At 67.9% G+C, this 115343-nt stretch carries 106 protein-coding genes (2 of these 106 cut by a window edge); 45 read left to right on the forward strand and 61 right to left on the reverse strand.

Translation table 11 applies throughout. From position 1 onward, the window contains the following. From ING98_01400 to ING98_01420, 5 genes are all read right to left on the reverse strand, one after another. On the reverse strand, positions 1–311 hold the 5' end (the start) of the coding sequence (locus ING98_01400) for a tripartite tricarboxylate transporter substrate binding protein (GenBank protein ID MCA3100503.1). The gene continues 706 nt to the left of window position 1, outside the view; 311 of the gene's 1017 nt are visible here — the first part of the coding sequence; the start codon lies at positions 309–311; its stop codon lies off the left edge, out of view. Between the two features lie 115 nt (positions 312–426). Then, complete coding sequence (locus ING98_01405; GenBank protein ID MCA3100504.1) at positions 427–1098, reverse strand: glutathione S-transferase family protein; 672 nt, start codon at positions 1096–1098, stop codon at positions 427–429. Further along, positions 1092–2009, reverse strand: a complete 918-nt coding sequence (locus ING98_01410; protein MCA3100505.1) for an FAD-dependent oxidoreductase — start codon at positions 2007–2009, stop codon at positions 1092–1094. The genes ING98_01405 and ING98_01410 overlap by 7 nt, the downstream gene beginning before the upstream one ends. Beyond that, on the reverse strand, positions 2006–3238 hold the full coding sequence (locus tag ING98_01415; GenBank protein MCA3100506.1) for an aminotransferase class V-fold PLP-dependent enzyme: 1233 nt from the start codon (positions 3236–3238) through the stop codon (positions 2006–2008). The genes ING98_01410 and ING98_01415 overlap by 4 nt, the downstream gene beginning before the upstream one ends. Positions 3239–3256: 18 nt before the next feature. Continuing rightward, positions 3257–3970, reverse strand: a complete 714-nt coding sequence (locus ING98_01420) for a hypothetical protein (protein MCA3100507.1) — start codon at positions 3968–3970, stop codon at positions 3257–3259. A 62-nt stretch (positions 3971–4032) separates the two neighbouring features. Here ING98_01420 and ING98_01425 point away from each other — a divergent pair, with 62 nt between their 5' ends. Further along, positions 4033–5238: an iron-containing alcohol dehydrogenase gene (locus ING98_01425; GenBank protein MCA3100508.1), complete on the forward strand. Its 1206-nt coding sequence runs from the start codon at positions 4033–4035 to the stop codon at positions 5236–5238. A gap of 5 nt (positions 5239–5243) precedes the next feature. On the opposite strand, the gene ING98_01430 is transcribed toward ING98_01425, so the two are convergent. From ING98_01430 to ING98_01475, 10 genes are all read right to left on the reverse strand, one after another. Then, positions 5244–6530, reverse strand: a complete 1287-nt coding sequence (locus tag ING98_01430) for an amidase (GenBank protein ID MCA3100509.1) — start codon at positions 6528–6530, stop codon at positions 5244–5246. A gap of 46 nt (positions 6531–6576) precedes the next feature. Then, the gene (locus ING98_01435) at positions 6577–7581 is read right to left on the reverse strand and encodes a tripartite tricarboxylate transporter substrate binding protein (protein MCA3100510.1); all 1005 of its coding nucleotides are present in this window, start codon (positions 7579–7581) and stop codon (positions 6577–6579) included. Positions 7582–7654: 73 nt separating this feature from the next. Next, entirely contained in the window at positions 7655–9100 is a 1446-nt protein-coding gene (locus tag ING98_01440) for an MmgE/PrpD family protein (protein MCA3100511.1), read from the reverse strand. Positions 9101–9165: 65 nt separating this feature from the next. After that, a complete protein-coding gene (locus ING98_01445) occupies positions 9166–10506 on the reverse strand; it encodes an MmgE/PrpD family protein (GenBank protein ID MCA3100512.1) in 1341 nt (446 codons plus the stop codon). Between the two features lie 8 nt (positions 10507–10514). Further along, positions 10515–11390, reverse strand: coding sequence for a tripartite tricarboxylate transporter substrate binding protein (locus ING98_01450; GenBank protein MCA3100513.1), 876 nt, complete (start codon positions 11388–11390; stop codon positions 10515–10517). Between the two features lie 104 nt (positions 11391–11494). After that, complete coding sequence (locus ING98_01455; protein MCA3100514.1) at positions 11495–12388, reverse strand: polysaccharide deacetylase family protein; 894 nt, start codon at positions 12386–12388, stop codon at positions 11495–11497. A gap of 191 nt (positions 12389–12579) precedes the next feature. After that, a complete protein-coding gene (locus ING98_01460; GenBank protein ID MCA3100515.1) occupies positions 12580–13965 on the reverse strand; it encodes an MmgE/PrpD family protein in 1386 nt (461 codons plus the stop codon). After that, positions 13962–15359 (reverse strand): MmgE/PrpD family protein, encoded by a 1398-nt coding sequence (locus ING98_01465; protein MCA3100516.1) that lies wholly within the window; start codon positions 15357–15359, stop codon positions 13962–13964. The genes ING98_01460 and ING98_01465 overlap by 4 nt, the downstream gene beginning before the upstream one ends. A 3-nt stretch (positions 15360–15362) precedes the next feature. Next, positions 15363–16862 (reverse strand): FAD-dependent tricarballylate dehydrogenase TcuA, encoded by a 1500-nt coding sequence (tcuA, locus tag ING98_01470; protein MCA3100517.1) that lies wholly within the window; start codon positions 16860–16862, stop codon positions 15363–15365. Between the two features lie 39 nt (positions 16863–16901). Continuing rightward, positions 16902–17852, reverse strand: coding sequence for a LysR family transcriptional regulator (locus ING98_01475; protein MCA3100518.1), 951 nt, complete (start codon positions 17850–17852; stop codon positions 16902–16904). Positions 17853–18025: 173 nt separating this feature from the next. Between ING98_01475 and ING98_01480 the strand changes: the two genes are divergently transcribed. Then, positions 18026–18994: a tripartite tricarboxylate transporter substrate binding protein gene (locus ING98_01480; protein ID MCA3100519.1), complete on the forward strand. Its 969-nt coding sequence runs from the start codon at positions 18026–18028 to the stop codon at positions 18992–18994. A 26-nt stretch (positions 18995–19020) separates the two neighbouring features. Here ING98_01480 and ING98_01485 read toward each other — a convergent pair whose 3' ends face one another. After that, positions 19021–20382 carry an MmgE/PrpD family protein gene (locus tag ING98_01485; GenBank protein ID MCA3100520.1) on the reverse strand — a complete coding sequence of 454 codons (1362 nt, stop codon included), beginning with the start codon at positions 20380–20382 and terminating at the stop codon, positions 19021–19023. Positions 20383–20411: 29 nt separating this feature from the next. Further along, positions 20412–21416: a tripartite tricarboxylate transporter substrate binding protein gene (locus tag ING98_01490; protein ID MCA3100521.1), complete on the reverse strand. Its 1005-nt coding sequence runs from the start codon at positions 21414–21416 to the stop codon at positions 20412–20414. Positions 21417–21701: 285 nt separating this feature from the next. Here ING98_01490 and ING98_01495 point away from each other — a divergent pair, with 285 nt between their 5' ends. From ING98_01495 to ING98_01530, 8 genes are read left to right on the forward strand one after another with little or no spacing between them, the layout of a single operon-like run. After that, complete coding sequence (locus ING98_01495) at positions 21702–22700, forward strand: tripartite tricarboxylate transporter substrate binding protein (protein ID MCA3100522.1); 999 nt, start codon at positions 21702–21704, stop codon at positions 22698–22700. A gap of 6 nt (positions 22701–22706) precedes the next feature. Continuing rightward, positions 22707–23720 carry a hypothetical protein gene (locus ING98_01500; protein ID MCA3100523.1) on the forward strand — a complete coding sequence of 338 codons (1014 nt, stop codon included), beginning with the start codon at positions 22707–22709 and terminating at the stop codon, positions 23718–23720. A 22-nt stretch (positions 23721–23742) separates the two neighbouring features. Continuing rightward, on the forward strand, positions 23743–24012 hold the full coding sequence (locus ING98_01505; protein ID MCA3100524.1) for a hypothetical protein: 270 nt from the start codon (positions 23743–23745) through the stop codon (positions 24010–24012). Between the two features lie 42 nt (positions 24013–24054). Beyond that, complete coding sequence (locus ING98_01510) at positions 24055–24258, forward strand: hypothetical protein (GenBank protein MCA3100525.1); 204 nt, start codon at positions 24055–24057, stop codon at positions 24256–24258. Between the two features lie 30 nt (positions 24259–24288). Further along, a complete protein-coding gene (locus tag ING98_01515; protein ID MCA3100526.1) occupies positions 24289–24615 on the forward strand; it encodes a hypothetical protein in 327 nt (108 codons plus the stop codon). Between the two features lie 18 nt (positions 24616–24633). Then, complete coding sequence (locus ING98_01520; GenBank protein MCA3100527.1) at positions 24634–26061, forward strand: hypothetical protein; 1428 nt, start codon at positions 24634–24636, stop codon at positions 26059–26061. Continuing rightward, complete coding sequence (locus tag ING98_01525; GenBank protein ID MCA3100528.1) at positions 26039–26974, forward strand: FAD-dependent oxidoreductase; 936 nt, start codon at positions 26039–26041, stop codon at positions 26972–26974. Before ING98_01520 ends, ING98_01525 begins: the two co-directional genes overlap by 23 nt. Beyond that, positions 26971–27975, forward strand: coding sequence for a tripartite tricarboxylate transporter substrate binding protein (locus ING98_01530; GenBank protein MCA3100529.1), 1005 nt, complete (start codon positions 26971–26973; stop codon positions 27973–27975). Before ING98_01525 ends, ING98_01530 begins: the two co-directional genes overlap by 4 nt. Before the next feature lie 55 nt (positions 27976–28030). Here ING98_01530 and ING98_01535 read toward each other — a convergent pair whose 3' ends face one another. The 4 genes from ING98_01535 to ING98_01550 all read right to left on the reverse strand — a co-directional run bounded on the left by ING98_01535 (position 28031) and on the right by ING98_01550 (position 32866). Further along, entirely contained in the window at positions 28031–29125 is a 1095-nt protein-coding gene (locus ING98_01535; protein ID MCA3100530.1) for a tripartite tricarboxylate transporter substrate binding protein, read from the reverse strand. Between the two features lies 1 nt (position 29126). After that, positions 29127–30530, reverse strand: a complete 1404-nt coding sequence (locus tag ING98_01540) for a TAXI family TRAP transporter solute-binding subunit (protein MCA3100531.1) — start codon at positions 30528–30530, stop codon at positions 29127–29129. 31 nt (positions 30531–30561) lie between these two features. Further along, the gene (locus tag ING98_01545) at positions 30562–31824 is read right to left on the reverse strand and encodes an MFS transporter (protein ID MCA3100532.1); all 1263 of its coding nucleotides are present in this window, start codon (positions 31822–31824) and stop codon (positions 30562–30564) included. Positions 31825–31885: 61 nt separating this feature from the next. Beyond that, a complete protein-coding gene (locus tag ING98_01550; protein MCA3100533.1) occupies positions 31886–32866 on the reverse strand; it encodes a tripartite tricarboxylate transporter substrate binding protein in 981 nt (326 codons plus the stop codon). Between the two features lie 197 nt (positions 32867–33063). On the opposite strand from ING98_01550, the gene ING98_01555 reads away from it, so the two are divergent. After that, positions 33064–33783, forward strand: coding sequence for a cytochrome b/b6 domain-containing protein (locus ING98_01555; GenBank protein MCA3100534.1), 720 nt, complete (start codon positions 33064–33066; stop codon positions 33781–33783). 10 nt (positions 33784–33793) lie between these two features. On the opposite strand, the gene ING98_01560 is transcribed toward ING98_01555, so the two are convergent. Then, positions 33794–34270 carry a cytochrome c gene (locus ING98_01560; GenBank protein MCA3100535.1) on the reverse strand — a complete coding sequence of 159 codons (477 nt, stop codon included), beginning with the start codon at positions 34268–34270 and terminating at the stop codon, positions 33794–33796. A gap of 290 nt (positions 34271–34560) precedes the next feature. On the opposite strand from ING98_01560, the gene ING98_01565 reads away from it, so the two are divergent. Next, on the forward strand, positions 34561–35271 hold the full coding sequence (locus tag ING98_01565) for a Crp/Fnr family transcriptional regulator (GenBank protein MCA3100536.1): 711 nt from the start codon (positions 34561–34563) through the stop codon (positions 35269–35271). A gap of 170 nt (positions 35272–35441) precedes the next feature. Here the strand turns inward: ING98_01565 and ING98_01570 are convergent, their stop codons facing one another. Next, on the reverse strand, positions 35442–36188 hold the full coding sequence (locus tag ING98_01570; GenBank protein ID MCA3100537.1) for a nucleotidyltransferase family protein: 747 nt from the start codon (positions 36186–36188) through the stop codon (positions 35442–35444). A 113-nt stretch (positions 36189–36301) separates the two neighbouring features. On the opposite strand from ING98_01570, the gene ING98_01575 reads away from it, so the two are divergent. The 8 genes from ING98_01575 (at position 36302) to ING98_01610 (ending at position 45343) form a co-directional block, all read left to right on the forward strand. Then, on the forward strand, positions 36302–37882 hold the full coding sequence (locus ING98_01575) for a methyl-accepting chemotaxis protein (GenBank protein MCA3100538.1): 1581 nt from the start codon (positions 36302–36304) through the stop codon (positions 37880–37882). Between the two features lie 30 nt (positions 37883–37912). Further along, positions 37913–38854: a chemotaxis protein CheV gene (locus ING98_01580; protein MCA3100539.1), complete on the forward strand. Its 942-nt coding sequence runs from the start codon at positions 37913–37915 to the stop codon at positions 38852–38854. Between the two features lie 59 nt (positions 38855–38913). Then, positions 38914–39858: a chemotaxis protein CheV gene (locus ING98_01585; protein MCA3100540.1), complete on the forward strand. Its 945-nt coding sequence runs from the start codon at positions 38914–38916 to the stop codon at positions 39856–39858. A 76-nt stretch (positions 39859–39934) separates the two neighbouring features. Then, on the forward strand, positions 39935–40330 hold the full coding sequence (gene cheY / locus ING98_01590; protein MCA3100541.1) for a chemotaxis response regulator CheY: 396 nt from the start codon (positions 39935–39937) through the stop codon (positions 40328–40330). Between the two features lie 4 nt (positions 40331–40334). After that, the gene (gene cheZ, locus ING98_01595; GenBank protein ID MCA3100542.1) at positions 40335–41072 is read left to right on the forward strand and encodes a protein phosphatase CheZ; all 738 of its coding nucleotides are present in this window, start codon (positions 40335–40337) and stop codon (positions 41070–41072) included. Positions 41073–41154: 82 nt separating this feature from the next. Next, positions 41155–42999, forward strand: a complete 1845-nt coding sequence (locus ING98_01600) for a chemotaxis protein CheA (GenBank protein ID MCA3100543.1) — start codon at positions 41155–41157, stop codon at positions 42997–42999. A gap of 95 nt (positions 43000–43094) precedes the next feature. Beyond that, entirely contained in the window at positions 43095–44408 is a 1314-nt protein-coding gene (locus ING98_01605; GenBank protein ID MCA3100544.1) for an MFS transporter, read from the forward strand. A gap of 17 nt (positions 44409–44425) precedes the next feature. Next, positions 44426–45343, forward strand: coding sequence for an alpha/beta fold hydrolase (locus tag ING98_01610; protein ID MCA3100545.1), 918 nt, complete (start codon positions 44426–44428; stop codon positions 45341–45343). A gap of 145 nt (positions 45344–45488) precedes the next feature. Here ING98_01610 and ING98_01615 read toward each other — a convergent pair whose 3' ends face one another. From ING98_01615 to sdhC, 12 genes are all read right to left on the reverse strand, one after another. Beyond that, positions 45489–46511: a tripartite tricarboxylate transporter substrate binding protein gene (locus ING98_01615; GenBank protein MCA3100546.1), complete on the reverse strand. Its 1023-nt coding sequence runs from the start codon at positions 46509–46511 to the stop codon at positions 45489–45491. A gap of 173 nt (positions 46512–46684) precedes the next feature. Then, positions 46685–47563 (reverse strand): glyoxylate/hydroxypyruvate reductase A, encoded by an 879-nt coding sequence (locus tag ING98_01620; protein ID MCA3100547.1) that lies wholly within the window; start codon positions 47561–47563, stop codon positions 46685–46687. A gap of 149 nt (positions 47564–47712) precedes the next feature. After that, positions 47713–48801 (reverse strand): AFG1 family ATPase, encoded by a 1089-nt coding sequence (locus tag ING98_01625; GenBank protein ID MCA3100548.1) that lies wholly within the window; start codon positions 48799–48801, stop codon positions 47713–47715. Between the two features lie 107 nt (positions 48802–48908). Then, a complete protein-coding gene (gene lpdA, locus ING98_01630; GenBank protein MCA3100549.1) occupies positions 48909–50333 on the reverse strand; it encodes a dihydrolipoyl dehydrogenase in 1425 nt (474 codons plus the stop codon). A gap of 2 nt (positions 50334–50335) precedes the next feature. Continuing rightward, positions 50336–51583: a 2-oxoglutarate dehydrogenase complex dihydrolipoyllysine-residue succinyltransferase gene (odhB, locus tag ING98_01635; GenBank protein MCA3100550.1), complete on the reverse strand. Its 1248-nt coding sequence runs from the start codon at positions 51581–51583 to the stop codon at positions 50336–50338. A gap of 72 nt (positions 51584–51655) precedes the next feature. Beyond that, positions 51656–54493 carry a 2-oxoglutarate dehydrogenase E1 component gene (locus ING98_01640; protein MCA3100551.1) on the reverse strand — a complete coding sequence of 946 codons (2838 nt, stop codon included), beginning with the start codon at positions 54491–54493 and terminating at the stop codon, positions 51656–51658. A gap of 45 nt (positions 54494–54538) precedes the next feature. Further along, entirely contained in the window at positions 54539–55840 is a 1302-nt protein-coding gene (gltA, locus tag ING98_01645) for a citrate (Si)-synthase (GenBank protein MCA3100552.1), read from the reverse strand. Positions 55841–55919: 79 nt separating this feature from the next. Beyond that, positions 55920–56174, reverse strand: coding sequence for a succinate dehydrogenase assembly factor 2 (locus ING98_01650; GenBank protein ID MCA3100553.1), 255 nt, complete (start codon positions 56172–56174; stop codon positions 55920–55922). A gap of 2 nt (positions 56175–56176) precedes the next feature. Further along, a complete protein-coding gene (locus tag ING98_01655) occupies positions 56177–56872 on the reverse strand; it encodes a succinate dehydrogenase iron-sulfur subunit (protein MCA3100554.1) in 696 nt (231 codons plus the stop codon). Between the two features lie 34 nt (positions 56873–56906). Further along, the gene (gene sdhA, locus ING98_01660; protein ID MCA3100555.1) at positions 56907–58670 is read right to left on the reverse strand and encodes a succinate dehydrogenase flavoprotein subunit; all 1764 of its coding nucleotides are present in this window, start codon (positions 58668–58670) and stop codon (positions 56907–56909) included. Positions 58671–58676: 6 nt separating this feature from the next. Continuing rightward, positions 58677–59021, reverse strand: a complete 345-nt coding sequence (gene sdhD / locus ING98_01665) for a succinate dehydrogenase, hydrophobic membrane anchor protein (GenBank protein MCA3100556.1) — start codon at positions 59019–59021, stop codon at positions 58677–58679. Next, positions 59015–59395 carry a succinate dehydrogenase, cytochrome b556 subunit gene (sdhC, locus tag ING98_01670; protein ID MCA3100557.1) on the reverse strand — a complete coding sequence of 127 codons (381 nt, stop codon included), beginning with the start codon at positions 59393–59395 and terminating at the stop codon, positions 59015–59017. The genes sdhD and sdhC overlap by 7 nt, the downstream gene beginning before the upstream one ends. Positions 59396–59799: 404 nt before the next feature. Here sdhC and ING98_01675 point away from each other — a divergent pair, with 404 nt between their 5' ends. From ING98_01675 to ING98_01685, 3 genes are all read left to right on the forward strand, one after another. Continuing rightward, positions 59800–60789 carry a malate dehydrogenase gene (locus ING98_01675; protein ID MCA3100558.1) on the forward strand — a complete coding sequence of 330 codons (990 nt, stop codon included), beginning with the start codon at positions 59800–59802 and terminating at the stop codon, positions 60787–60789. An 89-nt stretch (positions 60790–60878) separates the two neighbouring features. Beyond that, complete coding sequence (gene prpC / locus ING98_01680; protein MCA3100559.1) at positions 60879–62042, forward strand: 2-methylcitrate synthase; 1164 nt, start codon at positions 60879–60881, stop codon at positions 62040–62042. Between the two features lie 80 nt (positions 62043–62122). Continuing rightward, a complete protein-coding gene (locus ING98_01685; GenBank protein MCA3100560.1) occupies positions 62123–63565 on the forward strand; it encodes a bifunctional 2-methylcitrate dehydratase/aconitate hydratase in 1443 nt (480 codons plus the stop codon). Positions 63566–63847: 282 nt separating this feature from the next. Here ING98_01685 and acnA (ING98_01690) read toward each other — a convergent pair whose 3' ends face one another. From acnA (ING98_01690) to ING98_01700, 3 genes are all read right to left on the reverse strand, one after another. Then, on the reverse strand, positions 63848–66553 hold the full coding sequence (acnA, locus tag ING98_01690) for an aconitate hydratase AcnA (protein ID MCA3100561.1): 2706 nt from the start codon (positions 66551–66553) through the stop codon (positions 63848–63850). Between the two features lie 68 nt (positions 66554–66621). Then, positions 66622–69309 carry an aconitate hydratase AcnA gene (acnA, locus tag ING98_01695; protein ID MCA3100562.1) on the reverse strand — a complete coding sequence of 896 codons (2688 nt, stop codon included), beginning with the start codon at positions 69307–69309 and terminating at the stop codon, positions 66622–66624. A gap of 245 nt (positions 69310–69554) precedes the next feature. Then, entirely contained in the window at positions 69555–69932 is a 378-nt protein-coding gene (locus ING98_01700) for an MAPEG family protein (GenBank protein ID MCA3100563.1), read from the reverse strand. A gap of 79 nt (positions 69933–70011) precedes the next feature. Between ING98_01700 and msrB the strand changes: the two genes are divergently transcribed. The 5 genes from msrB to ING98_01725 are packed head-to-tail and all read left to right on the forward strand — an operon-like array spanning position 70012 to position 72838. Then, positions 70012–70416, forward strand: coding sequence for a peptide-methionine (R)-S-oxide reductase MsrB (gene msrB, locus ING98_01705; protein MCA3100564.1), 405 nt, complete (start codon positions 70012–70014; stop codon positions 70414–70416). Next, positions 70413–71123 carry a hypothetical protein gene (locus ING98_01710; protein ID MCA3100565.1) on the forward strand — a complete coding sequence of 237 codons (711 nt, stop codon included), beginning with the start codon at positions 70413–70415 and terminating at the stop codon, positions 71121–71123. Before msrB ends, ING98_01710 begins: the two co-directional genes overlap by 4 nt. Positions 71124–71135: 12 nt before the next feature. Beyond that, entirely contained in the window at positions 71136–71690 is a 555-nt protein-coding gene (locus ING98_01715) for a septation protein A (GenBank protein MCA3100566.1), read from the forward strand. Then, positions 71687–71968: a BolA family transcriptional regulator gene (locus ING98_01720; protein ID MCA3100567.1), complete on the forward strand. Its 282-nt coding sequence runs from the start codon at positions 71687–71689 to the stop codon at positions 71966–71968. The genes ING98_01715 and ING98_01720 overlap by 4 nt, the downstream gene beginning before the upstream one ends. A 42-nt stretch (positions 71969–72010) precedes the next feature. After that, positions 72011–72838 carry a peptidylprolyl isomerase gene (locus ING98_01725; GenBank protein ID MCA3100568.1) on the forward strand — a complete coding sequence of 276 codons (828 nt, stop codon included), beginning with the start codon at positions 72011–72013 and terminating at the stop codon, positions 72836–72838. A gap of 63 nt (positions 72839–72901) precedes the next feature. Here ING98_01725 and purL read toward each other — a convergent pair whose 3' ends face one another. Next, positions 72902–76867: a phosphoribosylformylglycinamidine synthase gene (gene purL, locus ING98_01730; GenBank protein MCA3100569.1), complete on the reverse strand. Its 3966-nt coding sequence runs from the start codon at positions 76865–76867 to the stop codon at positions 72902–72904. 101 nt (positions 76868–76968) lie between these two features. Here purL and ING98_01735 point away from each other — a divergent pair, with 101 nt between their 5' ends. After that, positions 76969–78477: an NAD(P)H-hydrate dehydratase gene (locus ING98_01735; protein MCA3100570.1), complete on the forward strand. Its 1509-nt coding sequence runs from the start codon at positions 76969–76971 to the stop codon at positions 78475–78477. A gap of 60 nt (positions 78478–78537) precedes the next feature. On the opposite strand, the gene ING98_01740 is transcribed toward ING98_01735, so the two are convergent. From ING98_01740 to ING98_01785, 10 genes are read right to left on the reverse strand one after another with little or no spacing between them, the layout of a single operon-like run. Then, positions 78538–79095: a hypothetical protein gene (locus ING98_01740; GenBank protein ID MCA3100571.1), complete on the reverse strand. Its 558-nt coding sequence runs from the start codon at positions 79093–79095 to the stop codon at positions 78538–78540. 13 nt (positions 79096–79108) lie between these two features. Further along, positions 79109–80119: a tripartite tricarboxylate transporter substrate binding protein gene (locus tag ING98_01745; GenBank protein ID MCA3100572.1), complete on the reverse strand. Its 1011-nt coding sequence runs from the start codon at positions 80117–80119 to the stop codon at positions 79109–79111. Further along, a complete protein-coding gene (locus ING98_01750) occupies positions 80119–80793 on the reverse strand; it encodes a RidA family protein (GenBank protein ID MCA3100573.1) in 675 nt (224 codons plus the stop codon). Before ING98_01750 ends, ING98_01745 begins: the two co-directional genes overlap by 1 nt. Next, complete coding sequence (gene crcB, locus ING98_01755; GenBank protein MCA3100574.1) at positions 80793–81194, reverse strand: fluoride efflux transporter CrcB; 402 nt, start codon at positions 81192–81194, stop codon at positions 80793–80795. Before crcB ends, ING98_01750 begins: the two co-directional genes overlap by 1 nt. Beyond that, on the reverse strand, positions 81191–81655 hold the full coding sequence (gene moaE, locus ING98_01760) for a molybdopterin synthase catalytic subunit MoaE (protein MCA3100575.1): 465 nt from the start codon (positions 81653–81655) through the stop codon (positions 81191–81193). The genes crcB and moaE overlap by 4 nt, the downstream gene beginning before the upstream one ends. A 3-nt stretch (positions 81656–81658) precedes the next feature. Continuing rightward, complete coding sequence (gene moaD, locus ING98_01765; protein MCA3100576.1) at positions 81659–81919, reverse strand: molybdopterin converting factor subunit 1; 261 nt, start codon at positions 81917–81919, stop codon at positions 81659–81661. A gap of 50 nt (positions 81920–81969) precedes the next feature. Next, positions 81970–82473 (reverse strand): molybdopterin-guanine dinucleotide biosynthesis protein B, encoded by a 504-nt coding sequence (mobB, locus tag ING98_01770; GenBank protein MCA3100577.1) that lies wholly within the window; start codon positions 82471–82473, stop codon positions 81970–81972. Next, complete coding sequence (locus tag ING98_01775; protein MCA3100578.1) at positions 82470–83135, reverse strand: ABC transporter ATP-binding protein; 666 nt, start codon at positions 83133–83135, stop codon at positions 82470–82472. Before ING98_01775 ends, mobB begins: the two co-directional genes overlap by 4 nt. Further along, positions 83132–83890 (reverse strand): ABC transporter permease, encoded by a 759-nt coding sequence (locus ING98_01780; GenBank protein ID MCA3100579.1) that lies wholly within the window; start codon positions 83888–83890, stop codon positions 83132–83134. Before ING98_01780 ends, ING98_01775 begins: the two co-directional genes overlap by 4 nt. Positions 83891–83892: 2 nt before the next feature. Next, a complete protein-coding gene (locus ING98_01785) occupies positions 83893–84798 on the reverse strand; it encodes a substrate-binding domain-containing protein (protein ID MCA3100580.1) in 906 nt (301 codons plus the stop codon). Positions 84799–84896: 98 nt separating this feature from the next. Between ING98_01785 and ING98_01790 the strand changes: the two genes are divergently transcribed. From ING98_01790 to ING98_01840, 11 genes are all read left to right on the forward strand, one after another. After that, positions 84897–85286, forward strand: a complete 390-nt coding sequence (locus tag ING98_01790) for a LysR family transcriptional regulator (protein MCA3100581.1) — start codon at positions 84897–84899, stop codon at positions 85284–85286. After that, positions 85283–86374: an ionic transporter y4hA gene (locus ING98_01795; GenBank protein ID MCA3100582.1), complete on the forward strand. Its 1092-nt coding sequence runs from the start codon at positions 85283–85285 to the stop codon at positions 86372–86374. The genes ING98_01790 and ING98_01795 overlap by 4 nt, the downstream gene beginning before the upstream one ends. Before the next feature lie 88 nt (positions 86375–86462). Further along, entirely contained in the window at positions 86463–87464 is a 1002-nt protein-coding gene (gene moaA / locus ING98_01800; GenBank protein ID MCA3100583.1) for a GTP 3',8-cyclase MoaA, read from the forward strand. A gap of 84 nt (positions 87465–87548) precedes the next feature. Continuing rightward, on the forward strand, positions 87549–88847 hold the full coding sequence (locus tag ING98_01805; GenBank protein ID MCA3100584.1) for a molybdopterin molybdotransferase MoeA: 1299 nt from the start codon (positions 87549–87551) through the stop codon (positions 88845–88847). Then, positions 88847–89707, forward strand: coding sequence for a formate dehydrogenase accessory sulfurtransferase FdhD (locus ING98_01810; GenBank protein MCA3100585.1), 861 nt, complete (start codon positions 88847–88849; stop codon positions 89705–89707). The genes ING98_01805 and ING98_01810 overlap by 1 nt, the downstream gene beginning before the upstream one ends. Further along, on the forward strand, positions 89704–90312 hold the full coding sequence (mobA, locus tag ING98_01815) for a molybdenum cofactor guanylyltransferase (protein ID MCA3100586.1): 609 nt from the start codon (positions 89704–89706) through the stop codon (positions 90310–90312). Before ING98_01810 ends, mobA begins: the two co-directional genes overlap by 4 nt. A 300-nt stretch (positions 90313–90612) precedes the next feature. Continuing rightward, complete coding sequence (locus ING98_01820; protein ID MCA3100587.1) at positions 90613–92262, forward strand: ABC transporter substrate-binding protein; 1650 nt, start codon at positions 90613–90615, stop codon at positions 92260–92262. Positions 92263–92332: 70 nt separating this feature from the next. Then, positions 92333–93283, forward strand: a complete 951-nt coding sequence (locus tag ING98_01825; protein ID MCA3100588.1) for an ABC transporter permease — start codon at positions 92333–92335, stop codon at positions 93281–93283. Beyond that, complete coding sequence (locus ING98_01830) at positions 93280–94173, forward strand: ABC transporter permease (protein MCA3100589.1); 894 nt, start codon at positions 93280–93282, stop codon at positions 94171–94173. The genes ING98_01825 and ING98_01830 overlap by 4 nt, the downstream gene beginning before the upstream one ends. Positions 94174–94181: 8 nt before the next feature. Further along, positions 94182–95126 (forward strand): ABC transporter ATP-binding protein, encoded by a 945-nt coding sequence (locus tag ING98_01835; GenBank protein MCA3100590.1) that lies wholly within the window; start codon positions 94182–94184, stop codon positions 95124–95126. Between the two features lie 13 nt (positions 95127–95139). After that, positions 95140–96108, forward strand: coding sequence for an ABC transporter ATP-binding protein (locus tag ING98_01840; protein ID MCA3100591.1), 969 nt, complete (start codon positions 95140–95142; stop codon positions 96106–96108). Between the two features lie 36 nt (positions 96109–96144). Here the strand turns inward: ING98_01840 and glk are convergent, their stop codons facing one another. The 7 genes from glk to ING98_01875 all read right to left on the reverse strand — a co-directional run bounded on the left by glk (position 96145) and on the right by ING98_01875 (position 105925). Then, entirely contained in the window at positions 96145–97143 is a 999-nt protein-coding gene (gene glk, locus ING98_01845) for a glucokinase (GenBank protein MCA3100592.1), read from the reverse strand. 108 nt (positions 97144–97251) lie between these two features. Next, a complete protein-coding gene (locus ING98_01850) occupies positions 97252–99705 on the reverse strand; it encodes an EAL domain-containing protein (protein ID MCA3100593.1) in 2454 nt (817 codons plus the stop codon). An 88-nt stretch (positions 99706–99793) separates the two neighbouring features. Further along, on the reverse strand, positions 99794–100675 hold the full coding sequence (locus ING98_01855) for a zinc-dependent peptidase (protein ID MCA3100594.1): 882 nt from the start codon (positions 100673–100675) through the stop codon (positions 99794–99796). Positions 100676–100678: 3 nt separating this feature from the next. Continuing rightward, positions 100679–101110 (reverse strand): hypothetical protein, encoded by a 432-nt coding sequence (locus ING98_01860; GenBank protein ID MCA3100595.1) that lies wholly within the window; start codon positions 101108–101110, stop codon positions 100679–100681. 2 nt (positions 101111–101112) lie between these two features. Next, the gene (rmuC, locus tag ING98_01865; protein MCA3100596.1) at positions 101113–102570 is read right to left on the reverse strand and encodes a DNA recombination protein RmuC; all 1458 of its coding nucleotides are present in this window, start codon (positions 102568–102570) and stop codon (positions 101113–101115) included. Between the two features lie 80 nt (positions 102571–102650). Continuing rightward, positions 102651–105146: an FtsX-like permease family protein gene (locus ING98_01870; protein MCA3100597.1), complete on the reverse strand. Its 2496-nt coding sequence runs from the start codon at positions 105144–105146 to the stop codon at positions 102651–102653. A 5-nt stretch (positions 105147–105151) separates the two neighbouring features. Continuing rightward, entirely contained in the window at positions 105152–105925 is a 774-nt protein-coding gene (locus ING98_01875) for an ATP-binding cassette domain-containing protein (protein MCA3100598.1), read from the reverse strand. Between ING98_01875 and ING98_01880 the strand changes: the two genes are divergently transcribed. After that, positions 105828–106610 carry an arylesterase gene (locus tag ING98_01880; GenBank protein ID MCA3100599.1) on the forward strand — a complete coding sequence of 261 codons (783 nt, stop codon included), beginning with the start codon at positions 105828–105830 and terminating at the stop codon, positions 106608–106610. The two genes, ING98_01875 and ING98_01880, sit on opposite strands and share 98 nt — an antisense overlap. A 41-nt stretch (positions 106611–106651) precedes the next feature. On the opposite strand, the gene selD is transcribed toward ING98_01880, so the two are convergent. After that, positions 106652–107743 (reverse strand): selenide, water dikinase SelD, encoded by a 1092-nt coding sequence (gene selD, locus ING98_01885; protein ID MCA3100600.1) that lies wholly within the window; start codon positions 107741–107743, stop codon positions 106652–106654. A 61-nt stretch (positions 107744–107804) separates the two neighbouring features. Between selD and mnmH the strand changes: the two genes are divergently transcribed. From mnmH to ING98_01905, 4 genes are all read left to right on the forward strand, one after another. Next, positions 107805–108974 carry a tRNA 2-selenouridine(34) synthase MnmH gene (gene mnmH, locus ING98_01890; GenBank protein ID MCA3100601.1) on the forward strand — a complete coding sequence of 390 codons (1170 nt, stop codon included), beginning with the start codon at positions 107805–107807 and terminating at the stop codon, positions 108972–108974. Between the two features lie 382 nt (positions 108975–109356). Continuing rightward, positions 109357–110358 (forward strand): 4-deoxy-4-formamido-L-arabinose-phosphoundecaprenol deformylase, encoded by a 1002-nt coding sequence (locus ING98_01895; GenBank protein MCA3100602.1) that lies wholly within the window; start codon positions 109357–109359, stop codon positions 110356–110358. An 89-nt stretch (positions 110359–110447) separates the two neighbouring features. Next, the gene (locus ING98_01900; protein MCA3100603.1) at positions 110448–110906 is read left to right on the forward strand and encodes a peroxiredoxin; all 459 of its coding nucleotides are present in this window, start codon (positions 110448–110450) and stop codon (positions 110904–110906) included. Positions 110907–111134: 228 nt separating this feature from the next. Continuing rightward, positions 111135–112571 (forward strand): PhoH family protein, encoded by a 1437-nt coding sequence (locus ING98_01905; protein ID MCA3100604.1) that lies wholly within the window; start codon positions 111135–111137, stop codon positions 112569–112571. A 153-nt stretch (positions 112572–112724) separates the two neighbouring features. Here the strand turns inward: ING98_01905 and dnaB are convergent, their stop codons facing one another. The 4 genes from dnaB to priB form a co-directional block, all read right to left on the reverse strand. Beyond that, positions 112725–114116, reverse strand: coding sequence for a replicative DNA helicase (gene dnaB, locus ING98_01910; protein ID MCA3100605.1), 1392 nt, complete (start codon positions 114114–114116; stop codon positions 112725–112727). Positions 114117–114250: 134 nt separating this feature from the next. Then, positions 114251–114697, reverse strand: coding sequence for a 50S ribosomal protein L9 (locus ING98_01915; protein ID MCA3100606.1), 447 nt, complete (start codon positions 114695–114697; stop codon positions 114251–114253). Between the two features lie 10 nt (positions 114698–114707). After that, positions 114708–114992 carry a 30S ribosomal protein S18 gene (locus tag ING98_01920; GenBank protein ID MCA3100607.1) on the reverse strand — a complete coding sequence of 95 codons (285 nt, stop codon included), beginning with the start codon at positions 114990–114992 and terminating at the stop codon, positions 114708–114710. Positions 114993–114997: 5 nt separating this feature from the next. Next, positions 114998–115343: the 3' portion of a primosomal replication protein N gene (priB, locus tag ING98_01925; GenBank protein ID MCA3100608.1), read on the reverse strand. Its footprint extends 152 nt past the window's final position; only the last 346 of its 498 coding nucleotides appear in the window; its start codon lies off the right edge, out of view; its stop codon occupies positions 114998–115000.

Genomic DNA, 115343 nt, shown 5'->3' on the forward strand with positions numbered 1-115343 from the left:
CCATCGGCAGGCGACTTGCTGGCCACCTCGGTGCCGATCTGCCCGCTGGCACCCGGACGGGTATCGACGACGAACGTCTGGCCGAGTTGCTCGGTCAGCGCATTGGTCGCGATGCGGCCCACCGCGTCGGTGCCACCGCCGGGCGGATACGGGAAGATCACGCGCACCGGCTTGGCCGGCCAGGCCGGTGCCTGCGCGGCCGCGATCGCTGGCAGCCCCGCCGCGACGGTCAGTGCCGCCAGCATGAGAGCCCGCGTGGGTGTGGCGGGCAAGCGCGGCGCGTGCCGCGAGACAGTAACGAATCGGTCCATGATCTCCTCCAGGGCTGGTGCGCCGGCTTCAGCCGGCGGCTACGTGGCGCGCGAAGTGTACCCATTGCCGCGCGCAGCCGGGGAACAGCCGCGCGCCTGGCCCGCTCACGCCCGGTCAGCCCTCGACATGGTTGGCCGGGTCGGCGGTGAAACGCTGGAACGCCGGCCGCTCTACCAGCCCGGCATACCAGCGCTCGATGTTCGGGAAGCGCGGGCGCTCGGCTTCCAGCAGCACCCAGCGATGGACGCGGATGCCGATCGGGATGTCGCCGAAGGTGAAGCGGTCGCCGACCATGAAGCGGCTCTGCCCGAGCTGGGCCTCGATGATCTCCAGCCGCTTGTTGAATGCGGCGCGCGCCTTCGCCAGATTGTCCGCGCTGCGCTGCTCCGGAGGCAGCCGCACCAGTTCCATCACGAGTTCGTGCTGCGGCGGCAGCAGTTCGTTGTTCTCGAAATCCTGCCAGCGGGTCGCCGACGCAAAGGTGCGCACGTCGTTGCCGTACATCGCCTCGGGCGCGTACTGCATCACCAGGTAGCGGCAGATCGCGTTCGACTCCCACAGCACGTAGCCGTCGTCGTCGATCGTCGGGATGCGTCCGTTGGGATTGAGCGCACGATACTGAGGCGTGTCGACCACGCCGAAGGGCGTATTGCCCTTCGCGACATGGCCGCCCGGCCCCATCACGCCGCTGGCCAGGATGAAATCGAAGTCGATTCCGATCTCGGCGAGCGTCCAGAGCACCTTCTGCGTGCGATTGGATGTCAGCCTGCCCCAGAGCTTCAGCATTGCAGCAACTCCTTCACGGACCGTGCAGCCAGCGCCGCATCGGCCACTGCATCGACCAGCCGCCCGCCGTATCCGGCACGCACGGCCCCGACCGCGTAGACGCCCGGCAGCGACGCGGCGAGCCGCGCATCGGTCTCGATCGCGCCATGCGCGTCGATGGCCAGCGCGGTCCATCCACTGTTGGGCACCAGGCCGACGCACGGGTATACCGCGCGCACCGGCAGCCGGGACGTTCCCGAGGGCCCGGCGACGGTCACCGCGTCAATGCCGTCGGTGCCTTCGATCGAGGCCAGCGTCGACTGCCAGTGGATGCGCAGCGCCTCGCCGCGCCCCGCGAAGGCCTGCTCGAATGCAGCGCGCACCGCCGGCCGCGCGCGGAACGCGCTGCCCCGATGGACGACATGTACCGTGCGCGCGTAGTGCGCCAGCACTGCGGCCTCCTGCAGCGCGCTGTCGCCACCACCGACCACCACCACATCGGCGCCCTTGACCAGGGGCCCGTCACAGTCGGCACAGTGCGACAGGCCGCGGTCGACATAGTCCGCCTCGGCCGGGATGCCGAGTGGCCGCCGCGAGGCGCCGGTAGCGACCACCACGCAGCGCGCTTCATGCGTGCCCCCATCGGTGTGCAGCCGCAGGCCGCTGCCCGATGCCTCGAGTCCGGTCGCGCAACCGCCCAGGCTCTCGACGCCGGCGTCGGCTGCCTCGGTGATCCAGTTCGCGGCCAGGTCGCTGCCGGAGCAGGGTTCGCCTCCGCCGTCCGGCCAGTCGATCAGCTCGTTGATGCTCGTCACCAGACCGCCGAACATCATCTGCTCGACGGTACCGGTGCGCAGCCCGGCGCGCGCGCAGTCGCGCGCCGTCGCCAGCCCGGCGATGCCCTCGCCCACCACGATCACGTCGAAGCTCATCGTGCGCCCTTGCCCACCGTGCCGACCCACGCCCTGCAGAGCGACAGCACTCGCTCGATGTCGGATGCGTCGTTGTAGACATGGATGGAGAAGCGCAGCGCGCCGCGCCGCACCGACAGCTTCACGCCATGGGCGCTCAGGTGCTCGTAGAGCGACTGCATGCGGCCGTCGTCGGCCACGTCGTGGCCATCGCCCATCGCACCGATCATCACGATCTGGCTGCGCTGCGCGCCGCGCGGCGCGCCGATCAGCGGCAGGCCGAGCGCCTGCAGGCCTTCCGCCAGCTGCACGGCCAGCGCGGTATTGTGCGCCTCGATGTTCGCGATGCCGACGCGGTGGATCAGGTCCATCGACGCATCGGCCGCGGCAGCGCCGATGAAGTTGTAGTTGCCCAGGTCGAAGCGCCGCGCGCCCGGCATCAGCTTGAAGTCGAAGTCGCCCAGCGCCGCCTCGCCCTTCTCGCCCAGGTCGACGCCGAAGCGCGCGAGAAACATCGGCGCGAGGCGCTCGGCCCAGCGCCGGCGCACGTACAGGAAGCCCATGCCGTAGAGCGCGAGCAGGCCCTTCTGCGTCGATACCGCGAGCGCATCGATGCCGAAGCGCTCGACATCGCTGTCGATCATGCCGGCCGACTGCGCGCCGTCGACCATGAACAGCGCGTCGTGGCGGCGGCAGGCGTCCGACAGGGGCGCGAGGTCGGTACGGAAGCCGGGCGCGAAACTCACCGCGCACAGCGTGACCAGCCGGGTCTTCGCGTCCACCGCCGCGGCCATCTCCTCCACCGGGTACATGCCGCCGCTCATCGGGATCGCGCGCACCTCGACGCCGAACCGTCGCGCCAGGTTGAGCCAGACGTACACGTTGTTCGCGTGCTCCAGGTCGGCGCAGAGCACCACGTTCTCGCCCGGCTTCCAGTCGATCGCGGTGGCGACGATGTTGAGTCCCTCGGAGATGTTCTTGGTGTAGGCGATCTCGTCCGGGTGGGCGTTCACGAGCCGCGCGAAGCTGGCGCGGGTACGCTCGACCAGCGCGAACATCGCAGCCTTGTCGCCGCCGAGCATCCGCATGTCGAGGTGGCGCTCGATCGCCTCGCGCACCGGGGTGCCGATCAAGCAGCGGCCGGCCACGTCGAGGTAGGTCTGCGACAGCGCGCCGGGGTACATCGCGCGGACCTGGGCCGGTGTCAGTGGTGCCTGGCTGACGGCAGCCGGTGCCTTCATGTCATTCATGGTGGTCTCCGTGGGCTTTCAGCCGCCGCGCACGTAGCGGCGGCAGCGGGTGAACTGAAGGTCAGTGGCGGCAGGCTGGTCGAGCCAGGGCTGCACCACCGTGGCCTGCAAAGAACCGTCGAGCAGCAGGCGCTCATGGTCGAGATGATAGGTGACCACGTGCCGGTGCGTGCCGGCGGCTGCGATGAAGGTGCGCACGCAGCGCAATCCCGCGATCCCATCGCGCCCGACACCTTGCGTCGGCGCGACGTCGGTCGCAACCCTGGCCGCAAGCGCGGCGGCGGTGGTGTCGACCCAGGCGGCCAGTTCGGCCTCGCGTTCGGCGCGCGGGTTCGCCGCAACCACCAGCAGCGCCTGCGCGTCCTGGGGAGCCAGTCCACAGCCCGGCCAGGCCTGCGCGGCCTCGGCGCGCAGGCGCTTGATACAGCGCCAGCCGACGCGCCGCGTCCAGGGCGAATTGTTCTCGTAGCCGACCGCCAGGTAGCCCGCACTGCGAAGCACCTCGGGCGCGGACAGGTCATAGGTGGTCATCGACACCTTCGGATCGTCGATGCTGGACCAGCGCCGGATGTCGAGGAACCCGGGGATGCGCAGCCGTTCCGGGATGTGCTCGGTGTCGTACCAGTCGTGGAACTCGTCTTCCGCCACCGGCGAGAAGTCGAAGGACGAGATGAGGAGGCCGAAGGCAGCGCTGCCGGGGACGCTCGATCCGGGATCGCTCACGCGCGGCATGTGGCCTCCGTGCGTGCATGCGCCGCGCTATCCTCGTGCCTCCACCCTGCCCGCTGATCGACATGCCGAAGCACACGGACCCGCTGCAACCTGCATCCACGCTGGCCTTCGTCCATGCCTTCCCGCGCCAGCGCCTGGTCCAGGGCGCCGGTGCGATCGACCGAGTCGCCGCCGAAGCCCTGGCCGAAGGCATGCACCGCCCGTTCGTCGTCTGCAGCGCCCGCGGCCGGCGCAGCCCGCTGTTCGCGCGCGCGATCGCCGGCTTCGAGGGTGGCTCCGATGCCGGCCGGCCGGTCATCTGGGACGACGTACCACTGCATGCGCCGCTGTCGACCACGCTCGAGGCATCGGCCCTCGCACGGCGCGAAGGCTGCGACGGCATCGTCGCCTTCGGCGGCGGCAGCGTGTCCGACATGGCCAAGGGCGTAGCGCTCGCGCTGGCCGAAGGCGACGGCATCGAGCGCTTTGCGCTGCGCCACGAGCACGGCCGCATCGTCGGCACCCCGAGCACGACACCGAAGGTGCCGCTGGTCGCGATACCGACCACGCTGTCCGGTGCCGAGGTCACGCCCGGCTTCAGCCTGACGCGCGAGGATGCCTACAAGGTACTGTTCCGAGACCAGCAGCTGGCCGCACGGGTACTGGTGTTCGACCCGCAGGTGCTCGACGGCATGCCGCACGCACTGCTGGCTGGCACGCTCGCCAATGCGCTCGCCCATGGCTGCGAAGCGCTGTACTCCTCGGCGCGCACGCCGGTGTCGGACCTGTTCGCGCGCGAGGGGCTCGCCCGGCTGGTCGCCGGCGCGGACGCCGCATTCGCCGAGAACGGCGTGCGCGCCGGAACCGGCGCAGACGATCTCCTGCTCGGCAGCTACCTGGTCGCCGCAGCGATCATCAATGCACGTACCGCCCTGCACCACGCCACCTGCCACAAGCTGGCGCCGGTGCTCGGCGCGTCGCACGGCGAGGTGAATGCGCTGGTGCTGCCGCATGCACTGGCCTTCAACCTGCCGGCCTGCCCCGGAGTCGCCGCCGACCTCGCCCGGGCGATCGGTGCCACGGATGCTTCGACCGCCGCGCTGGTCGAGCGGCTCGAACGCTACGCCCGCGCGGCGGGACTGCGCCGCACGCTGCGCGAATTCGGCATCGCCCGCAGCGCGCTGGCCGAGGTCGCGCGGCGTATCCATGCCGAGCCGGGACTGACGTTCAATCCGCGACCGATCGAATCGGCGGCGCAGATCGAGGCGATGCTGCAGCAGGCCTGGTGAGTGCATCAGGCGCGCCATCCGACCAGGCGTTCGATGAAGGCCGCGGTGGCCAGCAGCCGCGCCTCGTCATGCCAGCGGCCGACCAGTTGCACCCCCACTGGCAGGCTGCGCGGGCCACGCATCACCGGCAGCGTCAGGCAGGGTAGCCCGAGCAGGCTCCAGCGGCGGTTGAAGGTTGCACTGCCGGTGGTGGCCAGGCCCTCGGGCGCCTCGCCCGGCGCGCTCGGGGTCAGCAGCACGTCGTGCCCATCGAACCAGCGCGCGACCGATTCGCGGCACGCCTGCGCCAGCGCATGCGCCTGCCGATACTCGGCGGCCGGCTGCGCCAGCCCGTGGTCGAGGCGATCGCGCAGCTTCGCACTGAGCCGGTCGGCATGCCGGGTATGCTCGTGCGCCAGCGCGCGCGCAGCCTCGAAGTGCTCGATCAACGGATGGATGCGCGGCAGTTCGCCGCACGGCGCCGGCAGCTCCGAGGCATCGACCACCACGCCTGCACGGGACAGCGCCTGCACGACTGCCTCTAGCGCGGCCCAGGCCTCGGGCCCGCCCTCGTGTGCCGCCTCCGTGCGCACGACCGTCACCGACGGCGGCGCCACCGGATCGGCCAGCGCGAGGCCCGGCTGCCGGGCCATCGCCGCGGCCATCAGTGCGGCATCGGCGACGCTGCGGCCGAAGGTGCCCAGGGTGTCGAGCGATTCCGATACCTGCTTCACGCCCTGCCGGCTGAGCCAGCCGTAGGTCGGCTTGTAGCCGACGATGCCGCAGAAGGCCGCCGGCCTGAGCACCGACCCTGAAGTCTGCGTGCCGCAGGCCAGCGGCACCATGTGATCGGCCACGGCTGCCGCAGAGCCGCTCGAGGAACCGCCCGGCGTGTGCGCCGGATTCCACGGGTTGCGGGTCGCGCCCGGCGTGGTGGTGGCGAACTCGGCGGTGACCGTCTTGCCGAGCACGATGCCACCCTCGGCCCGGAGCAGCGCGATGCAGGCGGCGTCGGCCTTCGGCCGATGGCCGGCATAGATCGGCGATCCGCAGGCAGTCGGCAGCCCGGCTGTCTCGATCACGTCCTTCACGCCGACCGGAATGCCCGGCAGCAGCCCGCGCCGGTCACCGGCCGCGTCGATCGCGCGTGCGCGGGCCAGCGCACCGTCGGCATCGATGGCCACCCAGGCCTGCACCTGCGCCTCGCGCAGCGCGATGCGCTCGAGGCAGGCCTCGACCAGGCGCGTCGCGCTAAGGCGGCCGGCGCGCATCTGCGCCAGCGCCTCGACCGCGCCCAGTTCATCGGGCTGCATCGCGCCCCCCCTGCAATGGGCCGTTGGATTGCCGGACGGACATCGCTCAGTCGATCTTCACGTCGGCCGACTTGATCACGGCACCCCAGCGTCGGATCTCGCTCGCGATGTAGGTACCGAACTGCTCCGGCGTGCCCTCGACCGGCTCGATGCCGAGTTCGCGGTAGCGGTCGCGGATGTCCTGCAGGCGCAGCACCTTCACCACTTCGGCGTTGAACCGGTTGATGATCTCGCGCGACGTGCCAGCCGGTGCCATGAAGCCGTACCAGGAGGTCGCTTCGTAGCCGGGCACCGTCTCGGCGATCGGCGGCAGTTCCGGCAGCACCGACGAGCGCTTCGCGGTGGTCACCGCCAGCGCGCGCAGCTTGCCTGCCTTCACGTAGGGCGCGAACAGCGGCATGTCGGAGAACATGAACTGCGTCTGCCCCGACAGCAGGTCCGGCATCGCCGCGGACGCGCCCTTGTACGGCACGTGGACCATGCGGGTGCCGCTCATCGACTTCAGCAGTTCGGCGGTCAGGTGCAGCGCGGTGCCGTTGCCCGACGAGCCGAAGTTGAGCTGGCCGGGACGCGCCCGCGCCAGTGCGATCAGCTGTCCGACGTCCTTGGCCGGCAGCGCCGGATGCACCGCCAGCACGTAGGGGCCGGTGGCCACCTGCATGATCGGCGCGAGGTCCTTCAGCGGGTCGTAGGGCATCCTGGGGTACAGGCCGACGTTGACCGCGGTCGAGCTGGTGGAACCGAGCACCACGGTGTAGCCGTCGGGCGCAGCCTTGGCCACGATGTCCATGCCGAGCACCCCGCCGACCCCGGCCCGGTTGTCGACGATGAACTGCTGCCCCATTGCCTCGGACAGCCGCGCGCTGACCAGCCTCGCGATGATGTCGGTGGTGCCGCCTGCGGTGAACGGCACCACGATGCGTACCGTGCGCGCCGGCCAGGCCTGCGCCGATGCGCCGTCGGCCAGCGGCAGCAGGAGCAGCAGTGCCGGAAGCAGCCACGGACGCGGCTGCGGCAAGGTCAGCAACGGAAGGCTCGGTGAGGATCGCATCGACGGACTCCTGTGGTTTCGGCGGGCTGCCGGCACGGACCAAAGCAAGACATGGGCCGATCGCACCATGCGCTCAGCGCGCGAGTGCGGCGGACATCCATGCGGACCACGGCTGCGCCAGCGTCGCCGGCTGCAGCCGCTCCAGCGCCTCGACCGCAGCGACGAAGCCCGGATGCCGGGTGCCGGTGATGCCCTGCGCCTTGGCACGGATCTGCGCGTCGTCGAACGGCCGGTCGGGCCCGCCACGTGCGCTCAGGCATTCGCCGGTGACGCGGGTGCCATCGGACAGCGTCAGCGTGACCCGGGCTGGTCGGTCGAGCGGCCGCGGGCGCACCGGCGCATAGGGTTCCAGCCGGATGCGCTCGCGCAGGCGCACGATCGCCGGGTCGTCCAGGGTGGCGGCGGCGAACGCATCCGCACCGGCGTGGCCATGTACCTGCACGGTCGCAAGCACATGCTCGAAGGAGAAGCGCGCCGCGAGCGTGGTGCCCGGCCGCGGATTGCTCATCTGCGGACGGTGCGTCTCGAGCAGCACCGACTCGACATCGGCGTGCGTGCGTCCCGGCGGCAGGCTGGCCATCGCCGCCTGCGTCGCCTCGACCGCCGAATGCGTCGACTGGCAGCATGCGTGCACCTTGTGGTAACCGGACTCGATCGCCCAGGTCTCGCCGAGGCCGTCGGCCAGTGCAGCCGGATCGGCCGCCTGGCCGAGCAGCGTGGTGAACACGTCGTAGGCGCCATCCGGCAGGCCGCCCAGCCCGCACTCGGCCCAGTCGGCCGCACGCATGCCGTTGGCAGTACCGACCGCCGCCCATACGTTTCGCACGAGTGCACCGTGCAGTGCGTGTTCGTAGCCACCCACGGTCACCAGGGTGGCTGCTGCAGTGACTGCCCGGTGGGTGAGCGCGGCATCGGCGCGCCGCGCCAGCGTGGTGGCGATCGCACCGCCGATCGCTGCGGTCTGCGGATGCGGATGCAGCGTCATCTGCGGGAAGATCCAGCACCGCGCAAAGCGCCCGGTCACCTCGTAGGCCAGCACTGCGCAGGCGAGCACCTCCGCCACGCTGAGCCCACCCGCCTCAGCTTCCGCCCACAGCGCCGGCAGCGTGTACAGCCCGGCATGGCATGGCGCCAGGCGATACCCCTCGTCGAGTTCGCACCAGCTGGCGGCAATCCCGTTGCCCAGCGCGGCGGAGAACCGGTCGGTGCGCGATGGCGGGTCGGACAGCAGCGTGCATTCGGCGGCGCCCCCGCGCCGCACCAGTTGGCGATGCACCCGACCGACTTCCGGCTCGGGCGAGGCCGCCAGCGCGGCGGCGAGATCGTCGCCGATCACCCGGGCGGCGCGAAACGCGATCGCCGCGGGAAACGCCGCGAGCGGATCGCCGCCATCGCGGCCGGGCAGGCGATGGCCCGATGCCCAGTCCGTCAACCGCAGGATGCCGGAGCCGACCGCTGCACGGACCGCGGCCTCGTCGGCCGGGCGCAGGGCAGGATCGTCGGCGATCGGTTCATTCATGGAGGGCTCCTCGGGTGCGCCGGTCTGTGCCGACTGCAGGGTCTTCGATGGGTCGGTCGTCCGGGTCAGTCTGCCACGGCGCACAAGGCGACCAGGTCGCGCACACGGACTTCCTCGATCGACCGGATGGCGGACGACAGCTCGGCCGCGCGCCGGCTGCCCAGCACGCGACCGGCCAGGGACGCGAACTTGGCATCGAGCTTGCGGCCCTGCAGATCGAGGTCGGACAACGGCACGCCGGAATCGTGCTCGGTCGACACCTCGCCGGTGGCCGTGGCCACGGATACACGGGTGAACATGGTCGGACAACCATCGACCAACTCCACCTCGGTGCGCTCGATCAGCCGGCGCATCGTCGGGTCGGCCAGTTGCAGCGCGCCATAGCTGTCCAGCGCGCCGGTGTCGCCCCCGCACAGCGCGAGCGCAGCGGTGAACCGCAGGCTGAACTTCGCCTCGTGGCTGGATTGCGGCCGCGCGATGTTGCAGGTGCTGTCGTTCACCTTCTCGACCCGGATCACGATGCGTTCGATCGCCTGCGGATCGATCGCATGCTCGGCGCGCAGACGCGCAGCGCATTCGATCGTGGAATGCGTGCCATAGCAGGCCGCGTGGTACTTGAACAGGTTGTCGCGGATGAACCAGCGGTCCTCGACCAGCGCGCGCTCGGGGAAGAAGTCGGTGCTCAGCGCAGCCGCGAAGCCCTGCCGGCATTCGAGCACGTCGGGGCGGCTCGACATCCCCTGCCGGGCCAGCAGCGCGGCACGCACGCCGTCCTCCGCGGCGAGACCTGCGTGGTAGGCCTTGCAGTCGGTGCCGAACATCGCCTTGAGCCCTGATGCACGCGTGCCGGCGATGCCCAGCGCATGCCCGCAACGGCCGGCATCCAGCCCGAGCAGGCGTGCGCAGGCCATCGCCGCACCGAATGCACCGACGGTGGCGGTCGAGTGGAAACCGCGCGCATAGTGGTCGGGCTGCACCAGCGACCCGGCACGGCAGGCCAGCTCGTAGCCGGCGACGAACGCGACCAGCAGGTCCTCGCCGGAGGCATCGACCGCTTCGCCCAGCGCCAGCAGTGCCGGCAGGAACACCGCTGACGGATGGCCGTTGATGTTGAGGTTCACGTCGTCGTAGTCGAGCGCATGCGCGAGCGTGCCGTTGCACAGCGCAGCCTGCGCCGCGGAGGCGCGCAGCCCGTTGCTCAGCACGGTCGACTGCTGCCGCCCGCCCTCCTCCTCCACCGACCGTGCGAGCAGGCGTACCAGCGGCTCGTCGCGCGCGACCAGCATCACGCCCAGGGTATCGAGGATGCATTGCAACGCGAGCGTGCGAACGTCGGCCGGCAGCGAGGCCAGCGTCAGCGCATGCGCCCGTTCGACCAGCGCCCGGGTGACCGGCTCGGCTCCCATGCCCGGCTTCATTCGACCTTCGCCCCGGATTCCTTCACCACCCGCGCCCAGCGTGCGATGTCCGCCTTCAGCACCGCGGCGAACTCGGCCGGCCGGCTGGCGACCACGTCGGCACCCAGGCCGGCGAACCTCTCGCGAGCGTCCGGACGTTCCAGGAAACGCGCGATCGCACCCTGCAGCGCATCGACGATCGGCACCGGCGTGCGCGCAGGCGCGAACACGCCGAACCAGCCGACCGCCTCGTAGCCCGGCACGCCGGCCTCGGCGACCGTCGGCACGTCGGGCAGGCTGGCCACCCGCTTTGGCGAGGTGATGGCCAGCGCGCGCAGGCGGCCGCCCTTCACATGCGGGAAGGCGGCGATCAAGTCGCCGAAGGTGACCTGCACCTGCCCCGAGATCAGGTCCGGGAACACAGCGCCCGTGCCCTTGTACGGCACGTGGGTCATCTTCACGCCGGCCATCAGCTGGAACAGTTCGCCGGCCAGGTGGGGCATGCCGCCGGAGCCCGAGGACGCCATGTTGATGCGCGACGGATCGGACTTGAGCAGCGCGATGAACTCGCGCACCGACTTCGCCGGCAGGCCGTTGGTGACCACCATCAGGTACGGCGTGGAAGCGACCAGCGTCACCGGCGCGAAGTCGCGCACCGGGTCGTAGGGAATGTCCTTGTACAGCGCCGGGTTGATCGCATGCGAACCGGTGCCACCGGTAATCAGCGTGTAGCCGTCCGGCAGCGCGCGCGCGGCCATCTGCGTGCCGATGATGCCGCCGCTGCCCGGGCGGTTGTCCACCACCACCGGCTGGCCGAGGCCCTCGGCGATCGCCTGTGCCGCGATGCGCCCGGTGATGTCGGTGCCGCCACCGGGCGTGAAGGCGACGATCATCCGGATCGTACGGCGTGGATAGTCGGGCGCGGCGGCCGCCACCGCCGTCGGCAGGCAGGCGGCCGCAAGGGCCAGTCCCTTGAGAAACCGGGGCCGGCCTGCGGTCACAGCTTCACTCCGGTCTTCAGGTAGGCCTCGACGATCTCGGTGCCGGTAGCCTTCCACACCCCGGCATGGCTGCAGATGTACTCCAGCGCGCGCTGCAGGCCGCCGATGCGGTGCGGCACGCCGATGACGAACGGATGCAGGCAGATCGCCATCACCCGCGCCGAATGCTCCGCCTCGCGGTAGAGCACGTCGAACTGGTGCTTGATCATCAGTTCGAACTCCTCGATCGACCGGTCGCGGTAGTAGAGCTGCGGCGAGTCGTTGATCTCGTAGGAGTACGGCAGGTAGACCAGTTCGCGGTTGCCGACGTTCATCCGGTACGGCTGGTCGTCGTTGACCCAGTCGGACACGTAAAGGCAGCCCTCGTCGGCGAGCAGGTCGAGCGTGTTCCACGTCTCGGCGAGGCCCGAGCCGAGCCATCCGACCGGCTTCTTCCCGGTGGCCTGCCGGATACGTTCGAGCGCATCGCGGATCACCGTGCGCTCGGCCTCGCGGTCGAGGCCGGTCAGGCGCTGGCTGTTGGTCTTGTTGTGCCCCATGAACTCCCAGCCGAGCTTCACCGCGTCTTCGACGATCTGCGGATGCCGGTCGCAGACGTCGCTGTTGATGGTGGCGGTGGCGCGGATGCCCATCTTCTCGAGCACCTCCATGATGCGGAAGATGCCGACGCGGTTGCCGTAGTCGCGCTGGCCCCAGGCGCGCACAGTCGGCGCATCGGCTGCGTTGCCGCTCGCCTTCTCCCAGGGGTGTCCCGGCAGGGGGCGGGTGAGCGGGAAGAACTCGATGTTCGGCACCACCCACAGCGCAAGCCGGGCCCCGTTGGGCCAGTGCCAGGGCGCGCGCCGGTTGATCGGGGAGTACTCGAACGGGCCGTAGTCGCTGGGTTCCATGTCCATCCTCTCGGAGTGCGTTACGCGTGGAAGTCTTGCACAACGGATGCGCGCAGTAAAATGCATTGACGGCCAGCCATTGATGCGCAGACGGCATCGACCGAGCAGGAGGGCGGTGCGGCCTTCGGGGCCATCCCGGTGCCGCTCCCGCCCCATCCGACCAGCCGGTCCTTCCCGCCGTGCAAGCCGGGTCAGCCCCTGGCAGCAAGTTCCAGCCGGCGGCAGTCGTCCAGCGACTCGAGCGCCATCAACTGCTCCAGGAGGCGACCGGCCGAGGGGAAGCCGCCAGCCATGCGCAGGAACTTGCCGGCCATCTCGTCGTCGGACAGCGGCGAGGCCGGGGTACCGCGGAAGTCGTCCGCGTAGCGCTCGAAGCGCTGCCCATCCTTCAGCACCACGCGCACCCGGCTGGCCCAGGCCGACCGCCCGGGCATCTCGTCGGCGAACGGCTCTAGCACGATGCGCAGCGCGGCCGCGCGGATGCGTGGATCATCGACACGCGCCATCGAGAACACGGAAGGGTCGGTAGGGTCGTCGTAGAGCGCGAGCGCCGCGCAGAACGGCACGCTGTACTGCGCGCCGGCCAGGTCGACCGGCGCGGCATTCGCGTGGTGCGACAGCACCTTGGGCCCGGCCTCGATCGCCAGCGCGGCGACGGCATCGCCGTCGAAACCGGCCTCGGCGCGCAGCTCGAGCAGCGACTGCACCGGCGTATGGGCGGTCACATGGCAGCCGTAGCGCTTGAAGCAGATGGTGAGCGTCTCGTGTTCGCTACCCAGCCCGCGCACCAGGCGGGAGGCATCGCCGTCGCGGCAGTAGGCCTCGAGGAAGCCGAAGCGCCCCTCGAGCACGGTGTCGGGCCCTTCGTAGCCCTCGGCCGCCAGGCGCGCGGCGAGCACGCCAGCCTCGGCCGCACGGCCCATGTGCAGGCGCTTGACCATCGCCCCGTTGCCGGCCTTCGCGAACGCCAGCAGCCCACCGCCGAGTGACCCGGCAATGCCCAGGGCGTTGCAGGTCCGGTCGGCATCCAGGCCCAGCAGGTGGCAGGCGACCACCGCCGCGCCGTACGGGCCGGTCAGCCCGGGAGCGTGGAAGCCGAGCGTCTCGCTGGAATGGCGCGACGCGACCCCGATCCGGAACATCACCTCGCAGCCGGCGACGAAGGCCACCAGCAGGCTGCGCCCATCGGCTCCGAGTTCCTCGCCGATGGCGAGGGCAGCCGGCCACAGCGTCGCACCGGGATGCACCCCGGCGCCCGGCTTGCGCAGGCTGTCCAGCTCGAACGCGTGCGCGAGTACGCCATTGGCCAGCGCCGCATGGGCGCTGCTCGCACGCACGTCCGTGCCGATGACCCGGCAAGGCGCCCCGCCCGCACCACCCTGCTGGCGCGCAAACCCGGCCGCGATCCGGCCCCATGGCAGCCCGGCGCCGAACAGGCTGGCGCCGACGGTGTCCACGATGCACTGGCGCGCGCGCGCGACCACGGCAGACGGCAGTGCATCGGCGCCCAGGCCGGCCGCGTAGCCGGCCAGCACGCGCGCCGCAGTCTGCCCGCCTGCCACCGGCTCGAAGCTCAACGGACGAGCAGTTCGCCGAGGGTGGAGGCGTCGGCCAGCGTGTCGAGCCCGAGGATCGCATCGCGCAGGGCCTCGACCTTGCGTGGCGGCAGCGCCTTGGACGCCAGCTTGCCGAACTTCTCGACCACGTCGGCATCCGAGGCGAAGCGGTACTCGCTGCCGCGTGCCGACTCGACCCGGCGTTCGAATCGCGTGCCGTCCTTCAGCCAGAGTTCGACCCTGACCTCGTGCCGGTACTTGGCGCCCTTGGCGGTGATCACGTCGTCATGCTGCACGGCGACCTTCTGCGCGATGCGCATACGCTCCGCGTCTGCCACCTTGTCGTCGGTGAACTGGTCGACGAAGCAGTCGCCCTCCAGCAGCCAGGTCGCCACGCAGTACGGCAGGTTGAGCTGGGCCGAGGTCAGTCCCTGCGGCACGTACTTCCAGCCGACATGGTCCATGGTGACCTGCGAACCGTGGACCAGGATGCGGTCGACATCCTCCGCGCCGAACGGTCGCTCGACCTGCATGTCGCGGATCGCATCCAGTGTCGTGTGGTTGCTGCCGACGCAGGAATAGAACTTCAGCGCGACGCCCATGGTCTGCCAGGTCGAACCGAACCCGGCGGTGAGCTCCGACAGCTTGAAGCGGTCGGTCGAGCGCGAGAAGGTCGTGCAGTAGCCGCCGTACTCGCTTTCGAGCACGTTGACGATGCCGGTCAGCCCCTCGCGCGCGAACAGCGCGCCGTACAGCCCGCTCTGCGACGAACGACCGGCATGCACCCGCTTGACCATCGCCCCGTACTGCGCCGCCATCAGGCCGGCGGCCTGGGTACCGGCGATGCCCAGCGCATGCACGGTGCGATCGGCATCGAGGCCAAGGCCCCGCGCGGCGCCTGCCGCGGCAGAGAACACGCCGAGCGTGGCGCCGGAATGCCAGCCCTGTGCGATGTGCTCTGGCCCCATGCACAGGCCGACGCGCGGCCCGATCTCGTAGCCGGCCACCGCCGCCGCCAGGAACTCTCGCCCGGTCATGCCCGGGCGCATCTGGGCGACGGCGATCAGGGCCGGCAGCACGACGGCCCCGACATGCAGGACGCCGGCACGGTGCACGTCGTCCAGTTCGAAGCCCTGCACCTGCGTGCCGTTGACCAGCGCCGCATGCGGCGCCGACAGGCGCTGGTCGGTGCCCCAGACCGGGCAGGTGCGGGTGGCGTCGACCGCCGAAAGCGTGCGCTGCAGGATGCGGCTCCACTCGAGGTCGGCGCCGTACAGCGCGCAGCCGAGCGAATCGAGCATCAGCAGCTTGATCCGCGCCAGCACCTCGGGCGGCACGTCCTCGTAACGCAACCCGGAGACGAACTCCGCGATGCCCCGGGTATAGCGGTTGTCGCCGCCCGCTTCATGTGACATCGATCAGGCTCCTGCCTTGCCGGTGGCGGCAAGGCCGGCACCACGGCCGGCGATTCGGCCGAACACCGCGCCAGACACCAGGCCGGTGCCACTCGGGTAGTTGAAGTAGAACAGCCCGCCGACCATCTCGCCGCAGGCATACAGCCCGGGGATCGGCTGCAGGTGCGAGTCGACCACCTGCCCGGTTTCGTGGCGGATGCGCACGCCGCCGAAGGTGAAGGTGATGCCGCAGGTGGTGGAGTAGGCCTCGTAGGGCGGCGCGTCGAGCGCCTGCGCCCAGTTCGACTTCGCCGGTTCGATGCCGGTCGTGCCCTTGCCGTCCTTGACCGTGTGGTCGAACTTGACGTCCTTGTTCACCGCCGCGTTGTAGGCATGCACGGTCTTCAGGAACTGTTCGCCGTCGACGCCCTCGAGCTGAGCGGCCAGGCCCTCCAGCGTGTCGGAGGAGACCTTGGTCACGAACTTGATCCGGTACTCGGAACGCAGCAGGTGCTTCACCTTCGAGTCGAACACCTGCCAGGCGAACTGTCCCTGCTGCTTCAGCACCTCGCCGCCGTACTTGGCATAGGTGAACGAATGGAAGTCCCAGCCCTCGTCGACGAAGCGCTTGCCATCGGAGTTGATCAGCAGGCCGAAGATGTAGCTGTGCTTCTGGAACTGGTCGCCGACGTTGACGTCGCCGAACTCGGGCGCGTAGCGGTCCCAGCCGGTCGCATGGCAGCCCGACCAGTTGCCGTAGGGGGCGGCGCCGATGTCCAGCGCCATCTTCAGGCCGTCGCCGACGTTGAAACGCGAGCCGCGCACCTTGGCCAGTTCCCAGCCCGGCCCGAGGTACTTCGTGCGCCACTCGGGGTTCGCCTCGAAGCCGCCGCAGCCGAGCACCACCGACTTCGCGCCGAATTCGACCACCTCGCCGTTGCGCCGAGCACGCACGCCGGACACCTTCACGCCGTCGTAGATCAGCGACAGCGCGCGCGTCTCGTACAGGACCTCGATGCCGGCCTTGGCGACCGCGGCATCGAGATAGCGCACCAGACCAGCGCCACCACCGGACACTTCGATCGGCAGGCGTCCGAAGAACTTGCGCTTGCCGTTCACCATGCCCGACTGACGGCCGAAGTTCGGCACGAAGCGCGCTCCCTTGCCGCGCAGCCAGGCCATCACGTCCAGGCTCTGCGTGACCAGCGTCTCCGACAACTCGGGATCGGTGCGGAACTGTGTCAGCCGGAACAGGTCGTCGAAGTACTCTTCCTTCGTGTTCGTGCCGAAGTCGCTGTTGGCGACTTCCTCGTCGGTGAGGTCGGTGACCCGCTTCAGGTCGTCCACCGTTTCGTAGGCGAAGCGCATCACGCCACCGGCGAACCGGCTGTTGCCGCCGGACTCGTCCTCGGACGCTGCCTCGAGCACGATCACGCTGGCACCCTGGTCCTTGGCCGAGAGCGCAGCGCACAGCGCCGCATTGCCCTTGCCGATCACGACCACGTCGTATTGCGTCGAACCCACGATGCTCTCCTTCACTGGTTGTCTTAGGTCTGTTTCATGTCATTTCGCGGCGCCGGCCGCGGCCCTGCCCTTCGCGGGCGCAGGTTTGCGGCCACGCCGCAGCTTCGCGTGGACGCCGAGCTCGGCAAGCAGCCTGCCGGCCGCCGGCGACAGGGTGATGCCGTGCCGGCGAACGATGCCGAGCGGACGGCTGACCCGCGGCGAGACCAGCGGGCGCGTGACCAGCAGCGGATGGCGTCCGTCGTCGATCGCCAGCCTCGGCAGCAGCGCGATGCCGAGTTGCGCCTCGACGAAGCCGATCGCGGTGGAGAACGTGGCATCGACTTCGTAGAACCAGTCGATGCGCACCGGTGTCTCCGCCAGCGCCAGGTCGAGCAGCAGGCTGCTCGCCGCGCCGGTGCCGACCCGGATCGCACGATGCCCGTCGAGCGCGCTCCACGGCACCTGCTGGAGCTTCGCCAGCGGATGGCGGCGGTGGCACACCAGCACGAACGGGTCGTCGAACAGCGGGTCGAAGTCGAGTTCGGGACGGCGCGCCCCGAGGAAGCCGACGCCGAACTCCGCCTGGCCCTCGATCACCGCCTGCGCGACGGCATCGGCACTGCGATCGAGCACGCGCACGCGCGTGTCGGGATGCTGCTGCTGGAACGCCGCCAGCACCGACGGCAGGAAGCGGTAGGCGGCGGTCTGGATGCAGGCGAGCGTGACATGCCCGGACACACCGCCGGAACTGCCGCGAAGCTCCGAGAAGGCGCCCTCGAAATCGCGCAGCAGCCGCTGGGCGTGCGGCAGGAAACTGCGTCCGACAGCGGTCAGTGCGACCCGCCGCGTCGTGCGGTCGACCAGCCGGACGCCGAGCGACGCTTCGAAGCGCTGGAAACGGCGCGACAGCGTCGGCTGCGACCAGGCGAGCGCACTGGCCGCCTCGCCGAAACTGCCGCGGTTCGCGAGCTCGACGAACGCGCGCATCCCCTCCAGGTCGATATTCATCTGCGCATCAATGCCATGTCTTTGTTGCATTCTACCCCGGAAGACGCAACCCTTCCGCCTGACGGCCGCGTGGGGATAAGCTCGGGCTTCCTCCTCCTGACCCGGTGCCGGAAGGCACGTCCTCGATGAACAGAACCGCATCCCCGCCGCTGCCCTGCCGTTCCGAGTTACCGATGGTCCTGGCTCTCCCGCTGCTCCTGCAGGGCCTCGTGCTGGCGCCGTCGGCCGCTGCGCAGCAGGCCGGGGACGCGGCCTGGCCGGCCCGACCGATTCGTCTGGTCGTGCCGTATGCGCCCGGCGGCGGGCTGGACATCCTGGCCCGGCTGATCGCACCCCGGCTGTCCGAGCGCTGGGGCCAGGGCGTGCTGGTCGACAACCGGCCGGGTGCGAGCGGCCAGCTCGGTGCGCAGCTCGTCGCCGGTGCCGCGCCCGACGGCCATACGCTGGTGATCATCTCGACCGAGCACATCACCGCACCGATGGTCTACCGGCGCCAGCTCTACGATCCGATCGCAAGCTTCGTGCCGATCGTCCAGACCGGTGCACAGTCCTACCTGCTGGTGGTCAATGCCGGCGTGCCGGCCCAGACCGTGAAGGAACTCGTGGCGCTGGCGAAGGCACGCAAGCTGAACTACACCTCGGCCGGCACCGGATCGGTCGGCCACCTGTCCGGCGAACTGTTCAAGTCGCTGGCGGGCATCGAGATGACGCACGTGCCGTACAAGGGCACCGGCCCGGCACTGGGCGACACCGTGTCCGGACAGGTGCAGGTGATGGTGGTCAACCCGCTGCCCGCGATGCCGCACATCAAGTCGGGCCGGCTTCGCCTGCTGGCGGTCACCGACAGCCGCCGCATCGCCTCGCTGCCGGACGTGCCGACCATCGCCGAAGCGGGCATCGCCGGCTTCGGCACCACCGGCTGGAACGGCCTGCTGGCACCGGCCGGCACGCCGCGCACGGTAGTCGCGCGCATCAACGAAGCGGTGGTGTCGATCGTGCGCGCGCCTGAACTGCGCGACCGCATGTCGAGCGAAGGCACTGAACCGATCGGCAGCACGCCGGAGGCGTTCCGTGCGCTGATGGTGTCGGACCAGAAGCGCTGGGCCGCCGTCGTGTCGAAGATGAAGATCGACGCCGACTGACCGGAGGCTCCCGGCGAGCGCGTTCCCTAGCCCGGCTCGAGCATCCGGGTGAACGCAGCCACGTCGGCCACCGCCTCGAAACGCTCGATGGCAGCGGCCACCTCGACGGCGCGCGCCTGCTCCAGCACATGGCCGGCACAGGCGACGAACTTGCCGCGCAGCAGGTCGGGCGGCAGCGGATTGGACGAGGTGCGCCCCAGCGGCTGCTCGACCCTGTCCTGCAGGATGCGGCCGTCGTCCAGGGTCACCTTCACTTCGCCGCCGAAATGGTTCGACGGGTCGAACTGGCTCGCATCGTAGGGCGCGACCTCGACCTTCGCGAGCAGGCCGGGGATGCGTGGATCGAGCCAGCAGTCGTCCTCGAACTGCTGCAGCACGACCTGCCGGTCGAGCAGTGCGCGCACCAGGCAGTACTGCAGGCTGAACTTGCAGTCGAGCGCACTGGCCGGGGCCGGACGGTTGGTGTGCTGCAGCCGGCGCGAATGGATCCACGCCTGGATGCGCACGACCTGTTCCGGCCGCACGTCGTGCCGGCGCACCAGCGCCAGCATCGCATCGAGCGCCGGGTGGGTGCTGCCGCAGCACGGGTACTGCTTGATCGCGATGCCGGGCGCGACGATGTCGAACGGATCTCCCCAGCCGTTGAGCGCCTTCGCCGCATCGTGGTGCCCTGCCCCGTTGAACACCGCCAGGAAACCCTGCGGATGCTCGAACGCTCCCTCGTTCGCGGTGAAGCCATGGCGCGCGAGCAGTGCCGCGTACAGCCCGTTGCGCGCGCAGTGGCCGACATGCAGCGACTTCACCATGGTGCCGAAGTTCGCCTTCAGGCCCGAGGACAGCGAGGCGGCGGTGGCGATCGCCGTCGCGGTGCGCTCGCCGTCCAGGCCGAGCAGGCGCGAGGCGGCGGCCGCCGCGCCGAACACGCCGAGTGTCGCCGTCGGGTGCCAGCCCTTCTCGTAGTGGTGGAAGTGCACGGCGCGCGCGATGCGCGTCTCGACCTCGAAGCCGGCCACGTAGGCAGCCAGCAGGTCGCGCCCGCTGGCATGCTCGGCCTCGCCGAGCGCGATCAGCCCGGGCAGGATCGGCACCGAGGGATGCCCACCGATGGTGTTGTTGCAGTCGTCGAAATCGAGCACATGCGAACTGACGCCGTTGATCAGCGCGGCGTCGAGGATGCCGACGCGGCTGCGGCCACCGAACACCAGCGCCGGCCCGGCGCCGGCGGCCAGCGCCATCGCCGCACGCTGCGGCGCCGGCTCTGCGGCGCCCGCCAGGGTCACGCCGATGGTGTCGAGCAGCCCCACCTTCGCCCAGTGTAGCGCCTCCGGCGGCAGGTCGTCGAAGCGCAGTGCCGCAGTGCGCTGTCCCAGTACCGTTGCGATCTGCATCGATGTGCCCCCTGTGCCGGCCCGTGCCGTCATTCGCCGCGGATGCCCGCGTCCTGGATCACCTTGCGCCAGCGTGCGATCTCGGTGCGGATGTGCGCGCCGAACTCCTCCGGCGTGTTGCCCACTGGTTCGGACCCGTCCGCAGCGAGCCGTTCGACGACCTCGGGCAGGTGCAGAATGCGCACGATCTCGCGGTTCAGCCGGTCGATGACCGGGCGCGGGGTCTTCGCCGGTGCCAGCATGCCGTACCAGCCGGCGACGACGTAGTTCGGCAGGCCGGACTCGACCATCGTCGGCACCTCGGGCAATGCGCGCGAACGCGTGCGCGTGCTCACCGCGAGGGCGCGCAGCTTGCCTGCCTTGATGTGCGGGCTCGACTGCAGGATCGTCGAGAACAGCATCTGTATCTGGCCGCCGATCACGTCGGCCATCGCCGGCGAGCCGCCGCGGTACGGCACATGCGTGAGGCGCACGCCTGCCTGCGACGCGAACATGGCCCCGGCGAGGTGGCTGAACCCGCCGTTGCCCGACGAGCCGTAGTTGATCCCTTCCGGCTTCGCCCGCGCCAGCGCGATCAGTTCCTTCAGCGACTGGGCCGGCACCGACGGATGGATGATCAGCGCATACGGCTGGCTGGTCGCCTGCGTGATCGGTGCCAGATCGCGCAGCAGGTCGTAGCCCAGCTTCGGGTACAGCGTCGAGTTGACCGAGTGGCTCGATGTGATCATGGTCAGCGTGTAGCCGTCGGCCGGTGCCTTCACCACGGCATCGACCGCGGTCGTGCCGTTCGCGCCCGGACGGTTGTCGACCACCACCGGCTGGCCCCAGGCCTCGGCCAGGCGCTGTGCGATCGCGCGCCCGGTGATGTCGGTGCCGCCGCCCGGGGCGAAAGGGATCACCAGCCGGATCGGCTTGGACGGATAGGCCTGCGCCAGGGCCGGGCCGGCGACCATCGCGCACGACATGGTCGCGAGGGCGGCGAGCGCCGCGCGGCGTATGGCGCGCCGCTGCGCGCCGGTTCGAATCGAAACCACGTTCTCCTCCTGCCTGCGCCCGCATCACGCGCGCGATCGCTGATCGGCCGCACCGGCTCGCCCGCACCATGCACCGGCGGCAGCGTGACTGCCTTCCACGTCTGCGATGCGTCTCTATCGATTGTAGCAGCGGCGCTCGCAGGTACCGCCTCGCATCCACGCAAGACTGGCATCTCGCGTAACATCTGTTTTGTTCACGGCTGGTGGTACGGGCCGATCCATCGCGCGACACGCCCGCAGATCGACGGGCTGCGCTACAGCCGGCGTCCGGCTGGAGGAGAAGGCATGACGCGTTTCCGGAAGATGCCGGGGGCTGCAGCACTGCTGCCGGTGGCGCTGCTCGCCTGCACGAGCGCACAGGCACAGGTACAGGCACGGACGGCCGACGCGTTCCCCGCACGCCCGCTGCGCATGGTGGTCACCTTCCCGCCGGGCGGCGCGGTGGACATCGTCGGCCGCATCCTTGGGCAGCGCCTGTCCGAAGTGCTCGGCCAGCCGGTGCTGGTCGACAACCGGCCCGGCGGTGGCCAGATCATCGGCACCGAGCTGGTCGCGCGCGCGGCCGCCGACGGCTACACGCTGCTGCTGCCGTCGATCACCCACTCGATCAACCCGGCGCTGCATGCGAAGCTGCCCTACGACACGCTGCGCGACTTCCGCGCGGTGTCGCTGGTCGCGGCCTCGCCGCAGGTGCTGGTGGCCACGCCGTCGTTCCCCGGGCGCAGCGTCGCCGAGGTGATCGCCCAGGCAAAGGCTCGTCCGGGACAGATCAACTACGCCTCCTCCGGCAATGGTTCGGGTGGGCACCTGGCGATGGAGCTGTTCCGGTCGATCAGCCGTGTGTCGCTGGTGCACGTGCCCTACAAGGGCGCAGGCCCTGCGGTCGTAGACCTTGTCGGCGGACAGGTGCAGCTGATGTTCACCAGCCCGCTTGCAGTCGCCTCCCAGGTCAAAGCCGGCAAGCTGGTCGCGATCGCGATCGCCAGCGCGAAGCGCACCGACTCCTGGCCAGACCTGCCGACGGTCGCAGAGTCGGGCGTCCCCGGCTACGAGGCGAGCCTCTGGTACGGACTGGTCGCACCGGCAGCCACGCCGACCGCGGCGATCACGGTGCTGGAGCAGGCCACCTTCAAGGCGGTGCGCGTACCGGAAGTGCGTGACCGGTTCGCGCAGCAGGGCGTGGATCCGATCGCCAGCACGTCCGGCGAGTTCGATGCCTTCCTGAGGCGCGAAGTCGACAAGTGGTCGACCGTGGTGCGCGCGTCGAAGATACGGCTGGACTGACCGCAGATGCTCGACCTGCCCGACGACCCGCTCGCTTTCTTCGACCGCATCGAGGCGCTCGGCCTGACCGACGGCCTGCCGGTGATCCCGCCGCTGCCAGCCTATGTCGACGCGATGGTGGCCGCCGCTGGCTTGCCTGCGGATGAACCGGTGGCCAGCGTGCCGCCGGAGGGCAGTGTCGCGACCGTCGGCAAGCTGGCCGTCAGCGCCGTGATGGCGGGCTGCCGGCCGGAGTACTTCCCGGTAGTGGTGGCGGCGATCCGGGCCCTGGCCACGCCGCGCTACAACCTGCTGGCGGTGCAGACCACCACCAACCCGGTCACCCCGGTGCTGGTGGTCAACGGGCCCGTGCGCATGCGCATCGGCCTGGCCTGCGGCCGGGGATGCCTGGGCAACGGCTTCCGTGCCAACGCCACGATCGGGCGCGCGATCAGGCTCGCGCTGCTCAACCTCGGCGGCTGTACCCCGGGCGAAGTGAGCAAGGCCACGCACGGCTTCCCCGGGCGCTATGCGTTCTGCTTCGGCGAACTGGAAGAGCAGAGTCCGTGGCTACCGATGAGCACCGACCTCGGGCATGAACCCGGACACGACACCGTCACCGTTTTCGCTGCCCAGGGTACGCAGAGCGTCTATGCCTGCTTCCTGCAGGCCGAGAGCATCCTGCACATGCTGGCCGACGGCATGCGCTGCTATGGCAACAACGGCTACCGGCGCAGCACCGGCAACCCGGTGGTGGTGCTGTCGCCGGGCCATGCGCGCATCTTTCACGAGCAGGGCTGGGACAAGCCGCGCATCCGCGAGGCGCTGTGGCGGATGACGCACATCCCGCTCGCGCAGATGAACACCGAGCCGCAGTTGTCCCCGTCCGCCTACGACGCGCTGGAGGACCGCAGCGGCAGCGTGGCGCTGTGCGCAAGGCCCGAGGACATCGCGATCGTCGTGGCCGGGGGCCCCGAGGCCTACCACCTCACCTACCTGCCCAGCTTCTCGAGCAGCGATACCGTCACCGTCGCGATCTGAACCGACCACCCGAGGAGGACCCATGCTGATCCATGACCCGCGCAACCCGGACCCGAGCGGCCTGATGCACCCGCCGCGGCTGCAGGCGCTCGCCGGCGCTCGCGTGGCCTGGCTGAACAACGGCTGGGGCAGCATGCGCCGGCTGGGCAGTCTGATCGACCCGGCACTGCGCGCGGCCGGCGCCGCCTCGGTGAACTTCTACGAAGTGCCGCGCAACCATGCCGCGGCAGGTGACCTGCTGGACGAAGTGGCACGCGGCAACGACGCCGCGATCGTCGGCCTCGCCAACTGAGGCTCATGCACATCGTGGAGTGTCCACGATACGGTCGAACTGGTGCGCCGCGGGCTGCCTGCCGTGGTCGTTGCGACCAGCCAGTTCGTCGCGCTGGCGAAGGTGATGATGCGCGCGCGCCGCGTGCCGGAGACGGTGGCGGTGGTGATCGACGGCAACCCGGAGTTCCTCGACGAGGCGGCATTCGAGCCGCTGGCCGCCGAGGTGCTCGAGGCCGTACTGCAGCGGTTGCAGCATTGCCGGTGAACCCAAAGGACAGATGCACGGGAGGACTGCTTGAACACACCCGATGACCAGGACGGCCGGCAATCGGTGTACTGGCCGCGCAGCCCGCGCCAGGCTGGCGTACGCCCGCTTTCGCCGCGGCTCGACACGCTCGACGGCAAGACCATCGCCTTCGTCTGGGACTACATGTTCCGCGGCGACGAGATCTTCAGGCTGCTGGAGGAAGGCATCCGCGGCCGGTATCCCGGCGCGCGCTTCGCCAGCTGGCGCGAGTTCGGCAACACCCATGGCAGCGAGGAGCATGCAGTGCTGTCCGCCCTGCCCGGCCGGCTTGAGGAACTGGGGGTCGATGCCGCGATCAGCGGCATGGGCTGTTGAGGCAGCTGCACGCCCGCCGTGTTGCGGGCGAGTGCGGTGGTCGAGGCGGCCGGTCGTGCGTCCTCGACGCTGGTATGCGAAGGCTTCCTGTCTGCCGCGGCCAGCACCTCGATCGGGCTCGGCATGCCGAACCTGCCGGTTGCTGGCGTGCCCGGCCATCCCGGCGTGCAGAACGACGCTCAGCTGCGCGAGAACATCCTCGGCACCACGCTCGACCAGGTGATCGACAACCTGCTGCGCGCGCCCGCCCGGGTGCAGGCCGAGGATGAGCCGGGCGCGCGCGACATCGTGTTCACCGGCAGCTTCGATGCGGTCAACCGCGCGTTCATCGCGCGCGGCTGGTCGGACGGGTTGCCGGCGGTGCCGCCCACGCGCGCGCGCATCGACGCCTTCCTGCGCTGCTGCGATCGCGATCCGGACGAGGTGCTCGGCGTGCTGCTGCCCGACAGCCGTGCGGCGACCGTCTGGAGCGTCGCGGTCAACGGCGTGATGGCCGGCTGCCGGCCGCAGTACATGCCGCTGCTGCTGGCGCTGGTGGAGGCGATGGCCGATCCGTACTACGGCGTCGAGCACAGCGGCAACACACCCGGCGGCGAGACCCTGATCATGCTCAACGGGCCGATCGCCCGGCAGCTCGGCTTCAACTGCGAACAGGGCGTGATGCGAGACGGCATCCAGCCGAACACCTCGGTCGGCCGCTTCTGGCGCCTCTACCTGCGCAACGTGGCGGGCTTCCTGCCCGGCGGCAACGACAAGGCCACTTTTGGCAATACCTGGCGCGTGGTGGTGCCCGAGAACGAGGCCTTCGTCGAGCGCATCGGCTGGCAGCCGATGAGCGTCGACATGGGCTTCCATGCCGGCGAGGACACGGTGACGATCGCGCGCTACACCGGCGGCAACCACATCTCCTCGGTGTCGGGCAGCACGCCCGAAGAGCTCATGCCCTATGTCGCGGACGCGGTGGTCAAGCAGCACACCTGGCAGCTGATGTTCTCGGTCGGCCAGGGCAAGGGCACGCTGCGCCCGCTGATCCTGCTCGGACCGATCATCGCCGAGACGCTGGCAGCTGGCGGCTGGTCGAAGACAGACGTACGCCAGTACCTGTACGACCATGCCAGGGTCACCGCCGGCGAGTTCGAACGCATCCTGCGCGACTGGACCAACAAGCCGGTCTGGAGCCTCGCCGAGGAAGCACGGCTGCGCCGGATCCCGCAGGTCTACCACGCGTCGGACGACCCGCAGCGGCTCGTGCCGCTGGTCTGGGACCCGGACGACTTCATGCTGCTGGTCACCGGCGATCCGGCACGCAACAGCGTCTATGTGTTCGCACACAATGGCGTGCTCGGCTATCCGACCACGAAACTGGTACGGCTGCCGCCAGGCTGGGCCGGACTGCTCGACGAGATGAAGAGGGAGGACGAGGATGCCGGTCAGGCGCAGGCGTGATATCTGGGACGTCGCCATTGTCGGCGGCGGCATCGCCGGCCTGGTCGGTGCACTGCAGGCGAGCGCACGCGGCCTGTCCACGGTCCTGGTCGAGGCGGCACTGCCGGGCGGCCTCGTCGCCACGGTGAACGTGCTCGAGGACTGGCCGTCGGCCGCGCCTGAATCGGGCGCCGGCCTGGCCGCGCGCCTTGCCGCGCAGGCACGGCTGGAGGACGTTTCGATCATCGAGAGCCGCGTCGATGCACTGCTCGCGCTCGGCGCCGGCGACGCCCGCTTCGAGCTGCAGTTGCCCGGCCGACGGTTGCGTGCGCGCAGCGTGCTGTGTGCCAGTGGCGCGCGGCTCGCACCGCTCGGCCTGCCCGGAGAGGAACGCTTCCATGGCCGGGGCTGGTCGCAATGCGCCTGGTGCGACGGCACGTTCTTTCGAGACCACGACGTGGTCGTGGTCGGCGGCGGCGACTCGGCGCTGCAACAGGCCCTGGTCCTGGCGCCGCTGGTGCGTTCGGTGACGGTGGCGGTGCGCGGCCAACTGCGCGCGCGGCATGCGCGCATCGAGCGCGCCAGCGGCCAGCCCAACCTGCGTTTCGCCTGGAACACCGTGGTGCGCGGGCTGGTCGGCGTCGATGCGCTGGAAGCGGTGCAGCTCGAGCAGATCGACGACGGAACCCGCACCGAACTGCCCTGCAGCGGCCTGTTCCCTTTCGTCGGGCTGCTGCCGGCCACGGGCTGGCTGCCGGACACGGTCATGCGCGATGAACGCGGCCATGTCGCGACCGACCGCGACGGACGCAGTTCGCTGCCCGGGCTGCATGCGGTCGGTGCCGCGCGCAGTGGCGGCAGCGGCGACCTGGTCGGTGCCGCAGGGGATGCAGCCGGTGCGATCGCCGCGCTTGCGCAGGAGCTGCAGCGATGAGGCCGACGCAGAGTCACCAGGCCTGTCCGGCCCTCGCGCCGGCAACGATCCTCGCCACTGCACTGGCGCTGTCCATCCTCCCGCCCCCGGCCACCGCGCAGGCCTTCCCGACGATGCCGGTGCGTATCGTGGTGCCCTTCCCGCCCGGTGGCGGCACCGACATCCTCGCCCGGCTGATCGCCGCGCGCATGACCGAGTCATTCGGACAGCCGGTGCTTGTCGACAACCGCGGCGGCGCGAACGGCACCATCGGCGCGGCGCTGGTCGCGCGTGCCACGCCGGACGGACATACGCTGCTGGTGGTCCCCAGCGGCTTCGCGGCGAACCCGGCGCTCTACCCGGCCCTGCCCTATTCGAACGACCGGGACTTCGCACCGGTGTCGCAGCTGGCCGCCTCGCCGCTGGTGCTCGTCGTGCATCCGTCGCTGCCGGCACGATCGGTGAAGGAGCTGGTGACGCTGGCGCAGAAGCAGCCGGGTCGCCTCGACTATGCGACCGCCGGCAGCGGTTCGCCGCCGCACCTGGCCACCGAGTACTTCAAGCTTCTGGCGAGGGTGCAGATCGTGCACATCCCGTACAAGGGCGCCGGTCCGGCCGGTGCCGACGTGCTGGCCGGCCAGGTACCGATCTATTTCATGAACCTGCTGCAGGCGATGCCGCTGATCCGCTCGAACCGGCTGCGCGCGCTCGGCGTGACCACGCCGAAGCGCTTCGGCGCCCTGCCCGACGTGCCGACCATTGCCGAGGGCGGCATCGACGGCTACCAGTTCACGAACTGGTACGGCGCGCTGGCCCCGGCGGGTGTGCCCCGCGACATCCTGGCCCGGCTGCAGGGCGAGATCGCGCGCATCCTGAACACGCAGGAGGTGCGTACCCGGCTCGCGGGTGAAGGCGCAGAGGTGGTAGCCAGCAACCCGGAACAGTTCTCCGCCTTCCTCAAGGCCGAAACGGCCAAGTTCGAGCGCATCATCCGCGAAGCACGCATCCGCGCCACCGACTGAACACGCCCTCTGCGCCGACCGGGCAAACCGGCGCCGGCGCAGCGTGCGGCCGGATTCACTCGGGCCTGATGCCCGCCTGGGCGATCACCTTAGCCCAGGTCGCGATCTCCGCCTGGATCAGCCGCCCGAACTCGGCCGGTGTTCCCGGCGCGGGATCGGCCCCGTCGGCCGCAAGCCGTGCCCGGGTGTCCGGGGCGCGCAGCGCCCGCGCGAGCTCGCTGTTCAGCCTGCCGACCACCTCCGCCGCGGTGCCGGCCGGCACCAGTACGCCGTACCACGCACTGACGTTGTAGCCCGGCACGCCGGCCTCGGCGATGGTCGGCAACTCGCGCGCGCTCTCGGCGCGCGCACCGCCGCTCACCCCGAGGGCGCGCAGGCGGGCAGACTTGATGTATGGCATGGCTGCGGTGAGGTTCGCGAACATGAGATCGGCATGGCCCGCGATCACGTCCGACAGCGCCGGCCCGCTGCCCTTGTACGGCACATGCAGGAGATCGACGCCGGTCATCGAACGCAGCAGTTCGCCGGCGAGGTGCGTGGCATTGCCAGCACCGGCCGAGGCATAGGTCAGCCTGCCGGGCCTGGCCTTCGCCAGGGCCAGCAACTCGCGCACCGACCGTGCCGGCACAGACGGGTTGACCACCAGAACATAGTGGCCGGTGGTCGCCAGCGACACCGGGACGAAGTCGCGCAGCAGGTCGTAGCCCAGCTTGCGGTAGAGCGCGGCGTTGATCGCATGGGCGGGCGTGCCCATGAACAGGGTGTAACCGTCGGGCGCGGAACGCGCCGCCACCTCGGCACCCAGGTTGCCGCCCGCCCCCGCGCGGTTGTCGACCACGAAGGCCTGGCCCAGCTGCTCCGCCAGCTTCTGCGCGATCACGCGCGCCACCAGGTCGACGCCGCTGCCGGGCGAGGATGCGGCGACGATGCGCACGGGCTTCGCAGGCCAGCCCTGGGCGGCCGCCGGTGACACGGCAGCCAGCGCCAGCGCACAGGACAACGCCGACCGCGAAACCGTGTGCCACAGCCATCGAAGCCGCAAGGCGCACCCGGCCGCTCGCTCGCCCGAACACCCGCGGGCGTTGCCACCACGGATGCGCGCGATGTACGCCCTCGCCCTGCACGCGCCCGCCGCGAACAGCGCAGCCATCTCAGCGGCCCTCGCTGCCATCGGGCTGCACGGCCGCGGGCAGCGCTACCGCCGCCCCCTGCGCGCCCGCGTGCATCTGGCGCAGGGTCTCGCGCACGAGGCTGATGTGCTGGCGCAGCAGGTAGACCTGGTCGCTGAAGCCGAGCGGTATCGGCCGTGTGTAGGCGGCCAGCTCGAGCGCATCGATCTTGCGCTCGTAATCGAGGGCCTTCGACGGATCGAAGTCCGTACGGATGTCGTACTCGATCAGGCGCAGCTCCCCATAGAGCCCCAGGATGCGGCGGCGGATGCGCCAGTTGTAGAGCGGCGGGATGATGCGCGACAGCGGCAGGGCGACGGCCACCACTGGCAGCACCATCACCCACAGCCGCTCGATCAGGATCGCCAGCCAGAGCGGCAGGATGCGCTGCAGGAACGGCAGGCCACCGCGGTGGAAGCGCTCCGCTTCCTTGCTGAGCGGGAAGTCCTGCTGGCGCCCGGACGGGAACTCGCGGGCGGCCTGGAACAGCCCGGCACCGCCGTGCACCTCGGCTGCGGCCTGCAGCAGCAGCGTCTGCAGCGTCGGGTGCAGGTCGTCGCGAGCCACCAGCTGCGCAGTCGGCGCAACCAGGACTACGTCCTGGCGCGGCAGGTCGCGCGCCAGATCGGTCGCGCCGTGCGGCAGAACCACCTTCGACAGGAACAGGAATTTCTTGGTGTAGGCATCGGCCTGCGCAAAACGCATCAGGCGCAGGTCCGGATCACGCAGCAGGGCCGCGATATAGCCCGCCTCCGGCGCAGCGATCAGCATCAATGCGTCGACACGCCCGGTACGCAGCGCCTCGCTGGCGGCCGCTCCGGTCAGCGACGACAGTCGTACCTGTCCAGGACCCAGTCCGTTCGCACGCAGCAGTTGCAGCGCCAGGGCCCGCGTACCGCTGCCTTCGGGGCCGATGGCCACATGGCGCCCGCGCAGGTCGGACAACCGGCTGATGTCGGCGGGCAGCCGGTGGAACACCCACAGTGGCTCGTGGTAGAGCCCGCCGAGCGCCACCAGCGAGGGCGACTTCGAGGGGTTGCCCAGGCCACCCTGCACGAAGGCGACGTCCACGCGCTCGGTTGCCGCATCGAGCAGGGCCAGGTTTTCGACCGACCCTTCGGACGGGCGCAACTGCAGGTCGAAGCCCTTGCGCGCAAGGATCTCGCGGTAGCGCTGTGCATAATGGTGGTAGGCCCCCTCGATGCTGCCGGTGGCCATCACCAGCGACCCCGGCGGTGCCGGCTGGATGAAACGCGACGCGAACCAGAAGGCAGCGGCGATCAGCAGCAGCGCGGGCAGGCCTACGGCCAGCAGGTCGCGCGGCGACAGCGAACGGATGGACAGGCGGCGCCAGCCTGTCAGGAGTGCGGGTTTGGGAAGGGCCATGGCCCCTACTCTACCAAAGGCCGCCCGGCATTCACGGCGAGCGGATACCGAGGCGTTCCACGGTCGGACGCATCTCGGCCCGCATCCGGGCACGCACCGTGAACAGCCAGACCGCGGCACCGGCGCACACCGCCCCGTTAAGCGCCAGCGCCAGGCGCGGACCGATCGCCTCGGCGACGCTGCCCGCGAGCAGGTTGCCGATCGGACCCACGCCCATGAAGAGCATGGTCGAGAGACTCATCACCCGGCCGCGCTTGTCGTCATCGACCAGGGTCTGCATGATCAACTGCACTGGAAGAGTGGTCGCCAGCACGCCGAGCCCGACCAGCACGACCAGCGGGGCGGATTGCCACCAGCGGTCGCTGAACGCAAACGCCAGCAGCCCGAGCCCGGCCGCGGCCATCGCCGCGTTGAGCACGTTCAGCAGACCGGCCGCATTGGGGCGCGCGGCCAGGTAGAGGCTGCCGGCAAGCGCCCCGCCGCCCGCGAGCGCCAGCAGGATGCCCAGCATCCGGGGATCGCCGGCATAGACCTGGGCGACGAACGCCGGCATCAGGTTCTGGTAGGGGGTCACCAGAACGCTGACCAGCGCCAGCGAGATCAGCAGGTTGCGGATCGGATACGAGTTCCAGGCGTAAGCGAAGCCTTCGCTCAGCCCGGCCATGAACGAACCGCGCGTCGCCGACGGCGGCTGCGGCCGGGTACGGATGGCCAGTATGCTGCCGACGACCGCGACATAGCTCAGCGCATTGACCGCGAAACACCACGCCGGCCCGACCGCGACCAGCAACGCACCCGCGATCGCCGGGCCGATCAGCCGCCCGGCCTGCCCCATGGTTGCAGTCAGGGAAATGGCGCTGGGCAGATCCTCGCGTACGTCGATCAGGTCGAGCAGGAAGGTCTGCCGCACCGCGAGTTCCAGTGCCACCAGTGCGCCGAGGATGGACCCGAGCACCATCAGGTGCCAGGGCTGGATCAGCCCGGTGACGGTCAGCACGACCAGCACCAGGGCCTGGATGCCCTCCAGCACCTGCGAGGCGAGCATCAGCCGGCGGCGGTCCGCATGGTCGGACCACCAGCCGGCCAGCGGCGACAACAGCAGCACAGGCAGGTTGGAGAAGAACGCAAGCAGCCCCAGCGCGAATGCAGACTGCGTGAGCTCGTACATCAGCCAGCCGGCAGCCACCTGCTGTACCCAGTAGCCGACCATCGACAGACCCTGGCCGGCGAAAAAGAACGCGTAGTTGCGATGGCGTAACGCGCGGAAGGCGACCGACGCGAACTTCACTGTCACCGCGCCCCGGCGCGCGACGTATCCTCGGGCGCGGGGCTGGACGCCACGCCGGACACCCCAGTCAATTGGTGCGCACGTTTGCCGCCCTGGCCACCTTGGCCCAGCGCGCGATTTCTTCCTGGATGAACTGCCCGAATGCCTCCGGCGAATTGCCGCCCGGGTTGCCGCCCTGCTGTGCGATCCGCTCGCGCCCCTCGGGCGACTGGATCCACTTCACCATCTCGCCATTGAGCCGGGTCAGGACATCCTTCGGCACCCCGGCTGGCGCAACCAGCCCCTGCCAGGAGCTGCCGTCGAATCCCGGCACTCCGCTCTCGGCCACCGAGGGCACGTTGGGCAGCGCGGCATAGCGTTCGGCAGTGGACACCGCGATCGCGCGCAATTTGCCGTTTCGCGCGGCCTCCAGGGAGGGGCCGATGCCGGTCGTGAAGCCCATCTCGACCATGCCGCCCAGCTGATCGACCATCGCCGGGCTGGCGCCCTTGTAGGCAATGTGCGTCGCCTGGGTACCGGACATGAGCAGGAACATCTCCATCAACATGTGCGGTGAAGTCCCCGGACCGGTCGACGCATAGTTGAGCGCGCCGGGCCGCTTCTTCATCAGGGCCAGCAGTTCCTTCACGTTACGCACCGGCAGCGACGGATGCACCAGCAGGATGCTCGGCAGGCGCGCGATCAGGGTGATCGGCGTGAAATCCTTCACGGGATCGAAGTCGAGCTTCATCACCGAGGGCGCAATGCTCTGGGCGACGGTGAACATCGAAATCGTATAGCCGTCCGCCGGCGCGCGGGCCGCCAGCGCGGCACCGATGTTGCCGCCGGCGCCGCCCCGATTGTCGACCACCACCTGTACGCCGAGCTGGCGACTCAGCGCCTCGGCGGCCAGCCGGCCGAAGATGTCGGTCGAGCCGCCCGGCGGGAACGGCACGATCATGCGCACGGGTTTCGACGGCCAGGCCTGCGCCAGTGCGGATGCGGCCGGCAGCGTCGTCGCTGCGAGCAGCGCCACGGCCAGCACCGATGAAAGGTTCGATGGGTACATCCGATCCTCCTCCGTTGGGCGGAGCCGACCCTGCCGGCCCGCCACCGGCTCCGGCCCCGCAGGACCCGCCGACGCTGTCATTATCGGAAACACTCGACCGCCATGCAGGGCGGCATCACCCTGCCTGCCCGCGATGCCGGACTTGCCACGGCGCGGCGGCTCGCGGCAGACTTCCCCTATTCTCCCGGAGAAACCCGATGAAGTCATCGCTGCCGCCCGCCGCGGAACCGGCGCCAGGGTCGCCAGCCCAACCGCCCGTCCGGCAGGTACTGGTCTGGGACATCGCGGTGCGTTCGTTCCACTGGCTGCTGGTCGCGCTGCTGGCCTTGTCCTGGTACACCGGGGAGACCGGCGGACTCGACGAGATGACCTGGCACATGTGGTCGGGCAGTGCCGTGCTGGCATTGGTGCTGTTTCGCATCGTCTGGGGCCTGGTCGGGTCGACCAGCGCACGCTTCAGCCATTTCCTCTACGCACCGGGCGAGGTGGTCCGCTACGCCATCGGACTCGCCCGGGGCGCCCCGCCGCATTACCCAGGCCATACCCCGCTCGGCGGATGGATGATCGTGCTGATGCTGATCTGCCTGCTGTTGCAGGCGGCCACAGGCCTGTTCGCGAACGACGACATCGTCACCGAAGGGCCGCTGGCGGCCTGGGTGAGCAAGGAGACCAGCGACTGGCTGACGGCCCTGCACGAGTGGAACTTCGAGGTACTGCTGGTGCTCGCCGGTGTGCACGTCGCGGCGGTGCTCTTTTACGTGATCGTGTTGCGACAGAACCTCGTCCGGGCCATGTTCACCGGGCGCAAGCGACTCCGGGACGATCAATCGCCGTCGGCGCTGCGCTTCACTCACCCCGCCGTCGCCCTGCTGATCGCCGTCGGCGCTGCAATCGGCGTATGGCTGCTCGTGCGCTAGCTGGCGAGGGCTACCGGCTGCGGAACCGCTCGTGGCAGCCGTCGCAGGCCTTGATGATTTCCGCCACTTCGGCCCGCATGGCCTTCTCGTCGCCACTGCGCGCCACTGCCACCGCCTTCTTCATTTCGACCTGGAAGCGCTCGACCGCCGCTCGAAATGCCGCTGGATCCTTGAACACCTCGGGCAACGCACGGGTCTCGCCGGTTTCGCTTCCCGGGATGAAGCCCTCGCTGACGCTCCCCGCCAACATGTCGAGCGTGGTTACCGCCTTCAGATAGGCCGCGGCGTCGAAAGGCCGCTGACCCTTGATCATCTGGACGAGCGTGCGCAGCTGCCATTGCTGCACCTGCATGGAACCCTTGCGGAACTGGATAGCCTGCTGCGGCGTCTGCGCCGATGCGACGCCAGCGCCGAACGACAGTGCCAGCCCTGCGGCAATAACGAGCCCCGCAAGCATGCCTTCCGCGAACCGAGCGTCCTGAGCCATGCATCCTCCTTCGAGACCCATCGATGAATGTCCGAGCACGCCACCAGGGCTGCCGGAAGTCGCTTCGCGATAGCGTCCACCCTGACCGGCCGGACGCGTCCCGCGGAAATACGCAACGCATTATGCCGCATGAAGGGAACCATTTTGACAGACTGATGTCACAGACTTCGGATTTGCTCTCACAAGCTGCGATTTCCTGGAACTCGACTTTTCAAAGCGAAGACTGGATCCGTTCTCCTCCGGTACGAAGCTTTCCATGTGTTTTCACCCCAGCCTGAATGGCCACAATCATGACCGACACCCTGGAAGACCGCTCCAGCCCCGACGGGCAGGAAACCGCAGCGCACGGCCATCCGGCCCTGCGTACCCCGGCGACCTTCCTCGACCTGCTTTCGATCGAGGACCGGACGGCGATGATCGAACGTTGCAGCCGCCGGACGCTCGCCCGGCGCCAGTTGCTGTTCACCCGCGGTGAGCCGCGTTCGTCGGTCTTCATTCTGCGTACCGGCATGATCAAGCTGCAACGCCAGACCGCTGCCGGCAACGAGGTCATCATCACGCTCTGCGGGCCGGGCGAACTGGTCGGGTTCAGCGGACTGTCGAAAGCGACCGTACGCGTCGCGTCGGCACAGGTGGTCGAGGCCGGCGAGGCATTCGTGATCGACGAGGGCGATTTCCGTGCGCTGATGGCCGAGCGCCCTGCGATCGCGATGGCCGTGATCGAATCGCTGCGTTGGCGCATGGAATCGGTAGCCGATGCGCTGACCGACGTCGTATCCGAGGATGTTCCGAACCGGATCGTGCGCCTGCTGCGGCGCCTGGCCGCGGGCAAGGGCGAAGCCCGCAACGGCGAATGGGCACTTGACCTGCGCCTGACCCACCAGGAACTGGCGAACATGATCGGTGCGCGGCGGCAGACGGTGACCACCGCGCTGAGCGAACTGCACCGCGACGGCGTCCTGCGGCGCGACCATCACCGGGTCGTCATTCCTGCCAGGTAGGTCCGAGAGCTTCCGAGCGGCACGCAGCCTGTCCTGGCCGTCGATGGCGGCCAGCACCACCATGCTTGCAATGGACCTTCGGCACTGACCTGAACGTGGCTGGCGTCGGCCGAGCCGGTCCGGACCGAGCGATCCGAGTGGCCCGCTCCGATCCATGGCCCTGGCAGCTGTCAGTCGGACCCGGCCGCGCCTGTGAGGTCTGACGGCTGGTCGATGTCACGCAGGATGCCCGCATCGTCGACCGGCAGCAGCACCAGCCGGTGCCGGTAGCGACTGACGACGGTTCGGGCACCTTCGTCGCCGGAGACCGTCGCCAGTTCAGCCCCGAGCCTGGCACTGAAGCCGACCGGATGGCCGCGTTCGCCCTCATGTACCGGCGCCACGATGTCGTGTCCCGCCGCCACCGCCTGCGCGACCGCACGGACTGTCGCCAGCGACAGAAAAGGCATGTCGCCCAGCGCGATTACCCAGCCGGCCGCCTCCGGTGTGGCACGCACCCCCGCGGCAAGGCTGTGGCCCATGCCGTCGATCGCCTCGGGACATTCGATCACCGGCACGCCCGCGGCGCGCGCGACCTGCTCCATGTCAGTGCCCGGACGCACCACGCAGACGACATCCGACCACGCGGCACAGGCCAGGGCGAGGCTTGCCTCCCCCACCGCACGCCCGTCGGGCAGGCGTGCAGAAAGCTTGTCGCCCCCGAAACGCCGCCCGAATCCGGCCGCCAGCAGTACGACCACAACGCCGCGGCGCGGACTGCCCGAGCCGCGGCCCGGGGTGCCAGGCAGGCTTGCTGCACCGCCAGTCGCCTGACCGGCGGCGCCGCCCGCCGCAGCGAGCCGAGGGCAGCCGGCCAGGGCTGGATCGGCCGTCCCGAGGCGGCTTCCCGACTGCGGACTAAAGTGCTCGTCCGACATGCCGTTAACGGGTCGTCAATTCGAATGTGCGCCAGCGCACGCAGTCCCCCACCGGAGTTTCGAGCATGTTGAACCGTCTGACCGTCGCGCAGCGCCTGGGAGCCCTTGCACTGTTGCCGATGCTGGTGATCGTGGTTTTGGCTGTCGTTGCATTGCAGGGCGAAAGCCGGACCAAGGAGTCTCTGCGGGTCGCCAATGAAAACCTGATGGTCTCACAGCAGAACATCGCCACGGTCATCGAAATGCTGACGCGGGCCCGCGCCGACGCAGCCTTCGCGCTGGTCGAAAACACGAGGGAAACCGCCGCAGACCGGTCGCAGCGCATACTGGCACGCGTCGCAGAAGCCGAAACGGCGATGGCTGCGTATCTCGCGACTGGCGCCACGGAAGCGGAAGTCCAGTTGCAGCAACGCACGCTGCCCAGGCTCAAGCGGTTGATCGAGGAAGGCCTGAAGCCGGCCGCCGAGGAACTGAGAAAAGGCAGCATGGCGACCGCCCGTCCGATCATCACTGGCGAGGTGGAGGCACCCTGGACCAGCGTGCGAGAGGCGCTGACCGCGCTCGTGAACCTGCAGGCCGAGGAAGGCCGGAAGGAGTACGAGGCCGCGACCGCACGCTACGAGGTAACCCGCTGGGTGACCATCGGCGTGACCCTCGGCGGCGGATTGCTCCTGTTGGTCTGCAGCTTTCTCGTCAGCCGCTCGATCCTGCTGCCCGTTCAGGGGCTGCGCGATGTGCTGAAGGCCGCTCAGCGCGACAATGACCTGACCGTTCGTGCCCGGGTCGCCGGTAGCGATGAACTTGGGCAGGCCATGGGAGCGTTCAACGCCCTGATGGCGCAGTGGCAGCAGACCGTCGGCCGCATCAAGGTTGACGCCGCCCGACTGTCCGGGGCATCGACCAGCGTGGCCAGCGCGACGCGCGACATCGCCGGGCAGGCGCACGCGCAGAGCGAGGCAGCCTCCTCTACCGCCGCCTCCGTCGAGGAGGTCTCGGTCAGCATCAGTCAGGTCGCGGAACATGCCGAACAGACCCAGGGCATCGCGCAGCAGGCCACCGCGCTGTCGGAGAACGGCCGGGAGACCATGCGCAAGGCAGCCCAGTCCATGACCCGGCTCGCCGGATCGGTCCAGGAGTCGGCGGGGCTGATCGAGGCGTTGTCCAGACGCTCTGCCGAGATCTCGACCATCGTCGAAGTGATCCGCGACATCTCCGAACAGACCAATCTGCTCGCGCTGAACGCGGCGATCGAAGCCGCGCGTGCCGGTGAACAGGGCCGTGGGTTCGCGGTAGTGGCAGACGAGGTGCGCAAGCTGGCCGAGCGCACCGGTGCCTCGACAACCGAGATTTCGGCACTCACCGGGACGATCCAGTCGGAAGTCGCGAGCGCGGTGGCGCAACTGAAGCAAAGCACGGCCCAGGTGAACGAAGGCGTGGGTCTGTCGGCCGAGGTTGAACAGGCCCTCGCCCAGATCCAGGACGGCGCGGGATCCACCCGCAACTTCGTCGGCGATATTGCATGGGCGGCGGCCGAGCAGCGTACCGCCAGTCAGGACATCGCGCGCCATGTCGAGAACATCGCACGCATGGCCGAGGACTCGAACCGGGCCATCGTCGTCGCAACCGACGCCGCCCGTGACCTGGAGACGCTCGCCACGGCAGTGAATTCGCAGGTCAGCCAGTTTCGCGTCTGAGCCTCACGCGGATCCGATCGGGAACTCCCAATGTCTGAACTTCTCCAGAACATCGATGCACGCACCCGGCTAGCCGGCACCAACAACCTCGAGATCCTGATGTTCTCGCTCGGCCTCGACAGCAGGACCGGGCGTACCGAAACCTTCGGCATCAATGTCTTCAAGGTGCGCGAGGTCATGCGCACGCCCCCGATCACCAGTGCGCCGGACATGCCGAACGCGGTGATGGGCATGGTGAGCCTGCGTGGGGTACTCGTTCCGGTGATCGACCTGGTGCGCTACACGGGGGTACCGACCGACACCATGGGCGAGGTGATGATCGTCACGGAGTACAACGGCCGCACCCAGGCACTGCTGGTGGCCGCGGTGGACACGATCCTCCGCCTCGACTGGTCGAAGATGAAGGTGCCGCCGCCGATGCTGGCACAGAAGATGGGCGGACTGATAACCGCGGTGACCGAACTGGGCGACGGACGCCTCGTGATGATGATGGACGTCGAAAAGGTGCTGTCGGACACAAGCGGCGCAGAGGACGAGGAGGTCTATCGCCAAGTGATTCCGCTGGGCATGGACGACCGCACGGTGTTCTTCGCCGACGATTCCAGCACCGCGCGCATGCAGATCGCGCGCACGCTGGACGCGCTCGGCGTGCGCCACATGCAGGCGATCAACGGCTGCCAGGCCTGGGAATCGCTGCAGCGTCTGGCGGAGCAGTCTGCGGCGCGCGGCGAGCCCCTGGTGCAGAGCGTGCAGATCGTGCTCACCGACGTCGAGATGCCGGAGATGGACGGCTACATGCTGACCCGCCGCATCAAGTCCGATGCACGATTCAAGGGTCTGAAGGTGCTGATGCACTCGTCGCTCTCGGGTGATTCAAACCAGCAACTGGGCAGGTCGGTGGGCGTCGACGAGTACGTATCGAAGTTCGAACCGCAAAGACTCGCGGAAACGCTGACGCGCCTGCTCGTCTGAAAGGCCGTCGATCCGCATCCCCGCGCCCCACCAGACAGATGACACCAGGACACCCCACGATGGACACGCCAGAAAACGGCTCGATACTCGACCGCGTGGACGCGCGCACGCGGCTCGCCGGCTCGAACAAGATGGAGATCCTGCTGTTCTCCCTCGGCACCCGGGAGACGTTCGGCATCAACGTATTCAAGGTTCGCGAAGTCACCAAGACCCCGAAGATCACCCGTACCCCGAACATGCCCAGCGGTGTCGAGGGGGTGATAAGCCTGCGCGGCAACATCATCCCGGTGATCCACCTGGCGCGCTTCGCCGGGCTGTCCGACCCGTCGTTGTCGTCGTGCGAGACGATGATGATCACCGAGTACAGCCGGCATACGCAGGCCTTCCTGGTGCACGACGTCGAACACATCATCCGCGTCAACTGGGACCAGGTGAAGCCGCCGGAGAGCCGCCTAACGTCATCCGAGAATCCGATCACCGCGATCACGCGCATCGAGGATGACCGCCTCGTGTCGATCCTGGACGTCGAGCATGTGCTGGCACAGGTCTACGGCGACACGCTGGTACCCGAGATCGCGCCGGCGACGAACGCGGCCGATTCCACCGTGTTCTACGTCGACGACTCGCTGGTCGCGCGGCGCGAGATCAGCAACGTGCTCGACCGTCTCGGCGTGCGCTCGCTGCAGGCCACCAATGGCCGCGAGGCATGGGACAGCCTTCAGACGATGGCCGCGCGGGCCGAGGCCGAAGGCACCCCGCTGTCCGCGCAGCTCGGGCTGATCCTGGCCGATGCCGAGATGCCGGAGATGGACGGCTACGTGCTGACCCGCCTGGTGAAGGCGGACAAGCGCTTCGTCGGCATCCCGATCGTGATGCACTCATCGCTGTCGTCGAGCGCCAGCCGGGCCATGGGCCAGGCGGTCGGCGTCGATGCCTACGTGGCGAAGTTCGATGCCTCGGTGCTGGCCGAGACGCTGCGGCCGCTGATCACCCGGACTGCCTGAGCGGCACGCCCAAGAATCTACAGGAAAACGCATTGAACCCCGAACCGATCAACACCCGCCGATCCGGAGCATCCGCATGAGCCAGGAATCCATGAAGTTCCTCGTCGTCGACGACTTTTCAACGATGCGCCGGATCGTGCGCAACCTGCTCAAGGAACTCGGCTTCAGCAACGTCGAAGAGGCCGAGGATGGTGTCGTGGCACTCGCCAAGCTGAAGAACGGCGGCTTCGACTTCGTGATCTCGGACTGGAACATGCCGAACATGACCGGCATCGACCTGCTGCGCGCCATTCGCGCAGACGCGGGACTGTCCGGCTTGCCGGTGCTGATGATCACGGCCGAGGCGAAGAAGGAAAACATCATAGAGGCGGCACAGGCGAAGGCGAGCGGCTACATCGTCAAGCCGTTCACCGCGGCGGTGCTCGACGAGAAGCTCAACAAGATACTGAAAACCCTGGAAAAGGTGGGATGAGGCCATGAACGCCAGCACCGTACTCGAGCAGGACTCACCGGATCTCGAAGCGCTGTTCGACAGCATCGTGGCGGCCAATGCCGATCCGTCCGCCGGCAAGGCGGATTCGACGGAGGTTGCGCCCGGCGCAGCCGATACCCAGTCCGGCGCGGTACTCGAAAAGATCGGCAAGCTCACCCGGACGCTGCATGACAGCCTGCGCGAACTCGGCTTCGACAAGTCGCTGCAGCAGGCTGCCTCCGCCATCCCCGATACCCGCGACCGGCTGACCTACGTGGCCACGCTGACCGAGAAGGCCGCCGAACGCGCGCTGAACGCGACCGAGATCGCACGGCCGCTGCAGGACGAGCTCGAGAAGGAGGCGAAGGCCCTGTCGCGAGACTGGGACCGCCTGTTCGCTCGCCAGCTGTCGATCGACGAGTTCAAGGCGCTGGTCGCCGATACGCAGCGCTACCTGGGCGGCGTACCCGCACGCACCGAGGCGACGCGCACTCAGCTGACCGAGATCATGATGGCCCAGGATTTCCAGGACCTCACCGGGCAGGTGATCAAGAAGATCACCGCCGCCGCGCACGACATCGAGCACAAGCTGCTCGAACTCCTCGTGGAGCAGATGCCACAGCAGAGGCGCGTCGAGGCAGAGGGTCTGCTGAACGGTCCGGTCACGAAGCATGCCGGCCGCAACGACGTGGTCGAGAACCAGGACCAGGTAGACGAACTGCTGGAATCGCTCGGCTTCTGAAGGGCCGGCTGCGCATTCCCGCACCGCCCGCCACCCCGGCGATGCCACACATCGAGAGCACCCTGCTGAAGCGAGAGCGCCCATGAGCGATTTTTCCGGCGACCAAGAGCTGTTGAAGGAATTCCTGACCGAGGCTGGCGAGTTGCTGGCCGACGTCGACAACAAGCTGGTCGAACTAGAGCGGCGGCGGGACGACCCTGCACTGCTCAACCACATCTTCCGCGGCTTCCACACGATCAAGGGAGGTGCCGGCTTCCTCTGCGTGCAACCGCTGGTCGACCTCTGCCACCTCACCGAGAATCTGTTCGACCTGCTGCGCAACGGGTCGCTGAAACTCGATGCGGCGCTGATGGACGTGATCATGTCGGCGACCGGTTCGGTCCGCGACATGTTCGACACGCTTGCGAATTCGAGCCATCTCGCGCCAGCCGACCCGGCGCTGCTGGCCGACCTCGAGCGCGCGATCTCCGGGGAGGCGCTGGCCATGCCGGCGTCGAAGGCAACCACCACGCCGGCACCGGATGCGCCGTCCGTGGCGCAAGGCGCCGTCGACTGGCCCGCGCTCTACAACGCCCTGACCGGGATGCAGGCGCCCCTCGAGGTGGCAGAGCAGCAGGCAGCGGCCGTTCCTGCGGCGCCCTCCCCGCTCGGCCGGCGCGACACCGACCAGCCGGGTGTCCAAGCCGAACGCGCAGGCCGCCGCGACACAGACAAGCTGATCGTCAAGGAAAACACGATCCGCATCGACACGGCGCGGCTTGACCAGGTGCTGAACCTGTCCGGCGAGATCGGCCTGACCAAGAACCGACTGACGTGTCTGCGCACCAACATCATGCAGGGCGAGACGTCCCTCGAGGTGTTCCGGGCGCTGGACGAGGCGGTGAGCCAGCTGGATCTGCTGGTCGGCGACCTGCAGAACGCGGTGATGAAGACCCGCATGCAACCGGTCGGCCGACTGTTCCAGAAGTATCCGCGGATGGCGCGCGACCTCGCACGGCAGCTGGGCAAGGAACTCGAGCTGGAACTCTCCGGCGAGGAGACCGAACTCGACAAGACCATGGTCGAAGAATTGAACGACCCGCTGGTACACCTCGTGCGCAACGCGGCAGACCACGGCATCGAATCGCCCGAGGACCGCCGCGCGGCCGGCAAGCCGGACAAGGGCACGGTGCGCCTGTCCGCGCGCCAGGCCGGCGACCATATCGTCATCGAGATCAGCGACGACGGACGCGGGATGCGCCCCGACGTGCTGCGCCGGAAGGCGGTCGAGAAGGGGCTGCTGGACATCGAGGCAGCGAGCGCACTGGACGACCGGCAGGCACTGCACCTGATCTTCATGCCGGGCTTCTCGACCAAGGACGAAGTATCCAGCGTGTCCGGCCGCGGCGTCGGCATGGACGTGGTCAAGAGCAACATCCAGAAACTCAACGGCCGGATCGACATCAGCTCCGACCCCGGCGCGGGCACGCGCATCTCGATCTCGCTGCCGCTGACGCTGGCGATCCTGCCGGTTCTGGTGGTACGCGTTGGCGAGCAGCCATTCGCCGTGCCCCTGTCGATGGTGCGCGAGATCATCCCGATCCGCGCCAGGGAAGTGCAGGCGGTATCCGGACGAGCGACGATGGTCGTACGCGACGAGGTACTGCCGGTGCGCACGCTGTCGGGCCTCATCGGCTGGCCACAGCCGTTGCAACCGCGCTACGGCGTGCTGCTGCAGGCTTCGATGTCGTCGCTGGTGCTGGCAGTGGACAGCTTCATAGGCCGCGACGACGTCGTGATCAAGCCGCTCGAGCAGATCAAGCCCAAGGGCGTGGCGGGCGCGACGCTCGCCGGCGACGGCTCGGTGGTGCTGGTGCTCGACATGGAGACCCTGCTCTCGGAGCCCGGCCACGACGACCTGGCAACGCTGTTCGCCCAGGCCGCCTGACCGGCTCGCGGCCGGCCGGGTGTGTCCGGACGCACCCAGGGTGCGTGATAACATCCACGGCTTCCGTGGTTCGGCCACGCCCAGCGAATGCCCCGATGTCCGGCCTAGCCACCCTGCCCCAGCCTCCGCACCCAGGCATCCTCCGGCTCAAGGACGTCTGGCTGATCTCCGCCGGCCATGCGATGACGCACTGGTACACGGCCACGTTCTACCTGCTGCTGCCGCTGATCGGCAGCGAACTGGGCCTGTCGTACGTGCAGATCGGCTTCATCATGACCGTGCAGCACACGATGGGCGCCGCGTCCAACCTGCCGGCAGGGATGCTGGTGGACCGCTACGGCAACCGGGCCCTGATGATGGCCGCCTCGCTGTTCTGGGTCGGCTTCCCGTACCTGCTGATGGGCTTCACCAGCACCTACTGGGTCCTGCTCGCCTGCGTGACGCTGGTGTCGGTCGGAAACAACATCTGGCACCCGACCGCGATCGCGACGCTCGCCGACCGCTATCCCGGGCGCAAGGGCGTCACTTTGTCGGTGCACGCGATGGGAGGCAACGTCGGCGAAGCCGTCGCGCCGCTCGTGGTCGGCGCCCTGCTGGCCGCGTTCACCTGGCGTGAGGTGGTGGTGATGAACGTCGTGCCGGGTGTGTTCGCCTCCCTGCTGATCCTGGCGATGCTCGGTGCGCTGCCGAACCTGCGCACCGGACGCGGCGGGCAGGCTGCGCCCGGCGACGGCGGCATGGCCACCGCGGCGCCCGCAGCACGCACGGCGCCAGCGGCAGCGACGCCACGGCCCCTCTGGTCCGACCAGCTGGCGCAGTCGGCCGCGCTGCTGCGCAACCGGGCGATGGTCATGATCTGCACCAGCGCGGCGTTCCGCACGATGACCCAGACCGGACTGCTGGTATTCCTGCCGCTGTACCTCACCCACGACCTCGGCTATTCGATCTTCGCCGCCGGTGTCTGCCTGTTCGTGCTGCAGGCCGCAGGCTTCGCCGCATCGCCGATCGCCGGGCACCTGTCCGACCGGATGGGTCGCTCGCGCATCGTGGCCGGGTCGATGATCATGAGCGCGGTAGTGATCGGCGTGATGCTGCTCGCGCCGGGCACGCCGCTATTCATCGCCTGCACGGCGCTGCTCGGCTTCTTCCTGTATGCGGTGCGCGCAGTGCTGCAGGCCTGGATGCTGGACACCACTCCGGCTTCCGCATCCGGCACCGCCGTGGGCATCATGTTCAGCACGCAGGCAATAGGAGCGGCCATCGCTCCACTGCTCGCCGGCTGGGTCGCCGACACCTGGGGCCTGCTGGCCGTCTTCTATTTCCTCGCCGGCACGATCGTGCTGGCCAACTTCTTCGTGTTCCTGATGCCGCGCGACCTGTTCGAGCGGCGCGGCGGCACGACTGCCTGAAAAGGAGCGCATCACCGATGAGCACGACCGAAGCCACCGTTGCCGGCCAGGAGCACTGGGCGAAGAAGGGCGACATCAACCTGTACCTGTGGGAGAAGCGCGCCGTTGCGGGCACCGGCAGCAACGGCACGATCCTCTGGGTTCACGGTTCGTCGATGGCCTCGACCCCGACCTTCGACCTGACCGTCCCGGGTCGCCCGGACTCCTCCGTGATGGACTGGTTCGCCAGGCGTGGCTTCGACAACTGGTGCGTCGACATGGAAGGCTACGGCCGATCCGACAAGTCGCGCGACATCTATTTCGACATCGCCAACGGCGCCGACGACGTGAAGGCGGCCAGCGACTACATCATGAAGACCCGCGGCACGAAGCAGTTCATGGTCTACGGCATATCCTCCGGCGCGCTGCGCGCGGCGATGTTCGCCGAGCGCAATCCCGAGCGGGTGTCGCGCCTGGCCCTCGACGCGTTCGTCTGGACCGGCGAAGGCGCCCCGACCCTCGCAGAGCGTAAGAAGAAGCTGGCCGATTTCATCGCCATCAAGAAACGCCCGATCGACCGCGCCTTCGTGCATTCGATCTTCAACCGCGACCATCCTGGCTGCGCCGACGAGGCGACGATCGAAGCCTTCGCCGACGCGATCCTGGCGCTCGACCACGAGATGCCGACGGGCACCTACGTCGACATGTGTTCGAAACTGCCGGTGGTAGACCCGGCCAGGATCAGCGCCGCCACCCTGCTGATGCGCGGTGAATTCGACGGCATCGCGGCACTGGACGACCTGATCGAGTTCTACAGGCGCCTGCCCAACGCAGACAAGCAGTTCGCGATGATGGCCGGCATCTCGCACGCGAGCTTCCAGCAGAAGAACTACAAGATGTGCTATCACATCCTGCATTCGTTCTTCACGCAGCCGGAACCGCTCTACCGCGGCTGATGCCCTGCCGATCCGTGCCACCACCATGGCACGGATCGGGTGCCGCACAGGTACGAGCAGTGCGCCCGGCGGGCGTTCACTGCGCCGGCCAGCCTCGCGCGACGTCCATGCAGGGCTGGTGCGCGAGCGGCATCCGTTGTCCCCGTCAGTCGATCCTGGCGCCAACCGCCTTGACGATCCTGGCCCACTTCACCATCTCGGCATTGAACAGCTTGCCGAACTCGTCCGGCGTGCCGCCGATCACCTCGTTGCCGCCATCGACCAGCGGCTTGCGCACCACCGGATCCTTCAGTGCCTTGACGATCTCGGCGTTCATCCGCATGACGATCTCGCGCGGGGTGTTGGCCGGTGCCAGCAGGCCGAGCCAGAGTGTTGCGTCGTACCCTGGCACTGCCTCCCCGATCGCCGGTACGTCCGGCAGCGCGGCGTTGCGCTGCGCGGTCGTCACGCCCAGTGCACGCAGCTTGCCGGACCGGATGAACGGCAGCACCGCGCTCATGCCGGTGAAGGACATCGACACCTCGCCGCCGAGCAGCGCCGCGATCGCCGGGCCGCTGCCCTTGAACGGCACATGCTCCATCTCGGTCTTCGCCAGCGACTCGAACAATGCCGCGAACAGATGCTGCGAACTGCCGTTGCCGGACGATGCATAGAAGATCTGCTTCGGCCGCTTGCGTGCGACCTCGATCAGTTCTTTCACGTTCTTCGCCGGGAAGGATGGATGCACCACCAGCACGTTGGGCGTCGAGGCGAAGTGGATGACCGGGGTGAAGTCCTTCACCGGATCGTAGGAAAGCTTGCCGTACAGTGCCGCGTTGATCACGTTCGTGTTGGACACGACCAGCCACGAATAACCGTCGGGCTGGGCCCGCGCGACGGCCTCCGAACCGAGCGTGCCGCCGGCACCCGGGCGATTCTCGATCACCACCTGCTGACCGAGCGTCTCAGACAGCTTCTGGCCGATGATGCGTGCCGGGATGTCGGCGACACCGCCCGACGAGAACGGCACCACCCACCGGACCGGCTTCACGGGCCATGCCTGGCAGAAGGCCGTGATCGGCAATGCGGCTGTCAACGCGAACGCTGCAGCGGCGAACGCCGCTCGGCTGGACGTGCCGGCCTCTTGCGCCGCGCCTGCCGGCGCAGTGCGGTGTTTCGGGTGCTCCATGCGTATCTCCATCCGTGCGGTCGCTCCGACCGCATTCTTTGTCCCTGAACTCGACGTCGGCAGCATTTTTCCGACTCCCTGACGCAAACCTGTCGGATGCTACCATCGGAGCGTCGGGACATCGGCCAGCGCGCGTTCGTACGACACCCTGAACGTTCCGGGCACGCGCCTGCTCAGTAGCCCCGGTCCGGATCCACCACGTTGCGAAGGGCGCCACCGGCGCGCCATTGCTGCAGGTTCTCGATCACCAGCGCAGCCGCAGTGGGCAGGCTGGTCACGCTGGCGATGTGCGGCGTGATCAGGATGCGCGGGTGCGTCCAGAACGGATGCCCCGCCGGCAACGGCTCGGTCTCGAACACGTCGAGCGTGGCCGAGGACAGCTGACCGGCATCGAGTGCCGCGACCAGGTCTGCATCGACCACATGGCCGCCGCGCGCAGCGTTCACCAGGCAGCTGCCGCGCGGCATCCGGGCGAAGGTCGATGCACCGAGGATGCCGCGCGTCTGGGCCGTCAGCGGCAAAAGGCAGACCAGGATCTGACTGCCGGAGAGGAAGGCGGACAGGCCGGCATCGCCCGCGTAGGTCTCGACGCCCGGCACCGTGCGGATGCGCCGTGACCAGCCCCGCACGTTGAAGCCCAGCCCCCGCAGCGCCACCGACGCACACGCGCCGAGTTCGCCCAGGCCCATGATTCCCACGACGCGCTCGGCGGCAAACGGACGCACCCGCTTCTGCCAGCGTCCGGCCTGCTGCAGCCAGTGGTAGTGGTCGAGTTCGCAATGATGGCGCAGCACCGCCGCCAGCACATACTCGGTCATCAGCACGCCGAGGTTGGGATCGACCATGCGCACCAGCGGCACCTGTCGGGGGAATGCCGGATCGGCGAGCAGCCCGTCGACGCCGGCACCGAGCGAGAACACCGCACGCAGGTTGGGGTAGCGTGCAAGGTCGCCCGGCTGGGTACGCCACGCGAAAGCAACGTCCACGTCGGCGGGATCGCCGATATCGGGCCAGACGCGAACCTGGAGGGAAGGATCCAGTTCCAGGAACATCTCGCGCCACGCATTCCCGTTCTCGGTGGGCGCATTGATCAGCAGGACCATCGTCGACTCCGGCGAATGATGCGCGCGGCTGCACGCATCGACGGAGCGTACCGCAGGTGGGTCGGGATCGCTGCGTGCGTACGGGTGAGACCGGTACCTCAGGGAAGGTGCGGCTCGGCGAGATAGTGCACCGACTGCATCTCGACGAGGCGACTGACAGTGCGGTCGAACTCGCCGCTGCCCTTCTGCTCCTTGTAGACATCGTCGAGCGGAACGCGCACGAACAGCCGCTCGACCGTCACTTCCGCCGACAGGATCAGCTTCACCCGGCGGTCGTAGAACTCGTCGATAAGCCAGACGAACCGGCGCGCGACATCGCGTTCGTCGGACGTCAGTTCGGGTACGCCGGACACGATCACGGTATGGAAGCGCCGCGCGAGCTCGATGTAATCCGACTTGCCGCGCGGACCGTCGCACAGCATGCGGAAGTCGAACCAGGCGGTGCCACTGGCGACGCGGCGTGCGACGAACACCCGGTCGTCGACCTCGATCGGGACCCCGGTCTCGCCGGTCTCGCCGGACAGCGCCCGGAACTCCGCCTCGAGCCGCGCCTCGACCGCTGCATCGATCGGCGTGTGATAGACGCCTCCCGCGTGCAGCGCACGCAGCCGGTAGTCGACTTCGGATTCGACCTCGATCACTTCGAGGTGCTGCTTGAGCAGTTCGATCGCCGGCAGGAAGCCGCTGCGCTGCAGGCCGTTGCGGTACAGGTCGTCCGGCTTCGCGTTCGAGGTGGTCACCAGCACGATGCCCTCCTCTACCAGCCCTTCGAGCAGGTTGCGCATCAGCATCGCGTCGGTGATGTCGGTCACGTGGAACTCATCGAGGCACAGCAACCGCGCATCCTTCGCGATCAGGCGGGCTACCTCGCGCATCGGGTTCGCGCGGCCCTGGAGGTCGCGCAGGCTGTGATGGATCTCCTGCATGAACCGGTGGAAGTGGATGCGCTTCTTCCTCGTCGCCGGCACGGCAGCGAAGAACGTGTCCATCAGGAAGCTCTTGCCCCGGCCGACGCCGCCCCACAGGTAAAGGCCGCGCACGGTACGCCGGCGCGACAGGCGGCCCAGCAGCGATCGCCCGGCGCGCTCGAGTTCGGCCATACCGTCGAACACGCGCCCGAATGCCGGAAGGGTCGCCTCCTGGGCAGGATCGAGCGTGTAGCCATGCGCAGAGGCATGGCGTCGCATCCAGGCCGCGAGGGCGCCGCCCTCGGCAGGGGGCGGCGCCTTCACCACCGCTTCGGATCCTGCCGCGCCTGCGCCGGCCGCGGCTCCCGGGACTGTCGGATTCCCGTTCAGAAGTGCAGCGATCGCTTGTCGACCGCGAGCGCCGCCTCGTGGATCACCTCGGACAGCGTCGGATGCGCGTGAACGATCCGGGCAAGGTCCTCGGAACTCGCGGAGAACTCCATCGCAACCACCGCCTCGGAGATCAGTTCCGAAGCATGGGCGGCGATGATATGCACGCCCAGGATACGGTCGGTCTTCGCATCGGCGATCATCTTCACGAAACCGGTGGTGTCGCCCATGCCCATCGCGCGACCGTTGGCCATGAACGGAATCTGCCCGGTGCGATAGGCCACGCCTTCGGCCTTCAGCTGCTGCTCCGTCTTGCCGACCCACGCAATCTCGGGCGAGGTGTAGATCACCCAGGGCACCGTATCGAGGTTCACATGGCCGGCCTGTCCGGCGATGATCTCGGCGACCATCACGCCCTCTTCCATCGCCTTGTGCGCAAGCATCGGCCCGCGTACCACGTCGCCGACGGCGTAGACATTGGGCAGCGTGGAACGGCAATGGCCATCGACCTCGATGAAGCCGCGGGCGTCCAGCTTGAGGCCGACCGCGTCTGCAGCCAGGCCGTCGGTGTTGGGGACGCGGCCGATCGACACGATCAGCCTGTCGCACTCGAGCGTCGTCGCCTTGCCGTCCTGCTCGTAGGCGATCGACACGCCCGCCTTGCCCTTCTTCACTTCGCCGATCTTGCAGCCCAGCTTGATATCCAGGCCCTGCTTTGCCGTGAACACCTTCCAGGCTTCCTTCGACACCGCCTCGTCGCAGGCGCCGAGGAACGTCGGCAGGGCTTCGAGGATGGTGACCTCGGCGCCCAGCCGCTTCCACACCGAACCGAGTTCCAGCCCGATCACGCCGGAGCCGATGATGCCGAGCTTCGTCGGCACTGCCTTGAAATCGAGCGCGCCGACGTTGTCGACGATGGTCTCGTTGTCCACCGGCACGCCCGGCAGCGGACGCGAGCGCGAACCGGTGGCGACGATCACATGCTTCGCCTCGACAGCCTCGCCGCCGATGTCGAGCTTCCAGCCTGCACCGCCTGCCGCGACGAACTTGCCATGGCCGGGAATGAAGGTGACCTTGTACTTGCGGAACAGGCCCTTGATGCCACCGGTGAACTGATCGACGATCTTGTTCTTGCGCCCGACCATGGTGCCGATGTCGATCTTCGCATCCGAAACCGTGATGCCGTGCTGGGCAAAGCCCTCGTGCAGCAGGTGGTAGTTCTCGGAGGACTGCAGCAACGCCTTGGACGGGATGCAGCCCACGTTCAGGCAGGTGCCGCCGAGCCGGGGCTCGCCCTTCGGATCCGCGTAGGGATTCGATTCAGCGCACGCAACGGACAGCCCGAGCTGCCCGGCGCGGATCGCGGCTACATAGCCGGCGGGGCCGCCGCCGATCACGACTACGTCGAATTGCTTGGCCATGGTCAGACGTCCAGCAAGAGTCGGGAAGGATCCTCGAGGGCATCCTTCATGGCGACCAGCGACAGTACCGCCTCGCGGCCATCGATGATCCGGTGGTCATACGACATCGCCAGGTAGTTCATCGGGCGGATGACGATCTGGCCGTTCTCGACCACCGGGCGATCCTTGGTCGCATGCACGCCGAGGATGGCGCTCTGCGGCGGGTTGATGATCGGCGTCGACAGCATCGAGCCGAAGACCCCGCCGTTGGAGATCGAGAAGGTGCCGCCGGTGAGTTCTTCGAGGGTGAGCTTGCCGTCCTGCGCACGCTTGCCCAGTTCGGCGATCTCCTTCTCGATGTCGGCCATCGTCTTGCGGTCGGCATCGCGCACGATCGGCACGACCAGTCCGCGCGGGCTGGAGACGGCCACGCCGATGTCGAAGTAGCCGTGGTAGACGATGTCCGGACCGTCGATCGAGGCATTCACGGCCGGGAACTTCTTCAGCGCGTAGACGGCCGCCTTTACGAAGAAGGACATGAAGCCGAGCTTCACGCCGTGCTCCTTCTCGAACCGGTCGCGATACTTCGCACGCAGGTCCATCACCGGCTGCATGTTCACTTCGTTGAAGGTGGTGAGGATCGCCGCATTGGCCTGCGACGCGAGCAGCCGCTCGGCCACGCGCTGGCGCAACCGCGACATCGGCACGCGCTGTTCAGGGCGGTTGCCAAGGATGACACCGACGCTCACCGGTGCATCGACCTTCGGCAGCGGCGCACGCGCGGCGGGCGCTGCCGGGGCCGCGGCGCGGGCCTGGACTGCGCCCAGCACGTCTTCCTTGGTCACGCGGCCACCGCGGCCGGAGCCGGCGAGCGCATCCGTCGCGACGTTCTGCTCGGCGGCGATCTTCTGTGCCGCGGGCATCACCGCCGCCAAGGCCGGCGCGGATGCCGCCGCTGCGGGGGCTGCGGGTGCGGGGGCGGGGGCGGCAGCCGGCGCGGCAGCGGCGGACGCACCTGCGCTCGCCGTGGCCTCGGTATCGATCGTGGCGATCACTTCCTGGCTGACCACCGTTCCACCATCGCCCTTGGCGATGCTGATCAGCACGCCGGAGTCGGGTGCAGGCAGTTCGAGCACGACCTTGTCGGTCTCGATGTCGATCAGGTTCTCGTCGCGCTTGACGAACTCACCCTGCTTCTTGTGCCATGAGAGCAACGTCGCCTCGGCAACGGACTCGGACAGCATCGGTACCTTCACTTCCACCAGCATGATCGATTCACCTTGTCATGGTATTGCGTCCGCGCGCCCCGGCGAAGGGCACGCGCGACCGGAGCCTCTGTCGGGCTATTCCTTCGTCTCGCCGCCGCCGAGCGTGATTGCAGCGGTGACGAGTTCTTTCTGTTGTATGGCGTGCAGCTTCTTGTAACCGACCGCCGGGGTCGCCGAGGAGACACGGCCGGCATAGAACAGCTTCTGGCCCTTGCGCATCGGACGCCGGAGGTAATGCTGCACCCAGTACCACGCGCCCTGGTTACGGGGCTCTTCCTGGCACCAGACGATCTCCTTCGCCGCCGGATACTGGTCGATCTGCTCCTTGTACTCGTCATGCGGGAACGGGTACAGCTGCGAGATGCGTACCAGCGCGACATCCTTCACGCCCGCATCGCGCCGCGCAGCACGCAGGTCGAAGAACACCTTGCCGCTGCAGAACACGACCCGCTTCGCCGTCGCGGGATCGATGTCTTCATCCCACTCGCTGTTGACGGGGCGGAACTTGTCGAGCGCGAACTCCTCGAGCTGGGATACGGATTCCTTGTGACGCAGGATGCTCTTCGGGGTGAAGATGATCAGCGGCTTGCGGTAGGGACGAATCATCTGCCGGCGCAGGAGGTAGAACATCTGCACCGGCGTGGCCGGATAGCAGACCTGCATGTTGTAGTCGGCGCACAGTTGCAGGAAGCGCTCGATACGGCCCGACGAGTGCTCCGGGCCTGCGCCTTCGTAGCCGTGCGGCAACATCATCACCAGGCCGGACATCCGGCCCCACTTAACCTCGCCCGACGCAATGAACTGGTCGATCACGACCTGCGCGCCGTTCACGAAGTCGCCGTACTGCGCCTCCCAGATCACCAGCTCGTTCGGCTCGGTCGACGAATAGCCGTACTCGAAGCCGAGCACCGCCTCTTCCGAAAGCAGCGAGTCGATCACCGTAAAGTCCGGCTGGCCGGGAAAGAGGTTCTGCAGCGGAATGTACGTGCCGGAATCCCAGCGCTCGCGGTTCTGGTCGTGCAGCACGGCATGCCGGTGGAAGAACGTGCCGCGGCCGGCATCCTGGCCGGACATGCGTATCGCGAAGCCGTCCTTCAGCAGCGACGCGTAGGCCAGCGTCTCGGCCATTCCCCAGTCGAGCGGGATGCTGCCTTCGGCCATCAGCCGCCGGTCTTCCATGATCTTCTGCACGCGCGGATGCAGCTTGAAATCGTCCGGAACCTTCGACACCAGCCGTCCGAGTTCCTTCAACGTCTCGAGCGGAATCTGGGTGTTGTCGTTCTCGTTCCACTTCGTGCCCTTGAACTGCTCCCAGTTCGGCGCATAGGGCGGCTTGAAGTTGGCGAGAACCGTCTTGTTCGTGTGGTAGCCACCGTCCATCGCGGTCCGGTAGGTGCTGATCAGTTCGGTCGCGACGCTGTCGGTAACCACGCCCTCGGCAGCCAGCTTGTCGGCGTACAGCTTGCGGGCGCCCGACTTCTTGCCGATCACCTTGTACATCAGCGGCTGGGTGACCATCGGCTCGTCCTGCTCGTTGTGGCCAGGCCTGCGGTAGCAGACCATGTCGACCACGACGTCCTTGCGGAATTCCATCCGGAAGTCGAGTGCAGCCTCGACCACCAGTGCCACCGCTTCCGGATCGTCCGCGTTCACGTGGAAGATCGGCGCCTCGATCATCTTCGACACGTCGCTGCAATAGAGCGACGAGCGCGAGTCGCGCGGATCGGAGATCGTGAAGCCGATCTGGTTGTTGATGATCAGGTGCATCGTGCCGCCGGTGCCGAAGCCGCGCGTCTGCGACAGGTTCAGCGTCTCCATCACCACGCCCTGCCCCGCGTACGAAGCGTCGCCGTGGATCAGGATCGGCATCACCTCGCGGCCCAGCTTGTCGCCGCGCCGGTGCTGGCGTGCCCGCACCGAACCGGTGACCACCGGGTTGACGATCTCGAGGTGGGACGGGTTGAAGGCGAGCGCCAGGTGCATCGGGCCGCCCGGGGTCGTGATGTCGCTCGAGAAGCCATCGTGGTAGATCACGTCGCCGTACAGGATGGCGTCGTCCATCTTGCCTTCGAACTCCGCGAACAGGTCCTTCGGCATCTTGCCCAGCGTGTTCACCAGAACGTTCAGCCGGCCACGGTGCGCCATGCCGATCACGGATTCCTTCACACCCTGTGCGCCGGCGCGCTGCAGCAGGATGTCGAGCATCGGGATCAGTGTCTCGCCGCCTTCGAGCGAGAATCGCGTCTGGCCGACGTACTTGGTGTGCAGGTACTTCTCGAGCGTCTCGGCGGCGGTCAGACGTTCGAGGATGTTCAGCTTGTATGCGGCATCGTACGAGGGCCTGGAGTGGATGCTCTCGAAGCGCTGCTGGATCCACTTCTTCTGCGCCGGATCCGAGATGTACATGTACTCGAAACCGATCGACCCACAGTAGGTCTCACGCACGTGGGTCAGGATCTGCCGCAACGTCGCGCGCTGGGGCCCGACCAGGGAGCCGGTGTTGAACTCCGTCTCCATGTCGGCGTCCGACAACCCGTAGAACGACGGGTCGAGTTCCTGGATGTAGGGCTTTTCCTGGCGCTTCAGCGGATCGATCTGCGCATGGCGCACGCCGAGGAAGCGATAGGCACCGATCAACTGCAGCACCGCCACCTGCTTCAGCGCCGCCTCGGCGCTGATGCCGGAGGACGCCGACACCTGGTACGGGCTGCGCCGGGCCATCTCGGCGAACTTCGCACGGACCTGCTCGTGCGACACGTCGGGCCCGTCGCCGCTGCGCTGGAGCGCGTCGAAGTACTGCCGCCAGGTACCGTCGACCGACGCGGGGTCGGCCAGGTAGGCATCGTAGAGCTCCTCGATGAACGGCGCGTTCGAGCCGAACAGATAGGAGGTACCGAACATCTCTTGCATCATCAGGAATCGTCCCGTCGGTTTTCAGTGAGGCTCAGCCGCAGGGACTCAGCGACGGTCCGCCAGGGGCTTGAGCGAACGCTCGGCTTCACCGAGGAACAGCTGGCGCGGACGGCCGATCTTCTGGTCCGGGTCCTCGATCATCTCGTTCCACTGGGCGATCCAGCCGATCGTGCGCGACAGCGCGAACAGCGCGGTGAACATCGACACCGGGATGCCGAGCGCCTTGTAGACGATGCCGGAGTAGAAGTCGACGTTCGGGAACAGCTTGCGCTTGACGAAGTATTCGTCTTCCAGCGCCACCTTCTCGAGTGCCATCGCCAGCTTGAACATCTTGTTGTCTTCAAGACCGAGTTCGGCCAGCACGTCGTGGCAGGCGCCCTGGATCAGGCGCGCGCGCGGATCGTAGTTCTTGTAGACCCGGTGCCCGAAGCCCATCAGCTTCGACGCTTCCGCCGGGTCCTTGGCGCGCGCGATGAACTTGTCGATGTTCGACACGTCGCCGATCTCGTCGAGCATCTTCAGCACCGCTTCGTTCGCACCACCATGCGCCGGGCCCCACAGGCTGGCGATGCCGGCAGCGATACAGGCGAACGGATTGGCGCCCGACGAACCGGCCAGACGCACGGTCGAGGTCGACGCGTTCTGCTCGTGGTCGACGTGCAGGATCAGGATCTTCTCGAGCGCGCGCACCAGCACCGGGTTCGGCGTGTAGTCCTCGCAGGGCACGCCGAACATCATGCGCATGAAGTTCTCGACGTAGCCGAGGTCGTTGCGCGGGTACATGAACGGCTGGCCGACGTTGTACTTGTAGGTCATCGCGACGATGGTCGGCATCTTCGCGATCAGGCGGAACTCGGAGATCATCCGGCTCTTCGGATCGTTGATGTCGATCGAGTCGTGATAGAACGCGGCCATGCCGCCGACCACGCCGCAGAGCACCGCCATGGGGTGTGCATCGCGGCGGAAGCCCTGGTAGAAGCGCGCCATCTGCTCGTGCACCATGGTGTGCATGGTGACGGTGCTGTCGAACTCCTTCTTCTCCTTCGCGTTCGGCAGCTCGCCCTTCATGATCAGGTAGGCGACCTCGAGCAGGTCGCAGCTCTCGACCAGCTGCTCGATCGGATAGCCGCGGTGCCGCAGGATGCCCTCGTCGCCGTCGATGTAGGTGATGCTCGACTTGCACGACGCGGTCGACATGAAGCCCGGGTCATAGGTGAAGGCACCTGTCTTGGCGTAGAGCGAGCGCACGTCGATCACGTCGGGACCGATCGTGCCGCCGTAGATCGGGAACTCGACCGACGGACGTCCGTCGCTGAACGAGAGGGTTGCCTTGGCTTTGCTGTCCATCAGTTTCTCCACAGAGAAATCGCGCACGCCCGCGGCGCCACGGGCGAGTTCGGGCAGGCGCGAATACAAAAACGCGCGGTCAAGCCGCGCGCAACATTTCCAGGACCGGGGCGACCCTCTTGTCGGCTGGCTGCAGCCGCCCGATGATCATGTCCCACAGGTCCTGGTCGGGGTAGTCGAGCAGTTCCTTCAGCAACTCGACATCCGCCGCCTTCATCGAAGCATAACGATTGTCCATGAACCGCTGCAACACGAGATCGAGCTCGAGCAGACCCCGACGGCAGTGCCAGCGTAACCGATTTTCCTGGATGCGGGCGACCTCGGTCTGGGCCATGGCTACACCATCCTCCGTACCATCAGCTGCTTGATCTTGCCGATCGCACGCGTCGGGTTGAGGCCCTTCGGGCAGACGTCGACGCAGTTCATGATCGTGTGGCACCGGAAAAGCCGGTACGGGTCTTCCAGGTTGTCCAGGCGCTCGGAGGTGGCCTCGTCGCGGCTGTCCGCGAGGAAACGGTAGGCCTGCAGCAGCCCGGCCGGACCGACGAACTTGTCGGGATTCCACCAGAAAGACGGGCATGACGTCGAGCAGCAGGCGCACAGGATGCACTCGTACAGCCCGTCGAGTTCCTCGCGCTCTTCCGGCGACTGCAGGCGTTCGGTCTCGGGCGGCTGGTTCTCGTTGATCAGGTACGGCTTGACCGAGTGGTACTGCTTGAAGAACTGCGACATGTCGACGATCAGGTCGCGGATCACCGGCAGGCCGGGCAGCGGCTTGAGTACCACCGGCTCCTTCAGCGAATCGAGCGGCGTGATGCAGGCAAGACCGTTCTTGCCGTTGATGTTCATCGCGTCCGAACCGCAGACGCCTTCACGGCAGGAGCGTCGCAGCGACAGCGAGTCGTCGTGCTGCTTGATGCGCACGATCGCGTCGAGCAGCATCCGATCGCTCGGCTCGAGCGGGATGTCGTAGCTCTGCATGTACGGCTTTTCGTCGACTTCAGGGTTGTAGCGGAAGACTGAGAATTTCATCGTGCGGTGCCTTGTCGTTGCATGCCCTGGAAGATCAGTAGACCCGTGCCTTCGGCTCGAACGCGTCGACCGTCAGCGGCTTGTCGTGCACCGGCTTGTACTCGAGCCGGTCGCCTTCCTTGAACCACAGCGTGTGCTTGATCCAGTTTGCATCGTCGCGAACCGGGAAATCGCTGCGGTCGTGCGCGCCGCGAGATTCGGTGCGAGCCTCGGCGGACACCAGCGAAGACAAGGCAACCTCGACCAGGTTGTCCAGTTCCAGCGCTTCGACGCGCGCCGTGTTGAACACCTTGCTCTTGTCCTTGATTTCGGTGACCAGCGAGCGCTTGGCGACCTCGCGCATCTTCGCCACGCCGGACTTCAGGCTGTCGGGGAAGCGGAACACGCCGCAGTCGAGTTGCATCGTGAGCTGCAGGTCGCGCAGCACCGCCGACACCTTCTCGCCATCCTTCTGGCCTTCGAGGCGTGCCAGCCGGGCCTCGGTCTGTTCGCCGGCATCTTTCGGCAGGTCCGGCTGGCTGCGGCTCGAGCGCGCATAGTCGGCCATGTGCTGGCCAGCCGATTTGCCGAACACCACGAGATCGAGCAGCGAGTTGGTGCCCAGCCGGTTCGCGCCGTGCACCGACACGCAGGCCGCCTCGCCCGCGGCGTAGAGGCCCGGCACCGGCACTTCCGGGTTGCCGCCACGCGGCATCACCACCTGGCCGTGGTAGTTCGTCGGGATGCCGCCCATCATGTAATGGCAGGTCGGCACGACTGGAATCGGATCCTTGATCGGGTCGACGTTGGCGAACTTCAGCGCGATCTCGCGGATGCCCGGCAGCTTGGAGTTGATCGTCTCGGCGCCGAGGTGGTCGAGCTTGAGCAGCAGGTAGGTACCGTCGGGGCCGGCGCCGCGCCCTTCCTTGATTTCGGTGGCCATCGCGCGTGCGACGACGTCGCGGCTGGCGAGGTCTTTCGCGTTCGGCGCGTAGCGCTCCATGAAGCGCTCGCCCGACTTGTTCAGCAGGTAGCCACCCTCGCCGCGTACACCTTCGGTGATCAGCACGCCCGCACCGGCGACGCCGGTTGGGTGGAACTGCCAGAACTCCATGTCTTCCAGCGGGATGTTCGCGCGGGCCGCCATGCCGATGCCGTCACCGGTGTTGATGAACGCATTGGTGCTGGCCTGGTAGACCCGCCCGGCGCCGCCGGTGGCCAGCAGCGTGGCCTTGGCCTGGAGCATCATCACCTCGCCCGTTTCCATCTCGAGCGCGGTCACGCCGAGGCACTCCCCGGCCTCGTTCATGATCAGGTCGAGCGCCATCCACTCGACGAAGAACAGGGTGTTGGCCCGCACGTTGCGCTGGTAGAGCGTATGCAGCATCGAGTGGCCGGTACGGTCGGCCACGGCGCAGCTGCGCGCGGCCTGTTCCTTGCCGAAGTGGATCGACTGGCCGCCGAACGGACGCTGGTAGATCTTGCCGTTGGGCAGGCGCGAGAACGGCATGCCGAAGTGCTCGAGTTCGTAGACGCACTCGTTGGCCGTCCGGCACATGAATTCGATCGCGTCCTGGTCGCCCAGGTAGTCGGCGCCCTTCACGGTGTCGTACATGTGGAAGATCCAGTGGTCTTCCATCGAGTTGCCCAGTGCCGCGGCAATGCCGCCCTGTGCCGCCACCGTGTGCGACCGGGTGGGGAACACCTTGGTCAGCACTGCCGTCTTCAGGCCTGACTCGGACAGTTGCAGCGCCGCGCGGAGCCCCGCTCCGCCTGCGCCCACCACTACCGCGTCGAAAGTACGTTTTGCGAGTGCCATCAGTCTTTACCCCAGGAGGATCAGAATGGACCAACCCATGTAGACCACCAACGACAGAATCACGCCGATCTGTAGCGTGAGCCGGACGGAAGCGGGCCCGATGTAGTCCATCAACACATCACGAATGCCGACCCAGGCGTGATACAGCAGCGAGGCGACGAACAGCAGGGTCGCCAGTTGCATGATCCGGCCCGAGAACAGCGCCTTCCAATCGCCATATCCGTCAGGAGCGTTGAACAGCAGGATCGCCCCGAGCAGCACCGTGTAGACGGCCATGATCACCGCGGTCACGCGTTGCCCGAGCCAATCACGCAGCCCGTAGTGCGCGCCAGTTACGACCCTGCTCACCATAGCTGCACTCCCAAAACCAGGGTTAGAACGAGACTGACCGCAAGGACCGCGTAGCTCGTGTTGCGCGCCTGCTGCACCTCCTCACCCATGTGCATGTCGAGCGTGAGGTAACGAATACCGGCGCAGAAATGATGCAGGAATGCCCACAACAGCCCAAGGAAGATCAGCTTGACGAACCAGTGGCCGGCGATGGCCGCGAACTGCGCGTAGCCCTGCTCCGAGGCGAGGCTCATCTGGAACAGATAAAGCCCCAGCGGAATGCCGACCAGGTAGAGGCCGATACCGCTGGCCCGGTGAAGGATGGATACCAACGCGGGGGTCGGCATCTTTATCTCGGTCAGGTCGAGATACTTCGGACGGCTTTTCTTGATCAACGGACGCTCTTCCTCTCTGGCAAAGTACGGCGCGGCGGGCGTGCATGCCGGCGGTGCAGCCCGAACTACGGGCCTCGCCGGTGGCGGCTCCGCTCCAGGCTCGACGACAACGCTGCGTACCGGGACGGCACCGCAATGCCGCCTGGCGGCGCTGCACTGCGGCACCGCTGACCCGCTGCCCTGCACGCCGGTGCGGGGCTGCAGCAATCCCGCCTCGTGCAAGCGGCCTGCGGAGAAGGCGCGCGGGCTGGCTGCGAAGCAGGTGGATTATCGCAGCAGCCGCCGCATTGCACAAGCGAGCCAACAGCCTCCAGCGGCCTACGGTATCATCCGCTCGCCCGCAGCGTGCCGCATACCGTGCGATCGCGCATATCCATGCATTACAAGTCCAAGGGAGCTTCACGATGAAATCGCCCGTTCGCGTCGCCGTCACCGGTGCCGCTGGCCAGATCGGCTACAGCCTGCTGTTTCGTATCGCCAGCGGCGAGATGCTCGGCGCAGACCAGCCGGTGATCCTGCAACTGCTGGAGATTCCCGACGAGAAGGCGCAGAAGGCGCTGCGTGGCGTGATCATGGAACTGGACGATTGCGCATTTCCACTGCTGCAGTCGGTGGTGCCGACCGACGATCCCAAGGTCGCCTTCCGCGACGCGAACGTGGCGCTGCTGGTTGGCGCGCGCCCGCGCGGCCCGGGCATGGAACGCAAGGACCTTCTGGAAGCCAACGGCAAGATCTTCGGGCCGCAGGGCCGCGCACTGGACGAATTCGCCAGCCGCGACGTCAAGGTGCTGGTGGTCGGCAACCCGGCCAACACCAACGCTTTGATCGCGATGAAGAGCGCGCCGAGCCTGAAGCCTACCCAGTTCACCGCGATGATGCGCCTCGATCACAACCGCGCACTGACCCAGGTCGCGCAGAAGGTCGGCCGCCCGGTCAGCAGCGTGAAGAAGATGACCATCTGGGGCAACCACTCGGCTACGCAGTATCCCGATGTGTTCCGCGCCGAGGTCGATGGCAAGGCAGCATGGCCGATGATCAACGACCAGCAGTGGCTCGAGTCGAACTTCATCCCGACCATCCAGAAGCGCGGAGCGGCGATCATCGATGCGCGCGGCCTGTCCTCCGCGGCGAGCGCGGCCAACGCAGCGATGGATCATGTGCGCAACTGGGTGAACGGCACGCCGGACGGCGACTGGGTGTCGATGGGCATCCCGTCCGACGGCAGTTACGGCATCCCCGAAGGCCTGATGTATGGCTTCCCGGTCACCTGCAAGAACGGTCAGTACTCGATCGTCAAGGGCATCGACATCTCGGACTTCAGCCGTTCGAAGATGCAGGCGACCCAGAAGGAACTCGAGGAAGAGCGCGACGGCGTCAAGCACCTGCTCGGCTGAGCCGACAGCCTCGACGACCGGATGAACGACGAAGAACGGCCGCCAGCGAAGCGGCCGTTTTTTCGCCCGCACGCAACGGAGGACACGACATGAGCGAAACCCCCGGCACCACGCCACCGACGGCATTCAAGCCGAAGAAATCCGTGGCCCTGTCAGGCATCGCCGCCGGCAATACCGCGCTCTGCACCGTTGGCCGCACGGGCAACGACCTGCATTACCGCGGCTACGACATCATGGAATTCGCCGACAGCGCGCAGTTCGAGGAGATCGCGTACCTGCTGGTGCACGAGCGACTGCCTGACCGCGCCGAACTGGACGGCTACAAGCGCCGCCTGCGTGCCCTGCGCGGGCTGCCGGCCCCGCTGAAGGCGCTGCTCGAACGGCTGCCACCGTCGGCCCATCCGATGGACGTGATGCGGACCGGTGCGTCGGCGATGGGTGCGCTGCTGCCCGAGAAAGACGACCACGGCACCGCCGGGGCGCGCGAGATCGCCGACCGCTTCATGGCCAGTTTCGGCTCGATGCTGCTCTACTGGTATCACTGGTCGCACAACGGCCGGCGCATCGAGGTCGAGACCGACGACGATTCGATCGGCGGCCACTTCCTGCACCTGCTGCACGGCGAGCCCCCCCCGGAGGAGTGGGTGCGCGCGATGCATACCTCGCTCATCCTCTATGCCGAGCACGAGTTCAACGCCTCCACGTTCGCCTGCCGCGTGGTTGCCGGCACCGGCGCCGACATGCATGGCGCGATATGCGGCGGCATCGCCGCGCTGCGTGGGCCGAAGCACGGTGGTGCCAACGAGGTCGCGTTCGACATCCAGTCGCGCTATGCAACGCCGGATGAAGCCGAGGGCGACATCGTGCGCCGGGTGCAGGCGAAGGAAGTCGTGATCGGCTTCGGGCACCCGGTGTACACCACCGGCGATCCGCGCAACGTCGTGATCAAGGAAGTCGCGCGCCGACTGTCGCAGCGGGTCGGCTCGATGAAGCTGTTCGACATCGCCGAGCGCCTCGAGGCGGTGATGTGGCGGGAGAAGAAGATGTTCCCGAACCTCGACTGGTTCAGCGCCGTCTCGTACCACATGATGGGCGTACCGACCGCGATGTTCACCCCGCTGTTCGTCATTTCCCGCACCTCGGGGTGGTCCGCGCATGTGATCGAACAGCGCATCGACGGCAAGATCATCCGCCCGACCGCGAATTACACCGGGCCTGAAGGCGTGCGCTGGGTGCCGATCGACGAACGCTGAAGTGCCCCGCAGGCCGCCCAGGACCAACGCCGCAGCCCCCCTCCCCCGCAAGCCCCGTACAACCCACCGGCACTGCCTACATGTCCGCTCCGATCTCCAACATCCGCCCCGAACCCGACGCGCTGCTGATCGATATCGCCGACTACGTGCTGTCGACGCAGGTCGACAGCACCGAGGCCTACGATACGGCACGCTACTGCCTGCTCGACACGCTGGGCTGCGGCCTGGAAGCACTGGAGTATCCGGCCTGCACCAAGCTGCTCGGCCCGATCGTGCCAGGTACCATCGTGCCGCATGGCGCGAAAGTGCCCGGCACGTCGTACCAGCTCGATCCGGTTCAGGCCGCGTTCAACATCGGCACCATGATCCGCTGGCTCGACTTCAACGACACCTGGCTTGCCGCCGAGTGGGGCCACCCTTCCGACAACCTCGGCGGCATCCTGGCCACGGCCGACTGGCTGTCGCGCACCCGGGTCGCCCGCGGCGCGGCGCCGCTGACCGTGCGCGACGTACTAACCGCGATGATCAAGGCGCACGAGATCCAGGGCGTGCTGGCGCTGGAGAACAGCTTCAACCGGGTCGGACTCGACCACGTGGTGCTGGTGAAGGTCGCGTCGACCGCAGTCGTCACCGCGATGATGGGTGGCACCCGCGACGAGGTGATCGATGCAGTGTCCAATGCATGGATCGACGGGCAGTCGCTGCGCACCTATCGCCATGCGCCGAACGCCGGTTCGCGCAAGTCGTGGGCCGCGGGCGACGCGACCTCGCGCGCGGTGCGCATCGCATGGATGACGCTGCGCGGCGAGATGGGCTATCCATCGGCGCTCACCGCGAATACCTGGGGCTTTCAGGACGTGCTGTTCAAGGGCCGACCAGTGACGCTGGGCCGCCCGTTAGGCTCGTACGTGATGGAGAACGTGTTGTTCAAGATCTCTTTCCCGGCCGAGTTCCACGCGCAGACCGCTGTCGAATGCGCACTGCAGTTGCATCCGCTGGTGAAGGATCGCCTGGACGACATCGAGAAGGTGACCATCGCCACGCATGAATCCGCGATACGCATCATCGACAAGCGCGGGCCGCTGCACAACCCGGCCGACCGGGACCACTGCATCCAGTACATGACCGCGGTCGGGCTGATCAAGGGCAACCTGGTGGCGGCCGACTACGAGGACGGGATCGCCGCCGACCCGCGCATCGACGCACTGCGCGACCGGATGGAGATCGTCGAAGAGCCGCGCTATACCCGAGACTATCTGGATCCGGCGAAGCGCTCGATCGCCAACGCCGTTCAGGTCACCTTCAAGGACGGGACCGCCACGCAGCAGGTGGAGGTCGAATACCCGGTTGGCCACCGCCGCCGCCGCGCGGAGGGCTACCCACTGCTCGACGCCAAGTTCGCGGTCAACCTGGCGCGCCGCTTCGCACCGAAGCAGCAGCGGCTGATCCGCGAGGCCTGCGCGGATGCCGGCAATCTACAGTCGATGCCGGTTGACCAGTTCGTGGACCTCTTCTCCGCCTGAAGACACCGGTCAAGCGCCGGATCATCCGCCGAGTGGGCTTCGCCGGATCGAGGAGACGGGGCGCCAGCGAGGCGGGGGTCCGAGGCGGGGGTCAGGTCTTGAGTTTTGCAGCGAGGCGGGGGTCACAGCGAGGCGGGGGTCAGGTCTTGAGTTTTGCATCCCGGTGCAAAACTCAAGACCTGACCCCCACCTACCCATGAGCGGAAACGGCCACCCGATGCCCGCGTTTCGGTCTGCTAGGGCGCACGCATCCGCCCAGTGCAGGCCGCCAGGTGCGGAAGATCAGGCCGTCTCGGCCGCGACCAGCTCGCGCAGCACGTACGGCAGGATGCCGCCGTGCTTCAGGTAGTCGACCTCGATGCCGGTGTCGATACGCAGCGTCAGAGTAACCTTCTGCGTGGAGCCGTCGGCACGCATGATGGTCATCGTGACGTCCTGCATCGGCTTCACGTTGCCGCCCTCGAGCCCCTCGATCGTGAAAGTCTCGGTGCCGTCGAGCTTCAGCGTCGCCACGTCCTCGCCCGGCTTGAACTGCAGGGGCACCACACCCATGCCGATCAGGTTGGCGCGATGGATACGCTCGAAGCTCTTCACGATCACCGCGTTCACCCCGAGCAGCTGCACGCCCTTGGCCGCCCAGTCGCGCGACGAACCCATGCCGTAATCCTCGCCACCGAAGATCACCAGGGGCGTGCCCGACGCGCGATACAGCTCTGAGGCCTCGAAGATCGTCATCTGCGCGCCGTCGGGCTGGTGCTTGGTGATCGGCCCCTCAGTACCGGGGGCGACCGCGTTGCGCAGCCGCACGTTTGCGAAGGTGCCGCGCACCATGAGTTCATGGTTGCAGCGCCGGACGCCGAAGTGGCCCCACTCCTCCGGCGGGTGGTTGGCCTGGAACGGCGCCAGCCACTTGCCAGCCGGCGTACCCGGCCGGATCTTCGTGGATGGGCTGATGTGGTCGGTGGTGATCGAGTCGCCGAGGATTGCCAGCGCGCGTGCGCCGACGATGTTGCTGACCTTGCCCGGCGTCTGGGTCACGCCCTGGAAGAACGGGGGTTCGCGGATGAACGTCGACTCCGGGTCCCATTTGTAGACCGCACCCTCGACCGTCGGGATCGCTTCCCACAGCTTTTTGTTGCCGGAGAGGTCGCTGTATTCGCGGCGGAAGTGGTCCGGGTTGTAGGCGAAGCGCAGCTGCGCAGCGACTTCCGCATCCGTCGGCCAGAGGTCCTTCAGGAAAACCGGCTTCCCGTCCTTGTCAATGCCCAGCGGGTCGGTGGTCAGGTCGGTACGCACGGTTCCGGCCAGGGCATAGGCGACCACCAGTGCCGGGCTGGCGAGGTAGTTCGCCCGCAGGTTGGGGTGCACCCGAGCCTCGAAGTTCCGGTTGCCCGAGAGCACCGCGCAGGTGACCAGGTCCTTGGACACCACCGTGTCCTCGATCTTAGCGTCGAGCGGACCGGCCGCGCCCATGCAGGTCGTGCAGCCGTAGGCCACCACGCTGAAGCCGAGCTTCTCGAGGAACGGCAGCAGGCCTGCGTCCTGCAGGTACTTCGTCGCCACCCGCGACCCGGGCGCGAGCGAGGTCTTGATGCGCGGATGCGTGGTCAGCCCCTTCTCCACTGCACGCTTGGCGAGCAGGCCGGCAGCCAGCAGCAGAGCCGGGTTCGACGTGTTGGTGCAGGAGGTGATCGACGCAATCAGCACGTCGCCGTGACCGACGTCGTACCCGTGCCCTGTCGGCTCTCGCCGCCCGAGATCATCGGCAGCCCGTGCATAGCCGTTCCTGTCGGTCGGCGCCGAGAACAGGCGGTCGAAGTCGCGGCCCAGGTCGGGCAGGTTGACCCGGTCTTGTGGCCGCTTCGGCCCGGACAGGCTCGGGACGATGCTCGACAGGTCGAGCTCGATCACCTGGGTGTAGTCGATGTCGCCCGGCTTCGGCATGCCGAACATGCCCTGTACCTTGAAATAGGCTTCGATCGCCGCGATCTGCTCTGGCTCGCGGCCGGTGGTGCGGAAGTAGTCGATCGTCTTGTCGTCGACCGGGAAGTAACCCATCGTGGCGCCATACTCCGGCGCCATGTTCGCCACCGTGCAACGGTCGGCCGCGGTCAGGTTGGCCGCGCCTTCGCCGAAGAACTCGACGAACTTCCCGACCACCTTCGCCTTGCGCATCAGTTCGGTGACGGTCAGTGCCAGGTCGGTGGCGGTGACACCCTCGCGCAGCCGGCCGGTCAGGTGGCAGCCGACCACGTCCGGGGTCAGGAATGCGTTCGGCTGGCCGAGCATGCCCGCCTCTGCCTCGATGCCACCCACGCCCCAGGCCACCACGCCGATGCCGTTGACCATGGTCGTGTGCGAATCGGTGCCGAACACCGTGTCGGGGAACCAGAGGCCGTCCTTCTCCCAGACGCCACGCGACAGGTACTCCATGTTGATCTGGTGGATGATGCCATTGCCCGGCGGCACCACGCGCACCGTCTTGAACGCGCCCTGCGCCCATTTCACGAACAGGTAGCGCTCGGCATTGCGCTTGAACTCGATCTCCTGGTTCACCTGCACCGCGTCGGGCCGGTTGAAGACATCGATCTCGACCGAGTGGTCGACCACCACGTCCACGGGGACCAGCGGCTCGATCTTGCCCGGCGCCAGGCCGAGCTTGCCGGCCGCGTTGCGCATCGCCGCCAGGTCGTTCAGCGTTCCGAACCCGATCAGGTCCTGCAGCACGATGCGCACCACGATGAACGGGATCTCGGTGGTGCGTGCCCCGTTCGCCTGCCAGGCAGCCAGTGCCCTCACGTGTTCCGGCGTCACCTTCTTGCCGTCGCAGTGGCGCACCAGCGCCTCCAGCACCACGCGGATCGAGCGCGGCAGCCGGGACACCTTGCCCAGGCCGGCCTCCTCGAGTGCAGCCAGCGAGTGGTACTTGCCGGCCTTGCCGGCCGAGGGCGTGAAGTCGCGCAGGGAATTGAAGGCGTCTTGGGTCATGACAGGCTCTGTGATCGCACGAAACAGGAAAAGGGGACGGAGGGCACGCGCGGACGGGTGGAACCCGGCTACGCAGCCATCAGCTCACGCAGCACGAACGGCAGGATGCCGCCGTTCTTGAGGTACTCGACCTCGATCGGGGAATCCACGCGCAGCGTGACGGCCACGTTCTGCGTGCTGCCGTCCTTGCGGTGGATCACCAGCGTGACGTCCTGCAGCGGCTTGATGTTGCCGCCTTCGACGCCCAGCAGGTCGTAGCTTTCCTCGCCGGTGATGCCCAACGACTGCACGCTGTCGGCACCCTTGAACTGGCAGGGCAGCACGCCCATGCCGACGAGGTTCGAACGGTGAATGCGCTCGTAGCCGCGCGCCACGACTACCTTGATGCCGAGCATCTGGGTGCCCTTGGCCGCCCAGTCGCGCGAGGAACCGGTGCCATAGGCCTCGCCGCCGAAGACGAACAACGGAACCTTGTCCTTCTGGTACTGCATCGACGCGTCGAAGATCTGCATCTTCGCGCCGTCGGGCTGGTGGAAGGTGACGCCGCCTTCCGAGCCGGGCACCATCAGGTTCTTGATGCGCGGGTTGGCGAACGCGCCGCGGACCATCACCTCGTGGTTGGTGCGCCGCGATCCGAAGCTGGAAAGGTCGGTGCTGCCAGCCGCCACCAACCAGTCGCCCGCGAGCGTGCCCTTGCGGATCGGCGCCACCGGGCTGATGTGGTCGGTGGTCAGCTTGTTGCCGAAGATGCCCAGCGCGCGGCCACCGCGGACGTCGGTGACCTTGGGCAGGGTGCGGCTGAAGCCCTCGAACAGCGGCGGCTCGAGCAGGTAGGTCGACTTGTCGTCCCAGTCGAACAGCGCGCCCTTCGCCTCCGGGATGCCATCCCAGAGGTCCTTGGCACCGGACAGGTCGCCGTACTCGCGGCGGAAGCTCTCGGGATTGAGCGCGAACTTCATCACCGCCTCGACTTCGGCGGGCGTCGGCCACAGGTCCTTCAGGAAGACCGGCTTGCCGTCCTTGTCGTTGCCGATCGGATCCTTGTCCATGTCGATGCGCACGGTGCCGGCGAGCGCGAAAGCGATCACGAGCGGCGGGCTCATCAGGAAGTTGGCCTTCAGCGACTGGTGCACGCGCGCTTCGAAGTTGCGGTTGCCGGACAGGACCGCGGCGCAAATCACGTCGTTCTTAACGATCGACTCTTCCAGGTCCTTGTCCAGCGGCCCGGCGAGGCCCATGCAGGTCGTGCAGCCGTAGGCCACCACGTGGTAGCCGAGCTGCTCCAGGTAGGGCATCAGGCCGGCGTCCTTCAGGTAGGCCGTCACCACCTTGGAGCCGGGCGCGAGCGAGGTCTTCACCCGCGGATGCGGCTTCATGCCCTTCTCGACCGCCTTCTTCGCCAGCAGGCCGGCGGCCAGCAGCACCCACGGGTTCGACGTGTTGGTGCAGGAGGTGATCGCCGCGATGCCGATGTCGCCATGGCCGACGTCGCCCACCGCCGGGTTGGCGACCGGGAACCGCTTGTCGAGGTCAGCCGCAGGCTTGTTGTAGCCGCTTTCGGCGACCGGCTTGGAGAACAGCTCGTTGAAGCGGTCCTTGATCGCCTCGAGGTTCAGGCGCTCTTCCGGCTGCTTCGGCCCGGACACGCTGGGACGCACAGTGGACAGGTCCAGCTCGACCACCTGCGAGTAGTCGATCTCGCCCTTGCGCGGGATGCCGAACATGCCCTGGGCCTTGAGGTACGACTCGATCGCATCGCAGTGCTCTTCCCGGCCGGTCATCCGGTAGTACTCGAGGGTCTTGTCGTCGATCGCGAAGAAGCCGCAGGTCGCGCCGTAGTCGGGCGCCATGTTGGCGACGGTCGCGCGGTCAGTGGCGCTGAGCGTGGACGCGCCCTCGCCGAAGTACTCGACGAACTTGTTGACCACGTTGGACTTGCGCAGCAGTTCGGTGACGGTGAGCACCAGGTCGGTGGCGGTCACGCCGGGATTGAGCTTTCCGGTCATGTGCACGCCGACCACGTCCGGCTCGAGGAAGTAGTACGGCTGGCCGAGCATCGCCGCTTCGGCTTCGATGCCGCCGACGCCCCAGGCCAGCACGCCGATCGCATTCACCATGGTGGTGTGCGAGTCGGTGCCGACGGCGGAGTCGGGATAGTAGATGCCGTCTTTCTCCCAAACGCCGCGCGACAGGTACTCGAGGTTCACCTGGTGGCAGATGCCGTTGCCCGGGGGCACGACGCGGATGCCGGAGAAGGCCTGCTTGGCCCACTTCAGGAAGGTGTAGCGCTCACCGTTGCGCTCGAACTCGATCTCCATGTTCCGGCGCAGCGCGTCGGTGGAGTTGTGCACGTCGACCACGATCGAGTGGTCGACCACCAGGTCGACCGGGACCAGAGGCTCGATGCGGGCGGGGTCGAAGTTCTGGCGCTTCGCCTCGGCGCGCATCGCCGCGAAGTCGTTGAGCGCGGGGAAGCCTGCCATGTCCTGCAGCATGATCCGCGCGAGCACGAACGGCAGTTCGGTCGTGCGCGCGCCGTTCGGCTGCCATCCGGCCAGCGCCTTCACCACGTCGGGGGAGATACGCTGGCCGTCACAGTTGCGCAGCACGGACTCGAGCACCACGCGCAGGCTCACCGGCAGACGCGAGGTCTTGCCGAATCCCTGATCTTCAAGCGCCTTCAGGGAATACATCCTGCCGCTGCGGCCGGACTTCAGTTTGAATTCGCGCAGGGTGTTCAGCGGATCATGGGCCATGCTGGCTTCCTCTCAGAGGCTTGTGCGTAAACGGAACTGTCCGGGGATGACGCGGACGCTCGCGGAACGGCGGCCCTGGAACGGCAGGAAACCGGCGACCGGCGCCGCAGTCGGCGACACGCCGCGATCAGGATCGAGCGGCTGTCGTACAGCCTTTGATTTTTGCACATTTCGCAGCCATGCGCGCCTCCGCCGGCACAGGCGGACCAAGCTCCCGGCCCGGCCTCCGGGCGGGCAGGCCCGGATCAGCCGATCGCTGCCGCGACGAACAGCCCGACCATGCAGAAGAAGGCCGCGGACCAGACCAGCGAGCGGGCTGTCGGACGGTCGGCGACATACAGCACCGCATAAAGGACCCGCAGCACAACGAAGGCAACGGCAAGGATGTCCACCCAATCCTGCCGTGCCTGCGCGAGGTGGGCGATAATCACCGCGGCGGCAAACGGCGGAAACGCCTCGAAGTGGTTCAGGTGGGCCCAGTAGGCCCGCAGTCGGGCACCTTCCGCCGCCGCGAGTTGCGCGCGTGGCGAAGCGTTGTCGTAGTCCGGCCGGTACTTCGCCACCGCCACCGTGAGATAGGGCAACATCGCACACGCGAGGATCATCCAGTAGGCAAGGGTCACCGTATCATTCCTTTTCGCTTTACCGGGGCAGGCCATTCGATTCGGCCGCTCGAGTCGCCACACACGCCAGATCGCGATCATGACAGACAAAATCCGGAAGACCGATGACGAGTGGCGCGCCCAGTTGAGTGCCGAGCAGTACGAGGTCACGCGCAGGCACGGCACCGAGCGCGCGTTCACGGGAGCCTACTGGGATTCGAAGGACGCTGGCACCTACCGCTGCGTCTGCTGCGGCAATCCGCTGTTCGACGCATCGACCAAGTACGACTCGGGCACTGGCTGGCCGAGTTTCTGGCGTCCGATGGCGCCCGATGCGGTCGCCACCGCGGACGACAACAGCTGGTTCAGCCGCCGCACGGAAGTGCTGTGCGCGCGCTGCGACGCGCACCTGGGTCATGTATTCGAGGACGGACCGGCACCGACCGGCCTGCGCTACTGCATGAATTCGGCGGCACTGAAGCTCGACAGGACAGGGTCGGAATGATGCGGGTACGTCTCAAGGCCGCTGCACGGGAGATCATCGCAGCGTTCGATCGTTCGGGCATGCGGCCCGGAAGCTCGGTCACGCCAGCCATGCTGGTCGATGCGATCGACGTGTTCGTCGACGACTGCGAGCGGATCGACCGCGAGTACGGGCCGACCGCCGAGGTGCTGGCCGAAGACGTGAGTGGCATCGCGGACCAGATCTTCGAATGCCTGCACGACCTGGGCAATTGGGCCGACCGCCTCGACCTGCGCAATGCGCGCATCGCCGTGATCGACATCTCGCTCGAAGCCGCCCAGTGGTGCATGCGCCACCGCGGCCAGTTGCGCCAGATCGGCCCGGTCGTCGCGGCACTCGCCAACCGCGCGAACATCGCGGGCAGCCTCGACGCATGCATCGCGCTGTCGGACGCCTACGAGGCCGTGATCGCCAATGTGGCGACCCGGCTGCAGGCCGACCACACCTCGACCGACCCGCTGCGCCCCTGGCGCCAGCTGCTGATCAACGCAGCTGTCATCTCGACCCGATCACGCGACCTGCGCAAGATGGAACGCGCATACCGAAGACTGGAAGCCCACCTGCCGTCGGAATGCCCGGCGTTCTTTCAGCAGGCAGCGCATCAGGTGGCCGGTCTGGGCTTCTCTCCCGAGGCGCGGACGATGGTGCAGTCGCGGAATGCGAAGTGGACATCCCGTGCCCGAGCCTAGACAATCCAAGCCATGAAGTGGCTGTTCGACCTTTTCCCGGTCATCCTTTTCTTCGCGGCCTACAAGCTGGCCGGCCTCTATACCGCCACGGCGGTCGCGATTGCGGCCACCTTCGTGCAGATCGGGTGGCTCCGGCTGCGCGGTCGCGCGATCGAGCCTGCGCTATGGCTGAGCCTGGGCGTGATCGTCGTATTCGGCGGCGCAACGCTGCTGCTGCATGACGAAATGTTCATCAAGTGGAAGCCCACTGTGCTGTACCTGATGTTCACGGTCGGGCTGGTCGTCGCCCATGCCTGCTTCGGGCGCAACCCCATGCGCGCGCTGATGGGCAGTCAGATAACCCTGCCTGACGGAGTCTGGCGCGGGCTGAACTATGCATGGGCGGGATTCTTCGCAATGCTCGCTGTGGCGAACATCCTGGTCGCGCAGAACTTTTCCACCGACGCGTGGGTGAATTTCAAGCTGTTCGGGGTCACCGCGCTGATGCTCGTGTTCGTCTTCGCGCAAGCGCTGGTCCTGTCGCGCTACGCCGAGGCTGCGGACGATACCGACGGGAGATCGCGATGAATCCCCCGAGCCTCGCCGACGAGATGCGCGCCCGTCTCGGCGTTCTGGCCCCGACAGCAGTCGCAATCGACGACGAGAGCGCACTGCATGCAGGGCATGCCGGTGCTGCGTCCGGCGGCGGGCACTTCCGCCTGGCGCTGACCAGCGCAGCCTTCGCCGGACACGCTACGGTCGCCCGCCATCGGATGGTCTATGCCGCGCTCGGCGACCTGATGCGCGGACGCATCCACGCGCTGGCGATCCAGGCCAGGGCGCCGGGCGAACCCGGCGCCGCCTGACATGGACCGGCAGAACAACCATTCATCCAAGGGAGCAATCGCATGAAAAGTCTCGCCCTGCAACGTACGGTCTCGCTCGCGGTGTTCGCCGCGGCAGGGCTGATGATCAGTACCGGCGCATTTTCGCAGGCCTCCAAGGGGCCGGGTACCCAGGGAACCGTCGCGCGCGTCAACGGCGTCACGGTCCCGCAGAGCCGGATCGACATGCTCATGAAGCAGCAGACCCAGCGCGGCGCCCCCGACACGCCCGAGATGCGCGCACGGGTGCGCGACGAGCTGGTGAGCATGGAAGCAGTGAGCCAGGAGGCGGCCAAGCGCGGCTTCGACAAGAACCCCGACGTACTGGTCCAGCTCGAACTGGCGCGCCAGAACATCCTGGCCCAGGCCTATATTGCCGACTACATCTCGAAGAATCCGATCAGCGACGCCGCGATGAAGGCCGAGTACGAGAAGATCCGCTCGGCGCTGGGTGACCGCGAGTACCGGGTACGCCACATCCTGGTCAAGACCGAAGCCGAGGCCAAGGAGATCATGGCCGCGATCGCCGCCAAGCGGACCACTTTCGAGAAAGCCGCGGCCGAGCGGTCCGAAGACACAGGCTCCAAGGGCCGCGGCGGCGAACTCGACTGGACGCCGCCCGCGAACCTGGTCAAGCCGTTCGCCGACGCGATGGTCAAGCTGAAGAAGGGCCAGACCGCGCCCGCGCCGGTGCAGTCGCAGTTCGGCTGGCACATCATCCGCCTCGACGACGAGCGGCCGCTGGCTGCCCCGCCCTACGACGAGGTCAAGCAGCAGCTGCAGCAGCGCTTCCAGCAGCAGGCGATCGAAAAGGCGATCGGCGAAGTGCGTGCAAAGGCAAAGATCGAGTAGCAGTCCAGAGGCTGCGTCCCCGGCTCGATGCGGTGGCCGCGCGCACCCAGCGGCCCAGGCCTCTCAGCCGACCCTGCGCCGGGCGTTGCGGAACATCCTGAGCCAGGGGCTGTCTTCGCCCCACGCTCGCGGGTGCCATGACAGCTGCACCGTGCGGAAGACGCGCTCCGGATGCGGCATGAGGATGCTGAAGCGGCCGTCTTCGCTGGCAAGCCCGGTAATGCCGCCGGGCGCCCCGTTGGGATTGTGCGGGTAGCGCTCGGTCGGCGCGCCCGACGGGTCGACATACCGCAGCGTGACCAGCGGCTCGGCCGCCTTCATCGACTCGGGCGAGGAGAACAGAGGAAAACCCTCGCCGTGCGACACCACCACCGGAAGGCGGCTGCCCGCCATCCCTTCGAAGAACAGCGACCGAGTGGCCATAACCTCGACCATCACCAGTCGCGCCTCGAACTGCTCCGACCGGTTGCGCACGAACCGTGGCCAGTGCGCCGCCCCGGGAATCAGGTCGGCCAGACCGCTCATCATCTGGCACCCGTTGCAGACGCCGAGCCCGAAACTGTCGCTGCGCGCGAAGAAGGCGCTGAACGCATCGAAGGCACGGGTGTTGAAGCGGATCGACTTCGCCCAGCCCTCGCCGGCGCCGAGCACATCGCCGTAGGAGAAGCCGCCGCACGCCGCAATGCCTGTAAAGGCATCCAGTGCAACGCGTCCCTCGAGGACGTCGCTCATGTGTACATCGACCGCGGTGAAGCCGGCACGATCGAACGCCGCAGCCATCTCGTTCTGGCCATTGACGCCCTGCTCGCGCAGGATCGCCACCCTCGGCCTGACCCCGGCATGGACCCACGGCGCCGCGAGCGTGTCCTGCGGATCGAATACGAGATGCGCATGCAGGCCCGGCTCGGCCGCGTCGCAGGCGCTCTCATGGGCAGCATCTGCGCACTCGGGATTGTCGCGCAGGCGCGCAAGCAGCCAGCTGGTCTCCGACCACGACTCGCGCAGAGCCGCACGCGGCTCATCGAGCAGCACCTGCCCGTCGGCGCACAGGCGCAGCCGGTCGCCGGCGTTGGGCTGGCCGATCGGAAAGACACAGCCGCCGAGGCCGCGCGCTTCGAAAACCGCGATGGCCCGGGCGACGTCGCCGGCCCTCACCTGCAACACCGCGCCCAGTTCCTCGTTGAACAGCCAGGCCATGACCGCCGCTGCGGTGGTCCCGGGCAGCATCGCCCCGAGGTCCAGGTCTAGACCCACCCCGCCGGCGAACATCATCTCTGCGACTGTCGCCAGCAGGCCGCCATCGGAGCGGTCGTGGTAGGCAAGCAGCAGCGCCTGCCCGCGCAGTACCTGCATGGCATCGAAGAAACCGGCCAGATCCTGTGCCCGATCGAGATCCGGCACCTCGTCGCCGAACAGCGAATACACCTGCGCCAGCGCCGAGCCGCCGAGCCGGGCGCGCCCCCGCCCGAGGTCGACCAGCAGCAACCGGCTATCTCCCGCGTCGGTACGCAACTCGGGCGTCGATGCGCCACGCACGTCGTGCACCGGCGCGAACGCGGACACAACGAGCGATACCGGCGAGGTGACGGAACGCGCTGCATCACCTGCGGCAGGGTCGCGCCACACCGTCTTCATCGACAGGGAATCCTTGCCGACCGGGATCGACAGACCGAGCGCCGGACACAGCTCCATTGCCACCGCATGCACGGTGTCGAAAAGGGCGGCGTCCTCGCCGGGATGGCCGGCTGCGGCCATCCAGTTGCCGGACAGCTTCACCTGGCCGAGCGCCTCGATCGGTGCGGCGGCGATATTGGTGATCGCCTCGCCGACCGCCATTCGGCCAGAGGCCGGTGCATCGACCAGCGCCAGCGGCGTGCGCTCACCGATCGACATCGCCTCGCCGGTGAAGCCGGTGAAGCCGGACAAGGTTATCGCGCAATCGGCGACCGGTACCTGCCAGGGGCCGACCATCTGGTCGCGCGCGGTGAGGCCGCCCACGCTGCGATCGCCGATGGTGACGAGGAAGGACTTGTCGGCCACCGCCGGCAGCCGCAGGACCCGGTGCACGGCCTCGCGCAGGTCGACTCCGGTGAGGTCGAGTCGCGGCGCGTGACGCGCGACACGCGTCACGTCGCGCAGCATCTTCGGCGGCTTGCCGAGCAGCACGTCCATCGGCATGTCGACCGGCCGATTGCCGAACTTCGGATCGGCGACCACGAGACGGCCTTCGGCCGTGGCCGCGCCGACCACCGAGAACGGACAGCGTTCGCGCCCTGCGATGGCGCGGAACAGCTCGAGCCGCGCCGGATCGAGCGCGAGCACGTAGCGCTCCTGCGACTCGTTGCTCCATATCTGCATCGGCGACATGCCGCGCGTCTCGACCGGAACCGCGCGCAGGTCGAAGCGGGCTCCGAGCCCGGCACCATGGGCGAGTTCGGGCAGCGCGTTGGAGAGCCCGCCGGCACCGACATCGTGAATGGAAAGGATCGGATTGTCGTCGCCCAGGGCCCAGCAGCGGTCGATGACCTCCTGCGCGCGGCGCTGCATCTCGGGATTGCCGCGCTGCACGGAATCGAAGTCGAGATCGGCGGAGTTGTGTCCGGTATCCATGCTGGAAGCCGCACCGCCGCCCATGCCGATCAGCATGCCCGGGCCGCCGAGCTGCACCAGCGGCGCACCGGCCGGTACCGCCGCCTTCTGCGTGCCGCCCGCAGGGATGCTGCCCAGGCCGCCGGCCAGCATGATCGGCTTGTGGTAGCCACGCCGTTCGCCGTCGAAGGTGACCTCGAACGACCGGAAATAGCCGCACAGGTTCGGGCGGCCGAACTCGTTGTTGAAGGCGGCCGCGCCGATCGGGCCATCGAGCATGATGCGGCAGGCGTCGTCGATGCGGCCGGGCTTTCCGTAGAGCGTACCGTCGGGCTGCAGTTCCCACGGACGCAGGTGGCCCGGCAGGTTCAGGTTCGACACGCTGAAGCCGCACAGCCCGGCCTTGGCGCGGGCGCCGCGGCCGGTCGCCGCTTCGTCGCGGATCTCGCCGCCGGCACCGGTCGCCGCACCAGCGAACGGAGAGATTGCCGTCGGATGGTTGTGCGTCTCCACCTTCATCAGGATGTGGGTACGCTCGCTGCGCCACGCATAGGTGTGCGGCAGTGCATCCGATGCGGCCGGGCCGGCGCCCGGCGCCGGTACCGGGAGCAGCCGCCCGGTATCGAAGCCTTCGATCACCGAAGCGTTGTCGACATAGGCGACGACGGTACCGGCCGGGCTCACTGCATGGGTGTGGCGGATCATCCCGAACAGCGTCTCGCTGCGCGGCACGCCGTCGACGACCCAGTTCGCATTGAAGATCTTGTGCCGGCAATGCTCGGAGTTCGCCTGCGCGAACATCATCAGCTCGACGTCGGTCGGATTGCGCCCGAGCCGCCCGAACGCCGCAACAAGGTAATCGATTTCGTCGGCCGACAGCGCCAGGCCGAGTTCGCGGTTCGCCGCATCGAGGGCGGCATGCCCGTCGCCGGACAGGTCGATGGTCGACAGCGGGGCGTCGGAGAGGTCGTCGAACAGCCGATCGGCCGCCTCCAGCGAATCGAGTACCGACTCGGTCATGCGGTCGTGGACCCGTGCCGCGACCGTCGTGCGCAGGGCTGCATCCGGCGCCGAACCATCGTCGCGCTGCAGGTGCCATGCACAGCCGCGCTCGATGCGCAGCACCGCGGGCAGCCCGCAATGACGCAGGATGTCGGTCGCCTTCGAAGCCCAGGGCGACAGCGTGCCGAGCCTGGGCACCACCAGCAGGTCGATCCGCGCCGAAGGATCGCCCGGCCCTTCGCTGCCCGGCCCCTGAAGCACGGCCTCGAGCCGCTGCTGCTCGTCCGGCGACAGCGGCCGCTCGATGTGCACGAAATGCCAGTAGGTGGCAGCCAGGAACCGGATCGACGGGGCATCGGTCCGCAGGGATTCCAGGAGCTTCTGCAACCGGAATCCGGAAACAGCGCGACTGCCGCGCAACCGGAGGATCTGCGTCATCGGGGATACGTTCGGCGCGGGGGCCCGGATCAAAGCGCGATTATACCGGCCGTCGGCACACGGGCGGCGGACTACAATAGGAGGAAAGATCCGGATCGCCGATGCCCGCCCTACACCAGACCCCGCTCTACACGACCGCCGACCTGCGCCAGGTCGAACAACTGGCTGCCGCCGCGATTGCGCGCGATGGCGGCATACCGCTGATGGAGCGGGCGGGTCGCGCGGCGGCCACCCTGGCGATCGAGATGCTCGGCGATACCGGTGGCCGCGTGCTGGTGTTCGCCGGGCCGGGCAACAATGGCGGCGACGCACTGGTGGCCGCGCGACTGCTGCGCGAAGCCTTCCATCCGGTAGACGTGGTGTTCGACGGCGATGAGCACCGGCTCCCGCCGGATGCTGCCGCGGCGCTGGCGGCATGGCGGGCAGCCGGGGGCAGCACGCTTGGCGCGCCGCCGTCGGGAGGTCACTGGCCGCTGGTCATTGACGGGCTGTTCGGGATCGGCCTGAAGCGCCCGCCGGATGGCGTATTCGCGGCGCGCATCGCGGCGATCGCCACGCTGGCGCGGGCCGGTGCCCAGGTCCTCGCGCTCGACCTGCCGAGCGGGCTGGACGGCGATACCGGGCAGGTGCACGGTATCGCCGTCGAGGCGACGCGTACCCTTACCTTTCTCGCGCTCAAGCCGGGGCAGCTGACCGCCGATGGGCCGGACTGCTGCGGCGAACTGACCCTGGCCAGTCTGGATGTCGACGCGACGGCGCTGGTACCTGCTTCCGGACACGCCCTGGATGCTCGTCACCTCGCCGGGCTGCGCCCGCCACGCCGGCGCAACAGCCACAAAGGAAACCATGGCAGCGTCGGCGTGCTCGGGGGCGCGCCCGGCATGGTCGGTGCCGCCCTGCTCGCCGGACGGGCTGCGCTGCTGGCCGGTGCCGGCCGGGTGACCCTCGGCCTGATCGACGAACAAGGTCCTGCCTGCGATCCGCTGCAGCCCGAACTGATGGTCCGCCGCTGGCACGAACTGCCGCGCATCGAGTCGCTCGGCACGCTGGCGGTCGGCCCCGGGCTGGGCGACTTCCCGGAATCGCACGCCGCATTGCGCTGGGCACTGGCATCGGCGCTGCCGCTGGTGCTCGATGCCGACGCACTCAACCTCGTCGCGCGCTCACCCTCGTTGCGCGCTGCGCTCGCCGAACGGGACGCCCCGTCGATACTCACGCCGCATCCGGCCGAGGCTGCCCGGCTGCTGGCGACCGACACCCGCGCGGTGCAGGCAGACCGCATCGGCAGCGCGCTCGCGCTGTCGGCGATGTTCGATGCGGCGGTCGTGCTGAAGGGCAGTGGCAGCGTCAGCGCATTTCCCGGCGGCGCGTGGTTCATCCATCGGACCGGCAACCCCGGCATGGCCAGCGCAGGGATGGGCGACGTGCTGACCGGCATCATCGCGGCGCTGCTGGCCCAGGGACTGCCGCCCTCCGATGCCCTGACCGGCGGGGTCACCGCGCACGGCGCGGCGGGCGACGCCGTTTCAGCCGCGCATGGCGCACCGGCCGGGCTGCCCGGGCTCACCGCATCCGAGGTCGCGCTGCGCACGCGATTGCTGCTCGCCTGAACGGCAAGGCAACGGCCGCATGGCGCGGCAGTCCGCGCCGCGTACGGGTCAGTGCCAGGATCAGTGCGCGGTCGACCGGAACTCGGCGTTCAATGCGTCGACCGCCGATCTCGGCCCCGCCATGTGCGGGTTGATCGCCAGCGCAGTTTCGAACGCGGCCAGCGCCTCCGCCCGGCGTCCATGGCGCAGGCATATCTGCGCGAACCCGCAGATCGCGCCGAAATGCCGCGGTTCGAGTTCCAGCGTACGAACGATGTCGGCGACACTTTCCCGGTCGCGCTCCATCAGGAAATAAAGCGTCGCGCGCTTGTTCCAAGCCTCCACATAATCGTCGCGATCGGCCAGCAGTGCGTCGAGCAATCCCTCGGCAGGCTCGAACTCGCGCGCGGCGATATGGTGGATTGCGCGGTCGAGCCGCTGTTCGAGTTCGGGCTCATCGTGGGACGTCCACAGCGCCCAGATCGTGTCCTCGGCTTCTCCGGCAACGACAAGGTCATCGGTCGAGGCAAGCGTGCAGAAAAGATCGGCCAGCCGGCGTTCGGTGACGGTGCGCGCCGCCGGTACCGGCGGCCGAGAGACCACCAGCCGCAAGGCGTGATCGAACAGCGCAGACCTCATGGGCGATGCCCGTTCACGGCGCGAGCTCGATGCCCGACGAACGGACGACCTTCGCCCACTTCGCCAGTTCGGCCTTGATGAATGCACTGAACTGCTCGGGCGAACTGCCGACCGGGTCGGCCCCGAGCTTCGACAGCGTATCCGCGACGTCGGGCAACTTCACCACCCGCGCGACCTCGCGGTACAGCTTCTGGATCGCATCGTTGGAGGTCCCCGCGGGCGCAAGCAGGCCGGTCCAGCCCGATGTCGTGATGCCGGCCATGCCCGCCTCGGCGGCGGTCGGCACCTCGGGCAGCACCGGCGAGCGCTGGCTGCCCATCACCGCCACCGCACGCAGCTTGCCCGACCGGATGTACTGCGTGACCGAGGGCAGCGTGGTGAACATCACCGCGTTGGCGCCCGACAGCAGGTCGGTCACGGCAGGCGTCTCGCCCTTGTAGGGCACATGCAGCATCTTCACGCCATTGAGCTGGCTGAACAGTTCGCCGGACAGGTGGTTCATGTTGGCGACCCCGGCCGAACCGTAGGGCAGCTCGCCCGGCCGCTTGCGTGCCAGCGTCGCGAGGTCCTTAAGCGAGGCCACCGGCAAAGCGGGGTTCACCACGACGACGAAGGTGATGCCGGTCACCTGCGACACCGGGGCGAAGTCGCGCAGCGTGTCGTAGGGCAGCTGCTTGAACACGAGCGGGTTGATCGCTACCGCCGACGGCGGCGCCATGACCAGCGTGTAGCCATCCGGCTTCGCCTTGGCCACCGTCTCCATGCCGATGATGGCGTTGGCACCCGGACGATTCTCGATCACCACCGGCTGGCCGAGTCCCTCCTGCATCCGCAGGCCGACCGTGCGAGCCGCGATGTCGAGGCTCGCCCCCGCCGCCTGCGGCACCACGATGCGCACCGCGCGGTTCGGAAAATCCGCCTGCGCCAGCGCGCCGGCAGGCAGCGCAGCAGCAGCAACGGCCAGCAGCGGCAAAAGGCAGCGCCACGGGAGTGCCCCGCCGTCGATCAGCTCGGTCTTTCCCATCACACCTCCGCGGTCACTTCGATTTCGATCAGTTTTCCCTGACGGGTATCCACCCATGCATATTCGCAGCCGGCGACCGGATCCGGTACCAGGCGGCGGAACGCGTCGCGCAGGTGGTCCATCCGCTGCGACACATGCAGGAAGAAAGACGCTCGCACCACCCGCCGCCATGAGGTGCCGGCCATGGCCAGCGTGTCACCGATGCGCCCGACCACGACGGGCAACTGTTCGTCGAAAGTCGGGAGCACCACGGTGTTGCCGGAAATGAACTGCACCCCCTCACGCACCACATGGCGCGCGACGATCGTGCGCGGTTCGTACTCGACCACCTGCTTGCGCGACGCCCGGTCGTTCGGGCGCATCGCCAGCAGGTCGAGCGACAGGCGAGCCGACGACGCGAACCGGGACGGACGGATATGGCTCGAGCTGACCGAGCGGGCGTCGCCGGACAGCAGCCGCGCACGTTCCTCCACCGCCTCGCCCCAGGCATCCATGTCGCGTGCCCAGAGGCGGGTGCGTACCGTGTCAGCCAGCGACAGCCCTTGCTCGCGCAACCGCTCGTCCATGCGGCCGAGCAGATCCGCCATCTGCGCGCTCACCGTTCCGCATGTCTCGCCCTCGGCCGATAGCGCGACGAACTCGTGGCCGAGCCATGGCGTGATCGTCTCGTGCATCAGACAGCCACCCCGCCGGCATGCGCAATCCGGCGCACGATCGCGATGCCTGCGACCGTGGCGGCCAGCGAGCCGCAGACATGCAGGGCCACCAGCGCACCGGCCCAGGCGAAGTCCCCTCGCTCGAGCAGGCCGACGGTCTCGGTCGAGAAGGTCGAGAAGGTGGTGAGGCCGCCGAGGAAGCCGGTGACCAGGAACAGTCGCACTTCCGGCGGCCAGCCGGCATTGCGCCCGAGCAGTTCCCAGGTCGCGCCGATCAGCAGTCCGCCCACGAGGTTGGCGGCGAGCGTGCCGAGCGGCACCGGCTGGAACAGCGGATTCCAAAGCAACGCGAACGCCCAGCGCAGCCATGCGCCGAGGGCCGCGCCGATGCCCACCGCGAGCAGGCCCGATGCGCTCATCGCGGATCGCCAGGCAGCCAGCGCCCGGCCGCAGCATCGTCGCTGGCGCGCGACTCGACCCAGCGTTCGCCGGCGGCCGTGCGCTCTTTCTTCCAGAACGGCGCGCGGGTCTTCAGGTAGTCCATGATGAACGCGCACGCGGCAAGCGCCTCTTCGCGATGCGCGGACAGCGCAATCACCAGCACGATCTGGTCCGCCGGCCGCATGCGTCCGACCCGGTGCACCACGAGTGCGTCCTGCAGGCGCCAGCGGCCATGGGCCTCGTCGACGATCTGCTGCAGGGACTTCTCGGTCATCCCGGGGTAGTGCTCCAAGGTGAGTTCGGTCACCCCGCTGCCCTCGTTGAAATCGCGCATCACGCCGATGAAGCTGGCGACCGCGCCGACATCGCTGCGTCCCGCGCGCAACGCGCGGATCTCGGACGAGATGTCGAAGTCTTCCGCCTGAACCCGGACCGGCATCGATCAGCCCCCGGTGACCGGAGGAAACAGCGCGACCTCGTCGCCGTCGGCGAGCGGCTCGCCGGCACCGGCCAGATCCTGGTTGATCGCGATGCGCACCGGCCGCGCTGCATCCAGTTCGCAGGCCCATGCACCGCCCCGGGCTGCCAGCCACGCGCGCAATTGCCCTGCGGTCGCGACGCCCTCGGGCAGCTCCAGGCGTTCGCGCTCGACGCCGAAGGCCTCGCGCAGCCGGGCGAAATAGAGAAGCTCGATCATGGCCATGCCTCGATGATAGCGCTCCGGACGGGCAGCGGCACCCCGGACGGGCGTGATCACGCCCCCGCGCGAGGGAAGCGTGCGGCCACGAAGTCGGCGATGGCAGGGATGTCGTCGATGTCCAGCCGGCATACCGTCACCGGCAACGTCGGCAGGTCGGTCGCCACCGCCACGACCCCGGGGTCCGCTGCCGCCAGCAGCGGCGCCGGGCAGGCAGACCGGTGAACTTCGATCTTCGGGATCGCCGCATGCTTCCATCCCTCCACCAGCACCAGGTCGCACGGCGAAAGCCGGGCGATCAGGTCATCCAGCGAGGGCTCCGGTGCGCCACGCAGCTCGTGCATCAGCGCCCAGCGGTTTGCCGAACCGACCAGCACCTCGGTGCAACCGGCCTGGCGGTGCCGCCACGAATCCTTGCCCGGCTGGTCCACATCGAAGGCATGGTGCGCATGCTTGAGCAGCGATACCCGCCAGCCCCGGGCGACCAGCACAGGCACGAGGCGTTCGATCAGGGTGGTCTTGCCGCTGCCGGAAAAGCCGGCGAAGCCGAGGACGTTCATGCGGGGAGTGTAGCGAGCTGCCCGCCAGCCAGGTGCAGCCGCCGCACGCCGGGCAATCCGAGCAGCGCACGATCGTGTGCAGCAACCAGCACGGCTGCGCCCGACTCGACCAGTCGCCCGAGTAGCTCGACGACCTGCGCATGAGAGGCCTGGTCGAGGTTGGCAGTCGGCTCGTCGAACAGCATCACCCTCGGTGCCAGCACCCAGGCGCGGGCGATCGCCGTACGCTGCGTCTCGCCAGCGGAAAGGCTGCGCGGATGCGTGCCGGCGACCGGCCGCAGGCGCGCCCAGTCGAGGGCGTGCCCGGTGCGGCGGCGGCTTTCCGCGCGTGGTACGCCGCGCGCGCGCAGTCCGTATTCGATATTCGCAGCTACGCTGGTCGAGAACAGCAGTGGGTGGGCCGGCACGAACTGCAACGCATGGCGCACGGCCTTTGGAAAGCGGCCAGCCTCGACCGGCCGGTCTTCGAACGACAGCGTGCCTGCATCGGGCTCGTGCAGCCCGGCCAGCACGCGCAGCAGCGTGGTCTTGCCAGCGCCGTTGTCCCCGGTCAGCACGCAGGCCTCGCCACCCTCGAGCGTGATCGAACAGCCGTCGAGCACCGCCCGCCCGCCCAGGGTCACGCGCAGCCCCGTAGCGCGCAGCAGCAACGGGCTGCTCACGGCGCTGCCGGCCGGCCGGCAGCGCCCCGCGCAACGGAACGATACCGATGGCCAGCCACCGCGGCGCCCTGCCCCGCCCCCTGGCTGAACGCCAGCGCGACGTTGACCGCCAGCGCCACCACCATCAGCACGATGCCCAGCGCGATGCCTTCAATGAAGGCTCCCTTGCTCGTCTCCAGCGCGATCGCCGTCGGGATGCTCCGGGTATGCCCCGCGATGTTGCCGCCGACCAGCAGCGCACAGCCGACCTCCGATACCACGCGGCCGAAACCGCTGAGTACGGCGGCCACCAGTGCGAAACGCACTTCGCGCAGCACGGTGAAAGCGGCACGCAGCGGCGACGCACCGAGCAGCCGCGCGGTCTCGTGCAGGCGCGGATCGGCCGCCTGTACCGCCGCCAGGGTGAACGCGCAGACGATCGGGAAGGCGATCACCACCTGCCCGATCGTCATCGCCTCGCGCGTGAAAAGCAGCTGCCAGGCCCCGAACGGACCCTGCCGGGACAGGAGCAGGTACAACAGCAGGCCGACCACTACCGTGGGGAAGGAAAGCAGGCTCTGGACAAGCACGACCAGCAGCCGGCGCCCCGGGAACCGGGTCATCGCGAGCAGGTAGCCGGCGCCCACCGCGAATGGGGTGGCGATCGCCATGGCCGCCAGCGAGACCTGCATCGACACACCGATGACCGTCCACAGCGCCGGATCGAGCACGGCCAGGCGGCGCAGTGCCTCGAGGGTCGGCTCTAGCAGTCCCATCGCTAGCGGGTAACCTTCGGCACACCGGGGAAGAACAGCGTCTCGCCGCCGGCCTTGTACGATGCAATGCGGGCCTGGCCCTCGGGCGAGGTGAGCCAGTCGATCAGTTCGCGTGCGCCGCGCGCATTGATGCCCGGGTGGCGCGCGGGATTCACCGCAATCACACCGTAGGGATTGGCCAGGGCCGGGTCGCCCTCGGACAGCACCGCCAGTTCAAGCCGGCCGCGCATCGATGCCCAGGTGCCGCGATCGGTCAAGGCATAGGCCTGCAGTTCGCTCGCCATCGTCAGCACTTCGCCCATGCCGCGGCCGGCGGACAGGTAACCCGCCCACTTCGGCAGGCCGCCCGCGGACTTCCAAAGGTCGAGTTCCATCTGGTGCGTGCCTGACTCGTCACCGCGCGAGACGAAACGCTGCTGGCGCCCGGCGACCGCTCTGAGTGCCGAGGCCGCGTTGCCGGCCGAGCGCACCCCGGCGGGATCCGCCTTCGGCCCGACCAGCACGAAATCGTTGTACATCACGTCGCGCCGGTCGACCCCGTGGCCGGCTGCGACGAAGCGGTCCTCTGCGGCCCGTGCATGCACCAGTACCAGGTCGGCGTCGCCGTTGGCACCCAGCTTCAAGGCCGCGCCGGTGCCGACCGACACCACCCGCACCGAGCAGCCACAGACCTTCTCGAACGGCGGCAGCAGCCAGCCGAGCAGCCCGGAGTTCTCGGTGCTGGTAGTGGTCGCCATCCGGATCACGCGTTCGGAAGCCGGACGCTGCGCCACCGCGCTACCGCCGGGCGGCGCTTCGGCCGCGCGCGCGACGCCCACCAGGACAAGCGCGCACAGCAGCGCTGCAACACCCTGGCGACCCGGCGCCAGGCCGGCACGTACCCACGACCGCAACAGGACTTTTCGCATACGGCACCGTTCGCTCTGACAAGCAGGCAAACTTACGCACGATGATGCAATCGATCAATATGAAGCCGACTTCCGATTCGACCCCGACCGCCGGGCCCTTGGGCCAAGCTGCACGCGCTCCGCTCAGGCTCTCGCTGCGCCTGACCGTATCGCTTGGCGACGCCGACTGCGCGCGCGTACCGGCAGCTGCGTTCGACCTGCTGCGCCGGATGCCGCGTGTTGACTCCCTGCGCGAGGCAGCCAGCGGCTTCGGCCTGTCCTACCGCCATGCCTGGGCGCTGATCCGCGATGCGGAGCAGGCGCTGGGGGCGGCACTGATCGTCACCCGGCGTGGCTACGGAACGCAGCTCACGCCGTACGGCGCGCTGCTTGCGGCGGCGCTGGAAGAGATCGAGTCCCGGCTCGCCCCGGAGCTGGATGCCGCCACCCAGGCCCTGTCGGCGGCGCTCGCACTGGGTGCCGGCGAACACGCACGGGTGCATCCATGATGCGGCTGCCTGTCGCGTTGCCGGCCTGGTCGCTGCTGCTGCCGGCTGCGGCGATCGCGATCCTGCAGATGGCCGCCGGGCGCGAACTGGGCCCGCTGGCTGTCGCGGGCGTGGCGCTCATGCTGTTCGGTGCAGTGCTGGCTGCGGTCCACCATGCGGAGGTGGTCGCGCTGCGGGTCGGCGAGCCGTTCGGCACGCTGGTCCTCGCAGTGGCCGTCACGGTGATCGAGGTGGCGCTGATCGTGTCCCTGATGCTGGTCGGCGGCGAGGAGACCGCAGCACTGCCGCGCGACACCGTGTTCGCCGCGATCATGATCGTGTGCAACGGTGCCATCGGGCTGTGCATCCTGGTCGGCGGCCTGCGACATCACATCCTCGGCTTCCGCGCCGAAGGGTCGAACTCCGCGCTGGCGGTGCTGGCCACGCTCGCCATCCTCACCCTGGTGCTGCCGGCCTACACCACCACGACCAGCGGCCCCACGTTCTCTGCCGCGCAGATGGTGTTCGCCGGCATCGCTTCGCTCGTGCTGTACTCGGTGTTCGTGTTCGTGCAGACGGTACGCCACCGCGACTACTTCCTGCCGGCCGACGTCGCCGACCATGACGTCGACCTGCACGCGGTGCCGCCGTCTACCGGCGTGGCGTGGGCCGCGTTCATCGTGCTCATGGTGGCACTGGTCGCGGTAGTCGGCCTGGCGAAGGCGCTGGCACCGACCCTCGAATCGGCGGTACGGGCCGCCGGGGCACCGCAGGCCGTCGTCGGGGTGGTGATCGCGCTGATCGTGCTGCTGCCCGAGACATGGGCAGCGGTCCGCGCGGCCGCCGGCAACAGGCTGCAGACCAGTCTCAACCTGGCCCTCGGCTCGGCCCTGGCGAGCATCGGCCTGACCATCCCGGTCGTGGTCGTGCTCTCGTTCGCGCTCGACCGGCCACTGCTGCTCGGCCTGCCGCCGAAGGAGATCGCCCTGCTCGCGCTGACCCTCCTGGTGGCAACCCTGACGCTGAGCGCGGGGCGCACCACCGTCCTGCAGGGCGCGGTTCACCTGGTGCTGTTCTCGGCCTTCCTGTTCCTGGCTGCCGTGCCATGAACCGACGGCCCGGCCGCGGCAGACCCGCGCCGGGCTCGATACCCGGAGCACGCGGCTATACTTTGCGGTTTCCCTCGCAGCATCCCGGATGACCCTCGTCGACACCCTCCATCGCCCGTTGCGGGACCTGCGCATCTCGGTGACCGACCGGTGCAACTTCCGCTGCACGTACTGCATGCCGAAGGAGGTCTACGGCAAGGACTTCCAGTTCCTCGAGCGCGAGGCGCTGCTGTCCTTCGGCGAAATACACCGGCTCGTCCGGCTGTTCCGCGATCAGGGCATCGAGAAGATCCGCATCACGGGGGGCGAGCCGCTGGTACGCCGCAAGATCGAGCGGCTGATCGAAATGCTCGCCTACCACGGCGATCTCGACCTCACGCTCACCACGAACGGCTCCCTGCTGAAGCTGAAGGCTCAGGCACTGAAAGACGCCGGACTGAAACGGGTGACCGTCAGCCTCGATTCACTCGACGACGCCGTGTTCCGCCAGATGAACGACGTCGACTTTCCGGTCGAGAAGGTGCTCGAAGGCATCGACGAAGCGCACCGCGTCGGCCTGCCGGTCAAGGTGAACATGGTGGTCAAGCGCGGGGTCAACGACCAGGATGCGGTCGCGATGGCGCGTCGCTTCAAGGGCACCGGCCACATCCTGCGCTTCATCGAGTTCATGGACGTGGGCCACACGAATGGCTGGAAACTCGACTCGGTCGTGCCCTCGGCGGAACTGGCCACGCGCATCGGCGCGGAGCTTCCGATCGAACCGGTGCCGTCGAACTACCGCGGCGAGGTTGCCGAACGCTGGCGCTACCTCGACGGCAGCGGCGAGGTCGGCTTCATCTCGTCGGTGACCCAGGCATTCTGCCGCGACTGCACCCGTGCGCGCCTGTCGGCAGAGGGCAAGCTGTACACATGCCTGTTCGCCACCCGAGGCACCGACTTTCGCGCACCGCTGCGCGCCGACGCCTCCGACGCCGAACTGTCCGCGCTGATCCGCAACGTGTGGTCGGCCCGCGACGATCGCTACTCCGAGTTGCGCAGTGCCGAAACCACGCATGCACAGAAGATCGAGATGTCCTACATCGGCGGCTGACCGTGCGGCGCGGCAGACGATACGACAGACCCCGATTCGACCGACCCCGGTTCGACCCACCCGAACGGCCCGCGAGAACGCACGATGACCGACCCCGATAGCGCAGCACCCGCAGGCAGCGGCTCGATCCGCGCCGCCTCCTGCGCCGACGACTACGATCCGAACTCGATGCCGGTCGACAAGGCGCGCGCCTTCATCGACCGCTTCGTCGCGCCGATCACCGGCACCCGTCGCGTGCCGGTGCGAGACGCGCTGGGCCAGGTGCTCGCCGAGGACATCGTTTCGCCGTTCGACGTGCCGCTGGCCGACAACTCGGCGATGGACGGGTATGCCCTGCGCCATTCCGACGTCGACGGCCGTGAGGGCGTGACACTGAAGGTGGTCGGCACCGCCTTCGCAGGGCGCACGTTCAATGGCGAGGTCGCACCGGGCGAATGCATCCGGATCATGACCGGCGGCGTCGTACCGGCACCGCTCGACTGCGTGGTGCCCCAGGAACACACCCGCCCGGAGGACGGCATGGTCACCTTCGGGGCTGGCCTGCGCCGCGCGCAGAACGTGCGCCATGCCGGCGAAGACATACGCCGGGGTGCGACCGTGCTGCGGCGTGGCCAGTGGATGCGCCCGGCGGAGATCGGTCTGCTCGCCTCGCTCGGCGTCGGTGAAGCCACGGTTTTCCGCCGGCTGCGGGTGGCCTTCTTCTCGACCGGCGACGAACTGGTATCGATCGGTGGCACCCTCGGAGAGGGACAGGTCTACGACAGCAACCGCTACACGATCCACGGCATGCTGACCCGCCTCGGTGTCGACCTGATCGACATGGGCGTGGTGCGCGACGACCCGGCGAAGCTCGAAGCGCATTTCGCCGAAGCGGCGCGAATAGCCGACGTGATCATCACCAGCGGCGGCGTGTCGGTCGGCGAGGCGGACTTCATCAAGCAGATGCTCGACCGGATGGGCGAAGTCGTGTTCTGGAAGATCGCGATGAAGCCCGGCCGGCCGCTCGCCTACGGGCGCATCGGGGGTGCGCATTTCTTCGGACTGCCGGGCAATCCGGTGGCGGTGATGGCCACGTTCTACCAGTTCGTGCGCGAGCCGCTGCTGAAGATGATGGGTCGCGATCCGATGCCGGTGTTGCCGACGTTCAAGGCCACCTGTACCGCGCCGCTGAAGAAGGCGCCGGGACGCACCGAGTTCCAGCGCGGCATTCTCTCGGCGGTAGCCGATGGTCAGGGCTGGCAGGTGAAGCCCACCGGCGAGCAGGGTTCCGGCATCCTGTCCTCGATGTCGCAGGCGAACTGCTTCATCGTCCTGCCGGTCGAACAGGGCAATGCGCCGGCGGGCACCATCGTCGATGTGCAGATGTTCGAAGGCCTGGTCTGATGGGACAGGCCGTACCCGACACGCGGCCTGACCTCACCACGGCACGGCGCGACCTCACCTTCGACGTAGAGGCGCTCGACGAGCATGGCCAGCGTTCGTCCGTCGCCATCGCCGGCGAACATCCATTGACGCTGTACGTCGACAAGCGCGAGCTGGTGACGCTGATGACGCTCGGCCAGGCGCCGGAGGCGCTGGCGCTGGGCTTCCTGCGCAACCAGCGCCTAGTGGCCGGCATCGACGAGATCGCAGCGGTCCATGTCGACTGGGAGGTCGATGCAGTAGCGGTCACCACGCGCGCCGGGGCTGCCGACTTCTCGGCGCGCACTGCGAAGCGCACGGTCACCACCGGCTGCGGCCAGGGCTCGATGTTCGGCGGCCTGATGGAGGAGATCGATGCGATCCGCCTGCCGCAGCACGCGCGCCTGTCGCAGCGCAGCCTTTACGCGCTGCTCGATGCGGTACGCCGGCGCGAGACCGTCTACAAACAGGCCGGCGCCGTCCATGGCTGCGCGCTCGCGCGCTGCAGCGACCCCGGTGGCGCGGACGACCGCGTGGCGGCAAGCGCCGAGGTACTCTATTACGTCGAGGATGTCGGCCGGCACAACGCCGTCGATGCGATTGCGGGCCACATGTGGCTCGACCGGGTCGACGGTGGGGACAAGGTGTTCTACACCACGGGACGGCTGACTTCCGAGATGGTTATCAAGTGCGCGCAGATGGGCGTGCCCTTCCTGGTCTCGCGCTCCGGCCTGACCGAGATGGGGTACCGCATCGCACGCCAGGTCGGCCTCACGATGATCGGACGTGCGGCCAACACCCGCTACCTCCTGTTCACCGGCGCGGAGCGCTTCGACCGATGACAGCACCGGTCCGGACACCGCGCACAGCAGGCGTCACCGGCGTCGTGCTTGCCGGCGGGCTCGGACGCCGGATGGGCAGGGTCGACAAGGGCCTGCAAGGGCTCGACGGCCGACCGATGGTCGCGCATGTGATCGAACGCCTGCTGCCCCAGGTCGAAGAACTGTTGATCAACGCCAACCAGAACCTCGACCGGTATGCAGCATTCGGCCACCAGGTCGTCGCCGATTCGATCGAAGGTTTCGCCGGCCCGCTGGCCGGTCTCGAGCGCGGGCTGGCGACCGCCGCACACCCGCTCGTGGCCACCGTGCCCTGCGATTCGCCGTTCCTGCCGCACGATCTGGTCGAACGCCTGTGCGCGGCACTCGCCGCCGGGGCAGCGGACCTTGCAGTGGCGCGAACCGGAAGCCAGCCGCATCCGGTCTTCTGCGTGTGCCGGCGCGACCTGCATCCGCACCTGGCCGCCTACCTCTCAGGCGGTGGTCGGAAGATCGACCACTGGTATTCGACCCTGCGCGTCGCCGATGTCGATTTCGGCGACGAGGCAGCGGCCTTCGACAATCTGAATACCCCGGACGAACTGCGAGCCGCTTCCGGCCGACGCTGACGCTCGCATACGGCGTGCGCCAGCCTGGTGCACGCCCGCCCTCCTTCGGAGCGCCGCAGGTCCGCCGCGGCCATGCACGCGCCATCGCGGCGCCCTGCAGCCACCGGGAAGCGAGTGGTCATTGCCCACCAGCAGACACCTTCGGCTGGTTCACGAACGGCGGCGGCGGCGCCGCGACCGGTCCGACCAAGGTCGGCACGGAAGTTGCAATCAGGCTGTGACCAATTGCCCGGTCGGCGTGTCGTTGCTGTCGCACTGCACCGCACCGGGCCCGCTTCCAAGCCCCTGACGGAGTCCTGCATGTCGAAGATCGATCATCGTTCCCTCCTCGCCGCCAAGCTGGCGACGGATTTCAGCCAGGGCCGCCGCGCCCTGCTCGGTGCCGGTGCCGCCGCAGGCGCGCTCGGCCTGGCCGGCATCGGCAGCGCCTCGCTGGTCTCCGATGCCCATGCCCAGGGCCAGCCGGTCAAGCGCGGCGGCACGATACGGCTGGGGTGGATCGATGCGCTCGACACGCTCGACCCGCATTTCACGTCGTCGCTGGGTTCCATCAAGGTGATCAACAACGTCTTCAATGGCCTGCTCAAGGTCACCTGGGACGGCAAGAAGGTCGGCTTCGAACCCGACCTCGCAGAGAAGTGGGATGCCGTCAGCGACCGCGTCCACGTGTTCCGCCTGCGCAAGGGCGTCAAGTTCCACAACGGCGACCCGCTGAACGCGGAAGCGGTGAAGTGGAGCGTGGAGCGCGTGCGCGATCCGGCGAACAAGTCCCAGCATGCTTACCACTTCGAAGACCTGTCGTCGGTCGACGTCGTCGACGAGTTCACGGTCCGGCTCACATTCAGCAAGCCGTATGCGTTCCTGCCTGTTGCGCTGACCGGAAGCACCGGCCGCGCCGGCACGATCGTCTGCCGCTCCGCGATCGAGAAACTGGGCCGCGACTATGGCCGCAACCCGGTGGGTACCGGTCCGTTCAAGTTCGTGAGCTGGCGAGAGAACGACTCGATCGTGCTCGAGCGCAATCCCGATTACTTCGAGAAAGGCCTGCCCTACCTCGACCGCGTCGAGATCCGTCTGATCCGCGAACCCAGTTCGGGCGTGGCGGCCCTGCTCGCCGGCCAGGTCGACGGCCTGTCGCTGGTGCCGTTCCAGTTCGTGCCCGAACTGCGCAAGTCCCAGAACATCGCGCTCTATGGCCAGGTCGAGGGCAACTACAGCTACGTCGGCATGAACAACCGCAAGGGTCCGTTCATGGATGCGAACCTGCGCCGCGCGGTCGCCTATGCGATCGACCGCGACGTGATCGTCAAGCAGGGCTACTTCGGCGAAGCGATTCCCGCATTCACGCCGATCTCGCCACCGATGACCCCGTTCTACGACGCGAACATCGCGAAGACTACGCGCGGCCATCGGCTCGACCTGAAGAAGGCGATGGAATTCCGCAAGAAGGCCGTCGACCAGGGCGAAGTGTCGCCAGTCTACATTGTCGCCGAGGGCTTCACCGGATCGGGCGGCAGCGGCACCCGCATCTCGCAGCTGCTCGGCCCGATGCTGGCGAAGATCGGAGTCAAGCCCAAGGTGGAGCTGTCAGACCGCGCGGCGTGGCTGAAGCGCCGCAACACCGGCGACTTCGACATGTTCGACGAGGCATGGATCGCCGACCTGGATCCGCACGAGACGATCACCCCCGAGTGGTCCACCGGCCGCCAATGGAACTTCGTCGGCTATTCGAACCCCGAGTTCGACAAGCTGGTGGCGGAGGCATCCGACACGCTCGACACCAAGCGCCGCATCGTCCTGTACAACCGCGCCGTCGACGTGCTGCTCGAAGACGCACCGCTGGCGATGCTCGCGCACATGAAGGTATTCAAGGCGTTCACCAAGCGGGTGCGCGGCTTCCAGTACATCCCGGTCGACCTGCTGAACCTGCACACCGTTTCGCTCGGCTGATCCACACGACCGCCCGCCGGAGAGCGGGACGCAGCACGTCGCTGTTGGCGGCGCTGCGTCCCCGTCACCCATGCTCAACAGATTGTTCGCGCAGGTCGGCCAGACCGCCCTGGTGCTGTTTTTCGTCTCAGTCGCGAGTTTCGTGTTCCTGAAACTCGCGCCAGGCGATCCCGTATCGCTGATGCTCGGGTCCGACTACAACAAGGACTCCTACGACAAGCTGTTCACCGAGCTCGGCCTGGACCGTCCGTGGGCGGCCCAGTACGCGTCCTGGCTCGGCAGCTTCGTCACCGGCGACTGGGGTCGTTCGTTCGTGTCGAACGAAGACATCTTCCGGCTCGCAGTGATGCAGGCGCTCCCCGTCACCCTCTGCCTCGCCGCGTATGCGCTGGTGCTGGCGCTGCTCGTCGGCATTCCGGCGGGCGTGCTCTCCGCACTCAAGCGCGATACCTGGATGGACCTCTGCGCGACCGGCGTCGCGGTGTTCGGAAATGCCTTTCCGAGTTTCTATCTCGGGATCGTGCTGATCTGGGTGTTCGGCGTCGGTCTCGGCTGGTTCCCGACGCTGGGCTTCGTCGCGCCCTGGGAGAATCTGCTCGAAGGGCTCTGGTACCTGACACTGCCAGCGATCACGCTGGCCGCCTGGTATATCGGCCTGATCGCACGCGTGACCCGCGCGAGCCTGCTCGACGTGCTCGGGCACAACTACATCCTGGCTGCCCGGGCACGCGGCGAGGGATCGGCGCGCGTCGTATGGGTGCATGCGATGCGCAACGTGCTGATGCCGCTGACGACGACCATCGGCCTGCAGCTGGGCGGCATGTTGCGCGGCGCGGTGATGACCGAGGTGGTATTCGCGCTGCCGGGCCTGGGCATGATGATCACCGCGGCAACGCTCAACCGCGAGTACACGGTCGTGCAGGCCGGCGTGATGCTCAGCGGCCTGCTGTTCGTCGTCGTCAACCTGGTGGTCGACCAGCTCTATACCTGGCTCGATCCGCGCCTGCGGCGGCTTGCATGAGCGCGCACCCGTCGATGCAGGTGCCGGCCGTGCCGGCGACACGCGGCGGCACCCTCGCCGAAGGCTGGTCGGCCATATGGGCGCAGCGCAGCGCGCGCTGGGGAATGGGCATCGTGCTGGCCTATGTACTCGCAGCGCTGTTCGCACCCTGGCTCGCCACGCACGACCCGGTGGCGCAGGCGGTCGAAGCAGCGATGCAGGCGCCGTCGACCGCACACTGGCTCGGTACCGATTCGTTCGGACAGGACATCTACTCGAGACTGCTCTACGGCGCGCGGCTTGCGCTGGCCATCGGCTTCGGGTCGGTGCTGCTCGGGATGGTCGCCGGGGTCGCGCTCGGACTGATCGCCGGCCTCGCGGGCGGGCGGATCGAATGGGCGATCATGCGCGTGGTCGACGGCCTGCTCGCGTTCCCCGAGCTGATCCTGGCCATGGCATTCCTCGCAGTATTGGGGCCAGGCGTCGACAACCTCATCTACGCGCTCGCGCTCTCGTTCGTCGGGCCGTTCGCGCGCACGGTCCGCTCCGACGTGCTGCAGGTGCGCGCCCAGCCGTATGTCGAGGCAGCCCGCCTGATGGGCGTGCCGATGCGCGAGATCGTGCTGCGCCACGTACTGCTGAACGTGGCGCCCGGCATCGTGGTGCAGGCGGGCATCCGCGTGTCGATCGCGATCCTGCTCGAGTCCGGGCTGTCGTTCCTTGGCGTGGGCGTGGTGCCACCGACGCCGGACTGGGGACTGATGATCGCGGAAGGTCGGGCATTCATCACGATGGCCCCCTGGATCTCCGGCATCCCCGGCCTCGCGCTCGCCATCCTGCTGGTCGCTCTTAACCTGCTTGCCGACGGCCTGCGCGATGCCCTGGATCCGCGCAGCGGGGAGGCTCGCTGATGGACACCATGGCAGACACCACCCTGCTCTCCCTCGATGCGTTCAGCCTCGCGCGCGGCAAGGCAGAGGTGCTCGACAACGTCGGGTTCACCCTCGGCCGCGGACAGACGATCGGGCTGATCGGCGAGTCCGGGGCCGGCAAGTCGACGATCGCGCTGGCGATCATCGGCCTGCTGCGCGCGCCGCAGGTCGCGTTGCGCGGCTCGATCCGGTTCGATGGCGCGGAGCTCACCACCTTGCCCGAGGCCGAGTACCGCCGGCTGCGCGGCAACCGGATCGGCCTGATATTCCAGGATGCGACCGCAGCCCTCAATCCCTGCTTTACCGTCGGGGCGCACCTGGCCGAACCGCTCTCGCGCCACCTCGGACTGCAGGGCGAGCAACGGCGGCAGCGCTCGATCGAGCTGCTGGAGAGCGTCGGCATCGGCGAGGCTGCGCTGCGGCTCGATGCATTCCCGCACGAGCTCTCTGGCGGCATGCAGCAACGGGTGATGATCGCGATGGCGCTCGCCTGCGACCCGCAGCTGTTGATCGCCGACGAGCCGACCAGCGCGCTCGACGTGACGATCCAGGCACAGATCATGGAACTGATCCTGGAACGGGTACGCGCGCGCTCCGCCAGTGCGATCTTCGTGCTGCACGACCTCGCCCTCGCCGCCCAGGTCTGCGACCGCGTGGTCGTTCTGTATGCAGGCCAGGTGGTCGAGGAAGCGCCGGCAGCGGAACTGTTCGCCGATCCCCGGCACCCGTATACGCGTGCGCTGCGCGCCTGCTCGATCGAACTCGGCGAGCGCGATGCCCTGGTGCCCATACCGGGCGCCGTGCCCGGACTCGAAGAGCTGCCAGGCGGATGCCGCTTCGCACCGCGCTGCGAGCGCGCCAGCGCCCGCTGCGCGCAGACGCCGCCGCTGGTGAACGATGGGGCGCGCAGGATCGCCTGCTGGCATGCCTGACGGAGGCCATTCGATGAACGGAAACAGGTTGCCGGTGTTCTCTGTGCTGGACGTCGAGAAGCGTTTCACGCTGCGCAAGGGCCGCAATGGCCCGGTCGAACTGCGCGCGCTCGACGGCGTACGGCTCGACATCGAGGAGGGCAGTTCGGTCGCGCTGGTCGGCGAAAGCGGCTCGGGAAAATCCACGCTCGTTCGCTTGCTGCTCGGGCTTGATCGACCGGGTGACGGACGCGTGCTCTACGATGGCAGCGACCTGCAGCAGGTCCTGGCCCGCGACCGGCCGCGTTTCGCACGCGAGGTGGCATTCGTCTACCAGGATGCCCGCGGTTCGATGAATCCGCGATTCACGATCGGCGATATCGTCGGCGAGCCGATCCGGGTGCACCGGCTGTATCCGGCACAGGACATCCCGCGGCGCGTGTCGGAACTGCTCGAGCGGGTCGGGCTGCCGCCGTCGGTCGCGGTACGCTATCCGCACCAGTTATCCGGCGGGCAGGTACGCCGGGTGGCGGTCGCGCGCGCGCTGGCGCAGCAGCCGCGGGTGATCATGGCCGACGAAGCCGTCGCAGGGCTCGATGTATCGGTGCAGGCATCGCTGTTGAACCTGCTGCGCGAACTCGTGGCCGAACTTCGGGTCACGCTGGTTTTCGTCACGCATGACCTTGGCGTGGCGAGCTACCTGTGCGACCGGATCGCGGTGATGTACCTCGGCCGGATCCTCGAGACCGGCCCGGTAGACGCGATCCTGCAGGGACCGGCGCATCCGTACACGCGCGGCCTGCTGGACTCCTTCCCGCGCTTCGACCGCCCGCTGCGCGCCCCCCTGCGCGGAGAGATACCGAGTCCGGTAGACCTGCCGGCCGGCTGCCGGTTTGCCGGCCGGTGTCCGTGCGTGCAACCACGCTGCACCACCTCGGACCCGATCGCACAGCCACTGCCCGGCGGTCGGCTGGTCGCCTGCTTCCATCCGCTGTCCGTGTAGGCCGGACCGACCTGAACGCGGCCGCGTAGCTCCGGGTCAGCTCGCGAAGTGCCGTGCAATCATCGCGGCGCCGAGGAGGTTCGGGTTGTGCCCCAGCACCACGCTGACCGGGAATTGCGTCAGCAGATCGCCGAAGCGCCCCTTCGCCAGGAACGCCTGCATGAAGATGCCATCGTTCATGGCGTCCACGATCTGCGGGGTGATGCCGCCGGCGAGGAAGATGCCGCCGCGCGGCATCAGGGTCAGCGCCAGGCTTCCCGCGAGCGAACCATAGGCCCCAAGGAAGATCGACAGCGCATTGCGTGCCGTCACATGCCTGCCACCCAGCGCCGCCTCGGTGACTGCCGGTCCGCCGCGCCGTTCCACGTCTTGCACGATGTCGGATGTCACGGTCGCATGCTTGCGGATGATCAGGAACTCGAAGATGCTGACCAGGCCGGGACCCGACACCACGCGCTCCCACGAGACATGGCCGAAACGCCCGCGCAGATGCTGCAGCAGTTCGAGCTGGATCTCGTCGCAGGGAGCGAAGTCCGCATGGCCGGCTTCGGACGGATAAGCGAGGTATCCCGACGGCTGGCTCATCGCGAATCCGATGCCCAGTCCGCTGCCGGGGGCGATCACCAACCGCGGCGCGCCAGGTACCCCGCTGCCGGCCTGCAACCGTTCCAGTTGCGCCGAGGTGATCTGACCGACGCCATAGGCCGCAGCCTGTACGTCGTTCAGCAACCGCACCGAGGGTAGCGACAGCCGCTGCGCGAGGTCGCGCGCATCGATGTCCCAGGACAGGTTCGTCATCCGACAATGCAGTCCGTCCGTTGGTCCGGCAACCGCGAGCGCCGCGCTCGCGAAATCGCCGCCAGCCGTCCTGACCGCGGGCGATGCCATGAACTCGACCAGGATGTCAGCAATCGACGCGTGCTGGGCATTGCGGTAGACCGCCTGATGCACCGGTGAACAGGAGGAGACCGATTCAGCCGTGACGCGGGTGTTGGTCGCGCCGATATCGGCAGCGAGGATCAGACGTTCGGTCATCGCGGCAGCTCCTGTTACGATTCAGCTTACCGTAGTCAGTGTCTCCGATGCCGCGCTTCACCGCAAGCGAGACGACAGGCGGCGAAACGACAGCCCGGCCGCGCGGCATCAATGAACGCTCTTGCCCGATGCATCGCCGCCGAGGGTGAACGACTGCGGCGCCAGCGGCGGTGCATGCATCGGCGTGGCCCGTTCCGGGCGAGGCACGCCCTCCACCAGCGGACGCGGGCTGCCGTACTGGTTGCCCTGTGCGTAATCGACGCCCATCGTGCAGAGCTTCTCCGCGATATCGGCGTCATCCACGCCCTGCGCGATGGTGCGGATGCCCAGCGCGTGGCCGATGCGCACGATCGAATCGACGATCGCGTGATCCATCGGGTCGTCGATCATGTGGCGCACGAAACCAGCATCTATCTTCAGGTAGTCGATCGGCAGGTGGCGCACGAACGCGAACGAGGAAAGGCCGGCGCCGAAGTCATCGAGTGCGAAGCTGCAGCCCGCCGCGTGCAGTTCCTGCATGCCTTCGGCGATGCGCGTGAGATTGGCCGCTGCACCGACTTCGGTCAGCTCCAGGCAGAGCTGGCCGCGCGGCAACCGGTGGCTGTCGATCAGGCCGAATACGAAGGCCCGGAACTCGGGGTCCTGCAGGCTTCGGGCGGACACGTTCACGCTGTGGCGCAGCGGGCGTACGGCACGTCCGTCGTCGCGCGACTGCCGCTCCGACAGGTGCACCGCAAGCGTGCGCAATACCCAGCGGTCGATCGAGGTGAGCAGTTCGTAGCGCTCGGCAGCCGGCAAGAAGCTGGATGGAGCCAGCAGGTTGTCGTCGGCATCGAGCATGCGCACCATCACGTCGCGATGATCGCTGCCCGCCAGTTCCGCCCGCAGCGGCGACACCGGGCGCGCGTAGAGCACGAAGCGGCCACTCTCGAACGCTTCGCTGATCCGGGTGATCATCCGCGCATCCGAGGATCGGCGGCGCCCTTCGTCTCCGTCAGGACGGTACACGCGGATACGGTCGCGTCCTTCCGACTTCGCCTGGTAGCAGAGCGCATCGGCGGCGGCGATCACCTGCGCGACCGACCCGCTTCCGGCGTCGATCGGCAGCAGTCCGATCGTGGAACCCACCTTGAACCGACGTCCCTGCCAGACGAAGACGAAAGCGTTCACCGCGTCGTGCAGCGCAGTGGCGATGCGCATGGCCTGGTCAGCGGGACAGGAATCGAGCAACGCTCCGAACTCGTCGCCGCCAAGCCGCGCCAGCACGTCGTTCGCGCGCATCTGTGCCTGCATCACCTTGGTCAGCTGGCACAGCAGTTCGTCCCCCGCCGCATGACCGCTGCTGTCGTTGACAGCCTTGAAGTGATCCAGATCGATGTAGAGCAGCGCGTGGGTCTTGTGGCCACCGGACGAGGAAGCCAACAGGTCGCTCAGCGCCCGCTCGAATTCCCGCCGGTTGGCAAGCCCGGTCAATGCATCGTGGCTCGCCTGCCAGGACAGTTGCTGCGCGAGCGTGCGCAGGCTGGTGTCGTCGTGGAACACGATGATCGCGCCGCCGATGTCTCCTGCCGGGTCGACCACCTGCGAGAACGAGTGGCGGATCGACACCTCGGTACCGTCTCGCGAGGTCAGGCGCAGGGGCGTCTCACCCTCGTGACGTCGCTGCGGAACCACCGCAGCACGCCATGGCTCGAAGCACTGAACCTCGCGCGTGCGCTCGTCGATCAGAATGTAGACATCTGCCAGCGGGCGCTTCCGGGCATCCTCGCTCCGCCATCCGGTCAACGACTCGGCGATCGGGTTCATGAATTCGACATGACCCTCGCCATCGACGGTGATCACACCGTCATTGATCGAATGCAGCGCCACGTCGGACCTCGAACGCGCACGATGCAGGTCGGATTCGATTTGGTGGGTGCGCCGGATCAGCGCATGGCCGGCAATCCCGATGCCGACGATGACCAGCACGACGACAGCGGCGAACAGCAGGAAGAGTCGGCGTGTACGTTCAGCCGTCTCCGCAGCGATCGCTGCGGCGCCGATCCGGTAGCTGTCGGCCAGGCGGCCCATCGACGACTGCAGCGCGTTCTCGGCCTCGATCTCACGCTCGACATAGATCCGCTGCGCACCGGCGACGTCGTTGCGGGCCAGTGCCTGCAGTACGCCCGACTGCAGATCGGCCACCCGGCGAACCGCAGCGGACAATTCGTGCGGGAGCAGCGCATCGGTACCGGCTTCGTACGGGGCGCGCAGTGCGAGGATCGCGGACTGCCACTCCCCGGTGATCATCGCAAGGCGGTGCTCCGCTGCGGCACGCGCGGGCGCCGTCGGGCCGGCAATGACCGCGCCCAGCGCATCGCTGCGGTTGCGCGACAGTGCCATCGTCGCCTCGACCCGGGACGCGGCCACCAGCCGAACGGCTGCGTGGCCCTCCGCCACGCGCGACTGCCCCTGAAAGTGCCCGATGCTGATGCCGGTGACCACTACCAGGGCCAGCAGCAACGCGAAGAGGACTCTCGAAAGGGTCTGCGTCGAGAGACGTTTGAACCATCCGTCGGACATCGGGCGTTGCATCATCTGGTGAGGGTCAGTAGGCAATCCGGCTCGGACGTCGGCAGCGTTCCTGCACCGCCGACGAAGCCAGCATCCGTTATCGTCTTTCTGCCGGAAAGATTGAGTCCGGAAGGGCCCTGCCGAGCGGATCCTGCAGATAAAAGTCGGCCAGCTGTCCGTACACGCTCGGATACGCACCGTGGAGACGGTTCGGGGCTTCGAAGAATGCCTCGCTGGCGCAGGCGAAGAACTCTGCGGCGTCCTGGCCTGCATAAGGGTCGAGCGGCAGCGCAGCCCACTGTCCGTCAAGCGACGACAGATCCAGTACATCCGGTACGGCCATCCGGCGCCTCGACCGGGAGACCCGGTACTCGAGCCGTTCCAGCCGCTCCACACGGTCGACGAAATCGTCGAAGGCCTCGCTGAACGCAGCGTGCCATGCCGAGCGGTTCATGCCGGCGTGCAACGGTGGAATGCCGTCGGCCGCGCCGTCCAGCATGTCCAGCTTGTGCGCGAATTCGTGCAGCACGACGTTGTAGGGCTCGTCCGGGTTGGCGGCCTCGACATCGGCCCAGGACAGGATCACCGGTCCTCCGGCCCACGATTCGCCCGAGAGCGGCTCGCGAACCTCATGCACGACGCCGGCCTCATCCACGTGTTCACGCTCGACGATGAACTCGCCCGGATAGACGATCACCTCGATCCATGGCGCATAGCTGTCGATGCCCAGTTCGAGGATGGGTACGCAAGCCTGCAGCGCGATCGCCAGACGCATGTCATCGTCCAGCTCCAGGCCCCCGGCAGCGGTGAACTGCTTGCGATCGAGGAACAGCGTGACCAGTTCGCGCAAACGGCCGGTCGCCGCCGGGTCGAGGTGATCTGCCACCCGACAACGGGCGACCGCAACCATCCATGCGTCATCGTCGATCGCTGCTCGGGCCAGCGTTCGACGGCGCAGCCACCCGTCCAGACCGAACATCGGTCAGGGCTGCCGGCGCGGCGCGATCTTCTGCTCGAGATCGCCGAACAGCACCCGCTGCCAGTCGCGCGGCAGCGACACAGCGACCAGTGGCTGCGAGCGGATCTCCACGCGAACTGCCTGCTCCACGGTACCGGTCACCCGGATGTCGATCCGTTCGCCGGCACTTGTGGACGTCGCGCCATGCCGCAGTTCGATCACCCCGCTGCCCGCATCCGCCTGAACGACGGTCATCCGGCGCTCGGCGGCCGAGGCCATCAACGCGCCCCAGATCACGTCGAACGGCCGCTTGTAGAGGCGCGCAGCCGCCTTGTCGATAGCCTCCGCGGCCTCGCGCTCGCGCGCGATCCGATCGGGATCGGGGGCGCTGCACGCGCCGAGCAGCCCAGCGCAGGCCAGCGCAGCGGCGGCTGCAAGGACGGCCCGGCGATCCATGCTCAGGCCCCGCCCGGCGCGACCGGCGACATCGGCGAAGCCTGCGGCAGCGGTTCCGGCGCCACGCCACCCGGCAATGGCACGACTGGCTCGCTGCCAAGTGCGCGCTCGATGTCGACCTGCTCGATATGCCGGAACCGGTGCGTGATCTTCTGGCTGCTCACATGAACCTGCTGAACGTCGTCGTTTGCCTGGCGGATATGGTTCGCAAGCTGCTGCATGCGATGATCGAAGCGTTCGAAATCGCGCGCAAGCTTCGAGAGTGCGTCCTTGATCACGTGAACCTGCCGGCGCGTCTCGAAATCCTTGATCACGGCACGTGCGGTGTTCAGGATGGCCATGAGCGTCGTCGGCGAAGTGATCCAGACATGCCGCTTCTGCGCGTGCTCGACGAGTTCGGGGTGGTGCGCATGGATCTCGGCGAACACCGCTTCGGCCGGCACGAACATCACCGCCCCGTCGCTGGTTTCGCCGCCGATGATGTACTTCTCGGCGATGTCGTCGATATGTTTCTTCACGTCGACCTTGAAGCGGCGCAGCGCTGCCTGCCGTTCCGCTTCCGGCTGGTCGGCTGCGAATCCCGCCCGGTAGTTCTCGAGAGGAAACTTCGAATCGACCGCGACCGTGCCGGTCGGCTCGGGGAGCCTGAGCAGGCAGTCGACACGCGCATGGTTGGAGAGCGTGCACTGCATCTCGAATGCACCGGGCGGCAGGCTGTTGCGCACGATCGCCTCGAGCTGCACCTCGCCGAAAGCGCCGCGCGAGCGCTTGTCGCCGAGCAGTTCCTGCAGGCTGACCACGTTGGTGGTGAGTCCGTCGATCTTCTTCTGTGCCTCGTCGATCGTGGCCAGGCGCGCCATCACGCTGGCGAAGGTTTCGTTGGTCCGCTTGAAGCCGTCGTCCAGTCGCTCGCCGACCTTGCCACTGATCTCGCCGAGCCGGCCTTCGACCGATTTCGACAGGGCATCGACCTGCGTCACCAGTTGCTGGGTCAGGTTGCGCACCATCGATTGCGCGGACTCGCTCTGCGCCCTGCCCTGCGCCGAGAGCGTTTCATGCAGCCGGGTCAGGGTCTCGGTACGCATGCCGTCGAGCCGCGACTGCACGCCAGCGGACATTTCGGCCAGCCGCTGCACCATCGACTCGCGATTGGCGGCAAGATCCCTCCCCTGCGCGAGCTGCAGGATCTGGATCGACTCGCGTGTCTGCTGCAGTTCCTGGGACACGGCTGTCCGGACGAGGTCGGCCTGCTTCGCATGACTGACCGACAGGCGATCGGTGGAACCGGCAAGGGCCTGGTTGAGGTCGATCAGCATCGCGCGATGCTTCTCGTCGAGCAGCGTCGCGAGTGCGTCGGGCGCGCGCGCAAGCGACCGCTGCAGTTGCCCGAGCTTGAGCGCAAGCCACGTGAACGCGACCAGCGCGAAGAGCGCGAGCAGCGCGAGCAGGACTTCGATCATCATCGCGGGCATCGCTGGGGACATGGCGATGCCAGTATAGCAAAGCGAGCTGCGAGTCCCATCTCATGCGACTGCGCCCGCTATAGCCGGCGCAAGGTCGCCAGCGGTGGCGCACGGGTCGTGCCGAGCGTGCCCACCCAACCTGCTGCGCCGACCAGCACTGCGCCGCCGGCGAGCCCGGATACCCACACCCAGGGATCGAAGGTGAATGGAACGCCGAGCACGAAGCGGCCCAGCGCCCAGGCGAGCGCACTCGCACCGAACGCCGCCACCAGCCCGGACAGCGCACCGATCGCGGTGAACTCGGCCAGCTGTACTACCTGCAGCTGGTGCCGGGAACCGCCGAGCGTACGGATGATCGCGCCTTCGAACACGCGCTCGTCCCGGGTCGAGGCGATCGCCGCATAGAGCACGACCAGCCCCGCGAGGAGCGTGAACAGGAACAGGAACTCGACCGCCTGCGAAACCTGCTCGATCATCGCCTGTACCCGGGACAGGATCGAGGCGACATCGATCACCAGCAGGTTCGGGAACTCCCTGATCAGCGCATTGGTGAAGCCCTCGCGCCCCTCCGGGAGGCGGAATGCCGTGATGTAGCTGACCGGCAGGCCATCGAGCGCGCCCGGGGACGCGACCACGAAGAAGTTGGTCCGGAACGAATCCCAGTCGACCCGGCGCAGGCTGGCCACCGTGAACTCCCGGCGCGTTCCGGCAACGTCGTAGACGACCGTGTCGCCCAGCCGGATGCCGATACGCTCGGCTATGCCCTGCTCGAACGAGAGCAGCGAAGCGCCCTTGTCGGCCGGGGTCCACCAGCGCCCCGAGAGGATCCGGTTGTCGGTGGGCAGGTCTGCCATGAACGACATGTTGAACTCGCGGTCGACCAGCCGCCTCGTGCGCTCATCGGCGTAATCGGATGGTTGTACCAGCCGGCCGTTCAGCGCAACCAGCCGACCGCGCACCATCGGCTGTACGCTCGGTGTCGCGAGCCCCTCCCGCGCATGGAAGGCGCGTACCGCATCGACCTGGTCGGGCTGGATGTTCACGAGGAACTGATTCGGCGTGTCGGCGGGCAGCGACCGTCGCCAGTTGTCCAGCAGTTCGCCTCGGACCAGGGTCAGCAGCAGCAGTGCCATCAGGCCCAGCCCGAGCGCTGTCATCTGTACGATGCTGCCCAGTGCACGGCGATTGAGGTTCGCGATGCCATAGCGCCAGGTGAACGCGCCGCGCCCCCGGCCACCGCCGAGAAGACGGCCCGCCCCACGCATCGCGACCCACGCACAGCCCGCGCACACCAAAACCATCACGACCGTTCCGCCGAGCATCGCGAAGCCCAGCTTCAGGTCGGCGGCTTCCCACATCACCATCGAGCCGATCGCGGCGAACGCCGCGAACCAGGACAGAAGGCTGCCGCGCCCGGGCGCGCCGAGGTCTCGCCGCAGCACGCGCAGTGTAGGCACGGAGGCCAGCGCGATCAGCGGCGGCAGGCCGAAGCCCAGCAGCAGGACGACGCCGGTGGCCATTCCCTTCACCGCCGGCCATGGCGTGGGCGGCGGCAGTGCCGACGACACGAGGGAGCCGAGCAACTGAACCAGCACCTGCTGCCCGGCCGCGCCAATCGCACAGCCGATCGCACTGGCGATCACGCCGAGCAGCAGGAACTGGGTGAGGTAGAGGCCGATCATCTGCCGCTGCGGCGCACCCAGGCAACGCATCATCGCGCAGGCGTCGAGATGGCGCTGCAGGAACCGTCGCGCGGCCAGCGCGACGGCCACCCCGGCGAGTATCACGCTGACCAGCGCAGCCAGACCGAGGAAACGCTCCGCGCGCTCGATCGCACTGCGCAGTTCAGGGCGCGCCTCGCGCACATCCTCGACCCGCTGCCCGGGTGCCAGGCGCGGCGCGACGAAGGCCCGGTAGCGCGCAATATCGGCGGGCGCGCCAGACAGCATCAACCGGTGGCTGATCCGGCTCGACGGCTGCACCAGCCCCGTTTCCGGCAGGTCGAGCGCGTTCACCACGATCCGCGGCGACATCGAAAGGAAGCCGACGCTGGCCTCGGCATCGCGCTCGAACACGCCGCCGATCGTGAAGGAACGATCGCCGAGATCGACCGACTGACCACCGTCGACGCCGAGCAGCGCCACCATCCGGGTATCCACCCAGACTGTGCCCCGCGCGGGGACGCCGCGCGTAGCCACCGCCGGCTCGAGGTTGCGCGGCGACAGCGCGATGTCACCCTTCACCGGATAGCCGTCGCCGACGGCGCGTACTTCGGACAGCTGGGCACGCTCGCCGACTACTACCATGCTCGGGAAGCGCAGTACTGGCGCCTGCGCCAGCCCCAGACGCGTCGCCTCCTGCACGAGCAGCGGCGCGAGCGGGCGGTCGGACACGACGATCAGGTCTGCCCCGAGCAGTGCATTGGCCTGTTCGATCAGTGCCAGCCGCACGCGGTCGGAGAAGAAGCCGACACTGGTCACCGCGGCGATCGCGATCACCAGCGCGGCGACCAGCACCCTCAGTTCCCCGGCACGCCAGTCGCGCGCAACCAGTCGTGCCGACAGCATGAGCATGCCCTTCATGCGGATGACGCCGCCGAGTTGCCGGACGCAGCATCGGCAATCCCCCCGGCCCGGATCGGTGCATCGGACTCATCGGACACCAGTTCGCCCGCCGCGATGCGCAGCCGGCGGCTGCAGCGCCTGGCCAGCTGTTCGTCATGGGTGACCAGCACCAGGGTCGTGCCCTGCTCCCGGTTGAGTTCGAACATCAGTTCGATCACGCCGCTGCCGGTGGCTGCATCGAGGTTGCCGGTCGGCTCGTCGGCCATCAGCAGTTTCGGCCGGGTGACGAACGCACGCGCGAGCGCCACCCGCTGCTGCTCGCCACCGGACAACTGCTTCGGGTAGTGGCCGACGCGGGCGGCGAGGCCCACCCGCGTCAGTAGCGGCAGCGCCTGCTCCCGTGCGTCCGAACGCCCGGCCAGTTCGAGCGGCAACATCACGTTCTCGAGTGCGGTCAGTGCCGGCAGAAGCTGGAACGACTGGAAGACGAAACCGATCAGCCGCTGGCGCAGCGCGGCCCGGCCGTCTTCATCCAGCCGGAAGATGTCTTCTCCGTGGACTTCGACCCGCCCCTCGCTCGGTGTATCCAGCCCGGCAAGCAGCCCGAGAAGGGTAGTCTTGCCGGACCCGGAGGCGCCGAGCACGGCGACCGACGCGCCCGCCTCGACTTCGAAACTGACGCTGGACAGAATGAGCAGCGATGACTCGCCGGTGGCGACCCGTTTAGTAAGATCGGATACCTTCAGAGCCGGAGCGTGCCGCTTGTTGTCGTCGATCCCGTCATCCATCCCGTCATCCGTCCTGTCGTCGATCCGATCTGCGGTACGCTGGCGCCACGTTGCCGTTGCGCTGCTGCCCGTGCTGCTGTGTTCGCTGCCGTCCGCCGCGCCCGCCGCGATCGCGGCATCGGCCGTCCCCGCGCCTGTGCTGATGGTGTTCGGCGACAGCCTGTCCGCCGAGTATGGACTGCCGCAAGGCTCGGGCTGGGTCGCCCTGCTCGAACGCCGCCTGAAGTCCGAAAACCTCGGATGGCAGGTTGTCAATGCGAGCATCAGCGGCGAAACCACGCTCGGTGGCCGAAACCGCATCGATGCCGAACTCGCTCGCCACCGCCCGCAGGCCGTGGTGATTGCGCTCGGCGGCAACGATGGCTTGCGTGGCGTATCGCTGGATACCACGCGAGCCAACCTCGAATACATGGTGGCAGCCAGCCGGAAAGCCAATGCCCGGCCATTGCTGGTCGGCGTGAGGCTGCCGCCGAACTATGGCCGTACGTTCGGCGAGAAGTTCCGGCAGGTGTTCGTCGAGGCGGCTCGCAACACGAAGACGCCGCTGGTGCCGTTCATCCTGGAACCGTTCGCCGAAAAGCGCGATTTCTTCCAGCCCGACGGCATCCACCCAACCGTCGCTGCGCAGCCGTTGATGCTGGATACGCTGTGGCCCGAGATCCGCAATGTACTGAAAGCCCGCTGATCGCGCTGGCTGTACCGGCTGTCCAGCGCGATCGCCGCGCCTCAGCGCACCAGCACCCGCCCGGGCACCGTCCCGGGCGCCGGGGCTTGCAGCCGACCGATGCGAGCGGCGAATTCGAAGCCGGCAGCGCGCATCTCCTCTACCAGGGCATCGGCGGTCGACGGATCGCACGCCACCAGCAGCCCGCCGCTGGTCTGCGGATCGGTCAGCAGGTTGCGCTGCCAGATAGGCATCGCGGCAGGCAATGTCACGTTCGCGCCATAGCTCTCCCAGTTGCGACCGGAGGCCCCTGTCGCCAAGCCCTGCTCGGCGAACGGCAGCGCCTCGGGCAGCACCGGCACCGATGGCCAGTCGATGCATGCGACCAGCGATGATCCGCGCGCCATCTCAAGGGCATGGCCGAGCAGGCCGAAGCCGGTGACATCGGTCAGCGCATGCACGCTGTCGCGTGCCGCCAGTTCGGCGCCGATCGCATTGAGCTGGGTGGTGCTGGCGATCATCCGCGCATAGCCGGCCTCATCCAGAACCTGCTTCTTCAGTGCCGCACTGAGGATCCCGACGCCCAGCCCCTTGCCCAGCACCAGGACATCGCCGTCGCGCGCCTGGTCATTACGCTTGACCTTCGACGGATGCACCAGGCCGAGCGCGACCAGCCCGTAGATCGGTTCCACCGAATCGATGCTGTGGCCACCGGCGATCGGGATGCCCGCCGCGGCGCACACCGCCTCGCCACCGGCCAGTATGCGCTGCACCGCCGCCGCGCCGATCTTCGCGACTGGCATCGCGACCAGCGCGAGCGCCATGATCGGCGTGCCGCCCATCGCGTAGACGTCGGAGATCGCATTGGTCGCGGCGATCCGTCCGAAGTCGAACGGGTCGTCGACGATCGGCATGAAGAAATCGGTCGTCGCGATCAGCGCCTGGCTGTCGTTCAGCCGATACACCGCTGCATCGTCGCTCGACTCGCGGCCGACCAGCAGGTTCGGGAAGGCGCGCGTGACCGCTGCTGTCGCAGGGGACGCCGCAAGGATTTCGCTCAGCACCGCCGGCGTGAGTTTGCAGCCTCACCCGCCGCCGTGCGACAGTTCGCTCAGGCGCACGGGGCGGGCATCGGCTTCGGACGGGGTACTCATGTGTGCGTTTCTCGACAGGCGCTCGGGTGTGGGGGGAGTGTACACTTCGCCAGCCCTGCGCATGCACCACGGCCACCTGCGTCCCGGGCCGGTTTCGTTTCGCGCATCCGACCGGCAATCCCGGTCCTGTCCTGTCGCCCCCTTGAACGATCCCGTCATCTCCACCAGCACCGCCCTCGCTGATCTGCCGCGTTTCGATGCGGTGATCGACGTCCGGTCGCCCGCGGAGTTCACGGAGGACCATGTGCCCGGTGCGATCAACTGCCCGGTGCTCGATGACCTCGAGCGTGCGCTCGTCGGCACGATGTACAAGCATCAGGGGGCATTCGAGGCGCGCCGGATCGGGGGCGCGCTGGCCGCTCGCAACATCGCGCGCCATGTCGAAGAGGCCTTCGCCGGCCATCCCCGGAAATGGGCGCCCCTCGTCTATTGCTGGCGGGGCGGCCAGCGCAGCCGGGCGTTCACGCATGTGCTGCGTGAGATCGGCTGGGCAGCGCTTCAGCTCGAGGGCGGCTACCGCAGCTATCGGCGCAGCGTCCTCGAGCAACTCGACCAGTTGCCGCACGGCCTCGCCTGGCGCGTGATCTGCGGCCGCACCGGCTGCGGCAAGAGCCGGCTGCTGCGCGAGCTTTCTGGCAGGGGCGCCCAGGTGCTGGACCTGGAAGCGATCGCGCGCCATCGCGGGTCGGTGCTGGGCGGCCTGCCGGATGAACCGCAGCCCTCCCAGAAGAGCTTCGAGTCGTCGGTGTGGGATGCGCTGCGCGGGTTCGACCCGTCGCGGCCGGTATTCGTCGAGGCTGAAAGCAAGCGCATCGGCGCACTGCACGTGCCCGATGCCCTTATCGCGCGCATGCGCGCGGCCCCCACGCTGATGATCGATGCCTCGGTGGACACACGCACCCGGCTGCTGATCGACGAGTACCGGCACCTCGTCGAGGATACTCCGCGCCTGCTGGCACGCCTGGAGTGCCTGCGCGCGCTGCATTCCGCGGAAACCCTCGCCAAGTGGCAATCGCTGGCCGAAACCCGCGACTGGACGCGCTTCGTCGCGAGCCTCCTGGAAGAGCACTACGACGCCGCCTACGATCGCTCGATGTTCCGCAATTACGGCAGCCATGTCGACGCACCGGTCGTGGAACTCGCCGGCGTGGACCCCGCTTCGGTTGATGCGGCGGTCGAGCGCATTCTCGCTCTGCCACTGGCCGCGCCGACAGGCACGGAACAGCCGTAACGCGATTCGCCTGGCGGCACTGCGCGTGCCGCGCAACCGCCTGTGGCTACCGCTCGGCGCTTTCATCTTCGATCGCCGCTGCCTCAGGCCCGGCGCTCGCACTGTTATCATCGAGGGATTCGATGGACTTCCTTCCCTTTACCCGCCCCGACATCGACGACGATACCTTCGCCGGCGTGGCGAGCATCCACTCGGCGCGAGACGCTCGCGACGGCGAAGTATCGCGAATGCTTGGGCAGCACGAAGCGGCTGAACCTGGTCGACACCAACGGCGGCGCCTGATGCGGCGCTTGTTGCGAGGATATGCAGGCGCAGGCTTGAGGCGCCGGCCGCCCCTGTATCGTCGAGGCAAGGCGCATCGTGAGCTGGCTGGCGGCAACCGATGAAGCTTGCGCTGAAAGTCGATGTCGACACCTACCGAGGCACGCGCGAGGGGGTGCCGCGCCTGGTCGAAATGCTCCGGCGCGACGGTGCCGGAGCGACCTTCCTGTTCAGCCTGGGACCGGACCACACCGGCCGCGCGGTGCGGCGCGTGTTCCGCCGCGGATTCATGCGCAAGGTGTCGCGCACGTCGGTCCTGGAACACTACGGGCTGCGCACGCTGCTCTACGGGACCCTGCTTCCCGGCCCCGACATCGGCGAGCGTTGCCGCAAACAGATGCAGGCCGTACGCGACGCCGGCTTCGAATGCGGCATCCACTGCTGGGACCACGTCCGCTGGCAGGACCGGCTGGCGCTCGCGGACGACGCATGGACGCGAGCCGAGATGCAACGGGCCTGCGATCGCTTCGAAGAGGTTTTCGGGGCACCGGCACGCGCGCATGGCGCAGCCGGCTGGCAGATGAACGTGCATGCGCTGCGCAATACCCAGCGCCTGTCCTTCGGCTACAGTTCCGACACCCGCGGGACCCATCCATTCCTGCCGACATACAACGCCGAGCTGATTGCCTGCCCTCAGATCCCGACCACGCTGCCCACGCTGGACGAAATGATCGGGCGCGACGGAATCACCGCCGACAACGTCGCGGACCGCCTGCTGGCACTGACCGACGCCGAGCGCCCCGCCACTGGCCATGTCTACACGCTACACGCCGAGCTCGAGGGACAGAAACTGGCACCGGCCTTCGAACGCCTCTTGGCAGGCTGGAAGGCGCAGGGCTATGAAGTGCTGTCGCTTCGCGACTACTGCGACGATCTCGAGCCTGAGCAGCTGCCGCACCACGAAGTGGTATTCGGCGAGGTACCGGGCCGCAGCGGCCTGCTCGCACTGCAGGGGCCGGCTTTCCTGTCGCCCGGCGCGCCTGCTCCGGACTATCGCTGGACGCGCGACCGCGCCGTGATCACGCAGCAGGGCCAGCCTGCGCTGCCGGCCGGCGCAGGCTGAACGGACGGCACGGATTGCCCCCGCCGGTACGACCGCTGTAATGTTCGTCGGGCATACTCTCGTCTTTGCCGGAACCTCCAGAAGACAACATGCCCGCGACGAAAGCCCCCGCGCTAAAGCTGCCCTCCACCGATGGTGGCACCTTCGACCTTTCCGCCACCCGCGGCGCGCCGGTCGTGGTGTTCTTCTACCCGAAGGACAACACCCCGGGCTGCACCACCGAAGCCTCCGGCTTCCGCGACCAATACGAGGGGTTCGGGCAAGCCGGCGCCACTATCGTCGGCATTTCGCGCGACAGCCTCAAGTCGCACGCATCGTTCCGCGAGAAGCTCGGCCTGCCGTTCGACCTGCTGTCCGATCCGGACGAGGTTGCCTGCACGGCATGGGGCGTGATGAAGCTGAAGAACATGTACGGCAAGCAGGTTCGCGGCATCGAACGCAGCACGTTCGTGGTCGCGGCCGACGGTACGATCGCGCGCGAATGGCGCGGCGTGAAGGTTCCGGGTCATGTCGACGAGGTACTGGCATTCGTAGGCACCCTGAAGTAGGCTGATCGGAATCGATACCCTCAGGAACACTTCCCGGGTTGGCGCTTCCAAGGTGACGGATACCCGATGACAGTACGCCCCTGCCCGCCGGCGTGCCGCACCCGCCGCAGCCGTCAATCTTGATCCGACGCGCCCCTCACCCTGCATTCCTCCACGCCCCCGCGGCTTTGCCGTCGGGGGCGTGTCGTTTGTGCCCTGCCACGCCGTGCCCCAACCCCGGGAGAACCGATGATCCAGCGCACCAAGCCTGTCGGACAGACCAGCGTCACCAGGCTGCATTCGACCAAGCTGTTCGTGATCGACACGAACGTGCTGATGCACGATCCGACCAGCCTGTTCCGGTTCGAGGAACACGATGTGTTCCTGCCGATGATCACGCTCGAGGAACTCGACGATCACAAGAAGGGCATGACGGAGGTCGCGCGCAACGCGCGGCAGGCCAGCCGCTACCTCGAGGAGGTGATCGCACGTTCGCCCGGTGCCGATCTCGGCGCGGGTATCCCGCTTGCCGATACCGGTATACGGCAGGGCACCGGCCACCTGATGCTGCAGACCGAGGCGCTGGAAGCGACGCTGCCGACCTCGATCCCGGCCAGCGGCAAGGCCGACAACCAGATCCTCGCGGTGGTAAAGGCGCTGCAGGAGCGCAACGCGCGCCGGCAGGTGATCCTGGTCAGCAAGGACATCAACATGCGGATCAAGGCGCGCGCGCTGGGACTCGCCGCCGAGGACTACTTCAACGACAAGGTGCTGGAAGACACCGACCTGCTCTATACCGGCGTGCGCGAACTGCCGGCCGACTTCTGGGAGAAGCACGGCAAGGAGATGGAGTCCTGGCAGCAGGCCGGCAGCACCTTCTACCGGGTTCACGGGCCCCTGTGCACTGCCTTCGCCCTGAACGAGTTCGTCTGGATGGAATCCGACCGGCCATTCCATGCGCTCGTGAAGGAGCAGTCGGGCAACACCGCAATCCTGCAGACCATCCGCGACTACTCGCACCAGAAGAACAGCACGTGGGGCGTCCTCGCTCGCAACCGCGAGCAGAACTTCGCTCTCAACCTGCTGATGGACCCGGAGATCGACTGCGTCACGCTGCTCGGCCAGGCTGGCACAGGCAAGACGCTGCTCACGCTCGCGGCGGGGCTCGCACAGACGCTCGACGAAAGGCTCTACTCCGAGATCATCATGACGCGGGTGACGGTGCCGGTCGGCGAGGACATCGGCTTCCTGCCCGGTACCGAGGAGGAGAAGATGAACCCGTGGATGGGAGCCCTCGAGGACAACCTCGAAGTGCTGAACAAGACCGACGATGATGCCGGCGATTGGGGGCGCGCCGCCACGCGCGACCTGATCCGGTCACGCATCAAGGTGAAGTCGCTGAACTTCATGCGCGGCCGTACCTTCCTCAACAAGTTCCTGATCATCGACGAAGCGCAGAACCTCACACCGAAGCAGATGAAGACGCTGATCACGCGAGCCGGACCGGGTACCAAGGTGGTCTGCCTGGGCAACATCGCGCAGATCGACACGCCCTACCTCACCGAAGGCAGCTCCGGCCTCAGCTACGTGGTGGACCGGATGAAGGGCTGGACGCACGGCGGGCACGTGACGCTCGCCCGCGGCGAGCGGTCGCGCCTGGCCGACTTCGCGGGCGAACGACTCTAGCCAGGGCTGCGGCGGCACAGGCCGAGAAGGGTGGGAGCAGGTCGGGGTGGGGTCAGGTCTTGAGTTTTGCGGGGTGGGGTCAGGTCTTGAGTTTTGCACGTAATGCAAAACTCAAGACCTGACCCCACCCCGGCACTCTTCCACCCCCACTCTTCAAAACCGCCCGGGTACCGGAGCGAAGTTCTCGAACTTCGTGTGCTTGCCGAGGAAGGTTAGCTTCACGGTGCCGATCGGGCCGTTACGCTGCTTGCCGATGATCAGTTCGGCCGTCCCCTTGTCGGCAGAGTCGGGGTTGTAGACTTCATCGCGGTAGATGAAAAGGATCACGTCTGCATCCTGCTCGATCGCACCCGATTCACGCAGGTCGGACATCACCGGCCGCTTGTTGGGCCGCTGCTCCAGGCTGCGGTTCAGCTGGGACAGCGCGATCACCGGCACCTGCAGTTCCTTCGCCAGCGCCTTGAGCGAACGCGAGATCTCGGAAATCTCGGTCGCCCGGTTTTCGCTGCCGCTGGAGCTCATCAGTTGCAGGTAATCGATCACGATCAGGCCCAGCCGGCCACCGAAGCTGCGTGCGGCGCGCCGCGCGCGCGAGCGCAGGTCGAGCGGGGTAAGTGCGCCGGTTTCGTCGAGCAGGATCGGTGCCTGGGTAAGCGCACCGAGCGCGCTGGTCAGACGCGGCCAGTCGGCATCCTCGAGGCGGCCGCTGCGCAGCCGCTGCTGGTCGATGCGACCGGAGGAGCCGATAAGGCGCATCACCAGCTGAGTACCGGACATCTCCATGCTGAAGATCACCACCGGCAGCTTCTCGGTCAGCGCGACATGCTCAGCCATGTTCAACGCCAGCGCGGTCTTGCCCATGCTGGGACGACCGGCGACGATGATAAGGTCACCGGCCTGCATGCCCGAGGTATCGCGGTCGAGGTCGGCGAAGCCGGTCGCCACGCCGGTGACATCGCTGCTGTCGCCCCGCGCATGCAGCAGATCGATACGCTCGACCACCTCGGCCACCAGCGAATTCAGGTCGAGGAAGCCCTGCGAGGTACGCTTGCCCGCCTCGGCGATGGCCAGCACCTTGGCTTCGGCCTCGTCGAGCAGCACCTTCGCCGCACGCCCGCTCGGTGCATAGGCCGACTCGGCGATCTCGGTACCGACCCGGGCGAGTTCGCGCATCAGCGATCGTTCGCGGACGATCTCGGCATAGCGCCGGATGTTGGCCGCGGTCGGCACGTTGTTGGCAAGGGCGGAGAGGTAGGGCAGCCCGCCGATCCTGGCGAGTTCGCCGTTGCGCTCCAGGCTTTCGGCGACGGTGATCACGTCCGCCGGGCGCGACTCGTCGACCAGCTTGACCAGATGCCTGTAGATCATCCGGTGGTCGGCGCTGTAGAAGTCGCCCTCGCCGAGCAGGTCGGCAATGCGCTCCCATGCGTTGTTGTCGAGCAGCAGGCCGCCGAGCACCGACTGCTCCGCCTCGATCGAGTGCGGTGCGTGGCGCACGGCCGCCAGTTCGCTGTCGGATGCCTCTGCGGAAACGATCTGGATCATGACGAAAGCTTATCACCGACAGCCGTGGCGCAACCGCACCGACGACGTCCGCTCAACGCTGCCAACCAACGAAAAAGGGCCTCCGAAGAGACCCTTTTTTGTACCGCCAGCCCGCAGGCTGGCAGCGCATTACATTACTCGCCGAGCACCGACACCGTGATCGACACATGCACGTCGGTATGCAGCGCCACGACGACCGGGAAGTCGCCGATGGTCTTCAGCGGACCCGCGGGCATGCGGATCATCGTCCGCTCGACCGGGAAGTCGTTCTTGCGCAGCGCTTCCGTGATGTCGGCCGGGGTGACCGAGCCGAACAGCTTGCCGTCGACGCCCGCCTTCTGGCGGATCTGCACCGTCATGCCTTCGAGCTGCTGGCCGCGCGCCTGCGCAGCCGCCAGCTGGGCTTCCGACTCACGCTCGAGTTCAGCGCGACGGACTTCGAATTCCTTCAGGTTGGCTGGCGTCGCACGCTTGGCCTTGCCAGTCGGGATCAGGAAGTTCCGGGCGTAGCCGTCCTTAACCTTCACCACGTCGCCGAGTTGGCCGAGGTTGACGATCTTTTCGAGGAGAATGATCTGCATCGCGGGCCTCTCAGTGCAGGTCGGTGAACGGGAGCAGCGCGAGGAAACGCGCGCGCTTGACCGCAACCGACAGTTGGCGCTGGAAATGGGCCTTGGTGCCGGTGATCCGCGCCGGGATCAGCTTGCCGTTCTCATTGATGAAGTCCTTCAGCAGGTCGATGTCCTTGTAGTCGACCTGCTTGATGCCTTCCGCGGTGAAGCGGCAGAACTTGCGGCGGCGGAATAGCGACCGCCCGCCACGCTTCTTCTTCTTGTCGTCCTTGCCTTTTCCGCGGCCTCGGGCTCCGAATGCCATGTCTGTTACTCCGAAAATGTTGGTTTGACGTTGTCGACTGACGTTGTGGTCGGGAGCGGCGCCATCTTCAGGCCCTCCACATGCAGCACCAGGCGTTCATCCTTCAACCCGGCACGGCACAGGAAACCGCGCACCGCCACCTGCTCATCGCTGCCGGCGGCCGGGACACGTGCTGCAATGTCTCCGACGGCCACCGCATTCACCCTGCAAGCCACTTCGCGTTCGCTGCCGGCCTCGACCTGGATCGACTGATGCTCGATGCAGAAGCGCACGATCGGCAGTCCCCCGGGGGTATGGCGCAACGTGTCGCGTTCGACGATGCGCCCCGAGATGACGGTCCGGTTCAGTGTC

Source organism: Rhodocyclaceae bacterium (genome assembly GCA_020248265.1).
Classification (GTDB): Bacteria; Pseudomonadota; Gammaproteobacteria; order Burkholderiales; family CAIKXV01; genus CAIKXV01.

Bases quoted from the DNA above. Each gene is read 5' to 3' on its own strand.
- ING98_01835 (MCA3100590.1), top strand. From the start codon at position 94,182: ATGGCAGACACCACCCTGCTCTCCCTCGATGCGTTCAGCCTCGCGCGC.
- ING98_01560 (MCA3100535.1), bottom strand. From the start codon at position 34,270: ATGGCTCAGGACGCTCGGTTCGCGGAAGGCATGCTTGCGGGGCTCGTT.
- gltA (MCA3100552.1), bottom strand. From the start codon at position 55,840: ATGGACAGCAAAGCCAAGGCAACCCTCTCGTTCAGCGACGGACGTCCG.
- ING98_01465 (MCA3100516.1), bottom strand. From the start codon at position 15,359: ATGTCACATGAAGCGGGCGGCGACAACCGCTATACCCGGGGCATCGCG.
- cheZ (MCA3100542.1), top strand. From the start codon at position 40,335: ATGAACGCCAGCACCGTACTCGAGCAGGACTCACCGGATCTCGAAGCG.
- ING98_01900 (MCA3100603.1), top strand. From the start codon at position 110,448: ATGCCCGCGACGAAAGCCCCCGCGCTAAAGCTGCCCTCCACCGATGGT.
- ING98_01905 (MCA3100604.1), top strand. From the start codon at position 111,135: ATGATCCAGCGCACCAAGCCTGTCGGACAGACCAGCGTCACCAGGCTG.
- sdhD (MCA3100556.1), bottom strand. From the start codon at position 59,021: ATGGTGAGCAGGGTCGTAACTGGCGCGCACTACGGGCTGCGTGATTGG.
- ING98_01915 (MCA3100606.1), bottom strand. From the start codon at position 114,697: ATGCAGATCATTCTCCTCGAAAAGATCGTCAACCTCGGCCAACTCGGC.
- ING98_01720 (MCA3100567.1), top strand. From the start codon at position 71,687: ATGAATCCCCCGAGCCTCGCCGACGAGATGCGCGCCCGTCTCGGCGTT.
- ING98_01735 (MCA3100570.1), top strand. From the start codon at position 76,969: ATGCCCGCCCTACACCAGACCCCGCTCTACACGACCGCCGACCTGCGC.
- ING98_01600 (MCA3100543.1), top strand. From the start codon at position 41,155: ATGAGCGATTTTTCCGGCGACCAAGAGCTGTTGAAGGAATTCCTGACC.
- ING98_01715 (MCA3100566.1), top strand. From the start codon at position 71,136: ATGAAGTGGCTGTTCGACCTTTTCCCGGTCATCCTTTTCTTCGCGGCC.
- ING98_01485 (MCA3100520.1), bottom strand. From the start codon at position 20,382: ATGCAGATCGCAACGGTACTGGGACAGCGCACTGCGGCACTGCGCTTC.
- ING98_01640 (MCA3100551.1), bottom strand. From the start codon at position 54,493: ATGATGCAAGAGATGTTCGGTACCTCCTATCTGTTCGGCTCGAACGCG.
- ING98_01615 (MCA3100546.1), bottom strand. From the start codon at position 46,511: ATGGAGCACCCGAAACACCGCACTGCGCCGGCAGGCGCGGCGCAAGAG.
- ING98_01525 (MCA3100528.1), top strand. From the start codon at position 26,039: ATGCCGGTCAGGCGCAGGCGTGATATCTGGGACGTCGCCATTGTCGGC.
- ING98_01410 (MCA3100505.1), bottom strand. From the start codon at position 2,009: ATGAGCTTCGACGTGATCGTGGTGGGCGAGGGCATCGCCGGGCTGGCG.
- ING98_01685 (MCA3100560.1), top strand. From the start codon at position 62,123: ATGTCCGCTCCGATCTCCAACATCCGCCCCGAACCCGACGCGCTGCTG.
- ING98_01725 (MCA3100568.1), top strand. From the start codon at position 72,011: ATGAAAAGTCTCGCCCTGCAACGTACGGTCTCGCTCGCGGTGTTCGCC.
- prpC (MCA3100559.1), top strand. From the start codon at position 60,879: ATGAGCGAAACCCCCGGCACCACGCCACCGACGGCATTCAAGCCGAAG.
- ING98_01850 (MCA3100593.1), bottom strand. From the start codon at position 99,705: ATGTCCGACGGATGGTTCAAACGTCTCTCGACGCAGACCCTTTCGAGA.
- ING98_01830 (MCA3100589.1), top strand. From the start codon at position 93,280: ATGAGCGCGCACCCGTCGATGCAGGTGCCGGCCGTGCCGGCGACACGC.
- ING98_01605 (MCA3100544.1), top strand. From the start codon at position 43,095: ATGTCCGGCCTAGCCACCCTGCCCCAGCCTCCGCACCCAGGCATCCTC.
- ING98_01480 (MCA3100519.1), top strand. From the start codon at position 18,026: ATGGTCCTGGCTCTCCCGCTGCTCCTGCAGGGCCTCGTGCTGGCGCCG.
- ING98_01920 (MCA3100607.1), bottom strand. From the start codon at position 114,992: ATGGCATTCGGAGCCCGAGGCCGCGGAAAAGGCAAGGACGACAAGAAG.
- ING98_01455 (MCA3100514.1), bottom strand. From the start codon at position 12,388: ATGGAACCCAGCGACTACGGCCCGTTCGAGTACTCCCCGATCAACCGG.
- ING98_01585 (MCA3100540.1), top strand. From the start codon at position 38,914: ATGGACACGCCAGAAAACGGCTCGATACTCGACCGCGTGGACGCGCGC.
- ING98_01550 (MCA3100533.1), bottom strand. From the start codon at position 32,866: ATGTACCCATCGAACCTTTCATCGGTGCTGGCCGTGGCGCTGCTCGCA.
- ING98_01625 (MCA3100548.1), bottom strand. From the start codon at position 48,801: ATGCGACGCCATGCCTCTGCGCATGGCTACACGCTCGATCCTGCCCAG.
- ING98_01565 (MCA3100536.1), top strand. From the start codon at position 34,561: ATGACCGACACCCTGGAAGACCGCTCCAGCCCCGACGGGCAGGAAACC.
- ING98_01740 (MCA3100571.1), bottom strand. From the start codon at position 79,095: ATGAGGTCTGCGCTGTTCGATCACGCCTTGCGGCTGGTGGTCTCTCGG.
- moaE (MCA3100575.1), bottom strand. From the start codon at position 81,655: ATGCCGGTCCGGGTTCAGGCGGAAGACTTCGACATCTCGTCCGAGATC.
- ING98_01860 (MCA3100595.1), bottom strand. From the start codon at position 101,110: ATGGATCGCCGGGCCGTCCTTGCAGCCGCCGCTGCGCTGGCCTGCGCT.
- ING98_01840 (MCA3100591.1), top strand. From the start codon at position 95,140: ATGAACGGAAACAGGTTGCCGGTGTTCTCTGTGCTGGACGTCGAGAAG.
- ING98_01505 (MCA3100524.1), top strand. From the start codon at position 23,743: ATGCTGATCCATGACCCGCGCAACCCGGACCCGAGCGGCCTGATGCAC.
- ING98_01870 (MCA3100597.1), bottom strand. From the start codon at position 105,146: ATGCTCATGCTGTCGGCACGACTGGTTGCGCGCGACTGGCGTGCCGGG.
- lpdA (MCA3100549.1), bottom strand. From the start codon at position 50,333: ATGGCCAAGCAATTCGACGTAGTCGTGATCGGCGGCGGCCCCGCCGGC.
- ING98_01810 (MCA3100585.1), top strand. From the start codon at position 88,847: ATGGGACAGGCCGTACCCGACACGCGGCCTGACCTCACCACGGCACGG.
- ING98_01580 (MCA3100539.1), top strand. From the start codon at position 37,913: ATGTCTGAACTTCTCCAGAACATCGATGCACGCACCCGGCTAGCCGGC.
- moaD (MCA3100576.1), bottom strand. From the start codon at position 81,919: ATGGCCATGATCGAGCTTCTCTATTTCGCCCGGCTGCGCGAGGCCTTC.
- acnA (MCA3100561.1), bottom strand. From the start codon at position 66,553: ATGACCCAAGACGCCTTCAATTCCCTGCGCGACTTCACGCCCTCGGCC.
- ING98_01475 (MCA3100518.1), bottom strand. From the start codon at position 17,852: ATGAATATCGACCTGGAGGGGATGCGCGCGTTCGTCGAGCTCGCGAAC.
- ING98_01655 (MCA3100554.1), bottom strand. From the start codon at position 56,872: ATGAAATTCTCAGTCTTCCGCTACAACCCTGAAGTCGACGAAAAGCCG.
- ING98_01750 (MCA3100573.1), bottom strand. From the start codon at position 80,793: ATGCACGAGACGATCACGCCATGGCTCGGCCACGAGTTCGTCGCGCTA.
- ING98_01495 (MCA3100522.1), top strand. From the start codon at position 21,702: ATGACGCGTTTCCGGAAGATGCCGGGGGCTGCAGCACTGCTGCCGGTG.
- ING98_01855 (MCA3100594.1), bottom strand. From the start codon at position 100,675: ATGTTCGGTCTGGACGGGTGGCTGCGCCGTCGAACGCTGGCCCGAGCA.
- ING98_01435 (MCA3100510.1), bottom strand. From the start codon at position 7,581: ATGCGATCCTCACCGAGCCTTCCGTTGCTGACCTTGCCGCAGCCGCGT.
- ING98_01540 (MCA3100531.1), bottom strand. From the start codon at position 30,530: ATGGCCCTTCCCAAACCCGCACTCCTGACAGGCTGGCGCCGCCTGTCC.
- ING98_01570 (MCA3100537.1), bottom strand. From the start codon at position 36,188: ATGTCGGACGAGCACTTTAGTCCGCAGTCGGGAAGCCGCCTCGGGACG.
- ING98_01780 (MCA3100579.1), bottom strand. From the start codon at position 83,890: ATGGGACTGCTAGAGCCGACCCTCGAGGCACTGCGCCGCCTGGCCGTG.
- purL (MCA3100569.1), bottom strand. From the start codon at position 76,867: ATGACGCAGATCCTCCGGTTGCGCGGCAGTCGCGCTGTTTCCGGATTC.
- ING98_01500 (MCA3100523.1), top strand. From the start codon at position 22,707: ATGCTCGACCTGCCCGACGACCCGCTCGCTTTCTTCGACCGCATCGAG.
- cheY (MCA3100541.1), top strand. From the start codon at position 39,935: ATGAGCCAGGAATCCATGAAGTTCCTCGTCGTCGACGACTTTTCAACG.
- ING98_01450 (MCA3100513.1), bottom strand. From the start codon at position 11,390: ATGATCGTCGCCTTCACGCCCGGTGGCGGCACCGACATCACCGGGCGC.
- ING98_01415 (MCA3100506.1), bottom strand. From the start codon at position 3,238: ATGAATGACATGAAGGCACCGGCTGCCGTCAGCCAGGCACCACTGACA.
- ING98_01710 (MCA3100565.1), top strand. From the start codon at position 70,413: ATGATGCGGGTACGTCTCAAGGCCGCTGCACGGGAGATCATCGCAGCG.
- crcB (MCA3100574.1), bottom strand. From the start codon at position 81,194: ATGAGCGCATCGGGCCTGCTCGCGGTGGGCATCGGCGCGGCCCTCGGC.
- ING98_01535 (MCA3100530.1), bottom strand. From the start codon at position 29,125: ATGGCTGCGCTGTTCGCGGCGGGCGCGTGCAGGGCGAGGGCGTACATC.
- ING98_01405 (MCA3100504.1), bottom strand. From the start codon at position 1,098: ATGCTGAAGCTCTGGGGCAGGCTGACATCCAATCGCACGCAGAAGGTG.
- ING98_01620 (MCA3100547.1), bottom strand. From the start codon at position 47,563: ATGTTCCTGGAACTGGATCCTTCCCTCCAGGTTCGCGTCTGGCCCGAT.
- moaA (MCA3100583.1), top strand. From the start codon at position 86,463: ATGACCCTCGTCGACACCCTCCATCGCCCGTTGCGGGACCTGCGCATC.
- ING98_01880 (MCA3100599.1), top strand. From the start codon at position 105,828: ATGAGCAGCGATGACTCGCCGGTGGCGACCCGTTTAGTAAGATCGGAT.
- mnmH (MCA3100601.1), top strand. From the start codon at position 107,805: ATGCACCACGGCCACCTGCGTCCCGGGCCGGTTTCGTTTCGCGCATCC.
- mobA (MCA3100586.1), top strand. From the start codon at position 89,704: ATGACAGCACCGGTCCGGACACCGCGCACAGCAGGCGTCACCGGCGTC.
- ING98_01530 (MCA3100529.1), top strand. From the start codon at position 26,971: ATGAGGCCGACGCAGAGTCACCAGGCCTGTCCGGCCCTCGCGCCGGCA.
- ING98_01650 (MCA3100553.1), bottom strand. From the start codon at position 56,174: ATGGCCCAGACCGAGGTCGCCCGCATCCAGGAAAATCGGTTACGCTGG.
- dnaB (MCA3100605.1), bottom strand. From the start codon at position 114,116: ATGATCCAGATCGTTTCCGCAGAGGCATCCGACAGCGAACTGGCGGCC.
- ING98_01895 (MCA3100602.1), top strand. From the start codon at position 109,357: ATGAAGCTTGCGCTGAAAGTCGATGTCGACACCTACCGAGGCACGCGC.
- ING98_01875 (MCA3100598.1), bottom strand. From the start codon at position 105,925: ATGGATGACGGGATCGACGACAACAAGCGGCACGCTCCGGCTCTGAAG.
- ING98_01675 (MCA3100558.1), top strand. From the start codon at position 59,800: ATGAAATCGCCCGTTCGCGTCGCCGTCACCGGTGCCGCTGGCCAGATC.
- ING98_01805 (MCA3100584.1), top strand. From the start codon at position 87,549: ATGACCGACCCCGATAGCGCAGCACCCGCAGGCAGCGGCTCGATCCGC.
- ING98_01445 (MCA3100512.1), bottom strand. From the start codon at position 10,506: ATGGGAGCCGAGCCGGTCACCCGGGCGCTGGTCGAACGGGCGCATGCG.
- ING98_01820 (MCA3100587.1), top strand. From the start codon at position 90,613: ATGTCGAAGATCGATCATCGTTCCCTCCTCGCCGCCAAGCTGGCGACG.
- sdhA (MCA3100555.1), bottom strand. From the start codon at position 58,670: ATGGCACTCGCAAAACGTACTTTCGACGCGGTAGTGGTGGGCGCAGGC.
- rmuC (MCA3100596.1), bottom strand. From the start codon at position 102,570: ATGATCGAAGTCCTGCTCGCGCTGCTCGCGCTCTTCGCGCTGGTCGCG.
- msrB (MCA3100564.1), top strand. From the start codon at position 70,012: ATGACAGACAAAATCCGGAAGACCGATGACGAGTGGCGCGCCCAGTTG.
- ING98_01610 (MCA3100545.1), top strand. From the start codon at position 44,426: ATGAGCACGACCGAAGCCACCGTTGCCGGCCAGGAGCACTGGGCGAAG.
- ING98_01555 (MCA3100534.1), top strand. From the start codon at position 33,064: ATGAAGTCATCGCTGCCGCCCGCCGCGGAACCGGCGCCAGGGTCGCCA.
- ING98_01825 (MCA3100588.1), top strand. From the start codon at position 92,333: ATGCTCAACAGATTGTTCGCGCAGGTCGGCCAGACCGCCCTGGTGCTG.
- ING98_01795 (MCA3100582.1), top strand. From the start codon at position 85,283: ATGATGCGGCTGCCTGTCGCGTTGCCGGCCTGGTCGCTGCTGCTGCCG.
- ING98_01745 (MCA3100572.1), bottom strand. From the start codon at position 80,119: ATGGGAAAGACCGAGCTGATCGACGGCGGGGCACTCCCGTGGCGCTGC.
- ING98_01785 (MCA3100580.1), bottom strand. From the start codon at position 84,798: ATGCGAAAAGTCCTGTTGCGGTCGTGGGTACGTGCCGGCCTGGCGCCG.
- ING98_01430 (MCA3100509.1), bottom strand. From the start codon at position 6,530: ATGCAGCCCGATGAACTGGGCGCGGTCGAGGCGCTGGCGCAGATGCGC.
- ING98_01425 (MCA3100508.1), top strand. From the start codon at position 4,033: ATGCCGAAGCACACGGACCCGCTGCAACCTGCATCCACGCTGGCCTTC.
- ING98_01440 (MCA3100511.1), bottom strand. From the start codon at position 9,100: ATGAATGAACCGATCGCCGACGATCCTGCCCTGCGCCCGGCCGACGAG.
- ING98_01420 (MCA3100507.1), bottom strand. From the start codon at position 3,970: ATGCCGCGCGTGAGCGATCCCGGATCGAGCGTCCCCGGCAGCGCTGCC.
- glk (MCA3100592.1), bottom strand. From the start codon at position 97,143: ATGACCGAACGTCTGATCCTCGCTGCCGATATCGGCGCGACCAACACC.
- acnA (MCA3100562.1), bottom strand. From the start codon at position 69,309: ATGGCCCATGATCCGCTGAACACCCTGCGCGAATTCAAACTGAAGTCC.
- mobB (MCA3100577.1), bottom strand. From the start codon at position 82,473: ATGAACGTCCTCGGCTTCGCCGGCTTTTCCGGCAGCGGCAAGACCACC.